This is a genomic window from Galbibacter mesophilus, from assembly GCF_023721415.1.
In the GTDB taxonomy this organism is placed as follows: domain Bacteria; phylum Bacteroidota; class Bacteroidia; order Flavobacteriales; family Flavobacteriaceae; genus Galbibacter; species Galbibacter mesophilus.
On record NZ_JAMQVC010000004.1, the window covers coordinates 173,015 to 267,358 of the forward strand.

Annotated in this window: 87 protein-coding genes, 1 tRNA gene, 1 other RNA gene and 1 pseudogene; 45 read left to right on the forward strand and 45 right to left on the reverse strand. The window is 37.1% G+C overall.

What is annotated here, in order from left to right; translation table 11 throughout:
* Window positions 1-109: 109 nt before the first annotated feature.
* The 5 genes from NDQ75_RS14095 to NDQ75_RS14115 form a co-directional block, all read right to left on the reverse strand.
* Window positions 110-1,075: an AAA family ATPase gene (locus tag NDQ75_RS14095; RefSeq protein WP_202029234.1), complete on the reverse strand. Its 966-nt coding sequence runs from the start codon at window positions 1,073-1,075 to the stop codon at window positions 110-112.
* Between the two features lie 11 nt (window positions 1,076-1,086).
* Window positions 1,087-1,788: a hypothetical protein gene (locus NDQ75_RS14100; protein ID WP_202029235.1), complete on the reverse strand. Its 702-nt coding sequence runs from the start codon at window positions 1,786-1,788 to the stop codon at window positions 1,087-1,089.
* Window positions 1,789-1,790: 2 nt separating this feature from the next.
* Entirely contained in the window at window positions 1,791-3,227 is a 1,437-nt protein-coding gene (locus tag NDQ75_RS14105) for an arylsulfatase (protein ID WP_202029236.1), read from the reverse strand.
* A 177-nt stretch (window positions 3,228-3,404) separates the two neighbouring features.
* A complete protein-coding gene (locus tag NDQ75_RS14110) occupies window positions 3,405-4,913 on the reverse strand; it encodes an arylsulfatase (RefSeq protein WP_202029237.1) in 1,509 nt (502 codons plus the stop codon).
* 626 nt (window positions 4,914-5,539) lie between these two features.
* The gene (locus tag NDQ75_RS14115; RefSeq protein WP_202029238.1) at window positions 5,540-7,096 is read right to left on the reverse strand and encodes an arylsulfatase; all 1,557 of its coding nucleotides are present in this window, start codon (window positions 7,094-7,096) and stop codon (window positions 5,540-5,542) included.
* 450 nt (window positions 7,097-7,546) lie between these two features.
* On the opposite strand from NDQ75_RS14115, the gene NDQ75_RS14120 reads away from it, so the two are divergent.
* On the forward strand, window positions 7,547-8,191 hold the full coding sequence (locus NDQ75_RS14120; RefSeq protein WP_202029239.1) for a hypothetical protein: 645 nt from the start codon (window positions 7,547-7,549) through the stop codon (window positions 8,189-8,191).
* Window positions 8,192-8,748: 557 nt separating this feature from the next.
* Here NDQ75_RS14120 and NDQ75_RS14125 read toward each other — a convergent pair.
* Both NDQ75_RS14125 and NDQ75_RS14130 read right to left on the reverse strand, forming a co-directional pair.
* Window positions 8,749-9,834 (reverse strand): Gfo/Idh/MocA family protein, encoded by a 1,086-nt coding sequence (locus NDQ75_RS14125; RefSeq protein ID WP_202029240.1) that lies wholly within the window; start codon window positions 9,832-9,834, stop codon window positions 8,749-8,751.
* Window positions 9,835-9,856: 22 nt separating this feature from the next.
* Entirely contained in the window at window positions 9,857-11,209 is a 1,353-nt protein-coding gene (locus NDQ75_RS14130) for a pyridoxal-phosphate dependent enzyme (RefSeq protein WP_202029241.1), read from the reverse strand.
* Window positions 11,210-11,543: 334 nt separating this feature from the next.
* Here NDQ75_RS14130 and NDQ75_RS14135 point away from each other — a divergent pair, with 334 nt between their 5' ends.
* The gene (locus tag NDQ75_RS14135) at window positions 11,544-13,307 is read left to right on the forward strand and encodes a DEAD/DEAH box helicase (RefSeq protein ID WP_202029242.1); all 1,764 of its coding nucleotides are present in this window, start codon (window positions 11,544-11,546) and stop codon (window positions 13,305-13,307) included.
* Between the two features lie 251 nt (window positions 13,308-13,558).
* Window positions 13,559-14,323: a carboxypeptidase-like regulatory domain-containing protein gene (locus NDQ75_RS14140; RefSeq protein ID WP_202029243.1), complete on the forward strand. Its 765-nt coding sequence runs from the start codon at window positions 13,559-13,561 to the stop codon at window positions 14,321-14,323.
* Between the two features lie 109 nt (window positions 14,324-14,432).
* Here the strand turns inward: NDQ75_RS14140 and NDQ75_RS14145 are convergent, their stop codons facing one another.
* From NDQ75_RS14145 to NDQ75_RS14170, 6 genes are all read right to left on the reverse strand, one after another.
* Complete coding sequence (locus NDQ75_RS14145) at window positions 14,433-14,966, reverse strand: hypothetical protein (RefSeq protein ID WP_202029244.1); 534 nt, start codon at window positions 14,964-14,966, stop codon at window positions 14,433-14,435.
* 101 nt (window positions 14,967-15,067) lie between these two features.
* A complete protein-coding gene (locus NDQ75_RS14150) occupies window positions 15,068-15,619 on the reverse strand; it encodes an SRPBCC family protein (protein ID WP_202029245.1) in 552 nt (183 codons plus the stop codon).
* Window positions 15,620-15,679: 60 nt separating this feature from the next.
* Complete coding sequence (locus NDQ75_RS14155) at window positions 15,680-16,345, reverse strand: TrmH family RNA methyltransferase (protein WP_202029246.1); 666 nt, start codon at window positions 16,343-16,345, stop codon at window positions 15,680-15,682.
* A 34-nt stretch (window positions 16,346-16,379) separates the two neighbouring features.
* A complete protein-coding gene (rfbA, locus tag NDQ75_RS14160; protein WP_202029247.1) occupies window positions 16,380-17,240 on the reverse strand; it encodes a glucose-1-phosphate thymidylyltransferase RfbA in 861 nt (286 codons plus the stop codon).
* 11 nt (window positions 17,241-17,251) lie between these two features.
* Entirely contained in the window at window positions 17,252-18,346 is a 1,095-nt protein-coding gene (gene rfbB / locus NDQ75_RS14165) for a dTDP-glucose 4,6-dehydratase (RefSeq protein WP_202029248.1), read from the reverse strand.
* 121 nt (window positions 18,347-18,467) lie between these two features.
* Complete coding sequence (locus NDQ75_RS14170) at window positions 18,468-19,733, reverse strand: nucleotide sugar dehydrogenase (RefSeq protein WP_207190465.1); 1,266 nt, start codon at window positions 19,731-19,733, stop codon at window positions 18,468-18,470.
* A 164-nt stretch (window positions 19,734-19,897) separates the two neighbouring features.
* Here NDQ75_RS14170 and NDQ75_RS14175 point away from each other — a divergent pair, with 164 nt between their 5' ends.
* Entirely contained in the window at window positions 19,898-20,584 is a 687-nt protein-coding gene (locus NDQ75_RS14175) for an SIR2 family NAD-dependent protein deacylase (protein WP_202029249.1), read from the forward strand.
* On the opposite strand, the gene NDQ75_RS14180 is transcribed toward NDQ75_RS14175, so the two are convergent.
* The gene (locus NDQ75_RS14180; protein ID WP_251762034.1) at window positions 20,553-20,978 is read right to left on the reverse strand and encodes a heme-binding domain-containing protein; all 426 of its coding nucleotides are present in this window, start codon (window positions 20,976-20,978) and stop codon (window positions 20,553-20,555) included. The genes NDQ75_RS14175 and NDQ75_RS14180 overlap by 32 nt on opposite strands.
* A 142-nt stretch (window positions 20,979-21,120) precedes the next feature.
* Here NDQ75_RS14180 and NDQ75_RS14185 point away from each other — a divergent pair, with 142 nt between their 5' ends.
* The gene (locus NDQ75_RS14185) at window positions 21,121-21,675 is read left to right on the forward strand and encodes a hypothetical protein (protein WP_202029251.1); all 555 of its coding nucleotides are present in this window, start codon (window positions 21,121-21,123) and stop codon (window positions 21,673-21,675) included.
* Window positions 21,676-21,724: 49 nt separating this feature from the next.
* Here the strand turns inward: NDQ75_RS14185 and NDQ75_RS14190 are convergent, their stop codons facing one another.
* The 8 genes and pseudogenes from NDQ75_RS14190 to NDQ75_RS14220 form a co-directional block, all read right to left on the reverse strand.
* A complete protein-coding gene (locus NDQ75_RS14190; RefSeq protein WP_202029252.1) occupies window positions 21,725-22,261 on the reverse strand; it encodes a hypothetical protein in 537 nt (178 codons plus the stop codon).
* Window positions 22,262-22,303: 42 nt separating this feature from the next.
* Window positions 22,304-22,579, reverse strand: coding sequence for a type II toxin-antitoxin system RelE/ParE family toxin (locus NDQ75_RS16000; protein WP_202029253.1), 276 nt, complete (start codon window positions 22,577-22,579; stop codon window positions 22,304-22,306).
* Entirely contained in the window at window positions 22,563-22,808 is a 246-nt protein-coding gene (locus NDQ75_RS14195) for a hypothetical protein (RefSeq protein ID WP_202029254.1), read from the reverse strand. The genes NDQ75_RS16000 and NDQ75_RS14195 overlap by 17 nt, the downstream gene beginning before the upstream one ends.
* Window positions 22,809-22,920: 112 nt before the next feature.
* Window positions 22,921-24,831 (reverse strand): acetate--CoA ligase, encoded by a 1,911-nt coding sequence (acs, locus tag NDQ75_RS14200; protein WP_202029255.1) that lies wholly within the window; start codon window positions 24,829-24,831, stop codon window positions 22,921-22,923.
* Between the two features lie 270 nt (window positions 24,832-25,101).
* Window positions 25,102-25,668 (reverse strand): hypothetical protein, encoded by a 567-nt coding sequence (locus NDQ75_RS14205; protein ID WP_202029256.1) that lies wholly within the window; start codon window positions 25,666-25,668, stop codon window positions 25,102-25,104.
* An 86-nt stretch (window positions 25,669-25,754) separates the two neighbouring features.
* Window positions 25,755-25,997: pseudogene (locus NDQ75_RS14210) on the reverse strand (phosphoribosylaminoimidazolesuccinocarboxamide synthase); the annotation flags it as partial.
* Between the two features lie 145 nt (window positions 25,998-26,142).
* The gene (locus tag NDQ75_RS14215) at window positions 26,143-27,081 is read right to left on the reverse strand and encodes a fibronectin type III domain-containing protein (RefSeq protein ID WP_202029257.1); all 939 of its coding nucleotides are present in this window, start codon (window positions 27,079-27,081) and stop codon (window positions 26,143-26,145) included.
* An 83-nt stretch (window positions 27,082-27,164) separates the two neighbouring features.
* Window positions 27,165-28,112 carry a phosphoribosylaminoimidazolesuccinocarboxamide synthase gene (locus NDQ75_RS14220; RefSeq protein ID WP_202029258.1) on the reverse strand — a complete coding sequence of 316 codons (948 nt, stop codon included), beginning with the start codon at window positions 28,110-28,112 and terminating at the stop codon, window positions 27,165-27,167.
* 174 nt (window positions 28,113-28,286) lie between these two features.
* On the opposite strand from NDQ75_RS14220, the gene NDQ75_RS14225 reads away from it, so the two are divergent.
* From NDQ75_RS14225 to NDQ75_RS14235, 3 genes are all read left to right on the forward strand, one after another.
* Window positions 28,287-30,506 carry an FUSC family protein gene (locus tag NDQ75_RS14225; RefSeq protein WP_202029259.1) on the forward strand — a complete coding sequence of 740 codons (2,220 nt, stop codon included), beginning with the start codon at window positions 28,287-28,289 and terminating at the stop codon, window positions 30,504-30,506.
* Between the two features lie 182 nt (window positions 30,507-30,688).
* Window positions 30,689-33,520 (forward strand): excinuclease ABC subunit UvrA, encoded by a 2,832-nt coding sequence (gene uvrA / locus NDQ75_RS14230; RefSeq protein ID WP_202029260.1) that lies wholly within the window; start codon window positions 30,689-30,691, stop codon window positions 33,518-33,520.
* Between the two features lie 42 nt (window positions 33,521-33,562).
* The gene (locus NDQ75_RS14235; protein ID WP_202029261.1) at window positions 33,563-34,252 is read left to right on the forward strand and encodes an LOG family protein; all 690 of its coding nucleotides are present in this window, start codon (window positions 33,563-33,565) and stop codon (window positions 34,250-34,252) included.
* Between the two features lie 1,239 nt (window positions 34,253-35,491).
* On the opposite strand, the gene NDQ75_RS14240 is transcribed toward NDQ75_RS14235, so the two are convergent.
* From NDQ75_RS14240 to NDQ75_RS14255, 4 genes are all read right to left on the reverse strand, one after another.
* Complete coding sequence (locus NDQ75_RS14240) at window positions 35,492-36,052, reverse strand: hypothetical protein (RefSeq protein ID WP_202029262.1); 561 nt, start codon at window positions 36,050-36,052, stop codon at window positions 35,492-35,494.
* A gap of 74 nt (window positions 36,053-36,126) precedes the next feature.
* The gene (locus tag NDQ75_RS14245; protein ID WP_202029263.1) at window positions 36,127-36,645 is read right to left on the reverse strand and encodes a hypothetical protein; all 519 of its coding nucleotides are present in this window, start codon (window positions 36,643-36,645) and stop codon (window positions 36,127-36,129) included.
* Window positions 36,646-36,848: 203 nt separating this feature from the next.
* Window positions 36,849-37,229, reverse strand: a complete 381-nt coding sequence (locus NDQ75_RS14250; protein ID WP_202029264.1) for a hypothetical protein — start codon at window positions 37,227-37,229, stop codon at window positions 36,849-36,851.
* Between the two features lie 132 nt (window positions 37,230-37,361).
* Window positions 37,362-37,583 (reverse strand): hypothetical protein, encoded by a 222-nt coding sequence (locus NDQ75_RS14255; RefSeq protein WP_202029265.1) that lies wholly within the window; start codon window positions 37,581-37,583, stop codon window positions 37,362-37,364.
* A gap of 37 nt (window positions 37,584-37,620) precedes the next feature.
* On the opposite strand from NDQ75_RS14255, the gene NDQ75_RS14260 reads away from it, so the two are divergent.
* The 8 genes from NDQ75_RS14260 to NDQ75_RS14295 all read left to right on the forward strand — a co-directional run bounded on the left by NDQ75_RS14260 (window position 37,621) and on the right by NDQ75_RS14295 (window position 46,832).
* Window positions 37,621-38,064 carry a Fur family transcriptional regulator gene (locus NDQ75_RS14260; protein ID WP_178952350.1) on the forward strand — a complete coding sequence of 148 codons (444 nt, stop codon included), beginning with the start codon at window positions 37,621-37,623 and terminating at the stop codon, window positions 38,062-38,064.
* 18 nt (window positions 38,065-38,082) lie between these two features.
* A complete protein-coding gene (locus NDQ75_RS14265; protein ID WP_202029266.1) occupies window positions 38,083-39,354 on the forward strand; it encodes an adenylosuccinate synthase in 1,272 nt (423 codons plus the stop codon).
* Window positions 39,355-39,570: 216 nt separating this feature from the next.
* A complete protein-coding gene (locus tag NDQ75_RS14270; RefSeq protein ID WP_202029267.1) occupies window positions 39,571-41,367 on the forward strand; it encodes an OstA-like protein in 1,797 nt (598 codons plus the stop codon).
* A 33-nt stretch (window positions 41,368-41,400) separates the two neighbouring features.
* Window positions 41,401-42,594 carry an aspartate aminotransferase family protein gene (locus NDQ75_RS14275; RefSeq protein WP_394368766.1) on the forward strand — a complete coding sequence of 398 codons (1,194 nt, stop codon included), beginning with the start codon at window positions 41,401-41,403 and terminating at the stop codon, window positions 42,592-42,594.
* Between the two features lie 88 nt (window positions 42,595-42,682).
* Window positions 42,683-44,083 (forward strand): tetratricopeptide repeat protein, encoded by a 1,401-nt coding sequence (locus NDQ75_RS14280; protein WP_202029268.1) that lies wholly within the window; start codon window positions 42,683-42,685, stop codon window positions 44,081-44,083.
* A 78-nt stretch (window positions 44,084-44,161) separates the two neighbouring features.
* Window positions 44,162-45,079 (forward strand): DUF368 domain-containing protein, encoded by a 918-nt coding sequence (locus tag NDQ75_RS14285; RefSeq protein ID WP_202029269.1) that lies wholly within the window; start codon window positions 44,162-44,164, stop codon window positions 45,077-45,079.
* Window positions 45,080-46,102, forward strand: coding sequence for a DUF368 domain-containing protein (locus NDQ75_RS14290; RefSeq protein WP_202029270.1), 1,023 nt, complete (start codon window positions 45,080-45,082; stop codon window positions 46,100-46,102).
* Complete coding sequence (locus NDQ75_RS14295) at window positions 46,095-46,832, forward strand: shikimate dehydrogenase family protein (protein ID WP_202029271.1); 738 nt, start codon at window positions 46,095-46,097, stop codon at window positions 46,830-46,832. The genes NDQ75_RS14290 and NDQ75_RS14295 overlap by 8 nt, the downstream gene beginning before the upstream one ends.
* Before the next feature lie 31 nt (window positions 46,833-46,863).
* Here NDQ75_RS14295 and nagB read toward each other — a convergent pair whose 3' ends face one another.
* Complete coding sequence (gene nagB, locus NDQ75_RS14300) at window positions 46,864-48,795, reverse strand: glucosamine-6-phosphate deaminase (protein ID WP_202029272.1); 1,932 nt, start codon at window positions 48,793-48,795, stop codon at window positions 46,864-46,866.
* A gap of 121 nt (window positions 48,796-48,916) precedes the next feature.
* On the reverse strand, window positions 48,917-49,666 hold the full coding sequence (locus NDQ75_RS14305; protein WP_202029273.1) for a DeoR/GlpR family DNA-binding transcription regulator: 750 nt from the start codon (window positions 49,664-49,666) through the stop codon (window positions 48,917-48,919).
* A 218-nt stretch (window positions 49,667-49,884) separates the two neighbouring features.
* Between NDQ75_RS14305 and NDQ75_RS14310 the strand changes: the two genes are divergently transcribed.
* Window positions 49,885-51,360 (forward strand): sodium:solute symporter, encoded by a 1,476-nt coding sequence (locus tag NDQ75_RS14310; RefSeq protein WP_202029274.1) that lies wholly within the window; start codon window positions 49,885-49,887, stop codon window positions 51,358-51,360.
* Between the two features lie 126 nt (window positions 51,361-51,486).
* Here the strand turns inward: NDQ75_RS14310 and NDQ75_RS14315 are convergent, their stop codons facing one another.
* From NDQ75_RS14315 to NDQ75_RS14325, 3 genes are all read right to left on the reverse strand, one after another.
* A complete protein-coding gene (locus NDQ75_RS14315; RefSeq protein ID WP_202029275.1) occupies window positions 51,487-52,497 on the reverse strand; it encodes a 3-oxoacyl-ACP synthase III family protein in 1,011 nt (336 codons plus the stop codon).
* A gap of 148 nt (window positions 52,498-52,645) precedes the next feature.
* Window positions 52,646-53,851, reverse strand: a complete 1,206-nt coding sequence (locus tag NDQ75_RS14320; protein ID WP_202029276.1) for an NAD(P)-dependent oxidoreductase — start codon at window positions 53,849-53,851, stop codon at window positions 52,646-52,648.
* A gap of 74 nt (window positions 53,852-53,925) precedes the next feature.
* Window positions 53,926-54,138 carry a hypervirulence associated TUDOR domain-containing protein gene (locus NDQ75_RS14325; RefSeq protein ID WP_202029277.1) on the reverse strand — a complete coding sequence of 71 codons (213 nt, stop codon included), beginning with the start codon at window positions 54,136-54,138 and terminating at the stop codon, window positions 53,926-53,928.
* Window positions 54,139-54,509: 371 nt separating this feature from the next.
* Here NDQ75_RS14325 and ssrA point away from each other — a divergent pair.
* Window positions 54,510-54,909, forward strand: a transfer-messenger RNA (tmRNA) gene (gene ssrA / locus NDQ75_RS14330).
* Between the two features lie 203 nt (window positions 54,910-55,112).
* Here ssrA and NDQ75_RS14335 read toward each other — a convergent pair.
* Complete coding sequence (locus tag NDQ75_RS14335; protein WP_202029278.1) at window positions 55,113-56,597, reverse strand: ATP-binding cassette domain-containing protein; 1,485 nt, start codon at window positions 56,595-56,597, stop codon at window positions 55,113-55,115.
* Between the two features lie 202 nt (window positions 56,598-56,799).
* On the opposite strand from NDQ75_RS14335, the gene NDQ75_RS14340 reads away from it, so the two are divergent.
* Window positions 56,800-57,414 (forward strand): hypothetical protein, encoded by a 615-nt coding sequence (locus tag NDQ75_RS14340; protein ID WP_202029279.1) that lies wholly within the window; start codon window positions 56,800-56,802, stop codon window positions 57,412-57,414.
* Between the two features lie 62 nt (window positions 57,415-57,476).
* On the opposite strand, the gene NDQ75_RS14345 is transcribed toward NDQ75_RS14340, so the two are convergent.
* Both NDQ75_RS14345 and NDQ75_RS14350 read right to left on the reverse strand, forming a co-directional pair.
* Window positions 57,477-58,670: an MFS transporter gene (locus NDQ75_RS14345; RefSeq protein ID WP_202029280.1), complete on the reverse strand. Its 1,194-nt coding sequence runs from the start codon at window positions 58,668-58,670 to the stop codon at window positions 57,477-57,479.
* Window positions 58,671-58,792: 122 nt separating this feature from the next.
* Window positions 58,793-59,917: a PQQ-dependent sugar dehydrogenase gene (locus tag NDQ75_RS14350; RefSeq protein ID WP_202029281.1), complete on the reverse strand. Its 1,125-nt coding sequence runs from the start codon at window positions 59,915-59,917 to the stop codon at window positions 58,793-58,795.
* Window positions 59,918-60,299: 382 nt separating this feature from the next.
* On the opposite strand from NDQ75_RS14350, the gene NDQ75_RS14355 reads away from it, so the two are divergent.
* Window positions 60,300-60,374 (forward strand) — tRNA-Pro (locus tag NDQ75_RS14355).
* Window positions 60,375-60,432: 58 nt separating this feature from the next.
* On the opposite strand, the gene NDQ75_RS14360 is transcribed toward NDQ75_RS14355, so the two are convergent.
* The 3 genes from NDQ75_RS14360 to NDQ75_RS14370 are packed head-to-tail and all read right to left on the reverse strand — an operon-like array spanning window position 60,433 to window position 63,959.
* A complete protein-coding gene (locus NDQ75_RS14360; protein ID WP_202029282.1) occupies window positions 60,433-62,142 on the reverse strand; it encodes an ArnT family glycosyltransferase in 1,710 nt (569 codons plus the stop codon).
* The gene (locus NDQ75_RS14365) at window positions 62,129-63,010 is read right to left on the reverse strand and encodes a lysylphosphatidylglycerol synthase transmembrane domain-containing protein (RefSeq protein WP_202029283.1); all 882 of its coding nucleotides are present in this window, start codon (window positions 63,008-63,010) and stop codon (window positions 62,129-62,131) included. Before NDQ75_RS14365 ends, NDQ75_RS14360 begins: the two co-directional genes overlap by 14 nt.
* Window positions 62,973-63,959: a glycosyltransferase family 2 protein gene (locus NDQ75_RS14370; protein ID WP_202029284.1), complete on the reverse strand. Its 987-nt coding sequence runs from the start codon at window positions 63,957-63,959 to the stop codon at window positions 62,973-62,975. Before NDQ75_RS14370 ends, NDQ75_RS14365 begins: the two co-directional genes overlap by 38 nt.
* Window positions 63,960-64,518: 559 nt before the next feature.
* Here NDQ75_RS14370 and NDQ75_RS14375 point away from each other — a divergent pair.
* The 16 genes from NDQ75_RS14375 to NDQ75_RS14450 all read left to right on the forward strand — a co-directional run bounded on the left by NDQ75_RS14375 (window position 64,519) and on the right by NDQ75_RS14450 (window position 75,820).
* Window positions 64,519-65,343 (forward strand): helix-turn-helix domain-containing protein, encoded by an 825-nt coding sequence (locus tag NDQ75_RS14375; protein WP_202029285.1) that lies wholly within the window; start codon window positions 64,519-64,521, stop codon window positions 65,341-65,343.
* A 115-nt stretch (window positions 65,344-65,458) separates the two neighbouring features.
* On the forward strand, window positions 65,459-65,998 hold the full coding sequence (locus NDQ75_RS14380; protein WP_202029286.1) for a carboxymuconolactone decarboxylase family protein: 540 nt from the start codon (window positions 65,459-65,461) through the stop codon (window positions 65,996-65,998).
* Between the two features lie 55 nt (window positions 65,999-66,053).
* Complete coding sequence (locus tag NDQ75_RS14385) at window positions 66,054-66,521, forward strand: carboxymuconolactone decarboxylase family protein (protein WP_202029287.1); 468 nt, start codon at window positions 66,054-66,056, stop codon at window positions 66,519-66,521.
* A 1-nt stretch (window position 66,522) separates the two neighbouring features.
* The gene (locus NDQ75_RS14390; protein WP_202029288.1) at window positions 66,523-66,903 is read left to right on the forward strand and encodes a hypothetical protein; all 381 of its coding nucleotides are present in this window, start codon (window positions 66,523-66,525) and stop codon (window positions 66,901-66,903) included.
* Between the two features lie 194 nt (window positions 66,904-67,097).
* Window positions 67,098-67,583 (forward strand): peroxiredoxin family protein, encoded by a 486-nt coding sequence (locus tag NDQ75_RS14395; protein ID WP_202029289.1) that lies wholly within the window; start codon window positions 67,098-67,100, stop codon window positions 67,581-67,583.
* A 1-nt stretch (window position 67,584) separates the two neighbouring features.
* Window positions 67,585-68,784, forward strand: coding sequence for a bifunctional alpha/beta hydrolase/OsmC family protein (locus NDQ75_RS14400; protein WP_202029290.1), 1,200 nt, complete (start codon window positions 67,585-67,587; stop codon window positions 68,782-68,784).
* The gene (locus tag NDQ75_RS14405; RefSeq protein ID WP_202029291.1) at window positions 68,777-69,058 is read left to right on the forward strand and encodes a GNAT family N-acetyltransferase; all 282 of its coding nucleotides are present in this window, start codon (window positions 68,777-68,779) and stop codon (window positions 69,056-69,058) included. The genes NDQ75_RS14400 and NDQ75_RS14405 overlap by 8 nt, the downstream gene beginning before the upstream one ends.
* Before the next feature lie 14 nt (window positions 69,059-69,072).
* On the forward strand, window positions 69,073-69,579 hold the full coding sequence (msrA, locus tag NDQ75_RS14410; RefSeq protein ID WP_202029292.1) for a peptide-methionine (S)-S-oxide reductase MsrA: 507 nt from the start codon (window positions 69,073-69,075) through the stop codon (window positions 69,577-69,579).
* A gap of 59 nt (window positions 69,580-69,638) precedes the next feature.
* Window positions 69,639-70,103, forward strand: coding sequence for a TlpA family protein disulfide reductase (locus NDQ75_RS14415; protein WP_202029293.1), 465 nt, complete (start codon window positions 69,639-69,641; stop codon window positions 70,101-70,103).
* Window position 70,104: 1 nt separating this feature from the next.
* Entirely contained in the window at window positions 70,105-70,302 is a 198-nt protein-coding gene (locus tag NDQ75_RS14420) for a hypothetical protein (RefSeq protein WP_202029294.1), read from the forward strand.
* Window positions 70,303-70,304: 2 nt separating this feature from the next.
* On the forward strand, window positions 70,305-70,592 hold the full coding sequence (locus tag NDQ75_RS14425; protein ID WP_202029295.1) for a hypothetical protein: 288 nt from the start codon (window positions 70,305-70,307) through the stop codon (window positions 70,590-70,592).
* Window positions 70,593-70,860: 268 nt separating this feature from the next.
* Entirely contained in the window at window positions 70,861-71,325 is a 465-nt protein-coding gene (locus NDQ75_RS14430; RefSeq protein ID WP_202029296.1) for an RpiB/LacA/LacB family sugar-phosphate isomerase, read from the forward strand.
* Between the two features lie 11 nt (window positions 71,326-71,336).
* Window positions 71,337-72,740, forward strand: coding sequence for an NADP-dependent phosphogluconate dehydrogenase (gndA, locus tag NDQ75_RS14435; RefSeq protein ID WP_202029297.1), 1,404 nt, complete (start codon window positions 71,337-71,339; stop codon window positions 72,738-72,740).
* 64 nt (window positions 72,741-72,804) lie between these two features.
* On the forward strand, window positions 72,805-74,346 hold the full coding sequence (zwf, locus tag NDQ75_RS14440; RefSeq protein ID WP_202029298.1) for a glucose-6-phosphate dehydrogenase: 1,542 nt from the start codon (window positions 72,805-72,807) through the stop codon (window positions 74,344-74,346).
* A gap of 39 nt (window positions 74,347-74,385) precedes the next feature.
* A complete protein-coding gene (gene pgl, locus NDQ75_RS14445; protein WP_202029299.1) occupies window positions 74,386-75,111 on the forward strand; it encodes a 6-phosphogluconolactonase in 726 nt (241 codons plus the stop codon).
* Window positions 75,112-75,199: 88 nt separating this feature from the next.
* Window positions 75,200-75,820: a YceI family protein gene (locus tag NDQ75_RS14450; RefSeq protein WP_202029300.1), complete on the forward strand. Its 621-nt coding sequence runs from the start codon at window positions 75,200-75,202 to the stop codon at window positions 75,818-75,820.
* A gap of 385 nt (window positions 75,821-76,205) precedes the next feature.
* Here the strand turns inward: NDQ75_RS14450 and nqrF are convergent, their stop codons facing one another.
* The 8 genes from nqrF to NDQ75_RS14490 form a co-directional block, all read right to left on the reverse strand.
* Window positions 76,206-77,498, reverse strand: coding sequence for an NADH:ubiquinone reductase (Na(+)-transporting) subunit F (nqrF, locus tag NDQ75_RS14455; protein ID WP_202029301.1), 1,293 nt, complete (start codon window positions 77,496-77,498; stop codon window positions 76,206-76,208).
* 20 nt (window positions 77,499-77,518) lie between these two features.
* Complete coding sequence (gene nqrE / locus NDQ75_RS14460; protein WP_202029302.1) at window positions 77,519-78,133, reverse strand: NADH:ubiquinone reductase (Na(+)-transporting) subunit E; 615 nt, start codon at window positions 78,131-78,133, stop codon at window positions 77,519-77,521.
* 28 nt (window positions 78,134-78,161) lie between these two features.
* Window positions 78,162-78,884, reverse strand: a complete 723-nt coding sequence (locus NDQ75_RS14465) for an NADH:ubiquinone reductase (Na(+)-transporting) subunit D (RefSeq protein ID WP_202029303.1) — start codon at window positions 78,882-78,884, stop codon at window positions 78,162-78,164.
* A 6-nt stretch (window positions 78,885-78,890) separates the two neighbouring features.
* The gene (locus tag NDQ75_RS14470; protein WP_202029304.1) at window positions 78,891-79,613 is read right to left on the reverse strand and encodes a Na(+)-translocating NADH-quinone reductase subunit C; all 723 of its coding nucleotides are present in this window, start codon (window positions 79,611-79,613) and stop codon (window positions 78,891-78,893) included.
* Window positions 79,614-79,615: 2 nt separating this feature from the next.
* A complete protein-coding gene (locus NDQ75_RS14475; RefSeq protein WP_202029305.1) occupies window positions 79,616-80,773 on the reverse strand; it encodes an NADH:ubiquinone reductase (Na(+)-transporting) subunit B in 1,158 nt (385 codons plus the stop codon).
* 13 nt (window positions 80,774-80,786) lie between these two features.
* Complete coding sequence (locus NDQ75_RS14480; RefSeq protein WP_202029306.1) at window positions 80,787-82,130, reverse strand: Na(+)-translocating NADH-quinone reductase subunit A; 1,344 nt, start codon at window positions 82,128-82,130, stop codon at window positions 80,787-80,789.
* A gap of 211 nt (window positions 82,131-82,341) precedes the next feature.
* On the reverse strand, window positions 82,342-83,208 hold the full coding sequence (locus NDQ75_RS14485) for a DMT family transporter (protein WP_202029307.1): 867 nt from the start codon (window positions 83,206-83,208) through the stop codon (window positions 82,342-82,344).
* A gap of 9 nt (window positions 83,209-83,217) precedes the next feature.
* On the reverse strand, window positions 83,218-84,762 hold the full coding sequence (locus NDQ75_RS14490) for a hypothetical protein (RefSeq protein WP_202029308.1): 1,545 nt from the start codon (window positions 84,760-84,762) through the stop codon (window positions 83,218-83,220).
* A 153-nt stretch (window positions 84,763-84,915) separates the two neighbouring features.
* Between NDQ75_RS14490 and NDQ75_RS14495 the strand changes: the two genes are divergently transcribed.
* From NDQ75_RS14495 to NDQ75_RS14535, 9 genes are all read left to right on the forward strand, one after another.
* The gene (locus NDQ75_RS14495) at window positions 84,916-86,088 is read left to right on the forward strand and encodes a 2-isopropylmalate synthase (RefSeq protein WP_202029309.1); all 1,173 of its coding nucleotides are present in this window, start codon (window positions 84,916-84,918) and stop codon (window positions 86,086-86,088) included.
* Between the two features lie 5 nt (window positions 86,089-86,093).
* The gene (gene leuC / locus NDQ75_RS14500) at window positions 86,094-87,491 is read left to right on the forward strand and encodes a 3-isopropylmalate dehydratase large subunit (protein ID WP_202029310.1); all 1,398 of its coding nucleotides are present in this window, start codon (window positions 86,094-86,096) and stop codon (window positions 87,489-87,491) included.
* Between the two features lie 131 nt (window positions 87,492-87,622).
* Entirely contained in the window at window positions 87,623-88,213 is a 591-nt protein-coding gene (gene leuD / locus NDQ75_RS14505) for a 3-isopropylmalate dehydratase small subunit (RefSeq protein ID WP_202029311.1), read from the forward strand.
* Window positions 88,214-88,224: 11 nt separating this feature from the next.
* Window positions 88,225-89,343, forward strand: a complete 1,119-nt coding sequence (gene leuB, locus NDQ75_RS14510) for a 3-isopropylmalate dehydrogenase (RefSeq protein WP_202029312.1) — start codon at window positions 88,225-88,227, stop codon at window positions 89,341-89,343.
* A gap of 139 nt (window positions 89,344-89,482) precedes the next feature.
* A complete protein-coding gene (locus NDQ75_RS14515; protein WP_202029313.1) occupies window positions 89,483-90,613 on the forward strand; it encodes a tyrosine-type recombinase/integrase in 1,131 nt (376 codons plus the stop codon).
* A 56-nt stretch (window positions 90,614-90,669) separates the two neighbouring features.
* Entirely contained in the window at window positions 90,670-91,311 is a 642-nt protein-coding gene (locus tag NDQ75_RS14520) for a hypothetical protein (RefSeq protein ID WP_202029314.1), read from the forward strand.
* Window positions 91,312-91,470: 159 nt separating this feature from the next.
* Entirely contained in the window at window positions 91,471-92,505 is a 1,035-nt protein-coding gene (locus NDQ75_RS14525) for a ParA family protein (protein WP_202029315.1), read from the forward strand.
* Window positions 92,492-93,103, forward strand: coding sequence for a HEPN domain-containing protein (locus NDQ75_RS14530; RefSeq protein ID WP_202029316.1), 612 nt, complete (start codon window positions 92,492-92,494; stop codon window positions 93,101-93,103). The genes NDQ75_RS14525 and NDQ75_RS14530 overlap by 14 nt, the downstream gene beginning before the upstream one ends.
* 351 nt (window positions 93,104-93,454) lie before the next feature.
* Window positions 93,455-94,114, forward strand: coding sequence for a hypothetical protein (locus tag NDQ75_RS14535; RefSeq protein ID WP_202029317.1), 660 nt, complete (start codon window positions 93,455-93,457; stop codon window positions 94,112-94,114).
* Window positions 94,115-94,344: the final 230 nt, after the last annotated feature.

The window sequence follows — 94,344 nt, forward strand, 5'->3', positions numbered from 1 at the left end:
CGACAAGCTCAGCCTGACAATGGAGTTATAAATAATTAAGACCTAATGGGAGACTGCCGCGCTTTGCTCGGAGTGACTGTAACACTATAGATTTTCATTTGAAAATTAATTATGCTACCACAGCCACTTGCTTCAAAATTTCATCGATTACTTTATTGGCCGAAACACCATCGGCGTTGGCCTCGTAACTTAAAATAAGACGATGGCGCAAACAATCGTGAACCACTGCACGAATATCATCTGGTGTTACAGCTTGCCTGCCTTCCATCCAAGCATGCACGCGGCTACTTCTATCAATAGCAATCGAGCCCCGCGGACTCGCCCCGTAATCTAACCATTTATCGAGTTCTTCGCTGTATTTGGATGGATATCTGGTTGCCGAAATAATATCTACAATATATTTTTCCATGGCTTCGGAAATTTTTATTGCCGCGATTTCTTTACGGGCATCAAAAATTACTTGTGGTTCCAACAGTTCGTGCTTTTCCGCAGCCACTTTCTTTTGTTCCTCACGGTTCAACTTTATAATTTTTAATTCTGAAGCGTCATCGGGATAATCAATTGTTACGTGCATTAAAAAACGGTCCATTTGCGCTTCCGGCAACGGATATGTTCCCTCCTGCTCTACGGGGTTTTGAGTAGCCATTACCATAAAAAGCGGGTCCATTTTATAGGTTTTTCCAGCTACGGAAACCTGCCGTTCTTCCATCGCCTCCAACAAAGCCGATTGTACTTTAGCCGGCGCACGGTTAATCTCATCCGCTAGAATAAGGTTACTGAAGATAGGCCCCTCTTGGAAAACAAATTTCTCTTTAAGCTCGGGTTGATATATTTCTGTTCCTGTAATATCAGATGGTAATAAATCAGGAGTGAACTGTATTCGGCTTAAATCGCAATTTAGTTCTTTTGCCAGTGTTTTTATGGCACGTGTTTTTGCGAGTCCGGGAAGTCCTTCCAATAACATATTTCCATTGGCGAGCAGCACTAAAATAAGTCGCTCTACCAAGGTGTCCTGCCCAATTATGGAAGCCGACATACGGTTTTTGAGTTCTTGAATCGATTCTTGTGTAGTCATATTTTTAGTATTTAAAAGAGCATTTTCACACCTGTATAAAGCATTGGGCGTGTATTAACCAGGTCGTATTGTGGTTCAAAAAATAAATTGAAGACGGTACCTCCAGGTTCAAATATTTTTCCGATACCGGCGCCAAGCGGAACTTCATGTTGGCCTGTTCTAAAATTGAAAAGCATTCTTGGATGTCCTCTAAAATACCATCCATTATCAAAATCGTGATAAATACCAGGTTGAAATTCCATACTGAAAATATCATCCCCGCCCTGTAGCGTTAGTAACGTAATTACCTTCCAAGTGCCAAGTTTGCTTACTGAAACAAAGTTACCCCCAGCAGCCCATCGCTGTTCGTGAAAATAACTCACCACGGCTCCAACTCCAAATTGATGTTTTCCGTTTTCCGACTGAAACAATCGGGCAACTAAAAAATTGGCACTGTTGAAATGGTTTTTATCCCCTCGGTTTTCTTCGTCATAATCGTAATACTCGAGGTTTTGATCTCCGTAGTTAAATTCGTATTCAGCAGTAAATCTATAGAACCATTTTCCGTAGGTCATATTTCCTAAAATTTGCAAGCGGGATTGCTCATCACTGTAAAAACGGTTCCAAATTCCCAAAGTCGGACTCGGATCAATAGGATTATTGGCATCCTGCGAGTACGCTGATTTTACGCACATGCACAGAGCAAAAAGGGTAAGAATTGTATATTTCATCATTTCTATTTTTTAGGTTTATAAGGTTCGGGTGTACCAAGCTTTATTGGCGGCTCCTCTTGTAGCGTTGCCTGAAACTCCAATACCTCATGCGTAATAGCTGGCAAAACCCAAGTAAGGTTCTGTGCTCCGGTATCTTCGTTTCCGCCGTGGACACCAAATAGTTCTTTTGGATCACGAATTAAATCATGTACCCTAGGAAAGTTATGTTTAACCGGTTTATCGAACATACTTTGCTGGTTGTAATAATGAATTTTGAAATTACGCCATTTGTAAGCAAACATCTCATCTCCATTATAAACAGGAAAACCTTCCCTAGCAGAATTGGGTGTTTCCCCCGTAAATAAAGGCATTTGGTCTACCCCATCTATTTTTCTGTCTGAAGGTACTTTGTAGCCTGCTGCTTTTGCCAAGCTTGGCAGTACATCCGTCATGTGTACCATGGCATTTGTTTTCTTTCCTTCTGGAATTTTACCCGGCCAACGAATAAGAAAAGGAGTACGTAAAGAACCTTCTAGCGCCGTGAAATAAAACCCTCTCCAATATCCAGCAGTACCAAACCAATTGGGTGCTTCTTCAGGACCATTTTCACTCATCCAAATTACGATGGTGTTTTCACGTACTTTTAAATCGTCTATGGCATCTAAAATACGACCAGTGTTATGGTCTATTTCCATTAATACATCGCCCCAAGTACCATTACCTGATTTCCCTTCGAACTTAGGGTTGGGTAAGGTGGGTAAATGTGCGAGTGTGTAAGGCAGGTATAAAAAGAAAGGCTTGTCTTTTTGTACCTGTCTTTGCATAAAATCTATGGATTTATTGGTAAGTTCCTCGTCTATAGTTCTGCGTGTAGAAACGTTGTATTCTTTTACATCTTTAGGTGCTGCACCTTTGGTAGCCTCTACAATTTGCGGTGGGGATACCACTTTTGGGTCGTAACCGGGTTGCGAGGTGTATTGAGATTCATCTGTTGTGTTGGCTATGCCGTACCATTCATCAAAACCTTGATCGGTTGGGTAACGGCCTTTCATATCTCCAAGGTGCCATTTGCCATACATCGCGGTAGCATACCCTTGATCTGAAAAAAGTTCTGCCATGGTTTTTTCCCAGCCTACCAAACCGTAAGGCAAGCCCCAAACTACTTTTGTAGTTCCCGAACGTATTGGATGACGGCCCGTCATTAAAGCAGACCGGCTCGGGGTACATTGTGGCTCAACATTAAAATTAAGTAATTGCATTCCTTCTTTTGCCAAGGTATCCAAACGTGGCGTTTCGGCTCCTCTTAAAATTCCTCCTCCATAGGCTCCGATTTCTCCCCAACCTAGGTTATCCATCACTATTATCACCACATTAGGCTTTTCTTGAGCAAATGAATAATTAGAAAGAAAAAAACATGCTACAAACAGTAAGCACGTTATATCAACACAAATTTTTTTCATAACAGGATTGTTGAATTTTACTGTCTATTGAGAGATATTTCAATAACAGCATTTAATATTTTTAAGGTATAAGGGGGAATACTTATAAAAATAAGTGAAGTGAAATAAATTCGGAGTATGTACGCTAGGCACATACTCCAAATTTAGTATTCTTATAAAAGAATAATATTGGTATTCTTAATTTCTAGGGTAAGCAGTCATTTCTTCTACTACTTTATCAATTGATAGTGAAGAACCACGTACTGGCGGATATTTCTTGAACGATTGTAAGAAATCAGTAGCCAACTGCTGTGCAGGAACAAACATCCACATATTGTCGGCATACCACTTAATATATCCAGAAGCATCTTGAGAAACCTCTAGTGGGTCTGCTCTTAAATTGATAACCAATGGCCAACTCGGTGCTTTTCTATAAGCTTCATTAATGGCTCCTTCCATAATTGCAAAATGAATCTTGAAATCTTGGTAACGGATTGCATTAAGGTTAGCAGCGGCATCAAAATAAAAGATTTCCTTTCTAGGAGATTCTTTTACATCTCCTTTTAAGAAGGGCATCATATTGTAGCCATCTAAATGAACGTTAAAGGTTTTACCATTTGCTTTGTAACCATTAAGCATTTTATTAACCAAGTCTGATTCTCCTGCGGCAGCTGCCAAGGTAGGCATCATATCCTCGTGAGAAAAGATTTCATTATGAATAGTTCCAGGCTCTATTACCCCAGGCCAACGAATGGCTGTAGGAACTCTAAATCCACCTTCCCAAGTAGTTCCTTTTTCTCCAGCGAATGGAGTAGTACCACCATCAGGCCAAGTAAATTTCTCCGCTCCATTATCTGTAGAGTACATGATAATGGTATTGTCGATAATTCCTAATTCTTCCAACTTGTCTAAAACACGACCAATAGATTTATCGTGCTCTACCATACCATCTGCATATAGACCGATTCCAGTTACGCCATCACTTTCCTCTTTTAAGTGTGTCCAAACGTGCATACGGGTTGAATTTAACCAAACAAAGAACGGTTTACCGTCTGCATGTGCCTTTTCAATAAATTTGATGGCAGCATCGGTAAATTCTTGGTCTACCGTTTCCATTCTTTTTCTTGTCAAAGGGCCCGTATCTTCAATCTTCCCATCCGCATAGGTATGCAACACTCCACGAGGTCCATATTTTTTACGGAATTCAGCACTTTCAGGATAGTAATACGATTCTGGCTCTTCTTCTGCATTCAAGTGATACAGGTTTCCGAAGAACTCGTCAAAACCATGATTCGTAGGAAGGTGTTCATCACGATCCCCTAAGTGGTTTTTACCAAACTGTCCAGAAGTGTATCCATGAGGCTTTAATACCTCGGCAATAGTAGGTTGATTATCTTTAACCCCTTGCTTTGCTCCTGGCATACCGATGGTAAGTAGTCCTGTTCTAAAAGGGTGCTGCCCTAAAATAAAGGCCGCACGACCTGCAGTACACGACTGTTGAGCGTACCAATCTGTAAAGATGGCACCTTCGTTTGCAATTCTGTCAATGTTCGGTGTATCGTACCCCATCATCCCTCGATGATTGAAACCAACGTTAAACCAACCGATATCGTCCCCCCAAATAACTAAAATGTTGGGCTTGTCTTGTGCAAATACGATACTTGCAGCAAGAAGCGCCAAAGCGCTAAAGCAATGCTTCATTTTCATAATAAAATGTTTTTAAAATATTGATAACTGCTGTAGATAGGGGGATATCTTTCATTAAAGATAGGTATTTTTCCCACTTTAAGAAAAACTTTGTTAAAATTAACGTTTAGATTTCTTTTTAATAACTTCCCGCTTATCTCGTTTGTCGTGGGTAAACATTTTGATTGTGAAGCCTTTGTTTCCTAATAATGAAACCCTTTTAAGAAAAAAATGCCTAAAGATAAAATTTCACCTTTAGGCATTTAGAATTTTAAAAGTATAAAACTCTACTGTTTTGGTGTAAAACTTCCTGGCTCTTGGCGTATAGGAAACTCTTTAAAAGAAGCCATGAAGTCTGCCACTAGCTTTTGTAAGGGCACAAAGGCGTAAATTCTTCGTACCAACCAATCCTCGTAGTATGCACAAGTTTAAACTAAATGATGTCATCCCCCACTATAATCAAAATGTTTGGCTTGTCTTGGGCGGCTAAACTAGTTGCAAATAAAATAACAAAGGCACTAAATACATGTTTTAGGTTTATAATTATTGTTTTTTTCTAATAACGATATACTGGTGTAGATAAAGGGGAAGGAATATCTTTAAGATAGAGGTTTTCCAAATTCAAAAAGCTATACCAAATATTCCAACTATTTACCCTCTTGACCGGCGGTAAGTGCCTTCATTACTTCATCTAAATTGAAGGACGCGGGTCTTTGTCTTGGAGGATACTTCTCAAATGTTTTTATCATTTCTCCAGCAATTGCCTGTGATGCCCCGCCGCCAAACTGTATGATACCTTCCATCCATTCGTAATAGCTATTCGCATTGTGTTGGGCCCTTTCAAAAGGATCCATTCTAAGATCAAACACCAATGGTATGCGTAATTGAACAAAGGGATACATCCAAACACCAAATTTAGAGGATTGCTGCTCCATAAATACAAGTTTCCACCTATCATAACGCATTGCCACCAGTTGACCATCGTCATTCCAATAATAAAATTCTCTTCTAGGCCAATTTGTAGCCCCGTATTGATTTTTCGTTACTTGCTTTTCATCAGTTAAGAATGGTAATAAGTTGTACCCGTCTAGATGTACATTATACGTTCTATTTACTCCTTTATATCCATTTAATAGCTCTTGTTTTATATTAGACTTTCCAGCAGCGGCCATTAATGTAGGAACCCAATCGTTGCCTGCCACTATTTCATTTACTACTTTTCCAGCTTTAATTTTACCTGGCCACTTTATTATACAAGGAACGCGATAACCTCCGTCCCAGTTGGTGTTTTTTTCTCCCCTAAACGGAGTAATACCACCATCTGGCCACATATTGAAATGTGGGCCATTGTCTGTGGTGTATATTACAATCGTATTGTCCTCTACACCAAGATCTTCTAATTTTTTTAGGATTGAACCAATTTGATCATCATGTTGTACCATGCCATCGGCATATTCATTTAAACCCGTTTTACCATCATATTCATCTGGAACATGCGTAACGTAGTGCATACGTGTGGTATTAAACCAAACAAAAAAAGGCTTCTTATCTTTAGTTGATTTATCAATGAAATTCTCCGCAGCCTCCAAGAATTCTTTATCGATAGTTTCCATTCTTTTTTTTGTAAGGGGTCCAGTATCTTCGACTTTACCATCTGCAAAACTGTGAATCACTCCTCTTGGGCCGAATTTCTTTCGAAATTCGGGACTTTTAGGATAATTAGGATTTTCTGGGGCCTCCTCTGCATTTAAATGATATAGATTACCATAAAATTCATCGAAACCATGATTTGTTGGAAGAAATTCATCTAGATCTCCTAGGTGATTTTTACCAAATTGACCAGTAGCGTAGCCTAGCGGCTTTAACAGCTCTGCTAAAGTGGGGTCTTCTGGTTGAATTCCTAGTGTAGAACCTGGTATTCCCACTTTAGTCATACCTGTTCTTACAGGCATTTGGCCGGTAATTAGCGCTGCTCTCCCAGCCGTACAGCTTTGTTCTGCATAATAATCTGTAAAAATAGCTCCCTGGCTTGCTAACTTATCGATGTTTGGAGTGGTATAACCCATCATACCACGATTGTTATAACTTAAGTTCCAATAACCGATATCATCCCCCATGATAACCAAAATGTTTGGTTTGTCTTGCGCAAATAGTATGCTCGCTGCAAGAAATGCTAACGCAATAAAACAATTCTTTAATCTCATAGTACGTACTTTTAAAATTAATATTAATGTGGGAAGGGGGAAAGTTATACAACTAAATATACTGATTTTTAATACATTAAGACAAGCCTTATTGTTACTATAATTCATTTTTCGTTTGTTTCCCTAAAGTTTACTTCGGTTTCCTCTGAAATTGAAGAAAGTCGTGCAAGGACATCTAAAACCCCTGCAATGCCTGTTGTAAGTCGTGCAATGACATCTGTAACCTCTGCAATGCCTGTTGTAAGTCGTGCAATGACATCTGTAGCCTCTGCAAAGCCTATAGTCTATCATTTAGCAATTTAGATATTTGCTTAATGGTAATTACCTATTTATTGATTAGAGTATCGAAAAAAACATCAAACCAATCTTAATTAAACTTCAAAAAAAGTATTAAATAGTTTTTATTTAGATTTTTTACTATATTAAATAACATTTTAATACTTAGTCGATATGAATAAAAAACAAATTAACAGGATAGAGATGTTTCGGGCGGTACATACTTTATTAAACAATTACAATGACGTTGTATCTCAAGCGCCCATATTAGTGGAAACTAAAAACCAATTCGACGCGCTTTTATTACAAATTGAGGAAAGTGAAGCCAACCAAAAAGAAGCACAGATTTATTTGAGTGGGGACAAAATCGCTTTGAAGCGTTTGGTGGCAGAAAAGGCAGATATCTTAAACGATGCCCTGGAAGCCTATGCAAATGTTAACGGCGATGTGGACTTATTTAATGAAGCTTCCAAAACCTTTTCTGATTTGTACCGCTTGCGGAATGAAGATTTTATTTCTACTATCCCCAAACAAATAAAATTACTGGAAGCCAATCTGGAAAACCTAAGTGATTATTTGGTTAATGAGCCATTGCTTACGGACTTAAAAAACAGTTTTGACAATTTTTTAGCCATAAACGGCAAACCAAGGCAGTATCTAATTAGAAGTATAGAAGCCACGAGTACACTTGAGGAATTGCTAGCGGAAACACAACAATTGTTGGATACTAGAATGGATAAGATTGTTACTGTATTTAAAAATAAAGATCCGAAATTCTTTAAAAGCTATCACGCTTCCCGACGTATTGTTGATGCATAGGATCAATTTATAATAGTGTGCTTAGCAAGTAAGAAAGCGGTTTGAAAAATTTTCAAACCACTTTCTTGTTTTCTTTTCTTAAAACAAAAAGAATTCAAGGCGCTTCCTAATCTGGTGGCGCCCTAAATTCTTTATTTCACTTTAAAATTAAGTAATTGCTTATCCTATAATTCCAATAAAGCTAAATACCGTTGAGATAAAAACCCAACAAAGTACAGCCACCAGAAAAAATACGACTGCTCTAAGCGTGTAAATAAGAATTGAAGATTCGTTGTGTAAAGATTGCCCCATAATGTTGATAATTTAGAAATTAATAATAAACTAATTTGGGGCGTTGATAATTGACCTTAAATTTACAAAAGATTTTTCATTTTACATAGAAAAACAAGTATAAATATTTGAATACTAACTTGGTATAATAATTTATTCACCTCTTTCCTTCCTTTGTTTCCCCTGTAATGATACAAGAAAATTTTCTTTATATTGATAAAGTCTCAAAATTCATTTCTTCCCATAACAACAACTTACGGAAGAAATGCAATAGGCTACAACTTTAGTTATTTTAAATATATCCATTCACTGCCTTTTGCAGCAGATTCATAGATTTTTTCAACGATGGCAATATCCCTTAAACCTTCTTCACCCGGCACCAACATTGGTAATTCATTGATGATAGCTACCGAATCTTCATCCATTTGTTTTGCCTGTTGATTTCCTTTAAAAGGTTCCAAAATAATCCCATCGCTCGTTGCGCCTTTAACTCCGCTATATTGCTGAAAAGGTTTTAAATAGTAGCTTCCGTTGGAACAAGCAATCTCTAGGTTATTGTACCTTTCACCTAAACTGGTTTTACCTTTAGCGGCGCTTCCATCTGCAAATTGAAGTTCGAAGACTGTGGTTTCATCAACTTCGTGATATATTTCCGGTCGGTTGGTGGTGTGAAAAGCTTTTACCGCGGTAGGCTCCATCCCTTTGCTGTAGCGAATCGCATTCAGAGGGTACACGCCCATATCGAGCATGGCGCCCCCACCGAGCTCCTTATCTTGCTTCCAATGATTTTTTCTGGTGTCAAAATAACCAGCCTCCGCTGCCACAAAGTTGATTTTTCCGTAAGGCAAGGTGTCTGCCCATTTTATTAAAGTTTGGGTATTTGGTTCATGGTGCATACGGTAACCAATAGCCAAGCGAACATTGTTTTTGTTACACGCATCGATGATGTCCTTACATTTTTTCGCGGTTACTTCCATTGGTTTTTCACACCAAACATGCTTACCTGCATTAGCACCAATAATACTGTATTTGGCATGCAGCGCTGGCGGAAGAACAATATAAACAACATCAATTTCATCGTTATTGGCCATTTCATGCATGTTTTCATAATTGTAAACATTGCTATCCTTTATTCCATACTTCTTTTGCCAAACCGGGATTTTTTCCGGACTACCGGTAACAATTCCTTTTAGTTCACAATACTCTGTAAGTTGCAACGCCGGCGCAAGTACATCTGTACTGTAATAGCCTAGACCGACTAATGCTACGCCTAATTTTGCTTTTTGCTTCGGGAGTAAAAAAGAAGGATAAGGAAGTGCTCCCGCAGCTAATAATAAACCTGAGTTTTTTATAAAAGTTCTTCTATTTTGCATGATTGGTTGATTAAATTTTGAATTAAATCGCACTAATAATATCGTGCTTGGTGATGATTTTATATTTCTGATCTCCCAAATTTACTAAAACCGCTTTATTTTCACGATTGATCAATTTTGAAAGTTCATCGATACTGGTATTTTTTTGGACTACGGGAAATGGTGGTTGCATGATATCTTTTATGGGTTTGTCTGCAATATTTTTATCGTCTAAATACGCTTTAAACAAAGCTGATTCGTCCAAAGAGCCAACAAATCCGGAAGCATCTTCAACAGGAATTTGGGAGATATTGTATTTTTTCATTCGTTCAATTGCGTGTGACAAAAGTTCTTCCGTTTTAGCGGTAATCAATTCTCCTTCCGAAGCAATTAAATCGCCTGCATGTTTTAAATCCTTTTCCAGAAAACCACGGTCGCGCATCCAATCATCATTAAAGACTTTTCCGATGTATCTACTTCCAGAATCGTGAAATAAAACCACCACCACATCATCAGGTTTAAAATGTTGTTTTAGCTGAAGAACACCTTTTATAGCAGAACCTGCCGAATAGCCAACAAAAATCCCCTCCTCTTTCGCTAATCTTCGGGTAAAAACGGCTCCGTCTTTATCGGTGACTTTCGTAAAACCGTCGATAACATCAAAATTTACATTTTTAGGAAGAATGTCTTCGCCGATTCCTTCCGTGATGTAACTATAAATTTCGTTTTCGTCGAATATCCCTGTCTCATGATATTTTTTAAAAACAGAACCGTATGCATCGACTCCCCAGATTTTAATATCTGGATTCTTTTCTTTTAAGTATTTTCCAACGCCACTAATGGTTCCGCCTGTTCCAACTCCTACAACGAAATGGGTGATTTTTCCTTCCGTTTGCTCCCAAATTTCAGGTCCGGTTTGTTCGTAATGCGCTTGGGCATTGGAAAGGTTGTCGTATTGATTTACATACCAAGAATTAGGTGTTTCTTCTGCTAAGCGTTTGGACACCGAGTAATACGACCGTGGGTCATCTGGAGCCACATTTGTGGGGCAAACAACAACTTCTGCGCCCACTGCCCGAAGTACATCCATTTTCTCTTTGGATTGTTTATCGCTTATCACACAAACCAGTTTATAACCTCGACTGATAGCCACCAAAGCGAGCCCCATACCTGTGTTTCCGCTGGTTCCTTCAATAATGGTTCCGCCAGGTTTTATGAGTCCGGCAGCTTCCGCATCATCAACCATCTTAACCGCCATTCGGTCTTTCACCGAGTTGCCAGGATTGAAAGTTTCTACCTTAGCTAAGACCAAGGCATCGATATCTTTTGTGATTTTATTTATTTTAACCAAAGGTGTATTCCCAATAGTTTCCAATATATTTTTTGCGTATTGCATAGCTGTTTTTTCAAGTGTTTTTAAAGATAAGAAATGTAGTTTTAGTTGGAAGTTAAAAATTGATTAAAAGCGTTTATCGATTAATTCAAGTTGTATCAATGTAGACAATCAGTGAAGTACCATTACAATTTGTCTAAAGATTTAGTAAATCCGCATATTTCAGCAAATAAAAATCCATTATTAATGATGATTTAAAGGCAAACGGAGCTGCTTCCGTTGGAAATGAATGTAAAAACCTCATTTTCAGCATTCCATCAAAAAAAGAAATACACCCTAATTCAATGTATTGTCAATTATTAAGATTACCTTTGCGCCCTTATTTTTAAATACATATATGAACAAATTTGAACAATTAGGACTGAACGAACAGCTGCTAAAAGCCATAAGCGATATGGGCTTTGAAACGCCTTCTGAAGTACAGGAGAAAGCTATTCCGGTCCTACTCGCCAACGACACCGACATGGTAGCTTTGGCACAGACAGGTACAGGGAAAACAGCTGCATTCGGGTTTCCTATGATTCAGAAAATAGATGTAAACAGTAAAACTACCCAAGGGCTTATTCTATCGCCAACGAGGGAGCTTTGTTTACAAATTGCCAATGAATTAAAACTTTACTCAAAATATTTACCATCGCTTCATGTTACCGCCATTTACGGTGGAGCCAGCATTACAGAGCAGGCTAGACAGGTAAAAAGAGGAACACAAATCGTGGTGGCTACACCGGGACGTATGAAGGATATGATCAGCCGAAATATGGTTGATATTTCTAAGATTGAATATTGCGTACTGGATGAAGCAGATGAAATGCTTAACATGGGATTCTATGAAGATATAAACGAAATCTTATCCCATTCTCCAAAAGATAAAAGCACTTGGTTATTTTCTGCGACGATGCCAAAGGAAGTAGCAACCATTGCAAAAAAATTCATGAAGAACCCAACGGAAGTTACCGTGGGGACCAAAAACGCCTCTACTTCTAATGTTCAACACGAGTATTATGTGGTTGGTGGAAGAGACAGATACCTAGCTTTAAAACGTTTGGCAGATACCAATCCGGATATATTTTCGGTGATTTTCTGTAGAACCAAACGCGATACCCAAAAAATTGCTGAAAAGCTTATTGAAGACGGTTATAACGCAGGTGCTTTGCACGGAGATTTAAGTCAGAATCAACGTGACATGGTGATGAAAGCTTTTAGAAGCCAACAAATACAAATGTTGGTAGCTACCGATGTGGCGGCAAGAGGAATTGATGTAGATGACGTAACACACGTTATAAACTATCAATTACCAGATGAAATTGAAACCTACACACACCGTAGTGGTAGAACTGGTAGAGCTGGAAAATCGGGTATTTCCATGGTGATTGTAACCAAAAGCGAATTGCGCAAAATTGGAGCGATTGAGCGTATCATCCAGCAAAAATTTGAATCTAAAAAGATTCCGAGCGCTGAAGAGATCTGTGAAATTCAGTTGTATCACTTGGCTAGCAAAATAAAAAATACTGAAATTAATAAAGAGGTAGAAAACTATTTGCCCGCTATTAATGATGTGTTGGACGGAATTGACCGTGAGGAACTTATCAAAAAGATGGTTTCTGTTGAGTTTGGCCGTTTTGCAGAGTACTACAAAAAGGCTGGAGATATTAACGTTTCTGGAAAAGTGAGCGAACAAGATACTTCTTCGGAAGGAAATGTACGCTACTTTATTAACGTTGGTTCCCGTGACGGTTACGATTGGATGACGTTAAAAGACTTTTTGCGCGAACAATTGGAATTGGACAAAGACGATTTATTTAAAGTAGACGTAAAAGAAAGTTTCTCTTTCTTTAATACCGATGCAGACCATACGGAAGCAGTTTTAGCAAAATTCTCTGAATTTAAAATGGACGGACGTTTTATTAACGTAGAAGTTTCTAAAAATTCCAGAGAAAATTCCAGAGGTCGTGGAGGTCGTTCTGGCGGCGGAGGAAGACGAGGCCGAAGAAGCGACAATAAATCTTCTAAAGGATTTGGTGAAAAACGCTTTGGCAAAAAAGGAAGCAAAGGAAATAAATCCGGAGGCGGTGGTAACCGTAGGTCTAAGAAAAGATTTTAGTTAATAATAAATTAAAAATGCGCCTGTTGGCGCATTTTTTTCTTTTGTTTATTATTTTTAGCCGCGAATATGTAATGATGTTGGAACAGATTCGTTCCTTTTGTGATACCTACTAGGCTGTGCTATCAAAAAAATGAAATCGCTAATTTATAGAAATAAGTGATACCCTTTTTAAATTTGGCGATAGATACAACTAAACTAACCGCTCACATTTTTAGACATCAACTTACTTTTTTAGTATGTTTGAAGTGATGAAAAAAATTTTACTTATCATAACTTTTTTGACGTTTGGAATTTCTTTTTCCCAAGAAAATTCAGATGAGCTTAAAGGTCTTGTTTTTAATACTGCTGATGAAACGCCCATCGATAATGTGCACGTACTTAACTTAAATCAAGTTATTGGTACCATTACCGATCAAAATGGGGAATTCACCATTCCTGCGCGCGTAAACGACACATTGTATTTTTCCTACATCGGTTTTAAAGAAATAAAAGTTCGGGTAACCAACGATATGCTTAAATTTCAGAATACGAAAATAGGCTTAACGGAGTTGGCATACGCTCTGGAAGAGGTGGTTGTAAAACCGTTTCAGCTAACTGGGTATTTGGAAATCGATGCCAAAAATATTCCTATCAATCAATCGGCACGCTATAGCATTTCTGGACTCAATTTTGGTTATGAAGCAGGTAGCAGAAACCCCGGTGCTTTTTCCAATGTAATGGGTTCTATTTTCAATCCAGCGGATTTGTTGCACAATCTCTTCGGAAAGAAACCTCAGCAAATGAAAAAACTTCGGAAAATGCAGGAGGATGATAAAATACGAAGCTTATTGGCCACAAAATACGACAGGGAAACGCTCATGGCGCTGCTGCAAGTGGACAAAGTAGATATCGAAGACATGCTTCGAAACTGTAATTATTCCGATAGTTTTATGGAAACCGCCAATGACCTACAAATACTGGATGCGATTAGCAATTGTTATGAGGAATATCGAGTATTGAATAGAGGGAATTAAAAACATTCCCTTGGTTATTACATTTTCAGTTTACAATCTAAAAGGCTATACAACTTAGTATTCTTTCAATTTTCTAAAGTGGTAAACCAAATTCCACCTTTGAAAGACATTAGAAGCTCATCGACCATTTACCGTAAACTCTACTTTCCGAACTCGAACTTGAAAATTGAGGATTATAGATTTGCTTTATCCCAGCTTCAAAAAGATGCTCATCAAACGTTGCCCTTAAACCTGCATTTATTTCACTTTGAGGAAAAAAGGGAGACTTATACAAATAATTCGTCGCGTCTGATTCATTTTCAGTTTTAAACAAATATTGACCATTGGCAAAAATAGTTAGGTTCTGGTTTAAACGATAGCTTAGTTCTCCACCGATATACGGATTTAAATCGGGGGTATTTGGAGAAAAAGGACTCGAAATCCATTTTTGTATTATTCCCGTTTTCAGACCTATTGTTAACCCATTTTTTTCCAAATTAAGCCCATTATTGTAATACACATAACCTCCAACATTGGGAATGGACGTAAGATTTTTAGATTGCTTATATTTTAAATAATTGGAAAATAAACCATTTTCTTCCTGAGCATTTACAGAAGTCAACGACATTGTAAGAAGACAAACAACTATTTTATGTAATCCCATAATTAAAAATTTCAATTTATAGAGCCTTTAAGATTCAATTTACAGTAATTTTGCTGTAGAAATAAATCAATAACTCTATTTTAACTAAAATAGAAATTATTTTATATGCTTTTTCTCGGTTGAGAGTACTCCAAAATTGATTTCATATCTTTTAGACCCTGTTCAAAATCCTTCCCAACCGTTTTGTCCATACTCATAAAAAGCATAATAATATTCATAGGAAAAGTGTAATTACCTGAAAAACCCCAACTAACTGTAGTCGCTTCTGGAGAAATAGCTTTCACCTTTAAATAAGCATCAGATGTAGAGGCAAAAGGTTTCAAAAATCGTAATTCGCTATAGATTGCTTCATTTGGTACGAGTTTGGTTATTTCTTGCTCTCCTTCACCTACTTCTTTGTTTCCTTTCCAGTAACTTACGGCACCTACAGTTCCATCTTCCCCGCTTATTTCTTTATGCATATTGGGGTCTTTTTTGCTCCACGGGGACCATTCATCTTGATTTTTCAAGTATTTGAGGTATGAGTACACTTCAGAAAGTGGCCTTTCTACTTCAATACTTCTACTCACGTGGTAATTTTTAGGGGCAATAAGGAATAAGATGAAGCCAAGAATTAGAAACCCTATAAGGATATAAAGTATTATAGAAAACATAGTTGGTTGATTTTAAGTTTATTAAATGTACACATTATTGGCTAATTAGCCGAAATAAACTTACTTTTCGTAGTACGATTTTAACACGTCTTCCACGCTCCTGATGGATTTCTTTGTCCAATCAATACGCTTTTCAAGCATCTCCTCCTTGGAAAGTTGCCAATTTATCTGTGTTTTTCGAAGTTTTGCGGTAAGATGCTGAAGAATAATAGCAGCCGACACCGAAATATTCAAGCTTTCCGCAAAACCACGCATAGGAATCTTTAAAAAGACGTCTGCGTTTTGCATTACAGTTTCACTCAGCCCACTTTTTTCAGTACCAAAGAATAAGGCCAGAGGCTCATTTATGGATAGCTCTTCCAGTGAAATGACACCATCATGCGGGGTGGTGGCCACGATTTTATAGTTTTCCGATTTCAACTTATCAATACAATCGGTGGTAGTAGCATGGCGGTAAATATCGACCCATTTTTGGGAACCCATAGCAATGTTCTTGTCTAAACGTTTCCCGAATTGTTCTTCCACCACGTGTACCTGTTGTACGCCGAAAGCATCACAGCTCCGTATGACTGCGCTTGTGTTATGAAGTTGGTACACATCTTCAATCGCCACGGTAAAAAAATTGGTTCGTTCGGAAAGGATTTGCAAGAAGCGTTGTTTCCGTTCTTCGGTTATAAATCCCTCCAAATAATTCAGTAAAAGTAATTTATCACTATCTGTATTCAATGAAAATTATATACTATTGTTATTTAGACATTAACTATTTCAGCAAGCTTAAAAGCTTTTCTCCGTAACCACTTTTTACCAAAGGTTCGGCAAGTGCTTTAAATTCCGCCTTGGAAATATATCCCATCTCATATGCCGTAGCTTCAATGGAACCTATCTTTAATCCTTGTCGCTCTTCCAGCACCTCTACAAATTGAGATGCCTGCATAAGCGACTGAAAAGTTCCCGTATCGAGCCACGCCGTTCCACGGTCCATAATACTTACTTGCAACTTCCCTTTGTCTAGATAAGTTTGGTTAACGTCTGTTATTTCAAGCTCTCCCCTTTTGCTGGGTTTTATGTTTTTGGAAACCTCTACTACATCATTATCATAAAAATAAATACCAGGAACAGCAAAATTAGACTTTGGATTCTCTGGCTTTTCTTCAATGGAAACCGCCTTTCCTTTTTCGTCGAACTCCACTACCCCATACCTTTCAGGGTCGTGAACGTGGTAGGCATATACAATTCCTCCATCGGGATTGTTATTTTCCTGTAATAAATTGCTTAAACCGGTTCCGTAAAAAATATTATCCCCTAAAATAAGTGCTACCTTATCTCTACCAATAAAATCTTCACCTATAATAAAAGCTTCTGCCAAGCCATTTGGATGCTCTTGAGTAGCATATTCAAAAATGCAACCAAATTTTTTTCCATCACCTAATAACTCTTTAAACAAAGGTAAATCCTTAGGTGTAGAAATTATTAAAATCTCCCGAATACCGGCACTCATCAATGTAGATAGCGGATAATAAATCATCGGTTTATCATAGATTGGCATTAGCTGTTTGCTTACCGCCAACGTTAAGGGGTGCAATCTAGTTCCTGATCCGCCTGCAAGTATAATTCCTTTCATTTCACTAACTCTTAAGTACTTTTATATTGCTTTTTATAATAATCCTGATAAGCCCCTGAAGTTACACTTTTTAACCAAGTTTCATTTTCCAGATACCAATCTATGGTTTTTTCAAGTCCTTCTTCAAAAGTAACCGAAGGTTTCCAGCCCAATTCATTATTTATTCTTGAGGCATCAATAGCGTAGCGTAAATCGTGACCAGGTCTATCTTTAACATAGGTAATTAATTTTTCTGAAGAACCTTCTTCTCTACCCAGTTTTTTATCCATTACTCTGCAAAGAAGTTTCACCAAATCGATATTCTTCCATTCGTTAAAACCGCCCACATTGTAGGTTTTGTTTTTTTCTGAATGATGAAAAATACGGTCGATTGCTTCGGCATGGTCGATTACAAAAAGCCAATCCCGAGTGTAATTTCCATCACCATAAACCGGTAAAGGATTCTTCTGAAGAATATTATGAATAAAAAGCGGTATTAATTTCTCGGGAAACTGATTTGGACCGTAGTTATTACTACAATTACTTACAACATAAGGCAAGCCATAGGTTTCTCCGTACGCACGCACGAAATGATCGGAACTGGCTTTGGAAGCAGAATATGGCGAATTTGGAGCATAAGGAGTTTCTTCCGTAAACAGACCTGACTCCCCTAAAGTTCCATAGACTTCATCGGTGCTTATGTGGTAAAAAAGTTTTTCCTCTAAGCCTCCTTCTCCAGAAGGAGGCGTATCAATCCATATTTTTTTAGCAGCATTCAATAAATTCATGGTGCCGATTACATTTGTTTTTACGAATGCCAAAGGATCGGATATAGAACGATCTACGTGACTTTCTGCTGCCAAATGAATCACCGCATCAAATTCATATTTTTCAAACAAATTGTTGATTAATTCAGTATCCAGAATATCTCCCTTTACAAAAGTGTAATTTGGAGCATTTTCAATGTCTTTAAGGTTTTCTAAATTACCGGCATACGTAAGCGCATCTAAGTTTACGATTTCATAATCGGGATATTTTGTTACAAAAAGTCGCACCACATGAGACCCAATGAAACCAGCACCACCTGTGATTAAAACTTTCAACTTCTTTTTATCTTTATTAATCATTTTAGTCTTTTTTCCCTTGACCTGTGAAATAGGTTTTGAGGCGATTCCCTAAAAACATTTTTTACTCTTTCAAAATTTGAAAATCACAATTCGTAAATCATAAATCGTAATTCGAAAATCCCTACAGTCTATCCGTAACTTGTTCTTTTGGTAAAAAGCTTTTGACATCATAAACCACTGTGCGCGGACTCGATTTTAATTTTTCAAAATCCAATTCGGCAAAGGTATCATGACCAACTGCTAAAACAATGGTTTCATACCGTTCCTTCAACTCATCAATTAAATCTACGCCATAATATTTTTTCACCTCTTCTTTATCAGCATAAGGATCGTATGTATCGACTTGGAGTCCGAAGCCGCTTAATTCTTCAATTACATCAATCACCCGAGAATTTCTCACATCCGGACAGTTTTCTTTAAACGTCATTCCCAACACCAACGCTTTTGCATTTTTTATCGGCAATTGATCACGTACCATTAATTTAACCACTTTATTGGCAATAAAAACGCCCATGTTGTTATTAATACGTCTTCCAGAAAGAATTACTTGTGGGTGATACCCCAAACGCTCCGCTTTGTGCGTTAAATAATAAGGATCTACACCGATACAATGACCGCCCACCAAACCGGGCCTAAAAGGTAGGAAATTCCATTTTGTCCCCGATGCTTCCAATACCTCTACCGTATCAACACCTATTCTATCAAAAATCAATGCAAGTTCGTTTACCAAGGAAATATTGATATCACGCTGGGTATTTTCAATAATTTTGGAAGCTTCCGCCACCTTAATGCTGGAAGCTTTATGCGTACCTGCTTCAATAATAGCCTTGTACAATTGATCGATTTCTTCGGCTTTTTCAGGAGTACTGCCCGAAGTAACCTTCATAATATTCCTTAAACGCCGCTTTTTATCTCCGGGATTAATTCTTTCAGGCGAATAACCGCAGAAAAAATCTTCGTTATATTTTAATCCACTCACTTTTTCCAAAACAGGTACACAATCGTCTTCAGTACAACCTGGGTAAGTAGTAGACTCATAAACAACAACATCACCTTTTTTAAGATGACGTCCAACCGTGGCGCTGGCTGCCAAAAGCGGACGTAAATCAGGTTGTTTAAAGTCGTCTACGGGGGTAGGAACTGTTACAATTAACATGTTGCAATCGTCCAAATCTTCTTCCTTTGCAGAAAAAATCAAATCTTTGGCTTCGTTTAATTCCTCCTTGGTAACTTCATCGGTAACATCTTTTCCTTCTTTTAGCTCCCCCACTCTTTTATCATTGATGTCGAAACCTACTACCGAAAACCCTTTTCTTGAAAATTCTACCGCCAAAGGTAAACCCACGTACCCTAGTCCGATTACTGCAATTTTATATTTATCTGTCATAATTATTTTTAAGATTGAATCGTAAAAATAGGATTTCTTATCCAATTGAAACTAGGCTCTTAAATTTACTTTAACATTTAGATTTTTCGGCTTTGTTTTGTTTCTGAATAAAGAAAACAATACCTTCCAAAGTAATACCATTTGTAAAAAGAAAAACAATTTAAATGAGGAAAATAGTAGTACTTACCGGTGCTGGCGTTAGTGCCGAAAGCGGATTAAAAACATTTAGGGATGCCGACGGACTTTGGGAAGGGCATGATGTTATGGAAGTTGCTTCGCTTAAAGGTTGGGAATACAACCCAGAATTGGTATTGGAGTTTTACAATGAACGACGTAGGCAGTTACAAGAAGTAACACCCAACGATGCACATTTTGCACTTGCTGAACTAGAAAAAGATTACGACGTAACCATAATTACTCAAAATGTTGATGATTTACACGAACGGGCAGGAAGCACGCACGTAATTCATCTTCATGGAGAACTTTTAAAAGCCCGAAGTTCTTTTGATGAAGACTTGGTTTTCGATTGGAAAGAAGATATTAAATTAGGCGACCTCTGCGAGCATCATAGTCAGATTAGGCCTCATATTGTTTGGTTCGGGGAAGCCGTTCCCCTTATTAATGTAGCCGCGGAAAAAGTTGCTAAAGCGGATATTGTAATGGTTGTAGGCACCTCGATGCAGGTTTACCCCGCAGCGGGATTGGTAGATTACAAACCATACGAAGCGCCACTATATTTTATAGACCCGCGGCCTTCTATAAGTGAAAACGCCATAGACGGACTCGAAATTATTGCTGAAAAAGCCTCCGTTGGAGTGCCTATTGCGGTTTCTCGGCTTTTAGATAATTAAGTCGAAGCATACTAGCCCAATCAGCTACCGCTTTACTTTCTTCCTCGGATAGATTGGCACTCTTGTGTATCCATTTGTAGGATTCCAGTGGCATCCAACCTTCCGTAACCGATTCTGCAATTTCTTCCAATTTATGTGCTTTCTTTTTTGCTGAATACAAATCCCATTGGGAAAAATCCAAATGTTCTTTTCCTTCTTCAATATGTCCGGCAAGCCAATAAGATAGCGGTTCTATTCCCGCATACCACGGATAATTGGTGTGATTGGAGTGGCAGTCGTAACAAACATTGGTAAGGGTTGCATTCACTTTTTCTGGAACATTTTCTACCAATAAAAGATCAGTTGGCGGTGTAGTGTCCGATTTGTTTGGAGTTGGTGGAAAAAATTGTATCACAATTAGAACTAATAGAAGAAAAAATAGAATGCGTTTAAAAAGTTTCATAGGTTGTTCATTTCTAAGCAATAGAGAGCTATCACCCTTGTTTTAATAGATTAGTTTGATTAATTTCAAGGCTCTAATTTAAGGAAAATATAAATTGAATAAGATTTTAACCGACAAACTTTCCTACGTAAGTGGTTACAGAAAACACCGCCAAAAGACCGCAGATTATGTATTAGAACATCCCGAAATGTTTCCCGACCTACTACAATTCTGTTTTTCTAATGATGAAGAATTGTCTCATAAAGCTTGTTGGGTCACAGAATTTGTGTGCAAGAAAAAACTGGAATGGATTTACCCGCATTTGGATGAATTCACCCAAAAACTGCCGTCTTTAACCAATGACTCCGCCATACGACCTTTAGCAAAGGTGTGTGAATTGTTGTGCGGAAAATATTTTAAGAAGAACGGAACAGACCTTTCCCTCACACTAAAAGAAGAACACCTAAACAAACTGGTAGAAATAAATTTTGATTGGCTTATCGCAGACGTGAAAGTAGCCACCAAAGCTTATGCTATGCAAAACCTATTTTATCTCGGTCAAAAATACGATTGGATTTACCCAGAATTAAAACAAACCCTTTTAAACGGAATTCCAAATCATTCTTCTGCCTACAAAGCGCGGGCACAGCATATTTTGAGAAGGATTTAGAAACTTTTTGTGCTTTAAAAATATGTCTACCATAATCCAGCTCTCCAATTCACGTGGTAGTAATAAAATACTCTAAAATTCTAAGCGTCGCAAAAATTAAAAATGCTATAACGAACTTTAAAACTGTTTTTGTCTTCAAATTAAACGCTCCTGTAGACAAGACTAACATTTTAATTCCATTGATCAATTTTTGTCGATGTATCCAAAGTATAATTATAAGTAGAGTTTGGTAAATTAGCGCTGCTTTTAATGCTCCCAAATTAACATCAAAATAAATATCCTGTAAAATAACGTTTACCAGAATAGTCGTTGTAAAAAGACAACCTATTATCCTCGTTTTCTTAAATAAAATGAGCAACCCTCCAATTATTTCTAAAGCCCCAAGCGTTAAGGCAAAAGATTTAGAATAGCCATAAAATGCCCACATTATTTCCATACCAGAGAGCTCTGGAATGGTTTTATTGATATCTATAGCTCCTTCGAACTGAATAATTTTGGCGCCTCCGTAAATAAACATCGCTAACACCACTATCCAGCTTAATGAGTTCTCAAAAATATCCAGCCAATCCTTCTTATTTAAATTCATTCGAGTTTGCTATTTTTTGGTGTTTGTAGAATGGCTTAAAAATTAAACTCCTGTATACTGCTTAACATGCAATATCCTTAATATATAAACTACATCCTCTTCCACAAAATAGTGAATTGAGTAATTGAATTTACTGAAATGTATTCTTCGAACCTTTTTATAATAAAGCTGAAATAGAAACGGATTACTCTTTAGATATTCAATCTGATTTATGAAGTCTGAGCTGAAGGCGCTTTCGAGATTCGACATTTTGTAATAACATAAAGCCTTTTGAATATCCCTTTCCGCTTCACTTGAAATATTAATTCGATATTCCATTTCTTTTTAAAACGTCTTCAATAGAAAAAAAATCGACTTTCTTATTATCGCATTTATCCAATAGATCATCCATCATTTTCATATATTCTTCAGATGGTACTTCAAGCCGCTTTGCTTCTTGAATTGCTAAATGTTCTAAATAATTTTTCAGGCTTCTATTTTGACGCTTTGCTTCCTTTTCCAGAGAAGCTATCACTTTTTCATCTAGATGAAGTTCTTTTCGTACCATAATAATGAAAAAATTATACGTATAACTTACGTAAAGATAGCTCTTTTTTCAATAATAAAAAACCCCAAAGCTTTCTACAAACTTTGGGGTTTCCTGTAGTTTCAATTAAGAACTAGTCTATTTTTTCTTTTATAACTTCATCAACAACATCTGGATTTAACAGTGTGCTGGTATCACCGAGGTTGGAAAGGTCATTGGAAGCTATTTTACGCAATATCCTACGCATAATTTTACCACTACGCGTCTTTGGTAATCCGCTTACGAACTGAATTTTATCCAGCTTCGCAATCGGACCGATATGTTCGGTTATCTGCTGATTGATTTCTTTGCGTAAATTCTCTCGGTCACGGGTCTCCCCTACTTCTTTTAAGATAACAAATCCGTACAGAGCATTTCCTTTCACATCATGCGGATAGCCTACAATTGCTGATTCTGCCACAGCAGGATGTTCGTTGATGGCATCTTCAATAGGCGCTGTACCCAAATTATGACCAGAAACAATTACAACATCATCTACCCTACCCGTAATTCTATAATATCCGACGGCATCGCGAAGCGCCCCATCTCCCGTAAAATACATGTTTTCGTAGGCTGAAAAATAGGTATCTTTATAACGCTCATGATTCCCCCAAATGGTTCTAGCAATAGACGGCCAAGGAAATTTAATACACAAACGGCCATCCACAAGATTCCCTTTAATCTCTTTGGCGTTCTCGTCCATTAAAGCGGGTTGAATTCCTGGTAACGGTAAAGTCGCATACGTTGGAATAGTTGGCGTAGCGTACGGAATGGGAGATATCATAATCCCTCCCGTTTCTGTTTGCCACCACGTATCTACAATAGGGCATCGGCTTTTTCCAACGTTATCATTATACCAGTGCCACGCCTCCTCATTAATGGGCTCTCCTACCGATCCCAATACTTTCAATGACGACAAATCGTGTTTGGTAACAAAGTCCAAATTATTCTTTGCCAACGCCCGAATAGCGGTTGGCGCGGTATAAAACTGATTTACTTTATGCTTATCTACAATTTCCCAGAATCTCCCGAAATCAGGATACGAGGGAACACCTTCAAACATCACCGTAGTCGCTCCATTCGCTAAAGGTCCGTACACAATATAACTATGCCCGGTAATCCAACCGATATCGGCGGTACACCAATACACATCATCTTCTTTGTACTGAAATATATTTTTAAAAGTATACGCCGTATAAACCATATAGCCTCCCGAAGTGTGAACCATCCCTTTCGGTTTTCCCGTAGAACCGGAAGTATACAAAATGAAAAGTGGATCTTCAGCATCTACAATTTCTGGCTCGCAATTAGCATCCGCGGCATCCAACAAAGGTTGTAGCCATTCATCACGACCTTCCTTAATTGAAATATCTGAAGCAATGCGCTTCGCTACCAAAACTGATTCAATACTTGGGCAATCTTCCAAAGCTTCATCTACAATCCCTTTAAGATCGATGGTTTTGCTTCCGCGGAAAGAACCATCCGCTGTAATGACCATTTTACAATCGGCATCGTTGATCCTAGTGGAAAGCGCTGTGGATGAAAATCCTGCAAAAACTACGGAATGAATAGCGCCAATTCGGGCACATGCCAGTACAGACACCGCCAATTCCGGGATCATAGGCAGATAAATACAAACCCTATCCCCTTTTTCAATTCCTTTGGATTTTAAAACATTGGCAAACTTGCAGACGCGTTCGTGTAGTTCTTTGTACGTTATGTGCAAAGCTTCTTCTTCGGGACTGTTTGGTTCCCAAATAATGGCGGTTTTATCGCCGCGCGTTCTTAAATGTCTATCAATGCAATTTTCGGTAATGTTTAGTTTGGCTCCTTCAAACCATTTAATCTCGGGTTTGGTGAAATCCCATTGTAAAACATTATCCCATTTTTTACGCCATAAAAAGTGCTCTTCGGCTACTTCTCCCCAAAAATTTTCTGGTTCGCGTACAGACTTTCGGTAAACTTGAAAATACTCCTCTAAGTGTTTGATGTGGTAATTACTCATGCTGACTAAAGTACTTATTTTTATAAAAACAACCTAATGCGAAAACGTTGTATTTATAGTACTTAGCATCTATTTAAACACTTTTAGAATAACATATTTAACTGAAAATCAATTTAATAAATAAAACACAAATACGATTCTCAAAAAAATCTATCGTAGCTAATTCGATGGAGTTCATCGAGTATTACTTGTGGTTAATAGTTTATGAGATGTAATTGAGCGAAAAAACGGGCAAAAACTGTTTTCTTCAAAGGAATTAAGTGGAATAATTTAAAATTGGTAGGATATTCCTGCGTTTACAACTCCTTTATAACCAAAACCTAATTCTAAAACGCCTGCAAAGGATCTTCCGAAGCGAAATCCTAAAGCGTTTATTTGGTAATTAAACAGACCATCGCTTTCATCTTCGTAATTTGGGGATGAAGTGGTATAATCACTGTTTTGCGAAGCATACGCAATTGAACCCCCAGAATACATTTGGAACCAATCTCGCGCTATATAATGATATTCTGTACCAAAACCTACAGCAAAGAAGTTATGGGACACATCCCCTATTTTCACATTATTTTCGTTAACATCTTCCGTAATACTTTGGTATACACCATCGGCAAAAAAGAACCAATTGTCTTTAATCGCATACTTATAAGTCAAACCAATTGCTGGCGTTGTAGATGCATTTGAAAATGTTGAACCGCTTATGGTTTCTTCAAAAATGTTTAAAATTTCATTACTGGTAAAAAAACCAGCGGTTAATGATAAATCTTGAGTTCCTTGTTGTTGGGCATTAGCCGTAAAAACAAATAATGTTACAACAGCCAGTGTTACTAACTTTTTCATAATTAATCTATTTAACTCGTTCTATACTAATTTGATTAGAACAAAATTAGTTTAAATTGAATAAAGTTTCTCTGTAGGAAAAGTATTTAATATTTTTTTAAATATTCCAAAACATTCTTTTCTATACGCTCCTGAATGTTATTTACGTCTCCTTTTACGAACTTTTCGCCAGTAATTTTCTCGTAAAGTTCGATGTACCTTTCAGAAACCGAATTCACATAATTTTCGTCCATTGTTGGGATTTCTTGCCCCTCTTTTCCTTGAAATCCATTGCTTATTAACCACTGGCGCACAAACTCTTTGGAAAGTTGCTTTTGTGGCTCTTCTTTGGCCTTATCTATTTTCAATGTTAATCTTATGAAAACGGAATTCATTGGACTAAAATCAAAAGATTACAAGGCCTACATAAATAGAAAATCCCCTTTAATAAATACTTAAATTTTAAAAGGGGATTTTCCAAACTGTACTTGTATCTTATTGCAAGATTGCTAAATCTTCAATAGTATAGTGTAAAAATGTTCTATTTTTTAGCTTAACGAATATAACTTTATTTTTTAGCAAATCATCATTACTCCATACACCTTCACTTATAATTTCTTCATCTTGAGTAATAGTGTATTCACCATTTTCTGTTACGGTAGCGATTCTCTCATATTCACTATTATAACTTTCTTTATCCGAAGACACTGTAGAACTTTTTATTCTATAAGTGCCTGCTAAAAAGTTTTCATCACCATCTATTTTTTCAAATGCCACTTCTGAAAACATGGTTTCACCATTAAATTCAAATGAATAAGCATTAACATTTTGCTGTAATAGATACGCCACGTGGTCTTTATTTCCGTATTCGTCTACTCCATAATATTCTACATCTTTTGTATAGCTGCCATCAGCATTTGCTTTTAGTGTTCCTTCCCAAATAAATTGAAATCCACTACCCGAAACAAACTTCCTTTTGTAATTTTCCCCATCAATCGTGATTTGGAACTTGATTTGGTTTTCTCCATCTGTTAAATAAGTTCCGGAAACCACTTCAGTAGCTTCATAAGCGGAAACATATTCATCAGGCGTAGCAGCCACCGATACAACCTCTGAAACCATACCCGCTTCATCGGCTGCAGTTACGAGAAAAGAATATTCACTTTTGTTGGTCAATTCTGTTACTTCATAGCTGTTTTGATCCTTATTTACCTCCCTGGTTTTACCGTCATATCGAATTATTATTTTGGCAAGATCTGAATCCGAAGGGTTATTCCATTCTAAATGGACAGATTGATTTCCTGGAGTTGCTACTAGATTCTCCACCTGTCCAGGCGCGACTTCAGCCATTTCAGAAGTATCATCTCCACTACAAGAAGCAAATACCGCAAATGATATTGCGATTAACGTAGGTTTAAAATAATTTAGGCTCATTTAATAAGATTTATTTATAGTTTATATGAGGGCGAATATATGCATTAATATAAACATAAACAATCTCGTTTGTCGAAATTTTACTACTTCAAATATTCCAAAACATTCTTTTCTATACGCTCCTGAATGTTATTTACGTCTCCTTTTACGAACTTTTCGCCAGTAATTTTCTCGTAAAGTTCGATATACCTTTCAGATACCGAATTCACGTAATTTTCGTCCATTGTTGGGATTTCTTGTCCCTCTTTTCCTTGAAATCCATTGCTTATTAACCATTGGCGTACAAACTCTTTGGAAAGTTGCTTTTGTGGCTCTTCTTTGGCCTGTCGTTCTTCATATCCTTCCGAATAAAAATAACGGGAAGAATCAGGAGTATGGATTTCATCAATCAAAACAATTTTTCCTTCTTTTGTTTTTCCAAATTCGTATTTAGTATCTACCAAAATAAGTCCGCGTTCGGCAGCAATTTCGGTTCCTCTTTGAAATAAAGCACGCGTATATTTTTCCAGTACTTTGTAATCTTCTTCAGAAACAATTCCTTTTTTAAGGATATCTTCCCTAGAAATATCTTCGTCATGATCTCCTTGATCGGCTTTTGTGGAAGGTGTAATAATGGGTTCTGGAAACTTATCATTCTCTTTCATCCCTTCTGGCATGGCGACACCACAAAGTGTTCTTTTTCCTGCTTTGTACTCCCTTGCCGCGTGACCGGATAGATAACCGCGAATAACCATTTCTACCTTAAAAGGCTCACAAAGATGACCAACAGCCACGTTGGGATCTGGGGTAGCCATCAACCAATTAGGTACAATGTCTTTTGTTGCCTCCATCATTTTCGTAGCGATTTGATTGAGGATTTGGCCTTTAAAAGGGATTCCTTTGGGCATAATCACATCAAAAGCAGAAAGCCTATCGGTAGCTATCATAACAAGTATCTCGTCATCGATATTATATACTTCCCTTACTTTTCCTTTGTATACATTTTTTTGCTTCGGAAAATTAAAATTGGTTGCTGTGATGGTATTGCTCATTGGAATTTTTGTCTTTTAATTGCTGCCACAAATATAATGTATATTTTGGGTTGAAGAACAGTCATCTTCTTTCAATTATGATGCTATAGAAATCGCTGTCATTATATTTATTTTGAAGATTTCATAAAATCAAAGTCCTTAACGTACCTTTGCATGAAATTTTTTTAGCAAATAATGCAAAAAGCCATACAATTCTTAAAAAGCTATAATTTCACCAAAGGTCTGCTGATAAGCTTTGCAGCTTTTAGCGCGATTGCAATTTGCTATTTTTTCTTTAATATGACTATAGGAATTGGCGCCGCTTTTGGGGTGCTTATTGCATGTTTTAGTGATATTCCGGGTAATAAAAAACACAATGTGTATGGCATTCTTATTTCTTTACTGATTGCCATTGTAAGTTACATTACCATACACCTAACTATTTTCAATCTTTATTTTCTTATTCCGGCGCTAGTTGTACTCATTTTTATAAACTCTTATATTTCCGTATACGGATTTAGGGCTTCTTTAATAGCCTTTTCCGGTTTGGTTGGGGTGGCACTTAGTTTTGCCCATCCGCTTACCGGAATAGAAATTTTTTACAATGCTTTTTACATACTCCTGGGCGGTTTGTGGTATTTGCTTATTTCCCTTTCTTTTGAAACCATTAGAACAAAACAATATAGCGACGAACTCCTCACCGACTGCATGGAGCTCACCGCTAATTATTTAAACACTCGTGTCGCCCTTTTCTACACTACCGACCGTGAAAATGTACTAAACAAACAGCTTCAATTACAAAACGAACTGAATGAAAAACATGAAGCTTTGCGTAATTTATTGTTGGCACAAAGACTTCGATCTGGAGCTACGAAATCCAAACAACAACAACTTCTTATTTTTATTGAGCTGATTGATATTTTGGAGTTTGCGGTTGCAAATCCATTCAATTATTCTCAATTCGACCAAAGCAGTGGCGAATTCCAAAAAACAGCTCTTCAGATAGGCCAAACCATGGAGGCGGTGGCAGACCGACTTTTCTTAGTTGCTGGATTGCGATTGAAAAACAAAAAGATTCAGCCGAGCGATTCCATTAACAAAATGCTCAAGGAAGCCGATGAAGCTATTGAACGTTTTAAAAGCGCTGTGGATATTAAAACCAATCGGGACGGTATTCTTATTCTTCGCAATCTTTACGATTATACAAAAAGGCAGCATGAAAAGGTTACGGCTATTGAAAAGATTATCAACAACGATCTTACCAACGAAGTTTCCATTATCAAGAGAACTGATAGACTGCGGTTTTTAACTTCGCAGAACTATAGTTATAAAATTTTTCTGGAGAACCTCTCTTTAAAATCCCCCATTTTTAAACATTCCTTACGACTGGTCGTTACCGTTTTACTGGGATATGCCATAGGAAGCATATTTTCTTTACAGAATGCCTATTGGATTATCCTTACCATAATTGTAATCATGCGTCCGGGATATGTACTTACGAAAGAACGGTCCAGACAACGTATTTTGGGGACATTAATTGGCGGAGCCATTGCTGTAGGAATTGTGTTGCTCACCAACAATATGGTGGTTTACATTGTAATCACTTTTATAGCGATGACGTTGTCCTTTACTTTTATTCAGCAAAACTACAAGGCTTCAGCTGTTTATATAACGCTCACCATCATTTTTGTTTATGCCATGCTGTACCCAGATGCTATTAGTATAATTCAGTACCGAATTATAGATACTTTGGTAGGTGCTGGTTTGGCAAGTATCACGAACTTATTGCTATGGCCTGCTTGGGAAAGTCAAAACATTAAAAGTTTAATTGCTGAAACCGTAAAAACCAACAGGAATTACTTGAAAGAGGTGAATAAACTGTACGCCAGTAAGGAAAAGGCTAAAACTTCTTACAAAATATCCCGTAAAAATGCATTTATTGCTATCGGAAACTTGCACGCAGGGTTTCAGCGCATGACACAGGAACCGAAAAACAAACAACGGAAATTAGATCAGTTATATCAAATAGTGGTTACGCAAAATACCCTTTTATCGGCAACGGCTTCGTTGGGGACGTATATTCAAATTCATCATACCACGGATGCTTCAGAATATTTCACGGCTTATATTACTGCTATTGATAATGAACTTTTCAACGGAGAATCAGTTTTATTTGATGTGAATTCCGCACCAAAACAACCTATAGATCTGGCAGATGCCAAACGCTATTTAAAACAAATTTTTGATGAATTATCTGCGGAAAGAGATCGGGAAATCGATGAAGGAAAACTACAAATCACCGTAGAACAGCGCGAATTTTTAAAGGAAGTCCGTATTATCTCAGAACAATTGGAATGGCTACACAAATTATCGCTCAACCTGTACGCTGCTATTGAAAACTATGTGAAGCAGTAAACTTCAATTCATCACAAACTCTTCAGTGTACTTTACTTAAAACATGTTGAAAAGCTTATTTCAGCATTCTAAAAATGAATGAAAAGAATGCGAATTTTATTTAGTTTCAGAAGGAAAAATCAAAACAAGGACATGCTTCAATTTAAACCTTAAAATTGTAACTTTACGGTTTTGTATTTTGTATGACAAATTTTGAAGAAAATATTGAGGTTAAGGGCGCCCGCGTCCACAACCTAAAAAATATAGATGTTACCATCCCAAGGGAGAAATTGGTGGTGATCACCGGACTTTCAGGAAGTGGTAAATCTTCCCTCGCTTTCGATACGATTTATGCTGAAGGACAACGTCGTTACATCGAAACATTTTCTGCTTATGCCAGGCAGTTTTTAGGCGGACTGGAACGACCGGATGTAGATAAAATAGACGGCCTCTCTCCTGTTATTGCCATCGAGCAGAAAACAACATCCAAATCGCCCAGATCCACCGTTGGAACTATCACCGAGATATACGATTTTCTTCGTTTATTGTATGCGCGAGCTGGTGATGCCTATAGCTACAACACCGGTGAAAAAATGGTAAGCTATAGCGATGAGCAAATTAAGGAGCTCATTCTAACCGATTTTAAAGGGAAACGCATCAATGTTTTAGCGCCAGTGGTACGCAGTAGAAAGGGGCATTACCGCGAATTGTTTGAGCAAATCGCCAAACAAGGCTTTGTTAAAGTACGCGTAGATGGCGAGGTTTTGGACCTTACAAAAGGCATGAAGGTAGATCGGTACAAGACGCATGATATTGAAATTGTAATTGACCGTTTACAGGTTGATGACAGTGAGAATACCTCCAAGCGGTTGAGTGAAACCATCAACACAGCGATGTACCATGGGGATGATGTTTTAATGGTATTGGAACATGAAACCAATGAAGCCCGCTTTTTTAGTCGGAATTTAATGTGTCCCACCACGGGGATTTCCTACCCCAATCCGGAGCCAAACACCTTTTCTTTTAATTCCCCAAAGGGAATGTGCCCGACGTGTAGTGGTTTGGGAAAAGTTCATGAAGTAAACTTGGAAAAAATTATTCCGAATGATAAATTGAGTATCAAGTCGGGAGGAATTGCTCCATTGGGAGAATATAAAAAATCATGGATTTTTAAGCAGTTGGAAGTGATTGCCCAGAAATTTGATTTTAAACTTACCGACCCCATTTCCAGCATTCCAAAAGAGGCGATGGAAATGATTTTGCACGGTGGAAATGAAAAATTTTCGGTAGAATCGAAAACCTTGGGAATTACACGTGATTATAAAATAGATTTTGAAGGCATCATCAGTTTTATAAAAAATCAATTTGAGGAAAGTCAGTCTACCTCTATTCGCCGTTGGGCTAAAGGATTTATGGATAAAATTGATTGCCCGACATGCAATGGAAGTAGGTTACGGGTGGAATCGTTGTACTTCAAAATAAATGAAAAAAATATCGCAGAGCTTTCTTCCATGGACATGGTTGATTTGGCTGCGTTCTTTAAAAACCTTCCGAAGTCACTTTCAGAAAAACAATTACAAATTGCTGAAGAAATTTTAAAGGAAATAAATGCCCGTATCAGCTTCTTGTTAGATGTTGGGTTGGATTACCTTTCTCTAAATAGAAGTTCGAAATCACTTTCCGGAGGGGAAGCACAACGAATTCGTTTGGCAACTCAAATTGGTTCGCAACTGGTTGGTGTTTTATACATTCTAGACGAGCCGAGTATCGGTTTACACCAACGAGATAACGATCGTTTGATAAAATCGTTGGAATCTCTACGGAATATAGGCAACTCAGTAATTGTTGTCGAACACGATAAGGATATGATAGAGCGTGCCGACCACGTAATCGATATTGGTCCGAAGGCGGGAAAAATGGGTGGTGAAATTATTTCTGAAGGCAAACCGGAAGATTTAAAAAATTACAATACACTCACGGCAGATTATATTACAGGGAAAAAAGAAATTCCGGTTCCGAAAGAACGTAGAAAAGGAAACGGAAAATCTATCGTACTTAAAGGATGTACAGGTAATAATTTAAAAAAGGTAAATGTTGAGTTTCCTTTGGGTAAAATGATTGGTGTAACTGGCGTTTCTGGCAGCGGAAAATCCACCTTAATAAATGAAACCTTGTACCCAATTCTAAATGCACATTTCTTCAATGCGGTAAAAATTCCCATGCCTTACAAAAGCATAAAAGGACTGAAACATATAGATAAGGTAATTGACATAAATCAGTCGCCAATCGGGCGGACACCGCGTTCCAATCCGGCTACGTACACAGGGGTTTTCAGTGAAATACGAAGTCTCTTTACCCAAACTCCGGAAGCCATGATTCGTGGTTACAAACCAGGAAGATTCAGTTTTAATGTGAAAGGCGGGCGTTGCGAAACATGCCAAGGAGCAGGCGTTAGGGTTATTGAAATGAATTTCCTCCCGGATGTTACCGTGGCGTGTGAAACTTGCAACGGGAAGCGATTCAACAGGGAAACTCTTGAAATACGTTATAAAGGAAAATCGATTTCCGATGTGTTGGATATGACGATTAATGAAGCGGTTGACTTTTTTGAGAATATTCCTAAAATTCACCGAAAACTTGCTACTTTGCAAGATGTTGGTTTGGGGTACATTACGCTTGGGCAACAATCCACTACCCTTTCCGGCGGAGAAGCACAACGTGTTAAATTGGCTACAGAGCTCTCTAAAAAAGATACAGGAAATACGTTTTATATCTTGGATGAGCCTACTACCGGACTTCATTTTGAAGATATCAATGTGTTGATGGGTGTTTTAAATACTTTAACCGATAAAGGGAATACGGTTTTGATTATTGAACATAACTTAGATGTGATAAAAATGGTAGACCATATTATTGATATCGGTCCGGAAGGTGGAAAAGGCGGTGGAAAAGTAATCGCCACGGGCACTCCTGAAGAAATTATAAAAATTAAAGAAAGTTATACCGCAAAATATTTAAAGAACGAATTAAAATGAAGTACTTTGATGCCTTTTGGCATCTACAAAAGATAAATACGCATGAGAAAAGAACAACATCACAAAGGCTGGAATGAAATAAAAACGAACGACTCTTGGGCGATTTTTAAAATAATGAGTGAGTTTGTAAGTGGTTACGAACGCCTCAGCAGAATTGGCCCATGTGTTTCTATTTTTGGTTCAGCAAGAACCAAACCCGACCATAAATATTACAAACTAGCGGAAGAAATTGCAGCTAAAATTGTGGAGTCGGGGTATGGAGTAATTACTGGCGGCGGACCTGGAATCATGGAAGCTGGAAATAAAGGTGCCCACTTGGCGGGAGGAACTTCTGTGGGTTTGAATATTGAATTGCCTTTTGAACAGCACGACAACCCGTACATTGATAGCGATAAAAATCTGGACTTTGATTACTTTTTTGTTCGAAAAGTTATGTTCGTAAAATATTCCCAAGGATTTGTGGTTATGCCAGGAGGTTTTGGAACGCTCGATGAACTTTTTGAAGCCATTACTCTTATTCAAACTAATAAAATAGCCAAATTCCCTATTATTTTGGTAGATAGTAGTTTTTGGGGCGGACTCATGGATTGGGTACGCAACACGCTTTTGGAAGCCAATAACAATGTAAGTCCGGGTGATCTTGATTTAATTAAATTAGTAGATACCGCAGATGAAGTAATTGATGTATTAAATACCTTCTACAATAAATACAATTTGAGTCCGAATTTCTAGAAGCTAAAGAATTGTATTAGTTTACGTTGGTTTTATTATAAAAATTAAAGCTGTCTCTTCACGGAGACAGCTTTTTTATTATCGATTGATTTTTAATCTTTTTAAACTAAAAACTTATTGGTTACGTGATGTTTTTGCGTTTATGATAAATCCTGTGATAAATAGCCCGTAATGCATATAATTCAAAACGGTAAGTAAAACTACGTAAGTTAAATGAGTGAAGTGTAATTTGTGAGCAAATAAGAATACCGGGGTTACTGTTATGTAAAAACAACAAGTACTTAAAACAATCCAAAAGTCTAAAGAAAGTAAGATCTGGTGAATTCGATTGCTGAATAATACCATTCTAAAGTAAAGGTTTGAAGCAATAAATATGGATAAGGCACCGTATATGTATATCCCTCGCATTAAGGACCTATTAAACGTTTCGAAGTTGAAATAGAAATCTGAAAGTACAACGATGGGAAATATAACTGCTAAAATTGAAATTATAAGCTTATCATATTTGTACTGAATTAATGAATGGTAATAGATTAGATAGAGTGCAAAAATAAAGACGCAATTTATGTTAAACATCCAAATATTCATCCTTAAAAAATCGGGTGGAAGAAAAATCAACAACCTTTGTATCAACCATGAATTTTCATAATATTTATAGCTGAAAGCTACTATTCCAGCTAGAATTTCAACTAGAACTGTGAGAATCAAAATAAAGATAATATATCTTGCTCCCGTTTTCTTGAAAGATGAATAAGTGGCTATCGCAAGAATCATAGCTACAACTTCCAACAGTATCGGTGAAAGCCTAAAATAATCTATGAAATTTAAATCTGTATTCATAAGGAGGACATTCCCCCTACCAGTGTGTTAAAAGGGGATATTTCTTGAAGGTTAACACTTTTTGATTTTTCTATAATTAATTACGCTCCTGTATAAAGCATAGTTTTTTTTATATTTGATTTGGTTTTAATTTCTTAAAATGAAATTAAAATTCTCTTCCGGTTTAACCAAGAGGTATTTAATAAAATTATTTTTTGTTGTTTTTTTGGCATTAATTACAATACCAGTAATAAAGCTACTTTAAAGAATAATTAAAAAAAACAGAATAAAATATTGAAGTCTATAAATTCACTAGCATAAAAAAAGTGCCGATTTAAAATCTCGGCACTTTATAAACTTTATTGATTTGACAGTTGTTATTAATGTCTTACATACACATATTCATGTCGCCTCTTAATTTTATTTAGGGGGCCAATCGAATATAGAGTCATTATATCCATCCACATCGTCAATCATAACTTGCTGCCCACCATCACCGCTCGATTTACTAGATCCTTTGGATTTCAAAACACCTGTTGGTTGCATAAATAAAGTTACACTACCATTTTTATGCCCTTCACCGTATTTCCCCAATCTAAACCGGATACCCAAGTTTGAATATCCTTTTTGATTAGCCTCCTGTTTTACGAAAGCCAAATAATTCTCTAAATCTTCAACAGTCCACCAAAAATCTTTTGCATGAGCTATCCCTTTTTGCTGTAGGTACAAAGGTTGTATAGCATTGTCATAATTTTGTCTTAATGCTTCCGCTTCACTTTTAGTAAGGCATTTTTCGGGCCTTTCAATTTCCTCGACAGATTCTTGGCTTGATTGAACAGTCTCATCAGAAGATGATAAAAAATAATTAGAACCAGAAACGGCTCCACTTTCATTTGACACTGTTGTTTCGTCCTCTTTAGAACATTTAACAAATAATGCTAAAGCACAAAACAGTGCAACGCATAAATAAATTTTTTTCATAATTGATTTGGTTATAATTTCTTGCAGTGAAATTAAAATTATCTTCCGGATCAACCAAGAAGTTTTTTGTAAAATTATTTATTCCTATCAGTATTAGTTTTGGCATTAATTATAAAACCAATGATAAAACTTCCGTAAAGAATAATATTAGACAAAAATAGAATTGTCACATATACTTCTTGAAATCTTTGAAAGAATTTACCAAACATCATAATTGGAATTGTTAGTAAGTAGTAAAATACAGAACCAATAATTAACCAAAAAGCTAAATCTTTATAGATTTTCAGTACTTTATCAGAGTTGAAAACCTCACCAAAATAAAGGATTGCCCCAATCAGTATTCCAAAACTTCCAAAAATCCTAATTATCATTTGATTTCCTTCAAACAAACTATTGCTATCAATTATAAATTCAATTCCAATACCAATGGAATAAATTAGGAGCAATCCACAGATAATAACTTTGTCTTTTCTTTGCTTGAAATAATTAAAGAAATATAAAAGATATATGTAAAAAGTTAATATTCTAAATAAATTGTATACCCAATAATTTCTTGCTAAAAGATTTTCAGGAACAAATTCTTTTAAAAACAATGAGATACTTGTCTCTTTATGGAAGTAACAGTAAACTGGGATGTACGCTATAAACTCTGTTGTTAAAGTTAATAACAACAAGTATAAAAAATACCGATTAGGAGTAAATCGGTATTTTTTATAAGTTAAAATTGCTACTAAAGTTGTAATAGCAATTAAAAAATGATTTAAGTACCTTAAGTAATACATCTAGGATGGATTAGCTACGCAGGAGGCCATTCGGAATAACTATCATTATAAGCATCTACATCTTGAATCATTATTTGAGAACTGGCGCTTTTTGTAAGTGTGCTGGATTCCTGCACACCTGTAGGTTTTATAAATGCAGAAATATTACCTTCCTTTTCATCGTCTTCATATTTACCTAAAGAAAAACGCAACCCAAGCTCTTTATAACCTTTTTTCTTTGCTTCTTCTTTAAAATAAGCTAAATACTCTTCCAGTTCTTCCACACTCCACCAAAACTCGTGGGAAAAATCTTTCCCAAACTCTTTTTTAAGTGCTTTTTCAATGGTTTTTACGTATTTGTCTTGTAGTTTACTCGCCTTCTCCGGCGAAATACATTTTGTTGGTTTTTTTGCCATTTTGTAGTAGTATTGATTTAGTAAAAAATTTTAGTTAGTAGGGTATACATATAATGTACCGCTGGTAAAAATAAAAAACTTTAACAATTATAATACCTCCCCGGACACTTTTTTATCGTGTATTTTCCGTTTTTAAATAAATATCGCAAAACCTAGAAGAATTGTTACGAGTACGTAAATACTTACTTCTTGAAAACCATTGGTTGCTCCGAAAGCCTCTTCAATTCGCAAAAAGCTTTCTATGCTTAACGAGAACGTCGGTTTGACTTTAGCATTTACCGCTTTGTAAACAAAATTGTGTATTTTTATAACGCTTAAAAGAGAGATTGTAATTTGTAATGAAAATTGCTTCATAAAGCTTACATTTGCATCTTAATTCGTAGATTTAATCATGGCGAACGAAAAAAATCAAGAAATCGTTAAAAATGTGTTTACTAAATTTTTAGAGGAACACAAACACAGGAAAACTCCTGAACGATACGCTATACTCCAAGAAATTTACGATAGTACCGAACATTTTGATATAGAATCCCTCTACATTAAAATGAAAAACAAAAACTATCGTGTAAGTAGGGCTACTTTATACAATACAATAGAACTTCTTTTGGAATCTGGATTGGTAAGGAAACATCAGTTCGGGCAGAATCAGGCGCACTACGAAAAATCGTATTTCGACAAACAACACGATCACGTAATCTTAACCGATACCGGTGAGGTTATGGAGTTTTGCGACCCGAGGATTCAAAACATCAAAAAAACTATTGAAGAAGTTTTCAATATAAAAATTCAAAATCACTCGTTGTATTTTTACGGTACCAAAAACGAGAAAAGCTAATAATCTTATTTAATAAAAATGGCAGTAGATTTACTACTAGGACTACAATGGGGAGACGAAGGCAAAGGTAAAATCGTTGATGTCCTCACTAAAAATTACGATATCATTGCACGTTTTCAAGGAGGCCCAAATGCTGGACACACCTTAGAATTTGATGGCATAAAGCATGTTTTACACACTATTCCTTCTGGAATTTTCCATGACAATGCTGTAAATATTGTTGGAAATGGAGTGGTTATAGACCCTGTGATTTTCAAAAAAGAGCTTGAAAACCTAGAGAAGTTTAATATCGATATAAAGTCGAAGTTATTAATTTCGAGAAAAGCCCATCTTATTCTTCCAACGCATAGGTTGCTCGATGCTGCTTCTGAAGCTTCTAAAGGAAAGGCTAAAATTGGCTCTACGTTAAAGGGAATCGGTCCGACGTACATGGACAAAACAGGAAGAAACGGTATTCGTGTAGGGGATTTGGAATTGGATAATTGGAAAGAAAAATATAGAAATCTAGCCGATAAACATGAGGCTATGATTAATTTTCACGATGTAAATATTCAATACAATCTTGCAGAATTGGAAGCTGAGTTTTTCGATGCTGTTAAAATGCTAAAATCCCTCACCTTTATAGATAGCGAAGAATATGTTCATCAAGCACAGGTAGACAAAAAAACTATTTTAGCTGAAGGAGCCCAAGGTTCTCTTTTGGATATTGATTTTGGAACCTATCCATTTGTAACTTCTTCCAATACAACGGCTGCTGGTGCTTGCACAGGCTTGGGTGTTGCTCCTAATAAAATTGGAGAAGTATTTGGTATTTTTAAAGCCTACACCACTCGTGTAGGAAGCGGACCATTCCCTACCGAACTTTTTGATGAAGATGGTGAAACTATGGGACGTGTTGGTAACGAATTTGGGGCTACTACCGGAAGAAAAAGACGTTGTGGATGGTTAGACTTGGTTGCCCTTCGCTATGCAGTGCAAGTAAGTGGTGTTACTCAACTTATCATGATGAAAGCCGATGTTTTGAGTGGTTTTAAAAAGCTTAAAGTTTGTACTGCTTACAATTACCGCGGTGAAACTATTCATCATTTACCTTACAATATTGAATCGGAAAATGTAACCCCGGTTTATACTGAAATCAACGGTTGGGATAAGGATTTGACAAAGATTAAAAGTAAAGAAGAGTTCCCAAAAGAGCTTAACAATTACATTGAATTTTTGGAAAAAGAACTCAATGTTCCTATCAAAATAGTTTCCGTAGGACCTGATAGAACACAAACTATTCCGAGATAATATATTATCTTAAAGTACGAAAAGAGGTCTAAAAAGCAAATATGACTCGAAATGTCAGCCTGAGCCTGTCGAAGGATTATTAATATCAGAAAGTTAAAACTTCGACAAGCTCAGTTTGACAATAACGGTCTGCTTTTTAGACCTCTTTTATAAATTATTACTAACACTTAAGCTTCTAAACGAAAAAACTTTATTTTTGAAGCAAAATTTAAGCGGTTGAATCAGTTACAAACATATTTTTGCCTCCTCTTACTTAGTTTTTCTTTTCTGCTTTCCGCACAGGAAAAAAAAGAAATCACCATTGTTCATGGTGGAGATTTCAACAAGGACGAAGAAAAATATCCTGGGGCTTCCATTTTCAGTAAAGACGACCAACAGGTTCAATTTGAACATCAAGGAATAGATCTTTGGTGTGATTTAGCGGTTTATTATCAAACTGAAAATCGCATTCAAGCTTATGGAAACGTTTTCTTTCAGCAAGGAGATTCTATAAAAATGAATAGTGAATATGTTGAGTACGATGGAACTACGAAAATTGCACTTGCCCGTGTAAAAGTAATTCTTAGGAACAATTCCATGACGCTCAATACGGAAGAATTGGAATTTGACCGAAACAAACAAGAAGCTTTCTACGAGAATTTTGGAACCGTAAAAGACAGCGCCAATGTTTTAACGAGCGACAAAGGGCGCTACTACATGGAAATTGATAAATATGAATTTAAGAGTGATGTAAAAATCACCAATCCGGATTATGTTATAAATTCGGCACGAATGGATTATTACACCAATTCCAAAAATGCATACATGTATGGCCCCTCTACCGTTGTTGGTGAAGACTATAAAATGTATTGCGAGCGCGGTTACTACAACACCACAGCAGAAACGGGTTACGGAGTTAAAAATACAAGAATTGATTATAGCGACCGTATTATTTATGGCGATAGCTTGTATTTTGACAAGGCAACTGAATTTGCTTCGGCCACCAATAACATTAAAGTTATCGATACGGTAAACGATGGCGTCTTACGCGGACATTATGCCGAAATTTACAAATCCAAAGACTCCGTTTTGGTAACCAAAAAAGCATTGGCCATTAGTGTTTTTGAAAAAGATTCAATGTATATCCATGCGGATACACTCATGGTTACAGGTAAGGAAAATGAACGCATTGTAAGGGCTTTTCGCGATGCTCGCTTTTACAAAACAGATTTAAGCGGAAAATGCGACTCCATCCATAGTGATGAAAAAACTGGAGTTGCCCAGCTGATTACTAAAATTCCACCTGGAACCCCCGAAAATAAATTACCGGCTTTTAGGCCTGTTCTTTGGAGCGGGGACACCCAAATGACTGGAGATAGTATTCATATTATTTCCAATGTGAAAACTGAAAAATTAGACTCCTTAAAGGTTTGGGACAATGCTTTTATCATTCAAAAAGATTCTTTAAGCGGAATTAAGTTTAAAGACTCTTTAAAGCAAGGTTACAATCAAATTAAAGGAAAATATCTATACGGTTTATTTGAAGAGAATGAACTGAAGATTGTAGATATCGTTAAAAATGCTGAGCTTATCTACTACCTTTGGGACGATGACGATGAGTTTGTGGGTATAGACAAACGTTTGTGCGGACTCATACAAATGGTCATGGTAGAAAACGAAATAGACAACACCACTTCTTTCATAAATGTAGAAGGCGATATTTTTCCGGATGATGAGCTCCCTATCAATGGGCGGAAATTTAGAGGGTTCTACTGGCGCGGCGATGAAATAATCCTAAGCGTTGATGACCTTTTTAGCGAAGCTGATAAAAATATAGAACTCCCAATTATCAATGGTGTTAACAATCCAATTGATATCGACAATCCTAATTTAGCGCCCGAAGAAACGTTAAAAGGCACCGAGCCGACTTCAGAAAAAGAAGAAAAGCCGAAAAAAGCAGGGCAAAGTTCAAACAACAAAGCTACTTTGCCAAAACAGGCCCCTACCAAGAAAAAGGAATCTACCAATAGTTAAGTCCATTATAATTTTAATTTAAAAGAGCTGTTAATGCAAGAGGACTTTTTAAAATATCAAGCCCAAACTGGCCCTACCCCATTGAGTGTAGAGGTTTCCCGTGCCGAAGGAAGTTATATTTATGATACTTCTGGTAAGGCGTATTTAGATTTTGTAGCGGGCGTTTCTGCAAATACGTTGGGACACAGCCACCCAGCCATCGTAAAAGCGGTTCAAGAACAAGCGGCTTCGTATATGCACGTGATGGTGTATGGGGAATACATTCAAAAACCTGCGGTAGATTACGCCAAGTTACTGGCGGCCCATCTTCCCTCCTCTTTAAGCACTACGTATTTGGTGAATTCGGGAACTGAGGCTATTGAAGGCGCTATGAAATTAGCAAAACGCGCCACGGGAAGATCAGAATTTATTAGCGCAAAACATGCGTACCACGGAAACACACAGGGCACCATGAGCCTTATGGGGTACGAAGAACGAAAAAAAGCGTACAGACCACTGCTGCCTGATATTAAATTTATTGAATTCAACAGCCAAGAAGAAATTCAAAAAATCACTCGAAAAACTGCGGCCGTTGTACTGGAAACGATACAAGGAGGCGCTGGCTTTTTAGAGCCAACAAACGATTACTTGCAAAAGGTAAAAGAGCGCTGTGAAGAAGTTGGCGCTTTGTTAATTTTAGATGAAATCCAGCCTGGATTTGGTAGAACAGGCAAACTTTTTGGCTTTATGCATTACAACGTGGTTCCAGACATTCTTGTTATCGGTAAAGGAATGGCAAGCGGAATGCCCGTAGGTGCTTTTGTTAGTTCTTATGACAGGATGGCACTTTTAAAAGAATCACCAAAAATGGGACACATAACCACTTTTGGCGGACACCCAGTAATTGCTGCCGCAGCCTTGCAAACACTTAAAGAACTTACCACCTCATCAATCATTGAGGAAACACTGAAAAAAGAAAAAGAATTTCGTAAGCATTTGGTACATCCTTTGATTAAGGAGATTAGAGGAAGAGGGTTAATGCTGGCCATTATTGTTGAAAATCCTGAAATAACCAATTATTTGGTGCTTGAAGGAATGAAACGAGGCCTAATATTATTTTGGCTTCTTTTTGAACCAAAAGCGGTAAGAATAACACCACCATTAACTATCTCAAATGAAGAAATTGAAAAAGGTTGCGCTCTAATTTTAGCCTTGCTAAATGAATGGGAAAACCAAAATGTTAACTAATTTGTTAATAACAATAAGGCAAGTAGTTCGATCTTAACACTACTAAACCCTAAATTTATTAACGTAGAAATCTAAAAATGCATCGCCTATGCCATTTAGTGCTCACGAAGATCATAATTTACCGTTAGCAAAATTCGAATCAATGCTAAAAACAAATGATGTTTATTTCTTTGATTCCGAAGATTTCCAGGAGATTACCCATCATTATCTAGACTCAGGAAAAATTTCTTTAGCCAAAAAAGCTATTAAAATTGGTTTGGAGCAACATCCAGCCTCTTCAGAGCTAAAACTATTGCATGTTGAGGTACTGGTTTTTGAAAACCGTTTTGAAGCTGCGGAAAAAATTCTTGATGAATTACAATCAATAGAATCTTCCAACGAGGAAATTCTCATTCAAAAAGCAAACATTTATTCTAAACAGGACAATCATCAAAAGGCTATAATTCTTTTACAGGAAGCCATCACAATGACTGATGATAATTCTGATATTTATTCTTTACTTGGGATGGAATATTTGTTTTTGGATGACTATGTTTCTGCTAAAGATGCTTTTATCAATTGCCTTTATGAAGATTATGAAGACTATGCGGCACTTTACAATGTAATCTACTGCTTCGACTTTTTAGAAGATTTTGATGGCGCCATTGAGTTTTTAAATTCTTATTTGGATCAAAATCCGTATTGCGAAGTAGCTTGGCATCAACTTGGGAAACAATTTGTTAGCAAAAAAATGTACAAGGAAGCCCTGTCTAGTTTTGATTTTGCCATCTATTCCGACGATACTTTTATTGGAGCATATCTTGAAAAAGGACGTGTTTTAGAACGTTTAAAAAGATATAATGAAGCGATTGAGAATTACGAAATAACACTGGGTTTAGACGATCCTACTTCTTTTGCTTACTTAAGAATAGGGAAATGCCACAACAAATTGGGCAATTACGACCTTGCCAAGAAATTCTTTTACAGAACTGTACACGAAGATCCGTTATTAGACAAAGGTTGGATTGCGATTACCGATTTTTACTACAATCAGCGTAACTATCAAAAAGCGTTGTACTACATCAACAAGGCTATTAACATAGATAGTGAAAATGTTTTGTATTGGAAACGGAGCGCCAAAATAAATGAATTGCTTCATTTTTATGAAGAAGCAGACCTTGCATACCAAAAAGCGATTGAACTCGGAAATTACGAGCTACAAACTTGGATTTCATGGTCGGATATTCTATTGAAACTTGGTGAGTATGACAGTGCCATCCATACGTTGCTTCAAGCATTGGAATTCTACCCAGAACATGCCGATTTGGAATACCGTTTGGCGGGAATGTATTACCTGTCTTCTGATTCCTTAAAAGGCACTTATCACTTAAAAAATGCTTTGAAACACAATTATGAAGAACACGATACCATGGAAATTTTATTCCCTGCAGTTTACAACCGTAAAACGGTAAAAAATATTATCCATAGTTTTAAAAACACACCTTTGTAAAATTGTTGCTTTTCAAACGGACATTGGTTAGGTATAAATAAAAAAAACCATGTATTTTTGTTCGCCTAAGAACAAAATATGCAACGATCATTTTTAGAATATTTCATTATAACTTTAAAGGGAATTGCCATGGGAGCAGCGGATGTTGTTCCTGGGGTTTCCGGCGGAACTATTGCTTTTATTTCGGGCATCTATGAAGAGTTAATTAATTCTATTAACAACGTAAATTTACAAGCCTTAAAAATCCTTCGAAAAGAAGGCGTAAAAAAAGCGTGGGAACATGTAAATGGTAATTTTCTTGCAGCACTATTTCTTGGAATTGCCATTAGCGTACTTTCCTTGGCCAAACTTCTGGAATGGCTTTTGGAAAACCATCCCATTTTACTTTGGTCTTTCTTTTTCGGACTAGTCGTAGCTAGTGTAATTTTTGTAGGAAAGCAAATCAGTAAATGGAGCATTGGAACTGCAATTGCATTAATAGTTGGTGCGCTGGCAGCTTATTATATTACAACTTTACCTCCCATGCACGATACTGGAGGTTACTTACATCTCTTTTTTGCAGGAGCTTTGGCTATTTGTGCGATGATTTTACCTGGGATTTCAGGAGCTTTTATTTTGGTACTTTTGGGAGCTTACGGAATTATCCTAGGAGCTATTAATACCCGTGACCTCAAAACAATTGCAGTAGTTGGGCTTGGTGCCGTTTTCGGAATCTTAACATTTTCCAGACTTTTAAAATACCTTTTCGACAATTACAAGAATATTACTTTAGCTATTCTAACTGGATTTATATTGGGCTCTCTAAACAAAATTTGGCCTTGGAAAGCAATAACTGAAATTAAAAAGTTTGGTGATAAAACCATTATTATCGACCATAGTGTGAGTCCGTTTAATTTTGATGGAAATCCACAATTATTTTCAGCAATTATTTTGGCAATTATCGGTTTTTTAACCATCTTTCTTCTAGAAAAGTTAGCCTCGGTAAAAGAAACGTAAATGCAGCAACCAACCCGCACACTACTGGATAAATTCTTCCTTTTTATCAAAGGTTTGGCCATGGGAGCTGCCAATAAGGTACCTGGCGTTTCTGGAGGTGTGGTGGCGTTTGTAGCTGGATTTTATGAAGAGTTTATCTATTCCCTTCAAAAAGTCAACTTGAAGGCTTTTAAACTACTAATTAATGGCCGTTTTAAAAGTTTTTACCAGTACATTAATGGTCGTTTCTTGTCCCTTTTGCTTTTGGGGATGCTAGTTAGCTATTTTAGCGTTTCTAAAATTCTGGACTATTTTATTGCTCACAAAGAACTCTATGTTTGGGCTGCTTTCTTTGGGATGATTGTTGGTTCCATCTATTACATCGGTAAAGACTTCAACCACTGGAATAAAAAGACAATTGTTTTTAGTATTATCGGAATCTTAATTGGAGTTTCCCTAAGTTTTTTAAATCCGGCAAAGCAAAACGATAATCTGCTTTTTGTTTTTTTCTGCGGAATTATTAGCGTCTCCGGTATGACATTGCCCGGACTTTCAGGCTCATTTATCCTAATTCTCTTAGGAAATTATGTATTGCTGCTGGTAGATTCCGTAAACGCCTTATACGATACTTTTGCTGAACTTTTTCAAGGCGATTTTAGCTTTGTCAGCAATTCTGAACGCCTAACCATGCTAAAAATATTAGCGGTTTTCACATTGGGTTCGGTTACCGGTTTGGTCACTCTTTCCCATCTGCTAAGCTATGTTTTAAAAAACTTTAAAAATAGTACCACCGCAATAATACTCGGATTTATAACAGGCTCTTTGGGAGTTGTTTGGCCATGGAAAAAAACAATTTACCGTGTGGACGATTACGGCAATATCTTAAAAGATTCCGCAGGGGAAAAAATCGTGGTAAATTACCAAAGATTTATACCAGAAATTTCATCCATGGAAACTTGGGCAGCTATCGGGTTTATAATCTTAGGAATATTAATTGTACTAGCATTGGACTGGTACGGTAAAAAAACACTGAAAAATGAATAAGCTTTTTGGATTATTGGGAAAAAATATTTCCTATTCTTTTTCTAAAGGATATTTTACTGAAAAATTTAAAGAACTTGGAATAAGCGATACCCACACCTATGTTAATTTCGATTTAAAAGAAGTAAGTGAAATTGAAAAGGTTCTTGCTGAAAAGCCAAATACCGTTGGCTTTAACGTTACCATTCCTTACAAGGAAGCAATTATACCGTACTTATCGGATATTGATAAAAAAGCGAAAGAAATTGGTGCTGTAAACGTAGTTAAAGTTACTGAAGACGGACTAAAAGGCTACAATACTGATGTAGATGGATTTGAAAATTCCATAAAGCCCCATCTCAAATCATCTCACAAAAACGCCCTGATTCTAGGAACCGGAGGTGCTTCCAAAGCGGTAAAATACGCTCTTGAAAATATGGGAATGCAATGCACCTATGTTTCTAGAACGGCTTCCGAAGGAAAAATCAGTTACGAAAGCCTCTCAAAAGAGGTTATGGAAAAAAATTTGGTTATTGTGAATTGTACTCCTTTGGGAACACACCCTAATATTGAACTAAGACCAGCTATTCCTTATGAATTTATTACTGATGAACATCTGGTCTTTGATCTTATTTATAATCCCTCGCAAACCACTTTCATGAAATTAGCCGAAGAAAATGGCGCTTTTGCCCTAAACGGACATGAAATGCTGAAGCTTCAAGCCGAAAAAGCATGGGAAATTTGGAATGACTAGTCAAATTTAATTCCAAATTTCCCGTGAAAAATTAATAATCAAAGCGCTTAAAGGCTTCTATAGCCGCATAATCTGCCAATCCTAATTTGCGATAATGCGCTGCTGTCTTTTTATTTCGGTCTTCGGCACGTACCCAGAATTCACGTAAGTCCTCTCCTTGGAATAAAACGCCATCTTTTTGGGTTTGATGAAAGAAAATCGCCTTTCTTTTTCTTAAAACCTGATCTGGACTCATGGGAACTGCCATATCAATTTCATGGATTTCCCATTCATGCCATGCACCGCGATACAACCATAACCAGCAGTCTTTCATAAATGGCTCTGACTTCAACTCACGCATTGACTTAAAAACAGCGTCCAAACAAACTTTATGCGTTCCGTGTGGATCGGCTAAATCTCCTGCAGCGTAAACTTGGTGCGGCCTAACCTTGGCTATCAAGTCTTTTACTATTTCAATATCCTTCTGCCCTAGCGGATTTTTCTTAACCGCTCCTGTTTCATAAAAAGGAAGGTTTAAAAAATGTACTTGATCATCGGGAACATTAAAATAGCGCGTAGCAGCAATTGATTCCCGCTTTCGTATTAATCCTTTTAGTTCCCTAACTTCCACTGGATCTATTTCATTCTCTTTCTTCTTATTGATACTTTGAATAGCTTTTTGAATTTTTTCCAACTCTTTCCCTTCCGGAAGGAAATCCATCGCTACTTCAGCAAATTTTAACGCATCGGCATTGGAAACGGCAATATTCCCTGAAGTTTGATAAGCAATATGAACTTCATGTCCCTGTGCCACCAAACGATCGAAAGTTCCACCCATGGAAATTACGTCATCATCGGGGTGCGGACTAAAAATAATTACACGTTTCCGTTCTGGAGATTTGCGCTCTGGGCGGTTAGTATCATCCGCGTTGGGCTTTCCTCCGGGCCAACCGGTAATGGTATGCTGTAACTGGTTGAACATTTCAATATTCAACTCATACGACGATCCTTTTTCAGCCAAAAGCGAAGCCAATCCGTTTTCATTGTAATCCTTATCCGTAAGTCGTAAAATAGACTTTTCCAATTTATCACATAGCCAAACAACAGCTCTTTTAATCATTGGATTTCTCCATTCCACGGCATCTACCAACCACGGAGACTCAAAACGGGTAAGCATAGAGGCTGCTTCTGTGTCCAGCACAAAAGTAGTATTGGGATGATCTTGCAAATAAGTAGCCGGGATGTGCGCATCTTCTTCGCCTTCAATAGTTTTTTTAACTATTTCTGCTTTTTTATGTCCCCATGCCAACAAAACGATACGCTTCGCACTTTTAACCGTTCCAACACCCATGGTAATGGCTTTTTTAGGAACGTTTTCAATTCCCAAAAATGAACCAGCGGCATCTTCACGTGTTAATTGATCTAAGGTAATACTGCGGGTAATGGAATTAAAGTGAGACCCCGGTTCGTTAAAACCAATGTGCCCCGTTCTACCAATACCCAAAAGCTGAAAATCGAGTCCGCCTGCTTGTTCTATTTTTTCTTCATACGCTTTACAATAGGCATGTATTTCTTCTTGAGGAATAGTCCCGTCTGGTATGTGAATCTGTTCTTTTGGAATATCAATATGGTTGAACAAGTGTTCGTTCATAAAATAATGGTAACTATGAATGCTTTCAGGATTCATAGGGTAATACTCATCCAAATTAAAAGTGATTACATTCTTAAAGCTTAACCCCTCTTCCTTATGCATTTTAATAAGTTCCTCATACACTCTTATAGGTGAAGACCCCGTTGCCAAGCCAAGTACACATTTTTCCCCTTTGCTTGCTTTATCGCGAATAATATCAGCGATTTCTTTTGCAACGAGATAAGAAGCTTTGGAAGATTTTTCAAAAACTACATTATGTATTTTTTCAAACCTACTGTATTCGTAAGTTCCCACTTTTACGTGGCGTATGCCGTCCATTACTTGATCTTTCATTTAAAATATTTTAGTTTTGATTTGGTGAATAAAACTTATATCCTTTACAATTTTCAATACTCTTTAAAAAGTTATGTCGTAAATCATGTTTTTCAACATTTCCCATTCCATTAAACACAAACTATAAAATTTGCAATCCCGTACTTAAGTAATCCTGCAATTTAGGTTCATTTAAATCAAGCTCGGTTACCAGTGTGTTAATTTCCTTTAAGTCGCATACACTATAATTTTGCCGCAAATTCAATTTATTTGATGTAGCCAATGCTACCACTTTATCAGAAGCTTTAATCATAACTTTTTTAATTAAAGAAATCTCGTATCCCTCATCCGTTAACCCATTCGGGAGATTTATACTGCTGACCCCGATAAAACATACATCAGCTATTATTTCAGAAAGCGATTGCACCACGTCTACGCCAACCGTTACCATGGACTTTTTATTTATTTTCCCACCTAGAAAAATAACTTCTACGGAAGGATGCTCGGAAAGCTGCATGGCAATAGGGAAACTGTAAGTGTATATGGTTGCCTTAAGATCTTTTGGCAGCTGTTTCGCAAACATTAAATTAGTGGTACCTCCACTTATAATCGCCACCATGCCGTCTTTAATTATGGAATTGGATTTTTGTGCGATAATCGCTTTACTTTCTTTATTGAATATAACATCCTCGTTGTAATGATATAAACGTTGAATAGTAGACACTGCACCTCCATGAACCTTCATAACCAGTCCTTTTCTATCCAAATCGTTTAAGTCGCGGCGAATGGTATCCTCAGAAACTTGAAGCTTTTCAGCCAAGACCGAAGATGAAACATTTCTATTGGTTCTAACTTCTTCAACAATTAAAGCTTGTCGCTCTTTTTTTTGCATCCCTCGATATTTATTCACTTATCTCAAAAGCAAATTTAATTTTAAATATGCAATTAACATGCATAAATTTGCATTTTATTTGCATTTTACTAATTTTTAATCGTAAATTTACTCTGAAATATATGATTTTTGGTATTTTCTGAAACAGGTCATATTGCAGAAACTCAATTAACCAAACCAATTAAAACTTCTTAAATTCAAGAAAGTCACCCAAACTTATGAACGCACCATTATTCTTATCAATATTTATAGCATACTTCTTACTTCTTGTTGGTATTTCTTACATTGTTTCAAAAAAGTCGGGTATCGATGCATATTATACTGGAGACCGCCAATCGTATTGGCCTCTGGTTGCGTATGGAATGATTGGTGCTGCCATGTCTGGTGTTACTTTTGTCTCCATTCCCGGTATGGTTTCCAACAATTACTTTTATTACTTTCAATTTGTAATTGGCAATGTAATAGGATACAGCTTTATCGTTTTTGTATTGATTCCTATTTATTACAAGTACAATTTAATTTCCATCTATACGTATCTGTCCACTCGATTTGGTTTTTACTCTTACAAAACAGGATCTTTATTTTTTATTATTTCACAATCCTTTGGGGCGGCATTGCGCCTTTTGCTAGCGGTAAAAGTCCTCGATTATGCGATGTTTGCTCCTTTGGGAATACCATTTCCCGTCACAGTTATAATAATTCTAGTACTTATTTGGATATACACCAATAAATCAGGGATTAAAACAATTGTATGGACGGATACCTTGCAAACCACATTTTTAATTACTGCGGCCGTGGTTGCCATTTTTGCCATTAAAAACGCATTGAAATTTTCCTTTTCAGAAACTGTTGATGCGGTAACATCCCATAATTACTTTCAAGTATTTGATTGGGATCTCAAATCTGGTAATAATTTCTTTAAACAAATCATTTCTGGGATTCTAATCGCTATTGCAATGATGGGATTGGATCAAAATATTATGCAAAAAACGCTTACCTGCAAATCCAAAGGTGAAGCGCAAAAGAACGCATTAGTGTTTAGTTTTATCCTGGCAATAACGCAATTTTTATTCTTATGCTTGGGAATATTGCTCTATATTTTTGCTGAAAGAAAAGGGATTTATCTTCCCGTAAATGAAGAAGGGGTTTTCATCAATACAGATGACCTTTTTCCTAAACTGTCTTTAAACTATTTCGGATTAACCGCTGCCATAACTTTTATTTTAGGAATTACCGCTGCTGCTTTTTCTAGCGTAGATTCGGCATTAACAGCGTTAACCACATCTTTTACCCACGACTTTCTGAGTATGGAAAAGAAATCACTTTCAGAAAGAAAAAAAGCAAAAAACCTTACTCTTCTTGGATTCAACCTGGTTGTTTTCGCCATCATTATGGCATTTGCCAATAGTACGGGAGACATTATTACGAGCATATTTAAAGTAGCAGGATACACTTACGGACCACTACTTGGACTTTTTATTTTGGGGATTTTCACTAGGTTAAAAGTAACCGATAAGTTCGTACCTTTTATTTGCATTCTCTCCCCTATTTTAACCTATGTTTTAAATGAAGTGCTCTTAAAGCAATTTAATTTTGACCTTGGTTTTATGACCATTTTTATAAATGCGCTTATCACCACCTTATTTCTCGTAATGCTAAGGTTTAAAAGCGAAGCTTCATTGAAACAATCATAGTTTTATTCTGAATGAATTAGCGTCTGAAAAACATAAAGGTATATATCATTCACGAGCAGAAGTATAAAAAAAATCGCCCACTTTAAAAGCAGGCGATTATTTTATAAAAGTAAATTATATAATTGATTACCATTTAATAATGGCGCTTCCCCAAGTAAAACCACTTCCAAAAGCAGCCAATACCACGGTATCTCCTTCTTTGACCTTTCCTTGCTCCCACGCTTCCGTTAAGGCAATCGGAATAGAAGCCGCAGTAGTGTTTCCGTATTTCATGATGTTATTGAACACCTGATCGTCTTTCAGTTTAAATTTCTGCTGAATAAACTGAGAAATCCTCAAGTTTGCTTGATGCGGCACCAATAAATCTATGTCTGCCGGTGTTAAATTATTGGCTTGTAAGCCTTCATTTATAACTTCGCTAAAACGAACCACCGCATTTTTAAACACAAACTGTCCGTTCATGTATGGATAATAAGAAGTATCTTCCTCATTGTCATCCTCTAAAATATCGGTAACCCAACGTTTTCCCATTCCGGGAGCAATTAATGAAAGTTCCTCCGCATGTTCTCCTTCAGAATGTAAATGTGTGGAAAGTACTCCTTTGGTGGTGTCTTCTTCCCTACTTAAAACAGCTGCTCCCGCGCCATCTCCAAAAATAACGGAAACACCACGGCCACGAGTACTCATATCCAATCCAGTGGAATGCAATTCGGAACCTATAATTAAAATATTCTTGTACATCCCCGTTTTTATAAACTGATCGGCAACAGACAAAGCATAAATAAATCCGGAGCACTGGTTTCTTACATCTAATGCACCCACTGTTTTTATACCTAATTCCCTTTGTACCAACACTCCAGGTCCAGGAAAATAATAATCGGGACTAAGCGTGGCAAAAATGATAAAATCAATCTCGTCTTTATCCAAACCAGATCTTTCAATTGCCACTTTCGCAGCCTTTACGCCCATCGTTGTAGTAGTATCGCCATCGCCTTTCTCAACATGGCGTCTTTCTTTAATACCGGTACGCTCTTGTATCCAAGCATCATTGGTATCCATTATTTTGGACAAATCGTCGTTGGTTACCACATTCTCTGGAACATAATAGCCTAAACCCGTTATTTTTGAATTGTACATCTGTAAGTTTTTTTCTGAAAAAATAAAAAATATCGTATTACGTTACGATTCAATTAAAAATTAGCGCCGCAAGTTACACAATATTACTAAATCTGTAAATAAGCGAATGACAAAAGATACTTAAAATATTTTGATTATTATTTGAATTTTATTCCTTTCCGTCCACATAATCCTGCAAATAGCTGTAACGCTCGGTTAATTTCCCTTGATAGGTCATTCGAGCCCGTTGCAATACGCCATCTTTATCATTATTGAAAAAAGCAGGAATCACGTGTTTAATAAAGCTCTCGCCAAAGCCTTCACTTGCATCCGCCGGAAGCTCGCATGGTAAGTTATCTACTGCCATAACCGCAATAGCGTTCTGGTCTTTGAAATCGACTTCCTTTTCTGAAATAGCATCGTACCCATAAATAGGATCAGCAATGGTTGAGGGCCTAATAGTTGAAGCTACTGGGCCATCAATATCACAACTGATGTCTGCCACCACTTTAATATTGAAATCGGTTGACTTGGCGTCTTCCCTTGTAAAAATATACGGAGCGCCATCTCCATAAAAATGTCCCGCTATGTAAAAATCGGATACTTTGGCGAAACGTTTAAAGTTCGATTCGTACTCGCTGGGATTGTCATAAAAATCTTGCACAGCAGGAAATGTACCATCTTTTCGTTTATTATAATCCAGTACATCGATTTGGCAATACACTGGCTCTTCAAATTCTTGATTTAGATAATCATCAACTTGCACTTCCCGAACGTCCATGGCATCCAACATTTCCTTGGCGCCATTGCCAACCCTTCCTTTTCCGGTAAGGATAATTTTTATCGCTGGCAATTTAATGCGCAGCAATGCATCGATAAGCGCTTGTTGATTGGGAAGGTTTTCGGCTTTGGGAAGTTCGAATAAATTAAATTTTAATCCGTATGCCCTAATTCCGTTATAAGCCCCAACAATACCCGCATACCTGCCAAATGCAACCAATCGTTGCCCTTTTTTATTGGTAATTACTTCGTGGTCGAAAAGTTCTATATTTCTTTCTAGAACCGCCTGTAGAAGTTTACGGTTATAAGGTTGTTTTTTTATGGTATGTGAAAAAAAGAAATACTTCTTATTCGGAATCAAATTCTCTATTGGTACTTCCTTAACACCAAAAAGAACATCGCATTGCGCCATATTTACTGAAACTTCGAAACCCATCTTTTGGTACTCTGCATCTTTGAAAATCCTTATGCCTGAAGGTTCTACAATGAGTTCTGCTTCTGAAAATTGCTTCTTGACAGCCTGACAGGCTTTAGGTGACAATACTACACGTCTATCGGGTGGAGATTTACGTTCTTTTATGAGTCCGAATTTCATTTAGAAAATAGTTTAAACAGGCGAAATAGCACGCCAATAACAAAAGTACACCGATTCTTAAGACCGTACAAACATTAATCTGCCCGCTCCACTTCGCTTTCTGACTTTAAAACATAATCGCCATCTTCTTGTTTGATGTAAAGGGCTTTATCGCCTTCCTTCCCTTCCCTGGTCACTTCATTTCCTTTAATTGTTTTAGTGATTTTTTTGGTGAATGTTTCTTCTACCTTACCTGTTGCGGTTCCGTTTCCCCATTTCCATGTAACTTGTGTTCCTTCTTTTATCATTTTTTTCTTTTAAAGATACCCTCTTTATGTCAGACATACTCTTAATATTCTTTTAAAACGACTTTGGTATGCCTTTTGAATATATATTTTTACTATTTTCGCAATCCTTTATGCTGGATATAGGTATAAAGATGCATTAAGGAAAGTAGCGGCATCCTTTTTTAAAATTGTCCTTCGACCTACCCGTTCAGTAGGCGGGCAAGCCGAGGGTGACACACTCGAGAGGCTCAAGATGACAATTTTAAAAAAGATAAAGCGGATAGCCTGGTCCTGCAGCCGACCTTAGGGAGGCGAAAGGAAATGCCCAAATAGTGAAATACGTTCTTTGAATACGCATTCAAGTAGTTTAAAATAAATTTACAATTTCAAATGGGGTCGACTGGTTTTGACAGCGAGTCTAATGGAAGTGTAAGCATGCAGAGCGCTGGGATACAGCTCTTAAATCTCATATTTCACACTTTTTAAATGGCGAGAATAACTACGCTCTTGCTGCCTAATCTGAAGTTATAGTAAGATTTCGGCCACGTCCCTGCAAGGCAGGGAGGCGAGATGTCTCAGGGTAGCCCTTGTTGATGGCGACCCGTTTTGAGACACCATAAAAGTCAACATAGAAACGGTATAGCTTCGGTACTGTTTCAAAACTTAAGAAGCTAAGCGCGCAATGGGCGGTTTTCGGTCAGTTGCGTGTCGACAATTAAACGAAGACTAAGCATGTAGAAAGCATTTTTATTGCTTGTTTGGACGGGAGTTCGAATCTCCCCGACTCCACAAATAAAGGTAGAAAAAGTCGTCTAAAACTATTTAGACGACTTTTTTTTCAACTTTAAATATTACACATTTAAGAAATCTGCATATTTTACTAATAAAGAACCTGTTAAAGATTGTCAGTATCCATTAGGATTGAAGTATTGTTTTAAATCAGTTTCTTACGACCTATAAAAACGAGCAGGCTTTTAATTACGGTACCTAAGAGATTAAACCACTTTCCCATTTTTAAGGGTTAGTACTTTATCCACACAGGCAGGAATTTCTTCCGGTTTATGCGACACGTAAATCATAGTCACTTTTTTTTCTGTACAAATATAATCCAGCAAACTTGTAAAATAGTTGATTTGAGCACTATCCATTCCTTGGCAAGGCTCATCTAGAATAAGTAACGCCGGATTTTTTATCAATGCCCTTAGCAGAAGTAAAACTCGTTGTTCCCCTAAAGAGGCATTTACAAATAACATATACTTTGCATCAGGCAGCCCTACTAATTTCAACCACCGCTCGGCCATTTCTTCCTGAAGCTTTGAAGGTTTAGAAAGAGTACCAACCTCATCATTATACCCTGAAAGAACAACATCCATACCTGTTAAACGACTATAAGTTGAAGATTGAGAATGTATATTTGGGACTGTATTTAAAACCCCTTTGCCACGCATAAAATAGATATGAAGTTCTGGCGACAGAAAGCCTATTTTTTGCTTTATATCCCAAATGCTTTCACCACTCCCCCGCTGTTTGTCGAATAAAATTAAATAGTTATTATATCCCTGCGGATTATCAGCCGTAATTAAACTTAACAAAGTAGACTTTCCGGCGCCATTATGCCCCAACAAAGCCCAGCATTCACCCGACTCTATCCTCCAATTAATATCGCTCAATATACTTTTCCCCTTCATAGTAACCGAAACCGATTGCATTTCTACAATAGTCTTGAAGTTTTCCGAATTATTCCTGAAAGGTACTTCCGCAGAAAACGAAGGCTTAAATACAGAATCTAAAGAATTGTCTTGAAAATCGTTCGGCTTTCCCTCTTTCTTTATTTGCCCGTTCTCCAAAACAATCGCTTTTTCAACAAAAGGAGGAATTTCATCCAGCCCACAAATAATAACAAATGAGACTCCATTAGTATACATCTTTTCAAAAATGGACGAAAGTCTTTTCCGTGAAGCAGGATCCAACCCTGTAAATGGCTGATCTAGAACCAATAATTCGGGGTTATCTAAAAAAGCAACTACAAATTGGAGCTTTTTACGCTCGCCATTGCTAAGTGCCAATAAATTTTTAGATAGCAAGTTTTCAATTTTAAAATCAACTAAAAGAGCGTCTAAGTCTTCAGTAGACGTCTCGCTTTTCCGAAGACAATTTTTCAAAAACTCAGCTACCGAAATTTGCTTTTCGTAGTCATGAAACTCATAACGTTTACTGTAATAATTACTTGGCAAACCTGAAAGCTCGCTAAAATCATCTTGCTGGGAGACGTATTGCGTTTTCAAATCATTTTGAACAAGACCGTTGGAAGGTTTTAGATAACCTGCGATTAGTTTGGCTAAGGTAGTTTTTCCACTTCCAGAAACACCACAAATAGCCGTTGATTCTCCTTTATTTAGATGAAAATCAATATCATTTAAAACCACCCTCCTACTGGATATAAAACTCACATTTTTCAGTAAAATCGCTCTTTCTTTCATTTAATTTATTGACTTCTACGTGGTTGCTTCAAAAAGAAATACTCATTTTTTCGGAACAAGGACTTCCTTCAGAGAAATAGCTCTTCACTACATCTTATTTTCAGCATTGAAAATAATAAATTACAAACTGTCTTAATCATGATAAAGCACACTATTTTTTTGATTAACTTTATAATCACGTAATCATCTAAAAATCAAACAAATGAAATTTTTAATCATCATAGCAATCATTTTTTGTGCAGCCTGCAAGGAATCTCCAAAGGAAAAATCAACTAGCATGCCTACTGAAGAGACGGCGCCAATTGCTTCCGAAGAAAACAAAAGCAGTACAATCGATGATAATATGGAATATGCGCAAGCGTCAGTTAATGATGGTTTAGCCAAAAAAGTAGCTAACTACCTTAAAAACGATTATCTAAAAGATGACTATTCGATTTTAATGGAAAGGGATAAAAAATTTCAACTTTATGAAATTGATTTAAATGAAGATGGTGAAAAGGAAATTTTTATCAATTTTATGACTCCCTATTTCTGCGGAACAGGCGGATGCTCCATGCTTTTATTGAATGCCGATTTAAAAAAAATATCACATTTTTCCGTAATGAATCCTCCGCTCTTTGTGGAAAAAACTATGAAAAATGGTTGGAAAATACTATTGATAAAAGACCGTGGCGAGTTTAAGGAACTGCTGCACCTAAAAGATGGTTACCCATCCAACCCAAGTGTACTACCAAAAGCTCCGTACGACGCGCCAAGTGGACACGCAGAAATTCTTTTTGATGAGAATTATAGTAAGGCAAAAACGTATACTTTTTAATTTTTTCGGTTCTTATTTACACCTAAAAATTTCAAGTTAAACTCTATTTATCCTAACCTAACTTATCCTTGTAGCGCCATTTGACGTTTCGTCATTCGCTGTTTCCTACGGAAAAGGATAATCGTTGCTAAAATGACACCAGAACCAGCCATCGCAGCACCTACCACACTAGCGGAAGTATAACTTAATCCGTATGCTATAGGAAGTCCAGCCAGATAAGCTCCTGAAGCATTTCCCATATTAAAAGCGCTATGGTTGGCGGAAGAACCTAACATTTCCGATTCTTTCGCACTATTAATAACCGCCATTTGGATAGGTGTTGAAACGGTAAACGCCACCATACCAATAATAAAAGTCATCAACAAAACAATGTATCCACTCGAAGCAACAAAACTGTTGATTAGCAAAACTGTAACCATAACTCCCAAGCTTATAATCACAGCTTTTAGAGGTGAAAAAACATCGGCTAGCTTTGCTCCCACAAAATTTCCCACAACCATGCCCAATCCCGCAAGAATCATTGCGTAACTCACCATATTTTCACTAAGTCCGGAAACCTCTGTAATAAGCGGAGCTATATAACTGTACCAAGCGAAAAAGCCTCCCGTACCCACCATGGTTAATACAATAAGGCCTAAAAAGTCAATATTTTTGAACAATTTAAATTCATCTTTCATGGATTTTTCAGGCGCTTTTTCCAAAGTTGGCATCCAAAAATAAACGCTTAGCATGGTTAAAATTCCAATTACCCCAACAATCATAAATGAAATACTCCAATGAAAATGATGTCCCACATAAGTACCAATGGGCACACCAATTACGTTGGCCACTGTTAGTCCTGAAAACATCGTGGCAATGGCTTTAGCCGCTTTACCGTCCTTGGCCAAACGACCCGCTACTACCGCTCCAATACCAAAGAAAGCACCATGCGGTAACCCTGATAAAAATCTAGCAGTAAGCAACATATAATAATTATTGGCAAAAGCGGAAGCCGTATTGAAAATTGTAAACCATACCATTAAGTAGAGTAACATTTTGTGCGGCGCGAATTTATTCCCGTACGCACTCAATAAAGGTGCCCCAACCACTACTCCCAATGCGTATGCAGAAATAAAGTGGCCAGCTTGCGGAATGGAAATCTTTAGTGCATTGGCAACGTCTGGCAGAATTCCCATAATTACAAATTCGGTCATACCAATACCAAAACCACCAATCGCTAGTGCTAATAAAGCTTTTTTATTTGTTACTTCTGCCATACTTCTACTTTAAGTATGCAAAAGTAAGGGTATTACTTGCTTTTCTACTATGTTGTATTGTCAAGATTATGTGAAGAAATAACTATTTAAATAGGAAAATGTTAAAATGTAAAGAAATAGGATTAATCCTCGTCCTCTGCAGTTTTTGGCATTATTTTCATAATTCCTTTGCCTTCAACAGCAAGATATAGGTAGCCATCAGGCGCTTGCTTTACATTTCGAACGCGCCCGGTGTCTTCAAATAACTTTTCCCTTTTGGTTACTTCATTATTTTCAATTACTAAACGTTCCAAGTAACTGAATTTTAAAGAACCAACCAATAAACTTCCTTTCCAGTCAGGATACATGTCTGATGTTACAAAATCCATTCCACTGGGGGCGATAGAAGGCACCCAATAATAAAGTGGTTGTTCCATCCCTTCCTTTTCAGTGATATCCGTAAAGGAAGAACCATCATAATTCTTTCCGTAACTAATTACTGGCCAGCCATAATTAGCTCCCTTTTTAATAATATTTATTTCATCACCTCCCTGAGGTCCGTGTTCGTGCGTCCAAATTTCACCAGTTTGGTAATGCTTCACCATACCTTGCGGGTTTCTATTTCCATAGGCATAAATTGCCTCTTTGACGTTTGGTTCTCCTACAAAAGGATTATCCTGCGGAATGGAACCATCATCTTTCAATCGGTATATTTTACCACCATCTTTAGTGATGTCTTGCGGATTCAAATCCCTTTGTCCACGGTCACCAATGGAAAAATATACATAGCCATCATTGTCGAATGCAATACGGGAACCAAAATGTTGCCCTCTACCTGAATTTGGAGTAGCTTTATAAAGAACAGAAGTTTCTGTTAAGCTCGTTCCACTTAATTTTGCCCTCGCCAACGCTGTATTTGCCCCGTCTCCATCGCCTTCATCGGAAGCGTAGGTAAAGTAAATCCAACCATTATTTTCGTAATTTGGGTGCAGTGCAACGTCCAACAACCCTCCTTGTCCTTGCTCAACTACTGAAAAATTGTGGCTCACTTCTGTTTTTTCTCCACTAGAAACCAAATAAAGCTCACCTTCCTTTTCTGTAACCAGCATATCTCCGTTGGGCAAAAAAGCCATTCCCCACGGCACATTTATACCCTCCACAACAGTCTCAAGCTCATAACCAATTATTTCTGGAGTCTCTATGGTAGTATCTTCTTCAGAGCATGATGCCTGAATGAGCACCACTAATAATAACCAAATATTTTTCATTTTTTCTAAGTTTTAAATTCTAGTTTAATTTAGGACTTGCTGCGTAAAGCTATACTTTTTACAATGAAGTAACGTCATCATTTTAGAAAGATTGTAGATAAATCCTTCAACTTATTCTCCAATGCAAGCAGCAATTAATTAAATATAGCAGAATTAATAGTAAGTGACTGGTTTTCAATCATAAATATTCGTTAACACATATTTTTTCAAAAAAAACCTTCAGAATGTCTTTATATTCTAAAAAAGATTAATAATTTTGTGCCCGATTTGGGAAGGACGTTAGTCTTATTTCAAAAGAGAATTGAACTTTACTCAAAAGACAATTCTAGGTGTAGCCTCTCGACAAGCTCGAGATAAACTACACTACGAGAAACAACACCTTCGGGGTGTAGCGTAGCCCGGTTATCGCGCCGCGTTTGGGACGCGGAGGTCGCAGGTTCGAATCCTGCCACCCCGACTAAAAAATCCAGTAACTTCTATTACTGGATTTTTTTATTTACACCTTATTATTTACTTCAATTAATTCTTTTCGGCTTCAATTTAAGCACATAAGCCGTATCCAATTGGGAAGCTCTACGGGATGGATTTAAAAATTTTGCAGATACTTTTGTAATTCTGAATCGGGGAACTACCATTTTTTCTTCAACAGTAATATTTTTTAAAGTCCTTAGCGTATCTACTTTTTCTTTTTTTGTAGTTACTACAAAAACTTCATCTTTTATGTGGGTTGTTTCTTCAATGGTCATACTGGGAATAATGTGTTTCGTATAAAAATCCAAAGACCATCGGTATTCCTTATCTAAAATATAAATCTTTTCTTTATCAATTTCACCTTCATTAACGGCAACGGCTATTTGTCCGCCACTTTGATATTTCAATAAGTGGGGATAATAATAGGTATTCAATGAAAAGTTCAGAAAAACCATAAAAGTTACAGAAACAACTAATATTTTTTTGGCTACGGAAGAAAAACTCCCTCTAAAAACAAAATAAAGTAGTAAAAGAAAAAAGGCCGAGCAAACTATTATTGTTAGTACTTTGGGCGAACCGAAAGTAAAACCAAACAAACCAACTACCGCTAACAACCCGATAACACAGACACCGTATTGAATGTAAAGAAAGATTCGCAACGTTTTGTCGTTCTTCCCTAACGTAAGTTTGTACAAATACCCAGCGGTTAAGACCGATAAAATGGGTAGAATAGGATTTAAATAATGTGGTAGTTTAAATTGTGAAAAACTAATAAGAATGAGTGTTACTAAAAACCCGCCCAAGGTTAGAACCTCCATATTTCCGTTATACCTAAATTTTTCCCGAACAAGATTTTTTATGCCGTTGAAAATACCGCTATATGCTATAATTGACCACGGCAAAAACACCCAAAGAAGGGTGTGAAAAAAGAAGAAATAATCAGGGTTTTGCTTTTGAAAACCCGTGGATGAAAAACGATCGAAATTTTGATCCCACAGGATAAACTTTACTCCTTCAATGTTAGAACGCCCTTTCACCATAACTTCCGGATGCATATCATATTGAAGATAATAGGCGTAAAGTGTCGGACTAATGGTTAGTGCAAAGATTACAATCCCAAGAAGAATTTTGGGGTTGTAGAGAATCCTCCACCGTTTTGTATAGGCTATATGACATAGCAAGGCTATCCCGATAACACCTACTCCAAACCAACCTTTTGTCGAAAAAGTGATCCCAGCGGCCACAGAACCCAGTAGCAGGGACAGCATTTTTTCGTTTCTAACAAACTCATATAGTTGCCAGATAGCAAAAATAACGGCTCCAGTAAGTACTGCATCCGTACGTACATCATGATTTGCTAAAATGATGGCTTGAGACGATAGAAAAATTAAGGATCCGAAATGCGCAAAATCTTTATGGTACAAACTTTTGGTTAGCTTAAAGCAAGAAAAAGCACCTATCGCCGTAAACAATAGAGCCGGAATTCTATATGCCCACTGGTTTAAGCCAAAAATGGTGTATGAAAATGCAGCTAACCAAAAATGCATATGTGGCTTATCTAAATAAGCATCGTATCCCCTCATTAAACTTACATAATCATTTTTTAAATACATCCGCATTGCCATGAAAGCATGTTGCGCAGCATCATTTTCCATCAACGGAATAAAAGTTCCACTTACATAAACCATCGCCAAAAGGATGTAAAGTAGTAGATATATTTGCTTGTTAGAGAAAAGTGTTTTAAGGTTGCTCATGTAATAAAACAAGTTTGGGGTTTTTAAAATGATTGTAGATTCCAATTAAAGAAATAGCTGCTGTTATTATTGAAAAAATGGCACCAATAGAAATAGCTATATTTTTTTCTAGTTGAAGATATACGGACGCCTGTAGAAAAATATATTCCCTTATTCCAATTCCAGCGAACGACAACAGCGACAATACCGACGAAATAAGAAAAACAAAAAGATAAACAGGAAAAAGCAAAGTTTCAACACTCATACTTTTCATTATAAAGACTACTGAAAGCAGCTGAAATAATTGTACAATTAAAGAAAAAAGCAGAGCTAAATAGTACGCTTTTAAAGATAAGTGAAACAGGTATTTTGTTAGCTTATATAATACAACTATTCCTACAACTGCTGCTAGTAGCAATATACCTTGGAATAAGGATGTTTTAAAAAACTCCCACGGCAGTTTAGTTAATAGAGCTAATAAGATGAAGCCAATGGCTATTAGCCCCATGTACCGATCTACAAAAACTGCTTTTAAAACTTTCTTACGGGGCCAATGAAAGGTTTTATTTAACAAGTAAACTTTATAAGCATCTCCACCTATACCTCCTGGAATAAAAAAGTTATAGAACATCCCTAAGAAATACAGCTTTAAATTACTCCGCTGAGACAACAACATACTTTCCTGATGCAAAATATAATTCAGTCTATATGAAGATATAATTTGTGAAAATATAAAACTAGCAACAGCCAAGAGAAGAAAAGAAATTTCAGTAGAACGCAAAGTCTGCCAAATATCTTTTAAATCTATTTTGGTAAAAACGAAGATAATCAAAACTAGGCTAACACCTATTTTAATATAAGACTTGAAGGCTTTCACGGTGCTTTTCATTTAGTTTATTAGCGGTCCTGTACACTTTCCTTATTTTGTATGGCTTTTCTTTTTGAGACTCGTAGTATGTCCTCATTAACAAATCTGCCAAAACCCCTATAGTAACAAATTGAATTCCAACAATTATAAACAACACTCCCATGGTGAGCAGCGGTCGGTTGCCAATTTCATTGCCGCTGATTTTTTGAATGAATAAAAAACCTGTTGTAAGAAAGCCTAAAATGAAAAACACAAGACCAATATTACCAAAAAAGTACATAGGTTTCTGCAAATGTTTTCTTTTAAAAATGATAAGAAGCAAATCATTAATTACTTTAAATATGCGTTCCAGTCCGTACTTCGATTTTCCGAATTTTCTCGGATAATGATTTACGCTCACCTCTTTAATTCTAGCACCATTTAAGTACGCCAGTAAATTAATAAACCGATGCATTTCTCCATACAACTTTAACTCTTTAGCGGTTTCCCTGGTAAATACTTTTAGTGCACAACCCTGATCCTTTAAGTTTAACTTAGTGGATTTACGGATAATGAAATTGGCAATTTTAGAAGGGATTGTTTTTATGAAATGATCTTTTCGTTTTTCCCGAAAACCAGTAACCACATCCCAATCTTCACTTTCTGCTATTTCAATCATCGAAAGAATATCAGCAGGGTCATTCTGCATGTCGCCATCCATTGTAACTATAAATTTTCCGGTAGCAAATTCTATTCCAGCGGCAAGCGCCAGGCTTTGTCCATAATTCTTTTTCAGTTCAATCAAAAACAAATTGGAATGCTGAATACCTTTAATAGTCGCCCTTGTGTTATCCGTCGAAAAATCATCAATAAGTATAATCTGATAAGAAAATCCAACAAGTGCCTCATCAATCTGTTTTACCAAAGGAGTAACATTTTCTTCTTCATTATAAACAGGAATAACAAGGGATATATAGTAATCTTGATCCATAACTTTTAGTTCGTTGTAGCAAACAGTAAAAGTGGAGAATAAAAATTTTAACTGCGGAACCTTAATGTTAACTTTAGATGATGATAAAGGAAACGGATGGATACATAACCGTTATTACGATAAGTTTTCTTAACAAAAGAAAGCACTCATGATCGAAAACCAATGTTCTATTAAAAAATGACACTGTTTCAGTTAAGCAGACTATTTTGTTTAAAATTTTTCAATTATTTTTATAATTATGTAAGTATTTTACTATATTTACCGTGCGTATAGGTCACATATTATGATGTAATATTCTATATGAGATTGCGGTATTTCACAAAAGACAATTTTATACCGCAGTATACCCCTTCAAAATCAATTTATTACAACCCAATGTCGGTTATTACTGATGCTCTAACGAGTAACAGGAAAGCATACGTAAGGAATTAAATCCTGTGGAGACATATTTAGTATATACTTCAAAAGAAACTTTTTTTGAAGAATTGACTTACTAAATATCCTATGGTTTATTCTTTAAAGTGAATATGGCAAATTTAAATTCCAACAGAGGGTTAACATGAAATACATAGGAGTCCAAAACGAATATTTTGAAATCCAAAAAGTAGATCACACAAATTGTCATCTTTTAGAAGAAACTCAAAAAGATGTCCTGAAACTTTTTTGGTTCACTTCCGATGACAACAGAGTAACTATTGACAGGGAGCATTATGTGTTCAATAAAAATGAGATAGTTTGCCTTACCCAGTTTCATAAAATCAACCATCTACATGTAAATACGGTGAATCTATTGCGCTTTAATCGCCAATTTTACTGTGTCTTAGATCATGACAGCGAGGTGGGCTGTAAAGGAATTTTATATTACGGTGCGGCTAAAATGCCGAAACTCCACGCCAAAGAAACCCATTTGGATATATTGCAAACGGCATGGCACATGGCTTCCTTAGAGTTTGAAATGAACGACGAACTTCAGCAGGAAATGCTTCAAATGATGCTGAAACGTATCTTAATTTTATGTACAAGAATGTACAGGCAACAAAATGCTGATGAAGAATTAAGCATTGAGCAGCACAACTTGGTAAGAGAATTTAATTTCCTTGTGGAAAAACATTTTAGGACCAAACATACGGTAGTTGCCTATGCCGAATTATTGTTTAAATCGCCCAAAACAATTTCAAATACATTTAAAAAGCTAGGCGAAAAAACACCCTTGCAATTTATACAGGAACGAATCACGTTGGAAGCAAAACGATTGCTGTATTACACCGATAAAGATATTTCTGAAATCGGCTACGAAATTGGTTTTCCAGATATACAGACTTTTAGCAGGTTTTTTAAGAAACAAACCGGAAAATCACCAAGTGATTTTAGAAATACGGTTTAAATAATAATAAACGGGAAAAATTGCCAACTCTAAAGGAGTTTTGCCCTACCGCTACCCTACTTAACCGCCCCATATTTGCATTGTAATTAATTCATAAACATAAAAAAGAATCAATATGACAACAACAGCATTTAGCGTACCGAAGAAAGAAGAAGTATCCGAAAAAAATCAAGGGATTTTAAACCAAGTCGAAAAACAAGTTGGTTTTATTCCTAACCTGTATGCGTATTACGCTAAAAACGATACAGCTCTGGCAGATTATTTGGCTTTAAACAATCGAAAATCCACCCTTAGAGCAAAAGAAAAAGAAGTCGTAAATTTAGTAACCAGTCAAATTAACGGTTGTAGATATTGCCAATCTGCCCATACGGCGATTGGAAAGATGAACGGTTTTAGTGAAGATGAAATTCTTGAAATAAGAAAAGGTTCTGCCTCTTTTGATGCTAAGCTAGACGCATTGGCAAAATTTACAGCAGAAGTGGTAAAAAACAGAGCACAAGTTTCTGCCGAAGTAAAAGAAGCATTTTTTAATGCCGGTTATTCTGAAGCTAATTTAATCGATGTAATCGTTTTAGTGGGTGATAAAATTATTAGCAACTACATTCACAACTTGGCAGGATTTGAAATAGATTTTCCTATCTCGAAAGAGTTATAAGTAAGTATTAAAATAGTAGCGGAGCTATTGCTTCGCTACTAAAAAAACAAAAATTATGTCTGATATTAAATTTAAAAACACAAGGTTCAATCCGGAAACAGAAATCTCGGATTTTTTTGGTTTAGCAAAGCAAATGGCTGGCGCCTATGGATATACAGCCGATTTAAGTTTGGATAAAAAACTAGCTCAGTTGTTAAGACTTCGTGTTGCTCAAAAAAATGAATGTGCTTATTGTATCATTTTACATTCAAAAACATCCCGGGAAATAGGAATTAACGAAGCAAAAGTGGATAATATTTCATCCTATTGGAACAGCGATTTATTTACTGAAAAGGAATTAAGTGCGCTCCGTTATACAGATGCCGTAACCGTTGGAACTCATCCCAATTTTGATGAAATTCATAAAGACGTCGCTAACCATTTTTCAGAAAGAGAAATAGCGGAAATAGCTGCGGTAGTCATCAATATGAATCTTTGGACACGCCTTAAATTGGCGCAAGGGGAAACTCCTTATATAGGATAATATGGACTGGTATATTCCCATAACAATTGTTCCTGGAATTGGGATGTTCGTACTTTCCACAACGTCCCAAATGATGAGTTTGAGCGCAGAAATAGGACAACTTCTAAAAGAATGTAAAAACGATTTTCAGCACCATATCGCTGATTTAAAAATATTGCAGCTCACCCGATTAACAAGGGCCGCAACCCTCCTCTATTCGGCAGCAGCATTGTTCGTTTTATCTGGTATTTGGGGTGCTATTTATGAGGCAAGTGAATGGAGCGAATGGATTTTATTTGCGGGAGTTGCCAGTACATTTGTTGCCATGGGTATACTTATAAATTATAGCTATCACACCATAAAAATAAGAAAGAAACAACACCAACATATCCATACTAAGTAGCCAAAAATACTATAGATACGTACTTTTTACAATCCCTTTTTAAGACGGGAATTATTGTTAAGTCCTTAGGAAATCCGACCTACCGTTAAGGGCAATGTCCTGTGTATTTTTGTACTACAATAAAAAGAACGGATTTATTAACAATTACAAGCACTTCTATTCAATAGAAATGCGTTTAAAGAAAGGAAAATAGGATGGCACAAGAACAAACGATATTGAGAGCGCCAGAATTAAGAGTTACACAGTGGATTGATGCACAAGGTAATAAATTGGACACCCCTATTAAACTAGCCGACTATAAAGGTAGGTTTAAAGTTATTTATGGTTTTCAACATTGGTGTCCAGGCTGTCACAGTGTTGGACTCCCATCTTTAAAGAAAATGGTAGAGGCTTTGGAGGGAAATGACAATGTGGTATTTTTAGCTATACAGACTGTTTTTGAAGGTGCTTCTAAGAACACTTTTTATAAAATTGTAGAAACACAGAAAGAATATGGATTGGCCATCCCGTTTGGCCATGACGATGGTTCCCAAAACGGTGAGAGCAGAAGTTCAACTATGACCGATTTTCAAACGGGAGGCACACCTTGGTTTATATTTATAGACAAACACGATAATATTGTTTTTGCTGATTTTCACTTAAATACAGAGGCGGCCATAGAATTTTTAAAAAAGAGATAAAATGAATATTGAAAAACTGCAAATTAGCAATCGAAATGGGCAGCAATTGGCTACCTCCATCGATTTTCCAAACCATCAAAAACCGAAACAATTTGCGCTTTTTGCCCATTGTTTTACGTGTACGAGCCAGCTAACGGCTGTAAGAAATATTAGCAGGGCCCTGAACAATAAAGGTATTGCCGTGGTACGTTTCGATTTTACGGGACTTGGAAAAAGCGAAGGAGATTTTGCAAACAGTCATTTCGAGGCTAATGTGGAAGATCTAATAGATGTAAACGAATATATAACCACACATTTCAAAGCACCGCAGCTCATTATTGGACATTCGCTAGGTGGCTCTGCAGCTATCGTTGCAGCCTCTAAACTAGATAATATAAAAGGTGTGGTAACTATTGGATCTCCAGCAGATATTCAACACACCGCCCGTCATTTTGCGGGGCAAGTGGAAGATTTAAAAGTTGGCGAAAAAGCAGAGGTGGTTATTGGCGGGAGATCTTTTACCATAAGTGGCGAATTTGTAGAAGGTTTTAAACGGCATAAACTTTCTGAAACCATAAAATCACTACGAAAGCCAATTTTAGTAATGCACGCTCCTTTTGATGAAATTGTGGGAATTAACAATGCACATGACATCTATCATAGTGCAATGCATCCAAAAAGTTTTATTTCGCTGGATAAAGCAGACCATCTTTTAACCAAAAAAGAAGACAGTATGTATGCTGGCGAAGTAATTTCTTCATGGGCGGGAAGGTATATTGATTTGTCGGCATTTGAAACTCCAAATCCTGATAGCCATCAGTTGGTGGCACATCTAAATTTGGAAGAAAATAACTTTACCACGAGCATCAATACCAAAAACCACGGTATCATTGCAGATGAACCTAAAAGTGTTGGTGGTGATGATTTTGGAATGACGCCTTTTGAATTGGTTTCTGCCGGATTAGCTGCTTGTACGGTTATGACTTTAAAGCTTTACGCAGAACGGAAAGAATGGGACTTACAAGAGGTTTTCACGTATGTAGACCATAGCAAGGAAACCATTAACGGAGAAAAAATTGATGTCTTCTCAAAAGCTTTGGAGTTTAAAGGGAATTTAGACGACAAACAAAAAGAACGTTTGAGGCAAATTGCTGCTAAGTGTCCGGTACACAGAACTCTTCAGCGGGCTTCAGAAATAAAAACAGAAATTAGAAATGGATAGAAAGTTATTGCACAATAAATTTGAAAATCAGTTTGAATTACAACTGGAAAATAATCAAAAAGCAATTATTACTTATCGTAAAAATGGCAACCATCTAAGTTTACTTCATTCAGAAGTACCAATGTCATTGAGAGGTCAAGGAATTGGGAAAGAATTGGTTGAAAAAACTTTTCAAACCATAGAAAAAGAAGGCTACACAGCTACGGCACACTGTTCATACGTTCGAACGGTGGCAAAACGTAGTGATTATTGGTCTAAAATTATTCAACATTAAAAAAGGAGAAAAATATGGAAAATGTAAAAAAAGCATATGTAGCAGGCGGTTGTTTTTGGGGAATGGAAGAGCTCTTTAGAGTTCGGCCCGGTGTTTTAGACACGGAAGTAGGTTATATTGGAGGTGAAAACGATCATCCAACTTACGGAAACCATCCTGGTCATGCGGAAGGTATCGAAATTACCTATGACGCAGACCAAACCAATTTCAAGGAGCTTCTGGATTACTTCTTTAGAATGCACGATCCAACAACTGTGGATAGACAAGGAAATGATAGAGGTTCGAGCTACCGTTCGGCTATTTTTTATCAGAATGAAGAGGAAAAGTCTGAAGCGGAAGAAATAATTAAAATAGTGAATGATTCTAATAAGTGGCCAAACAAAGTGGCTACAACCTTAGAACCTTACACCACTTTTTGGGCTGCAGAACCAGAACATCAAGATTATTTGCAACGAATCCCAAATGGTTATACATGCCATTATGAAAGATTCAGCGAAAGCTACTTGGAAAAAACGGCCTAATTATCAACAACCCACGAATGCCACTGGTATTCGTGGGTTTTCACCCAAAATATTCAGAAATGAGTGAATCAAACGAAGCTTTCGGTTCCTTAAAGCCGTTCTCTTTAGAAGCTCTAAAAAAGGAAACTACTCCAACACCGGAAACGTTCTTAGGGAAACCTCTTTTAATTTTATTTTTCAATTTAGGTTGCCCCGGTTGTGTAGGTAGAGCGGTTCCTTTTGCCAACAAAATGAAAGTGGAACATGGAGATAAAATAAATATACTGGGGATACACAGCAACTTTGAAGGAACCGAACTATCCGATAGTGAAATCATTAATAAAATGGAAGAATTGTATGCTAGGTTTCCTTTTTTTCGGGATGCTGGGTCGATGACTACTTTTAAAGAATATGAAGCCGGCGGCACGCCTCACTGGATTTTGGCCGATAAAAACGGCGTCATCGTCCAAAGCATTTTTGGTTCCGATCCAAATAGGGCGTTACTTCGATTGGATTTTAGCATACAAGAATTAATAACGGATTAAAATGAGTCTGGAAAGAATAGATAGCGAAACATATAATCAAAACCCTTCTCAGTACCGATTGGTACGCGGCGACACCAAAGATGCTCCGAAATGTCCATTCGGACATTCATACGAGTGGATAGGATATGACGATGTTAACCAAAAGTTCGTGCGATTTACAAAATCGGTTTTCAAAAAATTAATTCAAAAACAAACATAAGCATGCAAATATTTAATACAATCAAAAATTTCTTAATCAAAAAATCCAACAATCAAGAAATAAAAGCACCCGAAGGATTTTGCCCAAACTGCTGGGGAAGACAAGAATATGGTGGGGATTTCTTCGAAGCCATGAAAAAAGAAGGGATAAACGTTACCAACATCGATCATAAAAAAGGATGGATATTGGATTATGTTGAAAAAAACTTAAGTGGTATTATTTTACAAACTGTTGGCAAAACACAGGTTTGTAATGTTTGCTACACCACCTATCCCCACGACCATAACTAAAGATTTTTATAAACCTTGTAAGTAAAATGTTTTTAATTTATCCGATGCCACCTAAATGAAAACATTTTATGCTTACAAGGTTTTTTAGTTTTGCACCCGACTAAACAATTAATGATTTCTTTTACGTCTCTCATCAAACCTCTTCATTTACATAAATCACTATTTCTTTAAACTATCGTTATATAACTAAATAAAATTGCCATAATCACGTAGAAATACGTAATTTTAGCCTTTCAATTTAGAACTACAGTTTCTCAAGCAGTTATTAGTGAAAATAGGCATCACAGCAGACCATGCAGGATTTGATAGAAAGGAAGAGTTAAAGACGCTTCTTTTAGAACATAATTACCAAGTTGAAGATTTTGGAGCTCATGAATATGATAAAAATGATGATTATTCAGACATTATCATTCCGCTAGCCGAAGCCATTTCCGAAGGTTCAATTAATAAAGGAATTGCTATTTGTGGAAGTGGCGTTGGTGTATCCATAGCAGCCAATAAGTTCTCTGGCGTTCGGGCTACGCTTATCACTGAAAACTACTCGGCCCATCAAGGTGTAGAACATGACGACATGAACCTAATGTGTTTAGGTGGTAGAGTAATTGGTCCTGCGCTAATCTGGGAACTTACCGAAACTTTTTTACAAGCAGAATTTCAGCAGGAAGAACGCTTTGAAAGACGCTTGAACAAAGTAAAAGAAATTGAAAAGAATAATTTTAAAAATATAAAATAAGCAATATACACATGGGAAATTTTGACTTTGGCATTGTAGGCCTTGGCGTAATGGGAAGAAATTTACTGCTGAACATGGCAGACCATAATTTTTCAGTAGCGGGATTGGACCTCGATGCAGAAAAAGCAGCTTCCCTTGAAAACGAAGCAGACGAAAAACACGAAATTAAAGGTACTACCGATGCGAAAGAGTTTATTCAGCTCATAAAAAAACCAAGGGCCATTATGCTTTTGGTTCCTGCTGGAAAACCAGTAGATAGTGTCATTAATTCTTTGCTGCCACATTTGGAAGAAGGTGATATTGTTGTAGATGGTGGAAATTCTTATTTTGAAGACACCAACAGAAGAGTAGCTGATTTAAATGCAAAGGGAATTAATTACTTCGGAATGGGAATATCCGGAGGTGAAAAAGGTGCGCGCTTTGGTCCTAGTATGATGCCAGGTGGAAATGAAAACGCTTATGAAAGACTGCGTCCTATTTTTGAAGCTGTAGCCGCTAAAGTAGATGGTGAACCTTGTGTTACCTATCTTGGTAGAAGTTCCGCTGGAAACTATGTGAAAATGGTGCATAACGGAATTGAATATGCCATTATGCAACTTATTGCTGAAACATACGATGTTCTAAAACGTGGATTCAATTTTAGTGATAATGAATTACAAGAGGTTTTCGAATCTTGGAACAACAGTGAATTACAATCGTATTTAGTTGAAATTACAGCGGCCATTCTTAAAAAGGAAGATGACCTTACCGGAAAACGACTGGTAAGCTTAATATCCGATACGGCCAAATCCAAAGGGACTGGAAAATGGACCTCCCAAAATGCTATGGAAATTCAAGCTCCTGTACCTTCTATTGATTTAGCAGTGACCATGCGTGATATTTCCAAATACAAAGAAGAGCGTGTTAAAGCGGCCTCCCTTTACTCTTGGGATGGCGATACCAATAATTCTCGTCAGCAGAATGTAGTAGCCTTGTTTAAAGACGCCTTTTATTTTGCAATGATAAATATCTACGCCCAAGGTATGGCTCAGTTGTCTATTGCTTCCAAAGAATTTGATTACGGATTGAATCTTGAAGAAGTGGCCAAAATATGGCGAGGTGGTTGCATCATCCGTGCTGCAGTATTGGAGGATTTTAGAAATGCGTATAAAAACAATAAGGAACTCCCTAATTTGTTACTCGATAAAGACCTTTCTAAGCGATTAAACCTAAAACAAAGAGCAATGCGTGAAGTGGTAAAAACTGGAATCGATAAAGGTATTCCTATGTCTGTTTACAGTGCTACTCTTTCGTATTTTGATGCATACAGAAGCGCAACGTTACCTACCAACCTAATTCAAGCTCAAAGGGATTATTTTGGTGCTCACAAGTATGAACGCATCGATAGGGAAGGGATTTTCCATACCGAATGGTAACATTCAAAACATTCCAACCAAAAGTATAACCCTGAAATGAAACGAACCTTAAGAAAATATACGAGTGAAGACAAATAAAAAGGCAACCCCCACCGTAATTGTAATATTTGGAGGCACAGGCGATTTAGCCAAGCGAAAATTAATCCCTGCATTCTACAATTTATTTATTGAAAATTGGATGCCGGAAAATTTTGCCATCTACGGTCTCGGACGTACGGAGCTTACCGATGAAGAGTATAGGGAAAACCTGTATGAAGGACTGGTAGATTTTTCAAGAAGTGGAAAGCCAGAAGAAAAACAATGGGAAAAATTTAAAAAGTCGCTTCACTATTTTACCTCCAATATAAATGATGAAGCTGCTTATAAAGAACTCCTTACCAAGGTAGAAGGTGCAGACGATTCTTGGGGCGTACGCGCAAACAGACTTTTCTATTTATCGGTTTCGCCTAAATTTATTGAAACTGCCACCTCTAATATTAAAAATTCGGGACTGGCTTGCGATAAAAAGAATGATAGAATAATTATTGAAAAGCCTTTTGGTTACGATAAAGCTTCCGCAGTAGAACTTAACCAAATGCTTACCAGTACATTTGATGAAGAACAAATCTTTAGAATAGACCATTACCTGGGTAAAGAAACGGTTCAGAATATTCTTGCATTTCGATTTGCTAACACCCTGTTTGAGCCACTTTGGAACCGAAATTATATCGATTCGGTACAAATAACGGTTGCTGAAGAGGTGGGCGTGGAAGATCGCGGCGGATATTACGAAGGTTCAGGGGCGTTGAGGGATATGATTCAGAATCATTTGCTTCAAATTTTATGTATGGTTGCCATGGAACCACCAGCTTCTTTTGATGCTGAGGAAATACGGAGTAGAAAATATGATGCCTTAAAAGCTATCCGAAGAATAAAACCGGACGAAGTTCACCACTATGCGGTGAGAGGACAATATGCAGAAGGTTGGATTAAAGGTGAGAAAGTGCCCGGTTACCGACAGGAAGACGGCGTTGACGAAAAATCGAATACCGAAACTTTTGCCGCTATTAAGTTTTATTTGGATAACTGGCGTTGGCAAAATGTTCCTTTCTATTTACGCACCGGAAAACGTATGCAGGAAAAAACATCCTCTATCACTATTCAGTTTAAACCTGTTCCACATGCCTCTTTTCCAGCTACGCAAGTAGACAGTATAAAGCCAAATCGACTCACGATCAACATTCAGCCGCAAATGGATATTCGTTTACGGTTTATGACCAAACGTACCGGCTTGGAAATGAATTTGAATCCCTCTGAGATGATTTTTGATTACGATACCGGTTCAAAACACACTCCAGAAGCTTACGAAACTTTACTGTTGGATGCCATGGTGGGCGACACAACACTCTTCATGCGATCTGATCAAATTGAAGAGGCTTGGGATGTTATCTCTACCATCCAGGAAGCTTGGGAAAACCGCGATTCTTTAGACTTTCCAGATTATCCTGCAGGAAGTTGGGGTCCTGAAACGGCAGAAGCTTTAATTGCGCGACAAGGTCATGTTTGGGCGGTAAATAAGAAAAACATTACCACGGGTAAGTCGGCTAGTGATTCGAAAGAAAAATAAAATAACGCATATCAAAAAGGATAACGAAAAGAAAGAACAATGATTGAAGTTTTTGAAAATACAGAGAATTTAAACAAACAAACGGCTGCTATTTTTATTGAAAAGGCTCAGGAAGCCATCAAAGCAAATGGGAAATTTACCGTAGCATTAACGGGAGGCTCCTCCCCTGCCGGACTCTATCGTTTGTTAGCTTCCGATGATTATAAAAATAAAATCGATTGGACTAAAGTATTTGTATTCTGGGGTGATGAACGTTGGGTGCCAATTGATGATGAAAAGAGTAATGCCGGTGCCGCCTTTAATGATTTTTTAAACCATATTCCTATTCCGAAGGAAAACATTTTCCCTATGTGGAAAAAAGATGTGGAACCTGAAGAATATGCCAAGGAATATGAAGCTATTTTGGAGGATCATTTGGAGCAAGGGGAACGTTTCGACCTTATTTTATTAGGTATGGGAGATGACGGGCATACCGCTTCGCTTTTCCCGAACCAACAAATTATCCTTCAGGAAAAAGAAAAGAAAGTAGCCGCTTATTATTTAGCTCCACAGAGCATGCACAGAATTACGCTTACGGCTCCGCTCATTAACAAAGCAAAGCAAATTGTGTTCTTGGTGTTTGGAGAGAAAAAGTCCAATGCCCTTTACGAAGTACTACAAGGAGAACGTAACAGCGACCTTTACCCTACCCAATTAATCAATATGGACAAAGGCAATGTTACTTGTATGGTTGATAAAGCCGCCGCCAGTAAATTAAGTCTCTAAGCATACGTGAAAACTTCGTTAATTTAGGGGTTAAATTTTGGAGGTGCTTTTCTTCTTAGTACTTTAGGGCAACTTAAAAACAATCAACATGAAAAAAATAGGTTTTCTCATCTGTGCACTTACATTGGTTTTCGGTGCCAGTTGTAAACAATCAGAAAAAAAAGAAGCTTCGGAAGTAGAAACAGAGGTTACTACAGAAGTTGAAACTTCAGCAAAAAAAGAGGCGTTAGTACTTAACGATTCCCTGCGGTTTACTGCCTTTAAAACTCCTAAAAAGGTTGGCGTTAATGGAACCTTTACGGAAATCAACCTTTCCGATTATAATGAAGACAAATCCAACATTACGGATATTCTTACCGGTGCCGGATTTTCAATAGCAACTGCGAGTGTTAATTCCGGAGACCCGGCGAGGGATGCCAAACTAAAGACTTTCTTTTTTGACAATCTTGCTTCTGATAAAATCTCTGGAACTTTTAAAAGCTTTGATGGCGAAAAAGCAGTGGTAGAATTACAAATGAACGGTGTAACAAAAGACGTTACCTTTGATGCGCACACCACGGACAGTGAAGTGACGCTGAAAGGTAGCATCGATATGATTGAAGACTTCACCGCAAACAAGGCATTTCAAGCGATTCATGAAGCCTGTAAAGTTCTCCACGAAGACAAGACTTGGACTGATGTAGAATTGTATATCTCTGTAAGCAAATAAGCAAACAACATACGAAATTTAAGAACAAGAAGGCCGCTATAATCAGCGGTCTTTTTTTATATCCTATGGCAGTATAAATTTCAGTTGGGAGGATGTAAAGTCCAATCGCGAGAATATAAAATCCAATCGCGAGAATGTAAAGTTCCGTCGGGAGAATATAAAGTTCCGTCAGGAGAATATAAAGTTCCGTCAGGAGAATATAAAGTTCCGTCAGGAGAATATAAAGTTCCGTCAGGAGAATATAAAGTTCCGTCAGGTATTTCGTCGCGTAGCTCCGAAGAGCTAACCTTATGCCCAGTGTTTTCTAAACACCAATTACCAGAAATAACCCATAAAAAAAGCCGCTTGAAAATCAAGCGGCTTGTATATTAATTTTGGATTCTTATTACCCTCCGAAGTCGTCAAAACGAACGTTTTCTGGTGGTACACCGAAATCGTCACACATTTTTTCAACAGCTTTGTTCATCAATGGAGGTCCACAGAAATAGAATTCTATGTCTTCCGGTGCGTCATGGTGATTTAAATAGTTATCAATTACCACTTGGTGCACAAAACCTACAAAACCATCTCCTTCACCATCCAATCCGTCTTTGACTTTCCAGTTGTCTTCTTCCAAAGGTTCAGAAAGAGCGATATAGAACTTAAAGTTAGGGAAATCTCTCTCCAACTCTCTAAAGTGCTCCAAATAGAATAACTCTCTCTTAGAACGTCCACCGTACCAATACGTTACCTTTCTTCCTGTCTTTAAGGTTTTGAAAAGGTGGTACAAGTGTGAACGCATTGGCGCCATTCCAGCTCCACCCCCAACATATAGCATTTCCGCTTCACTATGGTTAATGAAGAATTCTCCGTAAGGTCCTGAGATAACTACTTTATCGCCAGGTTTTTTAGAAAAGATATAAGACGAAGCTATACCAGGATTTACATCCATCCATCCGTTTTTGTTACGATCCCATGGTGGGGTAGCAATACGAACGTTTAGCATAATATCTCTTCCTTCCGCTGGGTAAGAAGCCATAGAATAGGCTCTTTCCACAGTTTCAGTATTCTTCATAGTTAGTGGCCATAAGTTGAACTTATCCCACTCCAATTGGAATTTCTTAGGATCGTCGTGCTCTTCTGGGTGCGCAGTAATATCGATTTCTTCATATTTTACTTCACATGGTGGTATTTCAATTTGAATATATCCACCAGCTTGGTAATCCATATCCTCTGGGATACGTACTACAAACTCCTTGATAAAAGAAGCCACATTCCAGTTACGCACTACCTCTGCTTCCCACTTTTTAATACCGAATACCTCTTCAGGTACTTCGATAACCATATCTTGTTTTACTTTTACCTGACAACCAAGACGCCAACCTTCAGCAATCTCTTTACGTGTAAAGTGTGGTTCTTCCGTAGGGAGAATTTGTCCTCCTCCTTCTTCAACGATACATTTACACTGAATACAGGTTCCACCCCCACCACAAGCGGATGGTAAGAATATTTTATTATTCCCTAAAGTGGACAATAAAGTTCCTCCTGAAGAAACTTCTACATCTTTTTCACCATTAATTTTTAAGGTAACAGGACCCGATGGAACAAGTTTTGCTTTTGCAGCCAATAATATTACTACTAATAGAAATATAAGCGCTAAGAATACTACTAAACTTGCTATGATTACTGTATAATCCATATACTTTTAACTGATAAGATTTATAATTTAATTCCCATAAAACTCATGAACCCAAGAGCCATAAGTCCTGTTATGATAAAAGTGATTCCAAGTCCGCGCAATGGAGCGGGAACGTTAGAATAAGTAATTTTTTCGCGAATGGCAGCAATGGCAAGAATAGCCAAGAACCAGCCCACACCAGAACCAAATCCGTACGTTAATGCTTCTGATACGCCACCGAAGTCTTTTTGTTGCATAAACAAAGATCCTCCAAGAATAGCACAGTTTACAGCGATTAGTGGCAAGAATATACCTAAAGCTCCGTAAAGCGCCGGTGCAAATTTTTCAACAATCATTTCCACCAACTGTACCATAGAGGCAATTACCGCAATAAACATGATAAAGCTTAAGAAACTAAGGTCTATGTTAGCGTACTCTGGGCTTAACCAAGTTAAGGCACCTGGTTTTAATAAATAATTATCCAGTAAGAAGTTAATTGGTACTGTAATAGCCAATACAAATATTACTGCAGCCCCTAAACCAACGGCTGTTTTTACTGTTTTGGATACTGCTAAGTAAGAACACATCCCTAAGAAATAGGCGAAAATCATGTTCTCAATAAAAATACTTCTTACAAAAAGGTTTACGTATTCCATTTCTTAATATTTTTTGATAAGCGTACGCTTAATTTTTTTCGATTAGTTGACGGTTTCTTGAACGTTGTACCCAAATGATAACCCCAACCACAAGAAGTGCAGCAGGAGAAAGCAACATGAGTCCGTTATTCTCGTACCCTAAAGCGTAAAGTCCAGTAGACTCTGCCATAGTAGCCCCTTTATGACCAAGAACCTCAAAACCTAGTAATTTACCAGAACCGAGCAATTCACGGAAAAATGCAACAACGATAAGGATCAATCCATATCCAGCCGCGTTACCGATTCCATCCAAGAACGATTTCCATACACCATTACCCAGTGCAAAGGCTTCTAAACGTCCCATTACAATACAGTTGGTAATAATTAGTCCAACGAAAACCGAAAGCTCTTTACTAACGTCGTATGCAAACGCCTTTAACACCTCGTTTACCAAAATTACCAAAGCCGCTACAACCACCAATTGAACGATGATTCGAATACGGTTTGGAATTAAGTTTCTAATTAACGAAACAATTACGTTACTACACGCCATTACCACCATTACCGCAATTGCCATCACTATGGAAGGTTTTAATTGTACGGTAATCGCAAGGGCAGAACATATACCTAATACCTGTACGGTAATCGGGTTATTATCATTTAATGGATCTGATAATAATTTTCTGTTTTTCTTTGAAAAAAGTGGCTCTTTTTCTTCAGCAACAAAAAGTACCACAGGTGATTTTTCTTTTTTGTTTTTTGTATCAGCCATCATAATTTATTTTAAAGCGACGTTAACATTCTGATTCTTTAAGTAAGGTAGATAATACTCCAATCTTTTTGAAATCATATCTGTTACTCCATCTCCGGTAATTGTTGCTCCAGAAATTGCATCCACAGCATTATCATCTTTATTGTTACCTCCGGAATATCCTTTAACTACAGAAACCCCAACGAAGTTTCCTGAATCATCGTAAATCTTTTCATCTTCAAAACGCTGCTGAAACCAAGCTTGTGTAATTTCAGCTCCAAGTCCGGGAGTTTCCCCTTTATGATCAAAAACGGCACCTTTTACCGTATTAATATCATCTTTTAAAGCGATGTATCCCCAGATAGCATCCCAAAGACCAGCACCACGTAAAGGAATTACGTAATACTTTTTCCCTTCAACATCAGCGACGTATAAAGGAAAGCTTTGTTCTTCCGCTGGTTTTTTAACTTCTTTGGCAAGATCTACCTCAAAGGCACTAACATCTTGTTTAACCTCACCGTTTTTATCTAATGCAATTTCTTCCTTTATATACTTATCGTACGTAGCTTGCGCTTCCTCTTTAGAAGCTTCCACCCCGATGGTAGCAAGAATATTTTGCATTTTTTCAATTCTTACATTCTTTGCTTGAATAGGCTGCAAGGAAGTAGCGGCAAAAGCTAATGCAGAAGCTACTACAACAACCATAATCGCAGCGAATATAAATGTATATGCGTTACTATCTCTGTTCATAATTATGCTGATTTTACCGTAGCGGTAGATAAACGTTTCTTTCTTCTTTTAATGCTCGATTGAATCACGTAATGGTCGATCGTAGGAGCAAACACATTCATAAGCAAAATGGCCAACATAACTCCTTCTGGATATGCAGGGTTGAATACACGAATCATAATACTGAAGATTCCAATAAAGATTCCGTAAATCCACTTTCCTTTTAAAGTTTGTGCTGCAGACACAGGATCGGTTGCCATAAAAACAAGTCCGAAAGCAAACCCACCAACAATCAATTGTTGATGCCAAGGGAATGCCATTAATTCGTTAGCACTCCAAAGGTTGAAAAGGAAGCCCATAAAAGCAGCCCCTACAAGCCCGCCTGCCATAATTCTCCAGCTACCTACACCCGTAAGTATAAGAATTGCAGCACCTACAACTATCCATAAAGTAGACGTCTCTGCAATAGAACCTGGAATAGATCCAGAGAACATAGACCAAGAATTGTAGGCTACCTCTTTACCAGCAGCAAGCGTCCCTAAAATAGTCTCTCCAGAAATGGCGTCTACATTGGTAGCTTCAGAAACCCATACCTTGTTACCCGACATGTAAGTAGGATATGCAAAGAATGCAAAAGCCCTAGCCGTAAGCGCCGGATTTAGAATATTCATCCCTGTTCCACCGAAGGCTTCTTTACCAATCAATACAGCAAAAGCTACTGAAACAGCAACCATCCAAAGTGGAATATCCACTGGCATAATCATTGGGATAAGAAGACCCGTCACCAAATAACCTTCATTTACTTCGTGACCTCTATAAATAGCAAATATAAATTCGATACCAAGACCAACGGCATAAGAAACCGCCACCATAGGCAAAACTTTCCACGCTCCGTGCGCAAAAGCATCCCAAAATGTAAAGGCCTCCCCTAGTTGAGAATAGTATTGAAAACCTGCATTGTATATTCCGTAGAATAAAGCTGGCAACAATGCCAAAACTACGGTAATCATTGTTCTTTTTAAATCTACTGCATCACGAATATGAGCTCCTTCTTTAGTAGTGTGATTTGGCACATATAAAAAAGTATCGAATGCATTGATAGCCGGAGCATATTTCTCCCACTTCTCCCCTTTGTTAAAAGGCTTTTTTAGTTGATCTAATTTTTTTCTTAAAGCGTCCATATCTCCGTTTTTATTAACCAACTTCTTTTATCATAACATCCAAAGCTTCTCTTATAATGGCTTGCGCCTCTAACTTCGATGTATTTACATAATCCACTAATGCAAAATCTTCAGGAGCTACTTCGTAAATCCCTAAATTTTCCATTTTTTCAATGTTTGAAGCCATGCACTCTTTTAAAAGTTGCATTGGGTAAATATCCATAGGCATCACCTTTTCCATTTCCCCAGTAACCACTAAAGCACGCTCTTCACCATTTAAGTTGGTATTCACTTTATATCTTTTATTCGGGAACAACCACGAGAAAGAAGTTCTGGACATACTAGGTATGTTGTTGTCTTTAAAAGGCAACCAACCAAACATTCTATAATCGTTTCCTTCCGGAATTAAAGTGATTGTATTATGATAGTACCCTACGTAACCAGCATTGGCAACTTTGTCTCCAGTAAGCACATCTCCACTAATAATTCTAACGTTAGCTGGTAATTGGCCTACCACATCTTTTACGTTAGAACCAATTTTGAAACGGAAATATTGCGCTTTTGGAGCCTCTGTACCTCCTACAGCAACTGTGCGGGTAAGGTCTAATTTTCCAGTTTTGAACAAAGAACCGATAATAGCAACATCTTCAGGATTGATTACCCAAACACGCTCCCCAGAGTTAACCGGATCTATGTGATGGATTTGCACCCCAACGTTTCCAGCAGGATGTGGTCCAGATACTTTGTGTAACTGAACTCCCTTTACTTCATTAAAAAATGAAGCAGAACTTTTATCTACTGAAAGATGGGTTTTTCCTGAAGTAAGTTTAGAAATCGCATCGATACCCAACTGAAACTCATCTTTTCTTTTTCCTAGCAAAAATTCAACATCAGCTGCCAATGGAGCCGTTGCTAATGCAGAAATAAAGATGGCTTTCGGTGCGTCATCAGGATTTGCAACAATATCGTAAGGTCGCTGCTTAATGAATGGCCAACAACCACTTTCCAACAAGTGTTGTTTTACCTCTTCGGCAGACATAGCTCCTACGTCTTTTTTACCAAATTCTTTGTAAGTGTCGGCTGAATCAGCTTCAATGATTACCTCTAAAATTTTTCGCTTGGCACCTCTTTTTACTTCTTTTAACGTACCGCTCACTGGCGAAGCAAACTTCACCTTTTCGCTGTACTTAGAATAAAAAATGATGTCACCTGCTTTTACAGATTCACCTTCCTTAACGATTACCTTTGGGGTAACCCCATGAAAATCAGTTGGCTTAATAGCGAAGGTTTTAGATCTTGGCGCATCAGAAACCAGTTTTTCTGCCTCACCTTTTAGCTTAATATCTAAGCCTTTTCTAATCTTAATGTCGTTTGACATGCTATCTATCTAATGAAATTAGTTAACTCAAAAATTCGTGCAAATTTAATAATTAAAAAAGAGTTCACATAATAAAAACCTTTATTTTTAAATAGTAATGCAATCCTATCTGAAAGATTAAGACATTTCTATTTAAACCACCCTTCTCTACCCTATTTTTACGAAGTTCTTAATTACTGAAAGTGTTTTGGCAAAGTTAGAATAACCAAACTCAGGTTTTAAAATGTCTTGCGCTTTCAATAACAACGGCACTCAAAATCAATACGCCCCCAATGATGGTATGCCACGCAGGGAATTCCCCCAAAAAAAGCATCCCCATTAAAATTCCGTAAATAGGCTGCACACTACTCATTATACTGGCCGTGGTAGCACTAAAGTTACGGAAACTCATCAAAAGCAATGTGTGCCCTATGCTGGTGGTTACCAACGCTAAAAAGACGATGGGCATCCACTGGCGGCTTATTGCCGTAAAACTCGCATTGAACATAACCGGACTCAGCATAAACGTAATTATCACCAATTGATAAAGCATCAATACGGAACCATGATAACTTTCTACTTTAGGCTTCATTAAAATATTGCGAAGCGCATAAAAAAATGCTGAAGTCACCCCAAACAGAACTGCAATAAAATGTTGATTCTCAAAGCTTACTTCAGGAACTAAAAAATAAACACCCGTGAGCACCAAAACACCTAAAGCGAGATGGGCTTTTTGAAATTTTGTTTTTAAAACCAAGGGTTCCAAAAAGGAAGTGATTACGGGGTAGGTGTAAATGGATAGCATGCCAATAGCCACACTGGAAAGTTTTAAAGCGAAAAAGTAAGTTACCCAATGAATGCCAAAGAAAACGCCACAAGCTAAGATAATCCACAAATCTTTTTTTCCGTGAATTTTAAAACTCAGCTTTTTATAGCGACAGTAAAAGTATAATAAGAATACTGCCAAAAAAGCACGAAGAAATATTATTTGCTCTGCCGGCAGATTAATATACCGTCCCAAAACTCCAGAGGTACTTATAAGCAATACCGCCAGATTTAGCTCTAAAACATGTTTTAACTGAAACTTTTTTTCTCCCAAAACCAATCGTTATCGCACCAAATCTTTGGCCTTTTCTTTAATAATGTCGCCAACGGGTCGGTTTTCTATGTTGCTCTCCAACCAAGAGATGATATCCAAGTACAAAAAGGCACGCTTTTCATACGGATGGTTTTCATATTGCTTTAACGTTTTGTGTAGCTTTCTAAATTCATCCTTTAATTGATGCGGAAATATCTCGCCAAGGTTACGCAAGAATTTTATCATTTCTTTTTGTACGGCGTGCAAATCGTTCATTTTCAATAAGAACTTATACGTACTCTTTAATTGCACCTCCAAATGATAATCCATTCCCGCTTCGTAATGCGCCACCAGACTCAATACCCTTGCAAAACACATAAGGTCTTCGCGCATGGTAAGGTTTCTATTGTCTATAATTTTTTTGAGATAAGTGATGCACTTCTTGTTGTCCCCTACGCCAAAATACAAACACGCAATTTTATAGTATAGTACCATAATATGGTGTTCATCTATTTTATCGCCGTATTCTTTAAGTCCAGTAAGTATTTCCTTTTCTAAATATAGGCCGTCTTCAAAAGTACCTTCTAAAAAATGTAGATTTAATTTATTGCTATAGATATACAAAAAGGACAATACTTCCAGATTGTCGTTCTTTGGGAATTTATTGCTATTGATAACTTCTTCCAGCTTCATCAGAGTCTCCTGGAATCCGCTTCTGTTTTTCACGTAAAACATAGATTCCAACAAGTAATTGTTCCCTTTCAAGAAGAAAACAGGGTTTAAATAAATCATCTGTTCGTTTTCGTAGAACAGCTCTACCCAGCGAAGGGAATACTTATAACACGAAAGAAAATCTTGCACCAAGAAACTATACCACAGTTGAGCCTTATACAACCAAAGTTTCTCCCGAAAGTCTAATTCTGAAACTTTAAACTTCGGAAGGTGAGACTTGTAATATTCCGTAACCCATTGGTATTCTTCATCGCTTTTTACGTAACCGAATTTCAACATAATCCCGTACAACTGAAGCGATAAGTTAGACAGTTTACTAGTGAGCACATTTTGCATGCTCAACTCTTTTGCCTGAATGGCCAATTCGTCGGCACGGCCACTGATACTCCTTGTAATGTACTGGGTTTCAATAACTTTTTCCAGCTCCACAATCTCATAAGCCACTACCTTTTCTTGGTTTTCAATGGCCAACGATTTTGCCTTATCCAAAATCTTTAAACTCTGTTTGTAAAGCCCTTTATGGTATAAAATAGTAGCAAAGTCCAATTGTTCCCGAATTTGCAGACGGATATTCTGATTAACCGGATTTAAACGCAGGCTCACCAAAATTTGTTTGTACAGGTGCGCCTTTAAATTGGACAACTGTTGTTTTTTAACAATCCCGCTTTTTAAAATTTCCGACTCCTTATAATCGTTCATCTTATCCAGAAGATTGAAAAGTGCCAAGAATTTAGCATCGGCATTTACCCCCAAACGGTTAACATATAGTTTAAACTGTCGTTTTTCCGATTTTGAAAGGGATTTAATAAGTATAAATAATGTGTCTTTTTGTTGACTTGTCATTGTAAAAAATAAAAATCAATTATCTGATTTTCAGTAAATTAAATATTAAAAACTTTCCTTAAGCATTGTAAAGAAATGGTTAAGCGAACTAAAAAATATAGGACTAAAATATAAATTCGTAATACAAATTTGAAATTACATTAAAAAATCAAGATGAGTAAAGAAAAAGTCCAAATCTTTGACACGACATTACGAGACGGGGAACAAGTACCTGGATGCAAGCTTAATACACAACAAAAGCTTGTTATTGCAAAGCGTCTTGACGATCTAGGGGTTGATGTTATTGAAGCAGGTTTCCCAATTTCCAGTCCGGGAGACTTCAACTCGGTAGTAGAGATTTCAAAAATTGTAAAAAACGCTACCGTTTGTGGGCTCACAAGATCGGTAAAAAAAGATATTGAAGTAGCTGCCGAAGCTTTGAAATATGCAGTAAAACCGCGTATTCATACCGGTATTGGCACTTCGGATTCCCATATAAAATACAAGTTTAAATCTACCCGCGAAGAAATTATAAAGCGTGCCGTAGCGGCTGTAAAATACGCCAAAACATTTGTGGAAGATGTAGAGTTTTATGCGGAAGATGCCGGCCGTACCGATAATGAATTCTTAGCCCGCGTTTGTGAAGCTGTTGTAAAAGCAGGTGCCACTGTGTTGAATATTCCAGACACTACCGGTTATTGTTTACCTGAAGAATACGGCGCAAAAATGCGGTATTTAAAAGAAAATGTTGCAGGGATAGACAAGGCTATTCTTTCTTGTCACTGCCATAATGACCTTGGTTTGGCAACCGCCAATTCCATTGCTGGTGTTGTTGGTGGCGCAAGACAAATAGAATGCACCATAAACGGTGTTGGTGAACGTGCTGGAAATACTTCATTGGAAGAAGTTGTTATGGTTTTGAGACAACATCCTAATCTTAATTTAGACACCAATATTAATTCCCAGCTATTGTACAGTACCAGTAAAATGGTTTCTGAAAGTATGGGAATGCCGGTACAGCCCAACAAAGCCATTGTAGGAGCCAATGCGTTCGCACACAGTTCTGGAATTCACCAAGATGGTGTTATTAAAAACCGCGAAACGTACGAAATTATAGACCCTGCGGACGTTGGAGTAACCGAATCTGCTATTGTACTAACCGCAAGAAGCGGTCGTGCCGCCTTGGCATATCGTGCCAAAAAAGTAGGTTACGAACTTACCAAGCTTCAGTTGGATGAAGTTTACAAGGAGTTTTTAACCTTTGCAGATCAGAAAAAAGAAGTGTTGGATGAAGATATCCATCAAATCATCAGTATAAGTAATATAGATATTAAAGCAATCGCTTAATTGTAATGAGCAAAACATTATTTGATAAAGTTTGGGACAGTCATGTGGTACATTCCGTAGAAAACGGGCCACAGATATTGTATATTGACAAACATTTAATTCACGAAGTTACGAGTCCGCAAGCATTTAATGAGCTTGAAGAACGTAACATTCCTCTTTTTAGAAAAGACCAAATTGTAGCTACGGCAGACCATAACGTTCCTACAAAAGACCAACATTTGCCTATTCAAGACTTACTGTCTAAAAAACAGGTGGAAATGTTGACAGAAAACTGTGAGAAACACGATGTTACCCTTTACGGTTTGGGGCACCCCTACCAAGGGATTGTGCATGTAATGGCTCCCGAACTTGGGATTACACGACCAGGTATGACGATGGTTTGTGGAGATAGCCACACCTCTACCCACGGGGCCTTTGGTACTATTGCGTTTGGAATTGGAACAAGCCAAGTAGCGCAAGTTTTTGCCAGCCAGTGTTTGTTGCTTTCCAAGCCTAAAAGTATGCGAATTACCGTAAACGGAAAGCTTAAAAAAGGAGTTTTACCAAAAGATGTTATTCTTTATATCATTGCGCAATTGGGTACCAACTCGGGTACGGGATATTTTGTGGAATACGCTGGCGATGTGTTTGAAAACATGACGATGGAAGGCCGTATGACGGTATGTAATATGAGTATTGAAATGGGAGCCCGTGGCGGTATGATTGCTCCGGATGACACTACCTTTGAATATGTAAAAGACCGCGAATTTGCTCCTAAAGGGGAGGAATTTGAAAAGAAAGTGGCTTACTGGAAAACACTGCCTACGGATGCCGATGCTACCTTTGATAAGGAATATTCTTTTAATGCGGAGGATATTGAGCCTATGGTTACCTACGGAACCAATCCGGGTATGGGTATTAAAATAACCGAGGCTATCCCTAGTAAAGATGATGTTTCCTTTGAAAAATCATTGGAATATATGGGCTTCCGTAAAGGAGAAAAGCTACTTGGCAAAGACATTAACTATGTTTTCATCGGAAGTTGTACAAACTCTAGGATTGAAGATTTTAGAATTGCTGCCGAGTACATAAAAGGAAAACAAAAAGCGGCCAATGTAAATGCGCTTATTGTTCCTGGGTCTCAACAAGTAGCCAAACAGATTAAAGAAGAAGGGATACAGGATATTTTTGAAGCCGCTGGCTTTGAAATGCGCCAAAGTGGTTGTTCTGCCTGTTTGGGAATGAACGAAGATAAAATTCCGGCAGGTGAATATTGCGTTTCTACGTCTAACCGAAATTTTGAAGGACGACAAGGGCAAGGAGCACGTACCATTTTAGCGAGTCCGCTGGTAGCTGCCGCTACTGCCATCGCCGGAAAAATAATCAATGTAAGCGAGGAAGTAGAAGAATTGGAATTGGTTTAGATAGTGAAGAGTTAAAAGTTAAGAGTTCTGAGTGAAGAGTGAGGAGTTGAGTTAGTAAACACCCAAGTACCTTTAAAATCCTAACAACTTAACACATTAACAATTCAACGATTCAACAATAAAAAAATAGAATGGAAAAATTTGTTACATTAACATCTAAGGCAATTCCTTTGCCGATTGAAAATATAGATACCGACCAAATTATCCCTGCGCGCTTTTTAAAGGCAACCAGCAAGGCTGGCTTTGGTGAGAATTTGTTTCGTGATTGGCGTTTTAAAAAAGACGGCACCCCTAATGAAGATTTTGTCTTGAACGACGCGACCTACTCAGGTAAAATTCTGGTAGCTGGCGATAATTTTGGTTGCGGAAGTAGCCGTGAACACGCTGCTTGGGCACTTACCGATTTTGGATTTAAAGCTATAGTATCCAGTTATTTTGCTGACATTTTTAAAGGAAATGCCCTTAACAACGGATTGTTGCCTATACAGGTGAGTCCAGAAGTGTTATCTGCCATGCTTTCAGCAATAAAAGAAAACCCAAATACCGAACTAAAAGTAGATCTTAAAAACCAAACCATTACCGTTTTGGGTACCAATATTGAAGAAAGCTTTGAAATTGATGCCTACAAAAAAATGTGTTTGATGAACGGCTACGACGACATCGATTTCTTGGTAAGTAATAAAGATAAAATAGAAGCCTATGAGGCTTCCAGAACATTTTAATACAAAGCATAATGAATTTAAACATCGCTGTATTAGCTGGTGACGGGATTGGCCCGGAAGTCACCAAACAAGCCATAAAAACCCTTAAAGCGGTTGGAGAAGTTTATAACCACAGCTTTACTTTTAAAGAGGCACCCGTGGGTGCTATTGCTATTGACCAAACTGGGGACCCCCTTCCTGAAAAAACATTACAGTTGTGCTTGGATACCGATGCCGTACTTTTTGGTGCCATTGGAGACCCAAAATACGACAACGATCCGTCTGCCAAGGTACGCCCAGAACAGGGATTATTAAAATTGAGAAAATCCCTCGGATTGTTCACCAACATTCGCCCCATAAAGGCCTTCCCTACCCTTATTGATAAATCGCCCTTGAAAGAAGAGCGTATTGCAGGTACCGACCTCACCATTTACAGAGAGCTTACCGGCGGTATTTATTTTGGGGAAAAGAAGCTAAATGAGGAAGGAAGCGTGGCATCCGACTTGTGCGAATATTCCGATTACGAAATTGAGCGTATTGCGCATTTGGCTTTTAAAGCTGCCCGTGCAAGACGTAAAAAGCTGACGTTGGTAGATAAAGCCAATGTTTTGGAAACCTCCCGTTTATGGCGAAAAGTGGTAACCAATATTGGAAAAAGTTATAGCGATGTGGAATTGGATTTCCTTTTTGTGGACAATGCCGCTATGCAAATGATATTGAACCCAAGTCAGTTTGATGTAATCCTTACGGAAAATATGTTTGGAGATATTATTTCTGACGAAGGGAGCGTTATCGGTGGTTCCATTGGGCTATTGGCTTCGGCTTCCGTAGGAGACGAAAACGCGATGTTCGAGCCTATTCACGGTTCTTTTCCACAGGGAAAAGGAAAAGGTATCGCCAACCCTATTGCCTCTATCCTATCTGCCGCTATGCTTTTAGAACATTTTAAATTACATGAAGAAGCGCAAGCCGTACACAAAGCGGTTGAAAAAGCGTTGGAAATGAATGTAGTTACTCCCGATTTAGACCCAAATAGTAAGAAAACAACGACCGATGTGGGGAATTTTATTGCTGATTTTATTGCCAATGCCGAAGAAATCATCAATTACAATCAGGAGAATATAGATTACGGACAATCAACAATCATATAGCGATTAATTTGATTAGTTTTAGTGTTATGAGGGAACCCCGGCAGCGATGTTAGGGGTTTTTTGTTTATGTACACATTGAATATATTTAGAATATAAGCGCTATATTTATAATATGTTTCTGAGTCATAAAACATAAAGAATGTATTTATTTCCAACTGTTGAAATTAAAAGATTAACGCATAAGGGCCAAAAGGTATTAGGCCTGTTTTTTGACTATAATGAGGATTTAAAGATACTTTGCAAAAATTATGGGGCGTATTGGAGTGCATCCAAAAAGGCTTGGTTGATAGCAGATTCAGAAAAAAATATTAAAAAAATAGGTTCCGTATTTCATAATAAGGCATTCCTAAAGTTTCAATTTTCTTCAACTAATGAAAAGAATAAGTCACCCCAGAAAAAAAATTTAGTCCCCGAAACCTATTTAAAAACACTAAAGCGGATGCGCTATAGTGCGAGTACACAAAGGGCTTACAAATACCTTTTCAATGAATTCCTAAATTTTATCTACCCTACCCCCGTGCAGGATTTTACTGAAGAAGATATACGGAAATATCAAGATTGGTTGGTCACTAAAAAGAAAGTTTCCATTAGCACACAGAACCAAGCGATAAATGCCATAAAGTTTTATCTTGAAAAAATCAATCAACAAGAACGTGCGACCTATTACATTGAGAGGCCTATTAAAGAAACTAAGTTACCCACTGTTTTGAGCGAAAATGAAGTTTTACGGATTTTATCTTCCACCAAAAATCTAAAGCATCGGTTGGCATTTGCATTAATTTATAGCACCGGCGTAAGAATAAGTGAACTTTTAAATTTACGCATCAAAGATTTTGATTTAGACCGAAATATGGTTTATATTCGAAGTGCTAAAGGAAAAAAGGATAGGGTTTCTATTATAAGCAAAGCACTAAAACCGGTACTGGTAACCTATTTAAAAGAATTTAAACCCAATTATTGGATTTTAGAAGGCCCCAATAGAAAAGCATACTCTGCATCCAGCATACGCATGGCATTGAAAAAGAGCATTAAAAAAGCGGAAATTACCAAACATGTTACGCCCCACACCTTACGTCACACCCTTGCGACGCATCTGTTGGACCGCGGTACGGATACGAGGTATATTCAGCAATTGTTAGGGCATAACAGTCCGAAAACCACTGCCATATACGCCCATGTTTCCACCCGTTCGTTGCAAAACATAAACAATCCTTTAGATGCTTTATTAAACGATAAAGCACTGAATAAAAACAACTTAAACAATCAATAGCGAAAGTTATATATCAGCAACAGTGGTATATACATACGTTACCACACATTTGAGAAATGACGATATTTATAGTTTTAATGACAATATTTTCAGGAATTAGTTTTGTGCTGATTTTAAAGAAATATGACTTTCCGAAATTAGAAAAAGTTGTTAGAAAAATATCATTTTACTCATTAATCGGAATTTTAATATGTGTAATACTTTTGGTTTTTGACTTCCGACTAAAAGGAAAATACGCAAGCTCAATAATCGGACTGACTTTCTTGCTGTCTACAATTTTACTTTTTGGGTTGACTAAAAAAAATCTGACCAAAATATTGAGCGGAATTTTGACAATACCAATCTTTGTTTTCGGAATTTTAAGCTTGTTTTCCGAAATAGGGTTCGTCTTTTTTTATTTAATAACTCTTCCATTTCAAGCACCAATGGCGAAATCTGAAATTAATGAAAACCATAATGTGGAAGTCCGAGTTGGTGGATTTTTCGCTTGTGGAGAAAGTTTAGTAATTACAAAATCTAAATTCGGAATTTTGGATAAGCAACAATACGTTGGAAATAACTCTTGCGTAACTGGAATTAATAAAATAGAAACTATTGAATTTAAAGAAAATAGCGTGGAATTTTTAATCTATCACGATGGGGAAACTGAATTTGAAAATCCATATAAATATCAACCTGAAATAAAAAACGTGTGGTAACACTGTGTATAATTCATTGCTAGTAAAGGCTTACTTACGAAAATTCCGCTGGAATTTTCTATCTGTGATTATTTGCTAACTTTAGTGCTTAAACACGCAACGAAATCATACACTAGACCGTTGGGTGCAATTAGTGATACGAATTAAAAAATAAATAGAATGAGAATAGTTTTTTTTAATCATAAGGGTGGAGTCAGTAAGACCACTACAACATTTCATTTAGGCTGGAAACTTGCCCAGAGAGGTCAGCGAGTTTTATTAGTCGATGCAGATCCACAATGTAATCTGTCAGGAATAATAATGCAGAACAACTTTGAGCAGTACTATATCGAAGAAAGTACTAGAAAAAAGAATTTAATGGATGGGGTAAATTCTGCTTTTCAAGGAAGACCTGAGCCAATTAGTGCATTTGACTGCTACAATGTTCCTAATAATGAAAACTTGTACCTTCTGCCCGGTCATCCAAATTTAACTGAACTAGAGCCTGCATTGAGTTTTGCCCAAACCTCAAATAATGCCTTTGCTACCATGCAAAATTTACCAGGATCATTTAATGCACTAATTGAAAATTGTTGTAATCATCATAATATTGATTACGTCCTAATTGACTTAAATCCAGGATTAAGTGCAATCAACCAAAATTTCTTTTCAATCTCTGATTTATTTATAGTACCTACAAACCCAGATCCTTTTTCATTAATGGCAGTTAGAACATTGGCAGATGTATTACCTCGTTGGTATAGCACATCTCAACAAATGCGCATAACATTTGCCAATTCTTCATATCCGTTCCCGATTTATGACCCTAAATTTGCAGGTGTAGTACTTCAAAGATTTAATATTAGAAGCGGAAGACCTTCAACTCCATATAGGAATAACATGGATGAAATTCTGACATCTGTATCTGATGAATTGGTACCTAAATTAGCACAACATGGTATGCTTTTTCAGGCAAATCTTTACAGTGAAACAGGAATACCAGCAAATTATTGTCTAGCCGAAATCCCTGATTTCCAAAGCCTTCTTCCTCAGTCTAATAAATTTGGTGTTCCCGTGTATGCACTTTCAGATAATCAAATCGAACGATCAGGAACTGTTTTGCAGCAAATGATTAGTAAGAGAGATGAATTTGACCAGATGTTCGTAGAATTTGCATCACAGATTGAAGAAATAAAGGAAAATGCTGAGAGCTAAGCAAATATTTGACAAAGGAATAAATCGAGTTCGTAATATTGATACCCTTTTTATTCATTTAACTACTGTACTTGGTTTTAAACCCATCGATGTTTCAGATTTACTAAGAAGTGAAATCGTTTACTCTCTTTCTAGCTTTGATAGGCTAGTCCACGATTTGGTAAAGTTAGGAATGTTAGATTCGTTTAAAGGTAATCGAACACCAACAAATGCGTACAAGAATTTTAGTATTTCATTAAATCAATTTGATGCAATTAATAATGCTTCTGTACCACCTGCAGCATTTATATTCGAACAAACAATATCTTCCGCTCATAAACACTTATCATTTCAAGACCCAGATAAAGTTTCAGAAGCATTGAGCTTAATATGGCATGAAAATCATAAATGGCAGAAAATAGCTACGGAAATGGGAATGACTCAAAATAATTTGAAAACGGAGCTTAAAAACATTGTAATTCGTAGAAATCAAATTGTTCATGAAGGCGATTTTGATTTATTCACAGGGGACATTCAACCTATTATTCATTCTGATGCAAAACAATCAGTAGATTTTATTGATAACCTTGGAAACACAATTTATGATTTGGTAAAATAAATAACTGCACCCAACAACACCTATACGCAATGCCCTTCGGGACACTGCGCATAGCCTAACCGTTGCCTACAATTGCGGAAACTCACTCGAGCGGAATAAATCGGAATTGAAAAGGATTATAGATTTGAGCAAGTTTGCGGAAAAAATTGCCCACTCCAACGCTGAATAAAAAGCAAAACTGAAAAACATCGGAACGAAAAAAACTGTAGGCAACAAAAGCTATAGTTCATTGCTACGGATTTTCCTGCGGAAAATACTCGCATTTTTTGCTATCTTTAATCACAGCGGAAAATGACTCGCGTCCTTTCCCGCAACGAAACCATAGCCAAACCGTTGTGCATAATTTGAGAAATGAGCAAAGGATTAAAAATAGCCTTAATAATAATTTCAATTTTAATAATCCTAATTGTTGGTGGAGGATATTTTGCTTTAAAAACAATCGGAGAGGCTTTTGGAGCTGACTGCGAGATAAGTAATACTTGGACAATCAATGAATATGAAATAATTGAAAATAAGTGCCTTGGTTGGGCTGGACCACACTACTACCCTCTTGACTTGAAAAAGAACGGAGAATACATTGCAAGTAGCGGTTATAAATTAGACTCTTGTAACATTCGATTTGAACCTGAAAATGGACAATATTTGATAATTAATATCTGTGATGAAAAAATAACGGAATTAAAATCTCAAAAGACTAAAATTGATATACAAAAGGTAGACTCAATTATTATGGTTTCTGGAATTGACCCAAACAAGACAAAGAAACTCAACCGAATAAAAACTGAACGATTTATAAAAGACTGGAACAAAAGCAAAGTTTCTGATTATCGAGATGGAATTTTAGACTCAATATTCCACCCGAATTATCAGTATAAATTAGAAGTATTCGAAAACGGAAACAAGAAAGAGTTCGTAACATTTAATTTTTTAATTGCGGACGAATCGAATTGGACATATTTTATAACAAATGATTCTGACAAAGATTATATGAATCGACTATGGAATGAATAAAAAAACTATGCACAACAATGTATAACCGCAATTACGGCGGATTCGACTACGTCCTAATTCACTCGGAATTGCTAACGACAGTGCTTAACCGAAAATCAACATATATTAACCCGTAACTGACGGTTATACGTATTCCAAGATCAAATCCTAATTAAATCTATTTTTTTATTAAGCTGCATATTGATTTAAAACAACATATGGAGTTCCTCTTTTTACAACAGAAAATGCTC

Bases quoted from the DNA above. Each gene is read 5' to 3' on its own strand.
- NDQ75_RS14095 (WP_202029234.1), bottom strand. From the start codon at position 1,075: ATGACTACACAAGAATCGATTCAAGAACTCAAAAACCGTATGTCGGCT.
- NDQ75_RS14100 (WP_202029235.1), bottom strand. From the start codon at position 1,788: ATGATGAAATATACAATTCTTACCCTTTTTGCTCTGTGCATGTGCGTA.
- NDQ75_RS14105 (WP_202029236.1), bottom strand. From the start codon at position 3,227: ATGAAAAAAATTTGTGTTGATATAACGTGCTTACTGTTTGTAGCATGT.
- NDQ75_RS14110 (WP_202029237.1), bottom strand. From the start codon at position 4,913: ATGAAAATGAAGCATTGCTTTAGCGCTTTGGCGCTTCTTGCTGCAAGT.
- NDQ75_RS14115 (WP_202029238.1), bottom strand. From the start codon at position 7,096: ATGAGATTAAAGAATTGTTTTATTGCGTTAGCATTTCTTGCAGCGAGC.
- NDQ75_RS14120 (WP_202029239.1), top strand. From the start codon at position 7,547: ATGAATAAAAAACAAATTAACAGGATAGAGATGTTTCGGGCGGTACAT.
- NDQ75_RS14125 (WP_202029240.1), bottom strand. From the start codon at position 9,834: ATGCAAAATAGAAGAACTTTTATAAAAAACTCAGGTTTATTATTAGCT.
- NDQ75_RS14130 (WP_202029241.1), bottom strand. From the start codon at position 11,209: ATGCAATACGCAAAAAATATATTGGAAACTATTGGGAATACACCTTTG.
- NDQ75_RS14135 (WP_202029242.1), top strand. From the start codon at position 11,544: ATGAACAAATTTGAACAATTAGGACTGAACGAACAGCTGCTAAAAGCC.
- NDQ75_RS14140 (WP_202029243.1), top strand. From the start codon at position 13,559: ATGAAAAAAATTTTACTTATCATAACTTTTTTGACGTTTGGAATTTCT.
- NDQ75_RS14145 (WP_202029244.1), bottom strand. From the start codon at position 14,966: ATGGGATTACATAAAATAGTTGTTTGTCTTCTTACAATGTCGTTGACT.
- NDQ75_RS14150 (WP_202029245.1), bottom strand. From the start codon at position 15,619: ATGTTTTCTATAATACTTTATATCCTTATAGGGTTTCTAATTCTTGGC.
- rfbA (WP_202029247.1), bottom strand. From the start codon at position 17,240: ATGAAAGGAATTATACTTGCAGGCGGATCAGGAACTAGATTGCACCCC.
- rfbB (WP_202029248.1), bottom strand. From the start codon at position 18,346: ATGATTAATAAAGATAAAAAGAAGTTGAAAGTTTTAATCACAGGTGGT.
- NDQ75_RS14170 (WP_207190465.1), bottom strand. From the start codon at position 19,733: ATGACAGATAAATATAAAATTGCAGTAATCGGACTAGGGTACGTGGGT.
- NDQ75_RS14175 (WP_202029249.1), top strand. From the start codon at position 19,898: ATGAGGAAAATAGTAGTACTTACCGGTGCTGGCGTTAGTGCCGAAAGC.
- NDQ75_RS14190 (WP_202029252.1), bottom strand. From the start codon at position 22,261: ATGAATTTAAATAAGAAGGATTGGCTGGATATTTTTGAGAACTCATTA.
- NDQ75_RS16000 (WP_202029253.1), bottom strand. From the start codon at position 22,579: ATGGAATATCGAATTAATATTTCAAGTGAAGCGGAAAGGGATATTCAA.
- NDQ75_RS14195 (WP_202029254.1), bottom strand. From the start codon at position 22,808: ATGGTACGAAAAGAACTTCATCTAGATGAAAAAGTGATAGCTTCTCTG.
- acs (WP_202029255.1), bottom strand. From the start codon at position 24,831: ATGAGTAATTACCACATCAAACACTTAGAGGAGTATTTTCAAGTTTAC.
- NDQ75_RS14205 (WP_202029256.1), bottom strand. From the start codon at position 25,668: ATGAAAAAGTTAGTAACACTGGCTGTTGTAACATTATTTGTTTTTACG.
- NDQ75_RS14215 (WP_202029257.1), bottom strand. From the start codon at position 27,081: ATGAGCCTAAATTATTTTAAACCTACGTTAATCGCAATATCATTTGCG.
- NDQ75_RS14220 (WP_202029258.1), bottom strand. From the start codon at position 28,112: ATGAGCAATACCATCACAGCAACCAATTTTAATTTTCCGAAGCAAAAA.
- NDQ75_RS14225 (WP_202029259.1), top strand. From the start codon at position 28,287: ATGCAAAAAGCCATACAATTCTTAAAAAGCTATAATTTCACCAAAGGT.
- uvrA (WP_202029260.1), top strand. From the start codon at position 30,689: ATGACAAATTTTGAAGAAAATATTGAGGTTAAGGGCGCCCGCGTCCAC.
- NDQ75_RS14235 (WP_202029261.1), top strand. From the start codon at position 33,563: ATGAGAAAAGAACAACATCACAAAGGCTGGAATGAAATAAAAACGAAC.
- NDQ75_RS14240 (WP_202029262.1), bottom strand. From the start codon at position 36,052: ATGAAAAAAATTTATTTATGCGTTGCACTGTTTTGTGCTTTAGCATTA.
- NDQ75_RS14250 (WP_202029264.1), bottom strand. From the start codon at position 37,229: ATGGCAAAAAAACCAACAAAATGTATTTCGCCGGAGAAGGCGAGTAAA.
- NDQ75_RS14255 (WP_202029265.1), bottom strand. From the start codon at position 37,583: ATGAAGCAATTTTCATTACAAATTACAATCTCTCTTTTAAGCGTTATA.
- NDQ75_RS14260 (WP_178952350.1), top strand. From the start codon at position 37,621: ATGGCGAACGAAAAAAATCAAGAAATCGTTAAAAATGTGTTTACTAAA.
- NDQ75_RS14265 (WP_202029266.1), top strand. From the start codon at position 38,083: ATGGCAGTAGATTTACTACTAGGACTACAATGGGGAGACGAAGGCAAA.
- NDQ75_RS14275 (WP_394368766.1), top strand. From the start codon at position 41,401: ATGCAAGAGGACTTTTTAAAATATCAAGCCCAAACTGGCCCTACCCCA.
- NDQ75_RS14280 (WP_202029268.1), top strand. From the start codon at position 42,683: ATGCCATTTAGTGCTCACGAAGATCATAATTTACCGTTAGCAAAATTC.
- NDQ75_RS14285 (WP_202029269.1), top strand. From the start codon at position 44,162: ATGCAACGATCATTTTTAGAATATTTCATTATAACTTTAAAGGGAATT.
- NDQ75_RS14290 (WP_202029270.1), top strand. From the start codon at position 45,080: ATGCAGCAACCAACCCGCACACTACTGGATAAATTCTTCCTTTTTATC.
- NDQ75_RS14295 (WP_202029271.1), top strand. From the start codon at position 46,095: ATGAATAAGCTTTTTGGATTATTGGGAAAAAATATTTCCTATTCTTTT.
- nagB (WP_202029272.1), bottom strand. From the start codon at position 48,795: ATGAAAGATCAAGTAATGGACGGCATACGCCACGTAAAAGTGGGAACT.
- NDQ75_RS14305 (WP_202029273.1), bottom strand. From the start codon at position 49,666: ATGCAAAAAAAAGAGCGACAAGCTTTAATTGTTGAAGAAGTTAGAACC.
- NDQ75_RS14310 (WP_202029274.1), top strand. From the start codon at position 49,885: ATGAACGCACCATTATTCTTATCAATATTTATAGCATACTTCTTACTT.
- NDQ75_RS14315 (WP_202029275.1), bottom strand. From the start codon at position 52,497: ATGTACAATTCAAAAATAACGGGTTTAGGCTATTATGTTCCAGAGAAT.
- NDQ75_RS14320 (WP_202029276.1), bottom strand. From the start codon at position 53,851: ATGAAATTCGGACTCATAAAAGAACGTAAATCTCCACCCGATAGACGT.
- NDQ75_RS14325 (WP_202029277.1), bottom strand. From the start codon at position 54,138: ATGATAAAAGAAGGAACACAAGTTACATGGAAATGGGGAAACGGAACC.
- NDQ75_RS14335 (WP_202029278.1), bottom strand. From the start codon at position 56,597: ATGAAAGAAAGAGCGATTTTACTGAAAAATGTGAGTTTTATATCCAGT.
- NDQ75_RS14340 (WP_202029279.1), top strand. From the start codon at position 56,800: ATGAAATTTTTAATCATCATAGCAATCATTTTTTGTGCAGCCTGCAAG.
- NDQ75_RS14345 (WP_202029280.1), bottom strand. From the start codon at position 58,670: ATGGCAGAAGTAACAAATAAAAAAGCTTTATTAGCACTAGCGATTGGT.
- NDQ75_RS14350 (WP_202029281.1), bottom strand. From the start codon at position 59,917: ATGAAAAATATTTGGTTATTATTAGTGGTGCTCATTCAGGCATCATGC.
- NDQ75_RS14360 (WP_202029282.1), bottom strand. From the start codon at position 62,142: ATGAGCAACCTTAAAACACTTTTCTCTAACAAGCAAATATATCTACTA.
- NDQ75_RS14365 (WP_202029283.1), bottom strand. From the start codon at position 63,010: ATGAAAAGCACCGTGAAAGCCTTCAAGTCTTATATTAAAATAGGTGTT.
- NDQ75_RS14370 (WP_202029284.1), bottom strand. From the start codon at position 63,959: ATGGATCAAGATTACTATATATCCCTTGTTATTCCTGTTTATAATGAA.
- NDQ75_RS14375 (WP_202029285.1), top strand. From the start codon at position 64,519: ATGAAATACATAGGAGTCCAAAACGAATATTTTGAAATCCAAAAAGTA.
- NDQ75_RS14380 (WP_202029286.1), top strand. From the start codon at position 65,459: ATGACAACAACAGCATTTAGCGTACCGAAGAAAGAAGAAGTATCCGAA.
- NDQ75_RS14385 (WP_202029287.1), top strand. From the start codon at position 66,054: ATGTCTGATATTAAATTTAAAAACACAAGGTTCAATCCGGAAACAGAA.
- NDQ75_RS14390 (WP_202029288.1), top strand. From the start codon at position 66,523: ATGGACTGGTATATTCCCATAACAATTGTTCCTGGAATTGGGATGTTC.
- NDQ75_RS14395 (WP_202029289.1), top strand. From the start codon at position 67,098: ATGGCACAAGAACAAACGATATTGAGAGCGCCAGAATTAAGAGTTACA.
- NDQ75_RS14400 (WP_202029290.1), top strand. From the start codon at position 67,585: ATGAATATTGAAAAACTGCAAATTAGCAATCGAAATGGGCAGCAATTG.
- NDQ75_RS14405 (WP_202029291.1), top strand. From the start codon at position 68,777: ATGGATAGAAAGTTATTGCACAATAAATTTGAAAATCAGTTTGAATTA.
- msrA (WP_202029292.1), top strand. From the start codon at position 69,073: ATGGAAAATGTAAAAAAAGCATATGTAGCAGGCGGTTGTTTTTGGGGA.
- NDQ75_RS14415 (WP_202029293.1), top strand. From the start codon at position 69,639: ATGAGTGAATCAAACGAAGCTTTCGGTTCCTTAAAGCCGTTCTCTTTA.
- NDQ75_RS14420 (WP_202029294.1), top strand. From the start codon at position 70,105: ATGAGTCTGGAAAGAATAGATAGCGAAACATATAATCAAAACCCTTCT.
- NDQ75_RS14425 (WP_202029295.1), top strand. From the start codon at position 70,305: ATGCAAATATTTAATACAATCAAAAATTTCTTAATCAAAAAATCCAAC.
- gndA (WP_202029297.1), top strand. From the start codon at position 71,337: ATGGGAAATTTTGACTTTGGCATTGTAGGCCTTGGCGTAATGGGAAGA.
- pgl (WP_202029299.1), top strand. From the start codon at position 74,386: ATGATTGAAGTTTTTGAAAATACAGAGAATTTAAACAAACAAACGGCT.
- NDQ75_RS14450 (WP_202029300.1), top strand. From the start codon at position 75,200: ATGAAAAAAATAGGTTTTCTCATCTGTGCACTTACATTGGTTTTCGGT.
- nqrF (WP_202029301.1), bottom strand. From the start codon at position 77,498: ATGGATTATACAGTAATCATAGCAAGTTTAGTAGTATTCTTAGCGCTT.
- nqrE (WP_202029302.1), bottom strand. From the start codon at position 78,133: ATGGAATACGTAAACCTTTTTGTAAGAAGTATTTTTATTGAGAACATG.
- NDQ75_RS14465 (WP_202029303.1), bottom strand. From the start codon at position 78,884: ATGGCTGATACAAAAAACAAAAAAGAAAAATCACCTGTGGTACTTTTT.
- NDQ75_RS14470 (WP_202029304.1), bottom strand. From the start codon at position 79,613: ATGAACAGAGATAGTAACGCATATACATTTATATTCGCTGCGATTATG.
- NDQ75_RS14475 (WP_202029305.1), bottom strand. From the start codon at position 80,773: ATGGACGCTTTAAGAAAAAAATTAGATCAACTAAAAAAGCCTTTTAAC.
- NDQ75_RS14480 (WP_202029306.1), bottom strand. From the start codon at position 82,130: ATGTCAAACGACATTAAGATTAGAAAAGGCTTAGATATTAAGCTAAAA.
- NDQ75_RS14490 (WP_202029308.1), bottom strand. From the start codon at position 84,762: ATGACAAGTCAACAAAAAGACACATTATTTATACTTATTAAATCCCTT.
- NDQ75_RS14495 (WP_202029309.1), top strand. From the start codon at position 84,916: ATGAGTAAAGAAAAAGTCCAAATCTTTGACACGACATTACGAGACGGG.
- leuC (WP_202029310.1), top strand. From the start codon at position 86,094: ATGAGCAAAACATTATTTGATAAAGTTTGGGACAGTCATGTGGTACAT.
- leuD (WP_202029311.1), top strand. From the start codon at position 87,623: ATGGAAAAATTTGTTACATTAACATCTAAGGCAATTCCTTTGCCGATT.
- leuB (WP_202029312.1), top strand. From the start codon at position 88,225: ATGAATTTAAACATCGCTGTATTAGCTGGTGACGGGATTGGCCCGGAA.
- NDQ75_RS14515 (WP_202029313.1), top strand. From the start codon at position 89,483: ATGTATTTATTTCCAACTGTTGAAATTAAAAGATTAACGCATAAGGGC.
- NDQ75_RS14520 (WP_202029314.1), top strand. From the start codon at position 90,670: ATGACGATATTTATAGTTTTAATGACAATATTTTCAGGAATTAGTTTT.
- NDQ75_RS14525 (WP_202029315.1), top strand. From the start codon at position 91,471: ATGAGAATAGTTTTTTTTAATCATAAGGGTGGAGTCAGTAAGACCACT.
- NDQ75_RS14530 (WP_202029316.1), top strand. From the start codon at position 92,492: ATGCTGAGAGCTAAGCAAATATTTGACAAAGGAATAAATCGAGTTCGT.
- NDQ75_RS14535 (WP_202029317.1), top strand. From the start codon at position 93,455: ATGAGCAAAGGATTAAAAATAGCCTTAATAATAATTTCAATTTTAATA.